This is a genomic window from Pedobacter psychrotolerans (assembly GCF_004340665.1).
Classification (GTDB): domain Bacteria; phylum Bacteroidota; class Bacteroidia; order Sphingobacteriales; family Sphingobacteriaceae; genus Pedobacter; species Pedobacter psychrotolerans.
Genome location: NZ_SLWO01000008.1, coordinates 115,343 through 230,685 on the forward strand (window position 1 = coordinate 115,343; position 115,343 = coordinate 230,685).

The following is a 115,343-nucleotide window of genomic DNA, read 5'->3' on the forward strand; positions in this document are numbered from 1 at the left end:
GATGAAAATTATTCATTTAATTTAGAATTAAATGATAAACTATCTAAAAAGGATTTTATTGATGTGCTTTAGCCTAGTTTATGTGTGCGATTCTCGATAGCTTCGATCGCGTGATTTTTACCGCTAAGAACTATAAATTATTTTTTGAGATTATACTCAATTCGGAATCCTCAAAAAAAACTTATAAAATATCTCAACAAGTTAGAGCAAAATGCTCATCTCTCATTTGTCGTTATGAATAATGTAGACTTATCGATTTTTAAAACCTACAAGGTTTGATAAAAGTGTAGATGTTTTATTAGGATTTATCAATTCTTCGGAATTAAAGAATTGCCTCCTGTCTTGTGTATATTTTTTTCTGAAGACTTCATTTACATCAGATAAGATATAAATATTGACTCCTCGCAAATGTGAGTTTTCCAATTTCAATTGCTTGTAGAGTGATACATGACGAGCCATTTTAGCTACCATTTCTTTAGCATCTCTGGATAGGTAAAGGATAGTGCCAGATGGAAGATTATTTGGAGATTCGAGCATGAAGCTATTATTGGCCGAGATTACTTGCGGGGCTAATAACTTTGAATAATATTTCAGTGCACCTGCAATGGCATAACTGTTGGTGAGTACAGCAATGGGTTTTCTATTCTGTTCTTTACCCGAAACCTTGTTGATATCGCCAGATAATATTTCCCATCCAGACATATCAGCAAAAAACTGAGGAATGGTACCACTTGTTCCATCTTCCCAAACCAAAGGTCGGGAGAAGGCCGTATAAGAAACCATTTTTTTGATGTATTGCCTGCAAATGGAAATCGGCAAAATAGGAATCACCAGCGGCAAGCAAAGCAAGCCAAACAAATAAATCGTGGCTACAAATATAAACTTGGGTTGCTTTTTAGATGAAAGAATCATTTCCCAGCAGCAGCCCCCGGCAGCAAATAAAATAGGAAACATCCCCAATCCGTAATAAAGTTTACCTTTTAAAAATGCAAGTAAAATAACGAGTATCACCAGTGTAATTGGCCATACTAAGTTAAACTTACTGCCATTCTTATTCATTAAAAGAAAAAGAAATCCAGCTGTCCATACTGCAACACCTGCACCATGAAAGAAAAACAGTTGAAATACGTAATCCAATACATCAAATGAAAATGCCTGTGTCCCTACTAATTTCAGGTATCCGAAAATAGGGAAGCCATATGCCCATTGCCAAACCAGGTTAGGTATAATCACTAATATAAAAAGCAGGAGTGGACCTGGAAGCCTGCGCCAGTTGAATTTTATATTTTTGGTGTAGACAATAAAGTACCCTAGTAAAATTGCAGCGAGGTACATGCCAATGGTATACTTGTTTAGCATCCCAAAACCTAAGGTTAACGCTGTAATGTATAAGAACAACATTTTTTGAGTTTGCTGATACCTCAGGATGGAAAATGCCAGAAGTGCCCAGAAAAATTCATCAAAAACAACGGGTTGTAAAAGGTATGAGGTAGCAAGAAATGCAGGTGAACAAATAATCGCGGAGCAGGCGATGGTAATTCCTAGCTTTTTACCACCCAGATAATGCGCCATTAAACCCGTGAGCATAACGGTTGCTGATGCAAACATGCAGGGAATTATTCTCCAGGCAATAATGGAAGATCCAAACAGGGTGGAAGAGACTTTCGCAATCCAGGTGACAAATGGAGAAATATCCAGAAAGCCCCAGGCAAACTTTTCACTGAGTGAAATGTAATATAGTTCGTCTGCATGAAGACCATAATTGGAAATGCCAGACAAGTGAATACTGAATTTCAACAAGCCGAAAAAGACAAGGAGTAGCCAGATACTTCGATCTAATTTAAATTCTGACTTGATGGGTTTAGAGCGCGTTATGTTTTTGGCTTCATCAAGTTTTTCAGAATTTGATACATTAAAATAATTTCTGCTTAAAATATCCATTACCAGCAATAAGCAGTTTTAGATGGTGTGTTGATGCTTAACAATGACAAAAGGATACTAACCATAATGATTTTATGCATAATGTGTTTGGTAAGGTTTGATCTTTTAATTATAGTTGGCTGAAACCTATCCTGAATAACACCAAATGCTATGGATTGATTTATAAAATATTATTTTATCATATTGATGGATGATTTAATGGAATTTCAAACCAAAATTCAGATCCCGAATTTAGCTCACTGTCTACACCAATTTTCCCGGCATGTCGTTCTATAATCTGTGCTGAAATATAGAGACCAAGACCAAGGCCGGAGAAATGATTGGAGGATTCATCTACCCTAAAAAAGCGGTCGAAAATTAATTCTGCTTTATCTTTTGGAATACCAATTCCCTGATCTTTTACGGCAAGCTTCAGGGTTTTTCCGTTTGATTTTGCTGCGATTCTAATTTCTTTTCCTTCTGGTGAATATTTCAGTGCATTAGATAGAAAATTTGAAATTACCTGTTCTATTCTATTTTTATCAGCAGAGATTAATACATCATCTATATCTGTAAAAATGGTTTGTTTACCAAGATTTCCCTGTATCCCATCAACTGCTTCTGCAACAACTTCTTTAATGTTAAAAGAAGATATGGTAAAAGTAAGTTTACCTGCCTGAATTTTGGTTACATCCAGCAAATCATCAACTAACCTGGTTAGCTTGCCAATTTGTCGGTTGGCTTTACTTACGAACTCTAAAATGTGGCCGAATTTTTCTTCTTTGGCCATTTTCATGGCAAACTGAAGGTAGCCCTTGATGCTGGTAATAGGCGTTTTTAATTCATGACTGGCTATACTCATAAACTCATCTTTCTTGTTCATTAGCGCCCTGGTGGTTCTTTGCGCAATGATTAAATCGGTTACCTCAAAGCCAAAGAAAGATATGCCATCAATTATGCCCTCTGCAGAAAATACCGGATTGAGAATTAAATCAAACCAGCTATCTGTTACTTTTCCTGATGCCTTATCTTTTAGCTGAAGTAAATAAGCATTGGCAATAAATGTTTTGCCTGTTGCCATTACCTGTTGCTCTATAGCTTTAAGCTCTGGATTTGCAAATTGTGAATCGTGTTTCATGGTTTCGCCAATGTAACTTTCGCCACCATCAAAGTTTGCAAAAGATTCATTCACAAATTCGAACACCAGGTTTTTACCTCTGCGGATACTGATTAAAGCTGGGGCTTTTTTGAAAATACTATAAAACTCATCCTGCTGTTTTTTGATCAGGTGCTGAAGTTCATTCCGTCTTTTCTCATTATGTTTTTGCTTGCTGATGTCGATGATATAGGTTACGGCATCACTCCGGTTTTCATCATCCAGAATAGCGGAGCCTATCAATACATCTAATTTCTTTCCGTTTTTGGTGAGGTATTGTTTTTCAAATGGCGGACAAAAGCCCTTAGATTTTAATAATTCTGCTGAAATTTTGCTAATGGGCATGAACTCATCAGGCGTAAGGGTTTTCCAGTTGATATTGCCTTGTTTAAAATCTTCAGCAGTGTAACCCAACATTTCTAAAAAGCTTCGGTTCGCCGTTTCAATTCTACCCGAATCAACGTTGGAGAACATCATGCCGATTACATTTGAATCGAATATTTTTCTGAATTTTCGCTCGGTTGAACTTAGTTTTGTTTCGGTGTCGGCTAAAACCGAGATATCCAGAATGGAACCTACCATTCGGTAAGGCACCTGGTTTTCATCCAGTAAAATACTTCCTCTATCTAAAATGGTGGCAAAACTGCCATCAGCCTTTTTTAGCCGATACTGAGCGGTCCATTGTTCGGTTCCTTGATTTATCGCACCATAAACACTATCCTTCACCCGCTGCCTGTCATCAGGATGAATGATATCAAGGTAGAAAGAAATGTTTTGATTTTCAGGTGCATTTTCATAACCAAACATGCTGGTGAAATTCTGGCTTCGCCACATGGTATTTTCAGCCAGGTTCCAATCCCAAATGGTATCATTGGTGGCCTGAGCAACCAGGTTAAACCGGGTTTCACTTTCTGATAAGCGCATGGTTCGTTCCAGTACCTTCTGTTCCAGTGCCGTATTTAAATATTTAAGATTTTCACGGGTTCCCAGAAGTTCATTATAGTTTCTTTTCAGTTTTTCTTCTGCAATTTTTTGCTTGGTAATATCTGTAAGGGTTGCGGCAAAGCCATCAGACATTTTAACCGCCACCAGCTCAAGCCAGGTCTGATCATTTAATTTAAACTGCATTTGTAGCGTAATTCCCTTTTCTACTACGCCAATATATTTATCCATGAGGTTACTACCAGAAAGCTCTGGCAGGTTCTCTAGAATTTTGGATTGGTATAACGATTCATGCGTTCTTTTCAAGATATGAAGTGAAGCCTGATTAAAAGAAATACACTCAAAATCGGTGATAAAGTGCTGCTTGTTCCTTACGGCCTTAAAAGCGAGTACCCCGTTCAAGCTGGCGTTAAATACACCACTGATGATATTATTTAATTCAGTCAGTTTAGAAATATCTACGAAGGTAATCACCACGCCGTCTGTTTTTCTATCCTTTCTGATGTAAGGCATAATGCGCATGAGGCAATTGTGTCCGTTATGGATTTGCACCTCTTTTTCAATCACGAGCCCATCTTTTAATACCTGCTGGATATCTTGGTTAAGGTTTTGCGCTTTAATGTTGTTAGAAATGTGTTCGATGGAACGACCAATGTCAGCCTCAATCAGGTTAACCATACTAATGGCTGCACCATTAAATTTTCTGATGAACATGCCTGCATCAACGAAAATCTGTCCGATATCTGTACTTCTGAAATAGTTGTCCAGATCATCATTCAAATCCACCAGGTCTTTTATCTTAATCTGGTGTTCCGTATTCAGGGTGTGTAATTCTTCATTTAGTGATTGAAGTTCTTCATTGCTGGACTGAAGTTCCTCATTGGCAGAAAGCAATTCTTCATTGGTAGATTGGAGTTCCTCATTGGTGGTTTCCATTTCTTCCACAGCCATTTGAAGGTTACTCCGGGTTTCATTTAATTCGGCTTCGAGTTCAAAAATATACTCGTTTTGGTTTCCATCATGGAGTTCAAACATGCCCAAATCATCCTTCTCAGGAATGGTTTCCATGGTGCTCTCTCCAAAAACAATCAGGGCGAAGCTCAGGCTATTGTCTAATTCAGGAGGTTGAATGGAAATGTTTAAATAAGTTTCTTGGTTTTTCTTATTGAAACGAACCCTTTTTAAATGAGTTGGAACATGATCTTTCCAGGCTTTGCGGAGGGCTGTATTTAGGATAATGGATACCTCTTTGGGTACCATTTTTAAAATATTTAATTCTATTTTCTCTTCAGGTAAGGAAAGGTACTGGCGATAATCGCCAATGGCATCCTGCATGATGTAGGATTTATCTACATATACTCCGGCATAGCCAAGGTCTTTAGTTAAAAAGTTACTAAAACTTTTCTCTATGGGACTCATCGCAAAATCTGCTGCAATATTTTTCTTTTTATCCTTCTCTAGCTGAGATCTGGTACTGGTATTATAGGTATTGTAACTGGCGTAGTTGATGTTTCCTGTTTTTTGGTAAATCTTCCATTTACCAGATATTTCTGTAAAACCCTCTTTTAAAGAGGAAGCGGTTTCACTTGAACCTAAAAATAAATAGCCACCCTTAACCAGTGAAAAGTGAAATACTGATAATATCTTTTCCTGAAGGATATTGTTCACATAGATCAGCATGTTTCTACAGGTAACCATATCATTTTTGATGAATGGTGGAGATTTGATGACATCATGTTTAGCAAAAACCACCATTTTACGTACTGCGGGAAGAACTCCATAGAACTTTCCATCCTGAATGAAATACTTTTTAAAATATTTAGCTGGGATTTCCTTGCTTATACCTTCAGGATATTGGTTTTTAGCGGCTATTTCTACACTCTTTTCATCAATGTCTGTAGCGAAAATTTTAATATCTATCTTTTTTCTTGATTTTTCAACAAGCTCATTGGCGAGTATCGCTACGGTATAGGCTTCTTGTCCGGTACTGCAGGCACAAACCCAGATTTTTAAGGTATCGCCATTGCCTTTCTTTTCGATGAGGTCGCCAAGCTGTTCGCTAAAGGCTTCAAAAGCTTTCTCATCTCTGAAAAATTTAGTTACGCCAATCAGGAAATCCTGTGCCAGAATTCCAGGTTCTTTTTTATTTGTTTTTAAAAATTCAACATAATCATCCAGCGATTTAATCCTATTTTCATTCATTCTACGGCCAATTCTCCGGATGATGGTTGGCGTTTTGTAGAGATTAAAGTCGTTACCGCTTTGGTGATGGATGATTTTAAAAATTTCTTCTAGTAACTGCTCATTTATTTTTCCATTCTCTAATACATTCACCGGCTCTTCATTTACATAGTTAAAGAGTTCGTGGCTCATTTCAGGAGGGGGGAGAATAAAATCTGCATTTCCTGAGGCGATGGCACTATTGGGCATCCCATCAAATTTTGCTGAAGCCGGATCCTGAACAATTACCATTCCTCCATTTTCTTTAATGGCTTGTATCCCTTTGGTTCCGTCAGTTCCAGTTCCTGAAAGGATTATGGCTATGGCTTTTTCTTTTTTGTCTTTAGCCAGGGTATAGAGAAAATGATCGATTGCGGTATTGGGTGCTTTGATAAGTGATTTATCAGCAAGTCTTAATTTACCATGACTCATGGTCATTAGTTTATTATTGGGAATGATGTACACACAATCCTGCTGAATGGTCATATCATTCGCTGCTTCGAACACCTTCATGTGCGTGTGCTTGCCTACAAGCTCTACCAATAAGCTTTTATAATCTGATGATAAATGCTGAATCACCACAAAGGAGAAACTTGCATTTGCTGGCATGTGATCAAAAAACTCATGAATAGCCTCTAATCCGCCAGCAGATGCGCCAATGGCCACAATATATTTATCGTATCTTTTTAAACCTCCTTTTGTTTTCTCTTCAATCATTGTGCACTAATTGTATAGCTGAGTAGCACCAAATTCAAAAAGGAAATTCCTCAATGATTCTGCCGTTTCCATTTCCTGCTCCAACCATTCTTCAGATTGCCCGTGAACCGTTTCCAGCCAAAGCTTAAATGAATTCCGTGGGTGGTAACTTTTGCCATCTTTTTCAAAGTTTATTGCCTGGTTGGGGTTGCCACCCCACTTAATGCGTTTCACTACTTCGGGCCTGAAACAAACTATGAAATCTCCCTGACTTGGATTTATTGGTATAATAAGTAATCCACTGGCAATATCTGAATAATGATTGGCATCTTCATATACATCACTAAGGTTATTCGTAGCGTACACATTTACAAATGAATTGCCTTCAATCCACAGGATCAGGTTGTCCAGCGCTTCATTTTCAGGTACTACACCAACTTTGGAGATCAATCCATTAAAGTGAACCAAAAATCCTGTAGCGTTAAACAAGGAGAGGAGGTTCTGATTTTGATCTTTAGCCAATCCCCTTACAATACTCCCTTTGGAGAAAATATTTTCTGTGATTTGGGCTTTCTTTTTTAGTAATTCTGTAGAGTAAGTGAGCGATTCCTGCATAATCACTGAGGATATGCGATGTGAAATTTCCATGCTTAACCACTCAAATATGGATCTGTTTTCTACACTGAGGTATTTTGGCGTTTGATGGTGGCAGGATATGAGCCCCCATAGATTTCCATCTACCATTACACGGATAGACATTGAAGCAGTAACGTGCATATTAGCCATATACTCCAGATGCACACCGGCAATACTGCGCAGGTTGCAATCAGAAAGGTCTAAAAAACCATTAGATATGGGATTAATTACCGGGTACAATCGGTACGATTGATATAGCCTGTTTGGTATTAGCCGATAAGGGTTTTTAATATAAAGTGCACGGGCTTGTTTAGGAACGTCAGACGCTGGAAAAGTTTGTCCGATATACTGCTCCAGATCTCCGCTAATTTCTTCTGCGATAACAGTGCCGTTCCAATTTTTATCGAAGCTATACATGCGAATGCCATCAAAGCCAGAGAGGCGTCTGATCTCCTGGATACTGGCTTCACAAATTTCGCGAATACTAGCCGTTTTTTCTATGGTTGATATAAATGAACGAACTTCCTGGAAAACTTCTGTAAAACTTCTTTCAACGGCATCAGCTTCTTGTTCTATCTCCAGAATGATGAATTCTTTTTTAACATGCGCCAGTATATGCAATGGTATAGCACCTGTAGGATGATTTAAGTTGAAATGAAATGGCAACCTGCTCCTTTCGCCTTTGCCGATTTCTGCTTTCAGGTGCGCCAGGTCTTCGGTATTTAGAAATGATGCTAAAGTATCTCCCAGAAGATCCTGTATTTTCTTTTTAAAAATATGATCTATATTTTCACTGCCTTGTATGATTTCGAAGTTTGCGTGATCTATCACTAACAAATAGCCATAATCCTGTATAGAATTCGTCTGGTGTATGGCGAGGTTTCCGCAGAATTGTGAATCGTAATTTTTATTTTCAGCCATTTGTTATTTTGTTTAGGTATCCGTCTGTTTTCTTAACATTAAACTAATGTCATGAAGCATTAATACAATTCAGTTTTTAATTTATAAGCCAGTAAAAATATTGATTTAACTTGGTTATGACGAACACAGTGTTACATAAGGCATAAACATTTGGGAAAGGGGCTTAAAATCTACTAAAGATTGATGGGAAATAACATCAGACTAATTTTTTTTCAAAAATAGGTCAAAATTGGATGTCAAGTTATATCTTTGCCGCTTAAAGTTCCCATAGTTCAATGGATAGAATTGTGGTTTCCGGTACCACCGATGGGGGTTCGAATCCCTCTGGGAACACATCATAGGAGTTAGTTCTACATAGAGCTAACTCTTTTTTTATGCTGATTTGTTGTTAGTGTTGTAAATAAGGTATGATGCCATTTGTCTGATCGGACAGTTGTATTTAATATAACCTACTGGTTGGTGTCTCACCAACTAGGCTAAGCTAATATTGTTAATCTGTTGATACTAATTTCAGGTATAATTTCTTCTGACGATAAGACACCAACCGATAGAAGAATTTTACCTACTGGTTGGTGTCTCACCAACCAGGCTAAGCTAATATTGTTAATCTGTTGATACTAATTTCAGGTATAATTTCTTCTGTCGGTTAGACACCAACCGATAGAAGAAATTGGTTAACCACCCCCTGCCCCTCCTAAATTAGGAGGGGAGTTCCCCTCATAGTTGTGTAATATAGACTACTATTAATTTTACCTACTGGTTGGTGTCTCACCAACCAGGCTAAATATTGTTAATTTGTTGATGCTAATTTCAGGTATAAGTTTTTCTGTTGGTGAGACACCAACCGATAGAAGAAATTGGTTAACACCCCTGCCGCTCCTAAATTAGGAGGGGAGTTCCCCTCATAGTTGTGTAATATAGACTACTATTAATTTTACCTACTGGTTAGTGTCTTATCAACCAGGCTAAATCCTGTCAATCTATTGATAGCATTGTGTTTACAGTCATGAGCTCTTCGATAGATGAAAACATTTGGCGACTTCAACTTAGAAGGTACTTAAAGGTTTATTCTTCTTGCGTATATTTTGACAATATTGGAATAAGTAATTTGATCTCTTTTATAAGTTCTTCAGCTCCTTTTTTTAAGGAATAATGATCAGCAAGATCAAGTTTCTGCAAATCTCTACTTATTTCTGCTAATTTGATAAGTCCTGCTGAGGTAGACATGCCATACAATTTGTGTGATAGAGACAACACCATTTGGGAATCTTCGGGTTGAATATTTTTATCTAATTGATGATGGGCTTGATTAAGCTGATCAATGGTTATACCGATTATTTTTTTCATTTTTACGGAGTCTTTACCAAAGTAAGATTCCAGTTTTTCAACATTAAAATGAACATCATCAGTTTCGTTTTCCTTTTTGCCAGATTCCATCTCAACTGATTGTCCTAACCATTTCTTTAATATGTCTTCTATATTTTCTTCTAAAATGGGTTTAGTGATAAAATCATCCATACCTGCAGCGATGCTTTTTTCTCTCTCGCCCTTTACATTTGCGGCAGTTAAAGCAATTATTGGTGTTCTTTTCTCTTTTTCTATTGATCTGATTTTTTTTGAACATTCGTAACCATTCATTTCCGGCATTTGTATATCCATAAAAACGAGGCTGAACGGCATTTTCTGGAATTGTTCAATACCGACCACACCATTCTCAGCTTCCATGATTATACTTTGTGGATAGAGTTTTTCTATGTACGAACGGGTCAGGAATCTATTTACTTCATTGTCTTCAACAATCAAAAATCTATAATCAAGATTTTGGTATGAGATTGATGGTGCTGAAATTTCTAGGTTTCGGGTAGATGGTTCTTTCGTTTTTAGCCTGGACAAAGCAAGGTAGAGCTTATCCATTTTTATCGGCTTGAGCAATCGGTTGTCAATTTTTAGCTCATTACAAGCCTTAATAATTGTACCATCATCAGATGAGCTATGGAGCAGAATTATAGGAAGCTTTTCATCTTCATCCATGAAATTATCCCTTATTTTCGTTGCAGTTTCTATTCCATCTATATATTGCATATGGTAATCCATTAAGATGGCATCGTAGTTTCTACCTTCTGCTAAAAACTGTAGGGCTTCGAAGCCATTTGCTGCATGATCAGACTTGATATTTTTCAACAACAGCATATCAGTTAAAATATTTCTGTTATTATCATTGTCGTCTACAATCAATACATTTTTGATGCTTTCCAGGCCTATCCATTCGATTGGATCTCCCTGTTCAGATTGCAGATTTAAGTCAAAGTAGAATATGCTGCCTTCTCCCAGAGAACTTTCCAGATGAAGTTGGCTATCCATCATCTTTAATAATTTGTTAGAAATGGTTAATCCTAACCCTGTCCCGCCATATTTTTTTGTGGTTGAAGAATCTTCTTGTGAAAACGCATTAAAAATTTTGGCTTGTGTCCCTTTGGCAATTCCTATACCAGTATCACGAACGCTGAACCGAAGTAAATGATGGTTTTTACTTTCGCTTAGGGCTTGTATTTTAAGTTCAATTTCTCCCTTGGTTGTAAATTTTGCTGCGTTTCCTAATAGGTTAATTAATACCTGTTTCAGGCGAAGGGCATCAGTCCATATAAATCTTGGAAGATTTGGCTGGACATTTAACAGCATTTCTAGTTTTTTAGTCTGGATCTGGAAGTTAGTAATGTCACTAGCCTGCCCGGCAATCTCGTAAAGATCACACTTTTCAATGTCGAGTTCAAATTTGCCAGCTTCAATTTTTGAAAAATCTAAAATATCGTTTATAATGCTTAACAGTGTATTTGCCGATTGATTGACAATTTTCAGGTATTGTTGTTGGGTATGATTCAGTTGGGTTTTCAATACCAGATCGGTAAAGCCGATTACGCCATTTAATGGCGTTCTGATTTCATGGCTCATATTGGCAAGAAATTCAGACTTTGCCGAGTTGGCCAGGTCGGCTCGTAATCTTGCTATGGTCAACTCCTCCCGATGCTGAACGCTCGCTGAGATATTGTGTGTGAAGATCATCATGCCACCGATTGACTTGTCTGCTTTATACCATGGTCTCATTTCCCACGAAATATGAAGTTGAGTCTTGGTTTTTACATCAACATAAACATCTTCTTCTTTTTTAACAACCTCTCCTCTGAGTACCTTTTGATGCACAGCCTTACGTTCTTCGGATAAATTAGGGAAAACATCGTAATAAGATAATCCTCTGATATCTCCTTTAATCTGTGGGGTATAGTCTTTTAACCAAGTCTTGCTCGCAATGATAAAATGCATATTTTCATCAATCATGGCTACGGAAGCCGGTGCATTTTCGATAAAAGCCAGTAATAGTGCTTTTTCTGTGGCCAGTTCTTTTTCAATGGTTTCTTTCTCCGTAATGTCAATCGAAATACCCAGATAGCCAATTATCTTACCTTGGCTATCTTTTATTGAGGTGATGGATAATGCTACCCTTATCCGTTTCCCCAATTTGGTGATAAAAGTAAACGTTCTTATTTTTTGAAGATGATCTGCGCACTGTCTGTAAAAACCAAATCCTGATACTTCTATACCTAATGAAGAACTGAAATCGGTACAAAGTTCATCCACTTCTTTCGGATCGTGAAAGATGATGGGTGTTTGCTTTCCAATCATTTCTTCAGCAGTATAGCCCAATAATTGCTCTGAACCCTGATTAAACACCGTAATGGTTCCATCTAAATCTGTCGCTATAATACTCACGCCTGTAGCTGCAGAAAGCACATCATCCAGTAGTTTTTTAGATGCTATCACTTCCATCTGTGCACGTTTCTGGTCATCAATATTTTGAAAGGTACCATAGAGACGGGTTGGCGAATTTTTTACAAACTGTGCGCTTCCTTTGGTACGTACCCAGATTTCCTTTCCGTGAAAGTTAATGATTTGAAGTTCCAGATCCCAGTCTTTACCTGTACGCAAACATTCCTGTACCACTTCTGTAATTTTTTCTCTGCTTTCTCCAATTTTATAGAATTGAACTGCATTCTCTTTAGTGGGGATAAACCCATCTGGTATGCCGTGGATTTCACGGGTGATTGTAGACCAGTACAGTTGCTGATCGAGGAGATTAAGTTCCCATCCACCTATTTTTGATAGGGCGCTCGTTTCTTCTAATAAGTTTTTAGTATGAATGAGATCTTTTTCTAATTTATTTTGGTCGGTAATATCCACTGCATTGCCAACAATATAAGGCTCGCCATTAGGATCCCGTTGTAACATATTCGAATATAACCATATCCGCTCTTCACCAGATTTACGTTTAACAATCATATAGCCTTTTGAAAAGCCATGTGCCAAGATATAGTCAAGATATTGGCGTAAATCATCATGTTGCTCTACCGGAACGATGTCAAAAAAAGTTTTGTTTTGCAATTCCGATCTCGAATAACCTAGCGTTCGTGCGCCGGCCGGATTAAGGGAGATTAATTTGCCATGAATATCATGTGTACACATTAATCCTTGTGAACTCTCGAAAAAAGCCTTTAATTTCTGTTCACTAACTTTTAACGCTTGGTTTTTCTCTATTGCAGCCGTAACATCTCTTCCAATTGCAAATATATTTTTATCTGTTTTTTCGTTGGTAGCGGTCCATGCAATTATCCGATATCCACCGCTTTTTTTTACTATCTGATGTGTGTTGTGCTCACCTACCTGCCCATTTTTAATATTAAGCCAGAATGCCTTTGCTTTATCCTGATCTTCTGCCGGAACAATATCAAAAATGGTTTTGAACTGAAGTTCTTCTTCACTCCAGCCTAAGCATTTATTAAAGCATGGGTTTGCCGTTTTAAAAGTCCAATCCTGACGTAAAATGCAGATCAGGTCTTCGGAGTCATTAATCAGGCGACTGAAGTTTTTGTATTCCTGCTTTTTCCTGCGATCTACAATAGCTGCGATGGCTTCCTCTGCAAGAAGTGAAAGCTGTCTGTGCTGTGATGTGGATAATTTTTTAGGTTCTGAACTCACTACACAAAATGAACCTAAAGTGAATCCGTTTGGATCAATAAGCGGAAACCCGGTGTAGAACCGCACCTTAATTCCCTCTTGCACCATCGGGTGTGTACACCAATGTTCATCTTTCAGTGTATCTTCTACAATGAATGGCTTATCTGATGCTAAGGTATGTTCACACATGGTAAACCCTCTTGGAACCTCCTCTACAGAAAGCCCTTTAGCTGATTTATACCAAACTCTATCCTTATCGATGAAGGAAATTAGTGAGATTTCGCAATCAGCAATTAGTGAGGCAATCTCTGTAAGCCTATCAAAATCACGCTCCTTGTTAGAGTCTATGATTTCATAACTATAGAGTGCACGTAGGCGGGCTGATTCATTTTCTTGCATTTCGATTTATTTTGCACAGTGGTAACCACTATAAACTGTCTTATTAACCTGTTTTCTGTATCTGGAGGCAGTCTTTACAAAGCAGTCTGCAAATATTTTACTGTTATCGAACATATATTTAATATTGCAATTGGATGTAAGATGGTGAGTGAAAATAGGAGGTACTTGTTTTAATTTTTAAATAGGGTAAAGCTTGATCAAGGGTTTCTGGCTCAAATTCTTCCAACATCATGGAAGTCTGAATATAATGATGTTCTCTTGCTTATCTTTCATGATTATACGCTTTCTTTTTGGAAAATAGCAGGTATTGTTCTTAATATCAGCTTAATGTCGTTTATAAAACTTTGGTTTTTTGCATAAGTATTATCCAACATCAAACGTTCTTCTTCACTCATTTTTCCTTTGCCGCGTTTCTCTACTTGCCATAAACCCGTTAATCCTGCTGGTGCGGCAAACCTGAGTACAGATTTATCAGTTGTAAGTTTTTCCGCTTCGTAGATGGGTAGTGGACGGTTGCCGACAATGCTCATATCGCCTTTTATTACATTCCAAAGTTGTGGCAATTCATCAATGCTTGTATTTCTAATGAAATTCCCCACTTTTGTGATCCTGGGATCATTAGTGATTTTAAAAAATGCAGATCCATTTTTTTGCGAATTGACGTAAACATCATCTTTTTCACACCACTTTGCCCCATCTGCATAAATAGGGTATTGGCATTTACCCGTTTGCATACAAGCCTCACAAAGTACGGCATCATCTTGTTTAAGCTGCTCCTTTTTTTGATCAATATTATATTGGTTCAGGTGCATCAGGTCTTTAACTTTTTGATCAGCATTGATATACATTGATCTGAATTTATAAAATTTAAAGATCTTAAATCCGGTTCCTGTTCTTAAAGAATAATAAAATGCGGGTCCTTTAGATTCTAACCGGATGGCAAGTGCCACTAGAATGAATAACGGAAATAGCATGATTAGCGCCATGCCGGCAAAGCATACATCGAATATACGTTTAGCCAAGCCGGTGCGATAGATTGACCTGGTGTGAACTGGCAGTTCTTTAATTAATGACGCCCAATTGTGAATGAAGAAAAGTACTCGTTTTTCTAAACGGTTTTGTTGTAATGGAAGCCTGAAAACATCAGAGATCCCAGCGGTAAGCGCTAAGATTCTCAAATTTGAATTGAAATACCTGACCACTAAAAAGAAAGGTATCGATGGCATATTCCGGTTTTTAAGGGTCTCCATCAGAGAAAGGCCACCATTGGATAATATCTCGCTATGGGAAATGATCGCCGCTATCGGTAGCTTTTTAGCCTCCCATTCTTGTACGAGTATCATTCCATTATCAAAATGAACCAGCTGCCTGCCCTCAAAGTCGCAATTCTCAAGAAAGGAATGTAAAAAATCTTCAGCAAAGCCTACAAGGGCTATGATTTGGATATCAGGATTTATGCTGCCAGGATTTTCCATTATATCGCACCTTTTCCTGCCCGCCTTAATACCATCTTTATTCTTGCCTCTAATTCAGCAGGGTTAAAAGGTTTAACAACGAAATCATCGGCACCTGCATCTAGACATTTAATACGTTTATCGGAACTTTCCTCACCAGATAAGATCATGATCGGAAGGGAACTGAAAAAATCGCTTACTTTAAGTTGCTCTATCAATTCAAGCCCGTTCATATTTGGCGTGTTCAGATCTGAAATGATTAGGTCTGGAATGTTGCCACCTTGTAAAAAAGCCAATGCGCTCAAGCCGTCAGGTCTTATATCTATGCGATAATTTACATTCAGAATTTCATCAAGTACGGCTTGCATGAACTCATCATCTTCAACAAGGAGAATATGTATTTTGGGATTATTATTTTTACTCATTTGGAAAGACGTATTATAGCGTTTTTTTTACAGAAAATACCAAAAAAGAATTTAGTAAAAAATAGGGATTATTACTGTGTTATCACAAACTGATCTTAATTTTCATAAGCAGGATTACCTGAATGAGTAATATGTACAAATACATTTCAAATCCGGGAAATCCTATTAAATGTTTACTGGCAACTTACAATAATAAGAAAAAATTAGTCGTCAATCTATTGGTTATTCCATTAAGGAGTGAAATATTTTGAATGTTTTCTTTATAGAGACCTATTGGTAAACCATTTTCCAATTACTAATTTTAAGGCAGTATATGTAAAATATCTTTTTATCAATATCTTTTTAATCAGTATTTTTTCAAAGACATAAAATAAAGACTTTTTGGGAGCATTAATTGTCTGCCGTCAATATCAGAATCTAAAAAAAAAGTTTAGCGCTTTAGGATGAAAGGATGAGGAGTCTGAAATGATTAAAATTATCTTCACTTTATTATTTTTATTTTGTCCATTTAAATTCTAATTTCATGGGTATTTTTATACATTTAAGCATAAATAACCATCAAATTAATGGAAATCAATTCTTTATCTTTCAGTATTGACCAGTTAAATAGGCTTTTTCCTTGTTTTATATTGTTGGATACCAGTATGAATATCATACAAATAAGTGAGGTATTGAAAAATATTTGTGGAGATTGTATTGGAGAAAATTTTTTTGATCATTTTGAGCACTTAGATCAAAAAAATAACCTTGATCCACAAACTTTAGGCATCAGCACAGACATTCGTTTAAAAGTTGTTGATGGAACGGTTATTGGGAAGTGGGAAGAGATTGGTTTTCAAAAATCATTTCTATTTGCCGGAGAAAAGGTTTTGCTCAATCATACCCAATCGCAAACACAAGAGCTGATCAATACAAAAATAGATACGGAAAAGACTCCAGACATAAAGGAACTTTTTTTGGTTAATATGAGTCATGAGATTAGAACGCCAATGAATGCAATCATAAGCATGACCAATCAACTTTCCAGAACCACGCTTACTGATGAACAGGATTATTTCACTCAAACCATACAAACGGCTTCAAAAAACCTATTGTTAATTATTGATGATATTCTGGATCTGTCCAGAATTGATGCTGGAAAGTTAGACCTGGAATATATTGGTTTCAATCTTAAAATGATCCTCTCTGAGGTGATGCAGCAAATGATGCACAAGGCTGAAAAAAAAGGCTTAGAAATCGACTATATTCTACGAGATGATATTGATATTTCACCCGTATTGATGGGTGATCCTCACAGAATCAATCAAGTGATCTTCAATTTATTGAGCAACGCCATTAAATTTACAGATAAAGGATCTGTATGGTTAACCGCTGTTGTTTTACAAGATGACGAAGACAGCCAGGAAATTGAAATTTTAGTTAGGGATACAGGCATCGGAATGGATCCTGAATTTGTAAACCGTCTTTTTGATAATTTCAGCCAGGAACACGAAGCGGTATCGCGTCAATATGGTGGGATTGGATTGGGAATGAGTATTTCACAGAAATTAATCGCTCAAATGAACGGGCATTTTAATGTAGAAAGTGAAAAGGGAGTAGGCTCAGCGATATCTTTTGTCATAAAACTTAAAAAGGGATCAAATACCGACCTCCCGAAAGCAATAAAAACCATTTACAATGAGGAGTTATTTGTAGGTAGAAAAATCCTCATCGTTGATGATAATGAAACGAACAGACTGGTTGCCAGCACAATTTTATTGGGCTATGGCGCGCAGGTGTTGAATGCTGAGGATGGGGATGTGGCGTTGCACATGGTTAAGGAAGATGCATACGATATCATTTTGATGGATATTCAAATGCCTATACTTGATGGATACGAAACGACCAGAATATTAAGACAGAATGAGTACTCCGGCACAATCATCGCGCTTACTGCTTCTGTTGTTCAGGGTGAAAGGGAAAGGTGTATTGCTGCGGGTATGGATGATTACCTTACCAAGCCTATTATTGAGGAAGTTCTCATCGATGTAATAGATAGTTGGATTAAAAAGAAACCACTTGATATTCCTGAGCCTGAATTTACGCAACCGTTATATAGTTTAGAAGGCCTCAGAATAATTAGTAAGGGGAGGGAAGATTTCGTAACTAAAATGATCGAGTTGTTCTGTGGGCAGGTGCCTGATGCATTAACTAATCTTAATGCTTGTTTCCAGGAGAATGATCTTCCTCAGGTTTCAAAATTGGCACATAAATTAAAATCAACTATAGATCATTTGGAAATCAAATCGATTCAACGTACCATCAGGGACATTGAGGCGGTAAGTGAAGAGGGAAGCAGAGCGGAACTGATTCCGATGATTGATGAGGTTAACCGTGTGCTTAACCAGGTAATGGAGGAGCTTCAGTTAGAAATTGAAAAAAGAAACCAATAGATTAAATTAACTCCTTCGGAGGGATGCCCAAAGTGCGGGGTGGTTAAAAGCAAAAATAAATAGGGTGCTCTTATTAAACTTGCGAAATTCTTCAGCGCACCAGCTTTTAAAATTTCGTAAGATGATTAATATTTTTTTTATAATCCTTAACTCCTAAGATTCCGGTAGTGCTTAGCTAAAAAATCAGAAACTCGTTTCCCTAATAATAAGTTGGCTAATTTACCTAGCGGGCTATAGTTCGAATGCGGAAGCCAGGAGGCAGCGAAATGGTGGATGCTATACGTATTTTCAGTGATGTTTATTTTTAGCGTTTTCCAACTTTTCGGACTGAAATAATCACTTGGATAAATGGTACAATAGTTTGGTAAGACTTGTAAAGTATTATCCGTTTTGAGGGATTTTTTTGCTTTCATGAATGCGGTTATACTCTCCGTATTTGGATTGAGATCTAACTTTCCATTCGCCAGGTAAAAGCTTCTGTTTTGATAATAAGATAATAATTCATTGATCCATTGGCCCTCGCTGATGCTTCCCATAATAGCCGAAGAGAGTAAAAAATTATCTTCAAATCCTGTAAAAGCAACATTGGCAAGCATCGCATTATCTAATGGTTTCAGAAACTCTACGTCAGTATCCAGGTAAATGCCGCCTATCGTTTTAAGGGCATATAATCGGCAAACATCAGAAACGAATGCAAACTTACGTTCATGGTATGCTTCCCTGGAATATTGATATAGGTTAACATCAAAGTTTTCCTCATTCCAAACCATAATCTCGTATTCTGGTAGGTAACGTTTCCAGGAGGTCAGGCACTTTAATACCAGATCAGGCATTTCTCCTCTTCCAAACCAGCAGTAATGTATAATTTTTGATATCATCGTATCGCTTTCCTTTTTATTTTTTGATACCCTTCATATAACTCGGTACGTTCAAACTTCATGAATAAGGAAATTATTAAAAGTATCAAGCCGATCATAAAACTATTGATTAAAAAGGTAATCCAGGAATCAATGGTAAACAGATCGAGTTTTTTCCAGCCATAGGCAATCAATAGAAGGAGCATAAATCCGGCAAGACCTTTAATCATTTTGATGAAAAAGTACCATCGTTTTTCTTCCAGACAGTAGGCTGCATATAATGGCGTAAAAGTCAGGTGGCTAAATACGCCGCTAATTAAGGCTGCAACGGGTATAGCGTAAACTCCCAGGTTACTGTACAAACAAAGTATGATTACTAAAACGTAATTCAGAATAGAGATAAAAATTCCCCATACGGATGCCATTTTTAACTTATTGGTGATTACAAAAACGTGATATACAGTTTCAACTGTTCCATGAACAATAAAGGGCACCAGTGTAATGATAGAAAGTAGGTGCAATCCTTTGGCATCTTGAGTGGGCAACCACAGATGAAAAAAAACTTCACCATAAACAAAGAAGACGGCTAATGGCACTAAAACCACGAGGAATATGGCTTTAAATGATTGGTCTAAGGTGTGCTTTAATTTCTCCATATCGTTTCGGGCATAAGCCTTAAACATTTCTGGTAAAAATATGGGCACGATGATCCCTAGAAGGATATAGATTGCATTAGGAATGAATTTGGTGAGGGATAAAAAGCCCATGCCAGATGCTCCAAAAAAATGATTGGCGATCAATAAATCCAATTGGGTATTAATCACGTTCGAGAGGGCCATGATGGAATTCCAGATTCCGGCACCAACAACCACGGATAGTGTGCTTTTAGAAAAGAAAGCCCAATCAATAGCGATTTCAGGCAGTAGTTTTTTAGTAAGCCTGTAGTTTGCGATGAGGGTATAAAGTGACAGGATGGCTGTAACCAAACCCAGAAAGTAAATTTTTGGGGTGAAAAAATAAAACAGCAGTATGATAGTCCCTAGTTTGATGATGTTAGAAGCAATATTGATGTAGGCTAATTTGTCAAATCTATTTAGGGCAAATGCCGTTACGGAAAAAACTGCCGAGGAGACATTGATGATCAGGCTGATAAACATGAAGATGAAGAGTAATCTTACATCAGCAAACAGATGGCTAGGAATGTCGAGAATATTACTGATGAAATAGCAGAATAATGCGCTCACCAGGATGAAAAAGAAAGAAATCAGCAGGTTTCCAAATAGTATCGAATTGAAATAGGTATTTACTTCTTTAATTTCTTTTTTTTCTAAACTGATGGTGATGTACCTACTCGACATAGAGTTCAACGCTGTGGTGATAATGCCCGCGTACATGATGAAGTTATTGGTTAGCGGAAAAAAGCCATAAGCTTCTTTACCCAAATGTTCCACGATGTATGGCGTTAAAAAGAAGGAAATTCCTATGCCAGAAAGGGCACTAAAGAGATTAGAAACCAGATTAATTACGAAACGTCTTCTATCCATATTACTGCTTGACTAAAGTAAGGTTTTTATTTAATTTATATAAGTGCTTAAAAGGTTTATAATAATTTTCTATTTTAGTACTCACGCATCAGATTTTAAAATACATCCTATTGGAACCACTCGTATCGATTATTGTACCTTGCTATAACTCTTCAAAGTTTATTACAGCGACCTTAAATTCAGTAATTGCTCAGGATTACAAGTCATGGGAATTAATCATCATCGATGATAAATCTACAGATGATAGCTGTAACATCGTTGAAGCGTTTGCCAGCAAATACCACAATATACAATTCATTTCTTTGTCGGAAAATAAAGGAGTTTCAAATGCCAGAAATCTTGGGATGACCATGGCTAAAGGGAAATATATTGCATTTTTGGATAGTGATGATATCTGGCTGGAAAATAAGCTGAGCCGCCAGGTGGCTTATATGGAAGATAAAATGCTTCCCATGACTTTTTGTGCCTATAATAGAATTAATGAAGATGGAGCAATCATCTCCGGGGTAACTCCAGCTCCTGTTACTTATAGCTACCATCAATTGTTATCGCATAATGTGATCATATTTTCAACCTCGATGGTATTGAAAAGTGTTATTGGAGATTTACAATTTTCGCCTGCAGGCCATGAAGACTGGATTTTCTTCCTCCAGTTATTTAAGAAGTGTAAGCTGGGATATGGAATTAATGAACCGCTGGCTTTGTACAGAATCAGAAAGGACTCACTGTCATCCAATAAAATGAAAGCCGTGGTCAAAACCTGGAAGATTTTACGGGAAAGTGAAAAGTTAAACCTTGCGATGTCTATGTATTATTTCAGCAGGTATGCCGTTTTAACCGTTTTGAAAAGGTTAAGGTAGATTGAGTTACTTCTGCAAGTTGAATCCTAAAGTCTTGCTGTTCTTATGATGGGTATAATTCCATAACAAGCCTTTTATTACCCATTTTGCCAGATGCGATTGATGATTAAATACATATTTCAACACAGCTTTTGGACAAGCAATGAGTGTATAATAGATAGAAAAGAGGATGGTGTTGATCAAACCTGTATTCTTCCTAATGAAGAGCATTCTGTTGCGGGTGTGGAAATAGATTTTCAGCGGGCTGTCTATACCAACACTGATTGATTCTTTGTGGTACACATGGGTTTTGCCCGTAAACCAAACTTGCTTACCAATTCTTTTGAATCTTTCGCACCAATCCAGCTCTTCGTAATATAAGAAATAGCCTTCATCCATTAATCCTGCTTTAAGCAAGTCTTTCTTACGGCACATCATTGCCGCACCATGGCAATACCCGGTTTGATAACTTTTATCATCGTATTGCCCTTCATTTCTGTCCAGTTCTCCAATGGTGGCATTTCTACCAGTGAGGTGATTTACAGGTGTAAAGCCTGCATACTGAATCACATCTTTTCGGTCGAAATACAATAGTAATGGCGACAAGAGTCCAATATTTTCATTTTGTTCGAATTCAGCGTAAAGGATTTCAATACAACCAGCCGGTAATTCAGTATCGTTATTTAATAAAAAAATATAATCGCCGCCAGCTTGCTTAATCCCTAAATTATTGCCGCCAGCGAAGCCCAGATTTTCTCTGGATTGGATATATTTAATATTTTCGAAGTGTGGCTGGAAAATATGTTCTTGATTTTGTTCGGCCCCATTATCCACAATGATCACTTCAACATCTTTTCCGTTATAAGATTTACCAATCGACTGGAGTAGTGCAATCGTTACGGCTTCCTGATGAAAATTAACGGTGATGATGGAGGTGGTTGACATTCTTTCTATTTATGTTATTCTGATTGGTAAAAATTAATCGAAATGCTATGGGATAGGTTTTAAGGATTCAACACTTAATTTATCTCTGCTGACCACTTTCCACTTCATTTATGGCCTGGTAAATGTCTTCGGCATTTTTGTCCCAGGTATGGGTATGTGCAAAGTTAATTCGCTCAGTTGCCAGCGCTTCACTGCGTTCAGCCAGTGCTTTTTCTGCCAAAACCACATAGTCTTCTTTCGTTTCTGCCAGGTATACATGCTGCTCGAAAATACTCATGGCTTCTGTTTTCGTGGCTATTGTGGGTTTGCCCATCGCAAGATATTCGTCTATTTTACGAGGATAGTTGCCAATGGTTAGCGGATTTATCGCCTGTGGATTTAAACAAACATCAAAACCCTTAATATACGCAGCCAGTGTTTCAGTACTCTTACTTCCTAAAAAGTGTACGTTGCTTAACTGATGAAGTTCACTTTTTTTGAAATCATCATCTTCTGGTCCAACCAATACAATACTCCAGTCTGGCCGTGCTTTTGCCAGGTGTAAAAGAATCTCTTCATCAAGTCTTATTGATAAGATGGCACCTACATAGCCCAGTATCGGACCTTTAATTGCTGAAAGATCTTCAGGTAGCGGAATATGATCATCATGTTTGAAGAGTTTAAAGTCACAACCCTGCCCAACATAGAAGGAATTCGGATTATATTTTTTGCAATAATTAGCCAGGAAAACAGAATTTGCCACGCAGAGATCACTTTTTTGAATCAACTGTGGCTCCAGGTATTTGCCATGATACTGCCAATAAGGAGTAGCGATAATATAATCCCGGGAATAATAAATACTGATTGCTGGATTTAAAAGTTCTTTTAAATGAAAGCTTCTGAAGATATCATTGTCATTGAACAAGATAAAATTGTCAAAGTTCAGTGTTTTTGAAGCAACCTTAATATCTCTGGCAAATTTCTGATTGTTTAGTTTATTTAACCAGCGAAATACGGGCATGACTTTGATCCAGTTAATGGATTCAACGATAATTTTAGGGTAATAAATCCACAAATTCGTAGATACCTGTTCCAGACCTTCTTCTTTACCAGCAATAATTCGTAATCGTTTCTTTACCGTTTCCGCATTTCTTTGTTGCAGGCTTGTCCTTCTGTCTAAAGGTGCGTTGACGTACAGTACACGGTTGTTCTTGCTAAACTCCAGCGCCAGATCTTTGCAATTGCTGCCAATAGCGGTATCCCAGGGTTGTTGGCCAACAATAATAATGTCTCTGTTTTTTAGAATCGACATTTCCTACTTTTTTATGGTATGTTTTGATGTGTTCAATCCGCTGATGAAACCCACGATTCCAAACAGGATGCCTATGATGGCGAGCAGTTCTATTGGCATGGCTAATTATTGTCGTTTACTGGTTTATGATGATGTGGAGTAACCATAAAAGATTTTTTGGCCTTTCCTATGCTAAATAAAGCGATTACCATTCCAATCATTGCTCTTGGGATTTGTAATATAGCCAAATAAAGCCGCTTATCTACGTAGAATCTTCTCGGTACGGCGATGAGCAAGGTGAAGCAAAGACTCAGGAATAAGCTGTTCCAAAATACGCTTCCAGGTCCGATAGGGTTAAAAAATGATTGAACGGCCATGATAAATAGCAATGCCAGTAACAATATTCTTGGGACTAAAAAAGTTTGGAATGTTTTATTAAAAAATTCTATGTTTCCCTTAAATAATTTTACCAATCCTTCCAACGCATATTCTTTCAGGAATTCGATTTGAGATGCAATCCATCTTGTTCGCTGATTGGTAAACACCTGGGCATTCTCTACCTTTTCGTCATAAACAAATACGTCATTTAAATAAGCCACTTTGATTTTATCATTGGCGAGGATGAAATCAATTTTTTTATCTTCTCCAACAGTTTCTCCAACGCCATCTAATACTTTATGAAAATATGAAAAATCGAAAGCCATTCCCGATCCAATAAGGGTGGCAGATAAGCCCACAACCGCATGGCCTTTGCGATAAATCTGGTTATTCACTTCTTCATTACAAGCATCTAAAAAGGCAAAACTGGTGTCTACATCTTTAGCTGTGCGGTGTACCTGAATAACCTTATTCCCTTGTTGAAATGAATTATTAATGTAATGTAAACAGTCTGATCCTAAAACATTATCAACATCCAATACCATTGCAATATCGAAACCGTTATGCTTTAGCTTTTCCATTGCAAAGCGAAGCGCCTTACCTTTGGTACTTTTCTCAAAAAAAACTTCGATGACATTTGCACCCATTTCTTTTAAAATTGCATTGGTTTGCGGCAGTAAGCCATCTGAGATTACAACAACCTCAAACAATCCGTTATATTGATGCTTTAATGCAGATTTTACGCTTTCGATAATGACACTGTTTTCCCGATAGGTGGGAAACAATAAGGCAATCTTTTTATACTCGCTGGCATGTTTTTGCGATTTAGGTAAAGAAAATAAGCCAGCAATGGCGAAAAAAGCCAGATATAAACAGTTTATAAGCAGGTAAATGCCTAAAATCCAGAATAATATGTTTAGAATATTAATTATGATCAGTTCCATCAGATCCAGTTTGTTTTAGCTTCTTATCTAACCATGGTGCAATATACACAAAGGACCATGACATAAACATAATTACCGATGAAGGCATTCCATTCATCACTTCGTTACCATAACTACAAATAAAACAGGCAACTGTTCCGGCCGTGAGGGCAATCATCTTTGCCTTTAATCTGGGGTCGTGAATCTTCCACACAATCCCGCTACATTTACCAATAATATAGGAGGTAATGGCAAACCAGATGATGAGGCCAACGATTCCGTACATTGCCCAAACTTTTACCCAATAGCTATCGGGTTGTATATTGGCGATGGCTTTATCAGCGTTATAGGTGGTTCCATTCATTCCGCTCATTCCTAAACCTGCACCAAAAGGCAAGTCTTTTAAGATGGATTTTAATTTTACCTGATTATCCAGCCGCACTTTGAAAGAAGCATCTTCCGGATTTAATGCGCTGCGTAAACGGCTGATCTGAAATATATTTTCGCCAATGGTTGTATACTTTAACACCACAAAGCCACTTACACTAAACAAAATGCCTATAAATAATACCTTAAAATTTTTACTTAAAAATAAGGAGGTTGCTACGCCGGCTGCTAATGCAAATAGTGCACCCCGGGTACCTGAAATGGCCATTCCATAAATAAACAGAAGGGTAGCTAAAGCGAAGATTATTTTTTTACCAAAGCTGAAGGGGCCTGTAAGTAAGGTCATTGAGATAACAGCCATGATGGCTTGTGAAGCGCCGAATTGACCCGCATCAGAATAAATGGAAAATACCCTGAGTTTACCTTTGATCATATGGGTGACTTCATTTCCCATGCCCATCCATTGTTGCTCTCCACTGGTGAGCCCAAAATAAAGTTGTTTTACACCATATAAACAGGCCACAGCAGAAAAAAACAAAATGAATGTGATAAATCGGTTTAAATCTGATGGTCTGTTAAACATTAAAAATACGAGTGGGGCGATCAGTAACCAGCTTAATGCGACAAATCTCAGTTCATTAAACCAGGCAACCAAGCTGCCACTATTAGGATTAAGTATTTGCAGGAAGCTAATACCAAACCAAACCACTGATAATAGAACATGGTCATTTTTTAAGTTCTGCCAGTTGAATTTGTTCATATTGATCAGGATGCTGCACCAGGTGAGCAGCAAGATTGCTTCCAAAGCCAACCCCACCGGAATCTGCAGGAAGGTTTTAACCAGAAATCCTAAGCAAAAGCAATAGGCAAAATAGGCCCAGAAAGCGAGCCGGGGATCTTTGAAAGCAGACACTAAAAACGTACCCAACCCCGCTACAGCTACCGCACACAAGGGGCCTAGAAACCCGAATTTGCTAATAGAGCCAGCAACTACAATGGAAAGGCACATAGCAATAATAAAAAAGATGATCTTTTTTTTATTGTCAATGAGCCAGGTGTTTAGTGTCTCAAGCATTGGCCTGCTTATTATGCTTTAACGCCGCTAATGATCCATCCAGCAAACTTCTTATCTTCATTCAACTGCGCAAGTTTTTCCTGGTCATGGTCGGCAATTGAATCGCCAGCCATAAATAAAGCGATATATTGATCTGTAAAAAAGATCCACTCTTTAATGGCAGATATACTGTTTACCGGATCTAAATACACGATAACTAGATCAAACTGTTCACTAAATCCATCAAATGTTTGATCAATCCCTTCCTCATGCTCCTTTTCCAGCAGTGATTTACCACCCAAATCATTGCTTAAAAAAGTAATGGATTGATTTGCCACAATGGTTGATCCCGCTAAGATATTTCCAATAGACTGATTGGTAGAAATTTTTAACTTTTCCAGCTCTAAGGCTATTTCAGCATTACCAATCAGTAGAATCTTTTTGCCTAATGAAGCAAATGAATAGGTTAAGCCAACCAGTGTGAAAATTGGTGATCTGGATGACTTTAAACTGGTGATTCCTAAAACTTTTTGATGTGATGTGGTAAGCAGATGATCAATTTCAAAGCGCAAGGCCCGTATTTGATCTTTGAATAAGGATATTTCCTGATCTGTATGTTCCTCTTCCCAGATTTTGGCAATATCTCTGTTTTTAGGTTTGATGAAATTCAACTCACCAATCACTTTGCCTTTGGTGGCTACTTTTAGTTCTTTAGCATTATTAATAGAATGATCTAAAAAGTAGATTATCAATAACAGGAAGAAACAAATCGCAAAACTCGCCACCATACTCAATGCCATGTACAATGCTTTTTTCGAAGATTCCGGTACGGTAGGCACCCCTTCTTGAACCAATTGTAACCGCAGACCAATATTTTTATCCAGGCTGGTTTGGTTATAACGACTTAATATCTCCAGATATTCTTTGGTTGCTACATCAGCATTGCGTTCGTAATTTTGAACCCCTGCATCGAAGGGAACCATTCCGGTAAATTTTGCATTGAGTTTATCCAATTCCCGGTCGATGTCTTTTATGCCTGCAGTTGTTTTTTCTAAGTCTATCCCTAAAGATATGCGTCGTTGAACCAGCGTTTGTTTCGCTACAAGCGGGTCGCTTACGTAGCGGTCATTTGATTTTAGTAATTTTGAGCTCAGCAAAAGTTGCAAGGAATCAACTTTCATTTTATCTGTAGCTTTATAGCCGCCATCCAGATAAACATTCTCCGCAGCCTCAATTTTGTTTTTTAAATTAATAATATCCTGATTATCAGAGATGACTTCGGCCCCAAGATATTTATCACTGTACCGGCCATCTAATTTTTCGTTTACACTTTTTAATGCAGCCAATGCAGCTTGCCTGTCAATTAAAGCCTGGCTTTTTTTATTTTCGTTATCTGTAATTTGCTGATAAATAATTTGCGATTGCTTATCAAGATTTAATACCCCGTTCTTAATTTTGTAATCTTTTAACTGTCTTATCCGATCGTTCATCACCGCCTCTTTTTTCTGCAGGAGCGAATCTAATACCAGGATGGATGTATTTTTATTGCTAATCTGATCTAAACTGTAGTTATTAATGAAATCGTTAGAGAGTGTATTCACCACAAAAACAGAAAGTAAGGTGTTTTGAGATAAAAAATCTACTGAAATAAAATCGCTGTTCTGCTCATGGGATATACTCAGCTTTTTATTCAGGCTTTCTTCATCATAGGCCATAGATTTAACCAGGTCGTAAAGCATTAACCTGCCATTATTATCCAAGGGCGTTAATACCTCTCTTTTTATCAACCGGCTCTCAAATAAATTAATGGCTTCCTGTCTTTGGGCAGCACTCAGATTTTTGAGGTCAGCACTTAATGGTTTGAAAGGTGCCTGTGGATTTTTGAGGTCGTGTATGATCAATCTGTAGGATAGAAGGCTCATGTTCTTCGGCATTTTCATGACATCGATAATCGTGGTAAACTGCTGGTTCAGTTTAATAATGATGTCGGGGCCAGAATAACCTTGTAACTCGGATGCTACCTGTCGGGATGGGTCTAGCAAACCTGTAGAGATCTTTGCTTCAGATTTATATTCTTTTGGAAGGTTTTTGACAAAGAAAAACGTTATGATAAGGGTAATCGCAGGGACTGAAATAATCAGCCACCTGTATTTTCGCATGAGGTTTAAAAATTCTTGAATGTTCATACTTGCTTATTTCACGTTTTCTAATGCCACACCAATTAATGCTTCGAGGGATTCTTTGGCTTTTAATAAATTAAGCTCCGCCAATAACCGCTCCGAATTGGCATATGATGTGATCGTCTTCGCTTTGGTATAATCATCCAAACTCGTTTCACCTTTTTCAAATCTATACCTAAGCCCATCACTGGCCACTTTGTTATCTGTATAGGTTTGTGCCTTAACTTTTAGATCAGCAGCTTCACGCAAATATTCATAATAGTTTTTTTTTACTTCTGAAGTTAATAATATGTCGTATTCCTGGGCCTGATAAATTTTTTCGTTATGTTCCTCTTTGGCCTGCCTTACGAATGCGGGTGTTCTGAATAAAATCCCCATGTTAAAAAAAATACCAAGCTGCAAGCCATTTAGTGTATAGTTATTGGTGGTGTTGATTTTGGATGCGTTGGTTGGGCTATAGTTATAAGAAGCGGTAAATGCATCTAAATAAGTAGCCTTTGCCACTCCAACTTTAGCTTTTGCACTTAGTTCACTGGCTTTATACATCTTTCTCTTAGGATAATTTTGTTTAGCCAATTCAACATACTTTTCCAATAATGCATAATTAATATTGCCAATGAAACTCTCTTGAGCAGAGGCATTAAAGGAAAAAAAAAGAATAATGATAAATAGGGTAATTCTGGTCATTTATTTATAATAGTGTCTGCTGGTTGGAGGGGGAAAGTAAAAATTTTATTCAAAACGCAATTTCAAATCTAACGAATTAGAATATTCTTTTCTAGAGACTAAATATATTTATTCCGTTTGGTTGTAAGATTTTGAATATCCACAATGATCATCTTGTCAACTATCTTCAAATAGCAAACAAATTTGCCTGTCACAATAGATGTAATATACAACAAAAGAATTTATTTAGCAGAAACTGATCAACCCATCTTCGAGAACCTGATAAACAAAAAGAGGTTGATCATTTTATCAATGATACAACCTCTATAATAATTGGTTAAAAAAAATATTTAATTATTATCCCACCACAGGCGATCCGTAATTTTAGCTTTTTGCTGCGGTTGAGGATTTGAAATAATTTCAGAATTTGGATATAAAACCCTTCTTGGAATTTCTGATAATGCATTTTTTACTTTTGATAAAACAGGAAACCCTGTTCTACGCCAATCGGTGTAGTTTTCTGGATTCAGGAAGTTAGACACAAATTTTTCCTCAATAATCAATTTTATTGCATTGGTAGCATTAAGAGCCCCCCTTGCGGCCAGGTAACTGTTGACGTCAGCTATACTGACGCCTAATTTTTCCATGTGGCGCTGAACACCTTCTACATAAAAAGGTTGTGCGGCATTGGCACCAGAAATGATAAAAGTAGCTTCAGCTTTTAAGAAAGCAGCTTCAGTATAATTAACCAAATAATTACTGGCACTGGCACCAGCATAAAAATCTGCAGGAATGGAATAAGATTCCAAACTACCGATTTCTTCGAGTCCAATCTGCCTGCCGGTGTATAAGCCGGTTTGAACGGCTGGTTTAACCATTTTGCTCAGTCTTGGGTCATTTCTTAACTTAAGCTGATCAACAAAAGTATTCGCCAGTACGAAGGTACTACTAGGTAAAAAATTCTGCTGCCATGGGTTTTCAGCACCTGCAGAACCACTGAACGCAATTTTGAAATCGTCATCATTGTTTTGCATGCCATTATTTAGTGCGGTTAAAGCCAGTTGTGCCTGTGCTGCTGCTGATGTACCAGGTGCCTTAGTAAGGTGCATATAGTAGCGTGCTTTTAGGGTGTAGGCCAGCTTTTCCCATTTAGCCATGTTGCCGAGATATATCAGGTCATCTGCACCAGGCGCTAAACCTGCATTTTTTTCAAGATCTGCAATGCCATCATCTAATAACTTTTGCAGTTGTACGTAAATCTGTTGTTGTGAATCGTAAACAGGAGTAAGTATTTCTTTTCCCTTAAAAGCCTGGCTGTAGGGAATATCTCCGAAAGCATCAGTAGTATAACCTAAGGTATAAGCACTCAGTATTTTCGAAATACCAGCATAATTGAAGTTACCATTGGCTGTGGCTTTTATATTTAGCAGGTTGAGGTTGTTTAACGTGCGAACATATATGCTATTCCAATCGCCATCCATATCTATGTTATACATTTGATAAGTGCCAAAATTGGGTGCTACCTGGTTCAAAGCCATTACCTGTAAGTACTGCTGAAGAACTACACTCAGGTTTCCATCACCTGATGCATTTATGTTTTGCGAGATGAGCATTTGAATAGGGGGAAGCATCAGTGATTCCTTCACGTCTATTGGCCTGTTAGGATCATCGTTTACGTCTATATATTTTTTGCAGCCAGCAAAAGCTGTGATCAATGCAAAACTTAGAATAAAATATATCTTTTTCATGTTGATTATTGCTATGTGGTGCTTACAAAGTTAATTTCAGACTAAAATCTACTGATCTTGAGGTAGGGGTAGAGAAGGAATAAATTCCCTGCGAACCATTGGAAGAACCAAATGAACTTACTTCAGGGTCTCCGCCAGTAAAGTGTGGTGCGTAAATCCATAAATTTCTACCTGTAACCTGTATGCCCATTGTTTTGAATGGTGTTTTTTGAAGCCAGGTCGGTTTTAAATTATAACCGAAACTTACATTTCTCAACTTGATGTAAGTACCATCCTGAATAACGGATTCCAGGATACTATTGATCCTTTGGTAATACGCCTGGCCTGAAACCGAAACAGTATTGGGTAATCCGGTGGTGGCATTAACGCCTTCCACTACTCTGGGTTCACGGTTTTCAGTTACTTTTGGTGTGCCATAGAAATAGCCATAGCCATCAACATTGTTCTGGATATCACCACCTTTTTTCATATCAAAGGAGAAACTTAAAGTAAATTGTTTGTACTTAAAGTTATTGATAATGCCACCCATCCAATCTGGATTAATATTACCAATGATGCCTTGCTCATCTGCTGCAAATGGTAATCCATCATCACCGATGGATAATTTACCATCACTGTTTCTGGCATAACGGGTTCCATAAATTACGCCATAAGGTTGATTGGCCAGAATAAAGGTAAAACCATTACCAATCTGATTAAGGTTATTATAAATAGATAAGACTTTGTTCCTGATTCTGCTATAATTCAGTGTCAAATCCCAGCTAAAATTTTCTGTTTTAATGGGTTTAGCATTTAAGAGCACTTCGATACCCCTGTTGCGCATAGATGCAGTATTCACACTGGTTGAATTAAATCCGGTTGAAGGCGCAAGCGCTACATTCGGAATAATTCCATTTATTGTTTTTTTATCGAAATAGGTCACTTCCAAACCGATGCGGTTTTTAAAGAAACCTGTTTCCAGGCCAACTTCAAATTCATTAATCCGTTCATTTTTTAAGTTAGGATCGCTCAGCACCGTACTAATCAAAAAGCCGGACTGACCTTGATACGGAAAAGCAATGTTTCTAACTGTTTGTGATTCATATGGTGTAAGCAGACTATACGGTCCTATACTTGCATTTCCAACGGTACTATATGATACCCTTAATTTTCCGAAGCTCATGATATCAGACACTTCCTTAGAAAAGAAATTAGAGAAAATAAAACTTGTTGCTGCAGATCCATAAGGATAAAAGCTATTGTTTTTTGCCAATACAGAAGTACCATCATACCTTCCGGTAAGAGAAAGAATCAGGAATTTTTTATAGTCGATATTTGATTGCAGATAAAAACCTATTTTTCTGCTTAAGTAGCTGGTTTCTGTAAATTTAACTGTTGAAGTAGATCCTATATTATCAAAGCCTGGAACGGTAATTCCAAGTCCATTGGCATAAGCATTTTCAGAATAGGTGGAGATGATGTTATTCCCTAAGATGGCATCGATATTAAAATCGCCGAAGCTTTGATTGGCTCCGATAATCAAGTCATTATTATATTGTCTGAAATTGGTGTTACTATTAACAATCCGACCATTGGGGTTGGATACAGAAAGTAAAGATTCATGATATTTCGCTTGTTCGGTATATACATCAGCACCAAAACGTTCTGTAATAGTTAACCAGCTCAATGGCTTATAGTTGGCATTAAAAGTGGGTAAAAACCGATTAACTACTGATGTGTTGCTGATATTATCCAATACCCAGTACGGATTGTTTCTTGAAAAACGGTATAAACGTTGTGTTCCGTCAGAATTTAGTGAGGGTTGAAGATCATAAGAAACTGGTGCGGTAAAGATTGTCCAAACCGGACTTTCTAAAGCATAACCTTCAGGTAATCTATTATTTTTAGTGTTGGCATAATTAAGAGAGAATGTAACATCAAGGTCTTTAAGTATTTGTGTGCTGAATTTTCCAAAGACTGTATTTCTGTCAAATGAAGTGTGAGGTACCGTACCATCTTGTGAAAGATTGGTGTAGGATATAAAATAAGTACCTGATGGACCACCACCATTTATGCCGATGGTATTCGTATAGGTTTTCCCGGTTTTGAAAAATAAATCAGATTGATCATAAACTTTTGCTGGCTGTCCGTTTATTTTTAGGGTATCCATTCTCGCTCCCCAGGAGGTACTTGTTTTTTGGTTTACACCATCAAAATATACCCCGTTTGATCCTAACGAATATTTATTTTGAATCTCCGGCAGTAAAGGTGTCTCTAAGGATAGTGAAGATGAAAAACTCAATGTGGGTTTCTTGTTTTGCATTCCCGTTTTCGTGGTGATGATAATCACGCCTTTTGCACCATCGGAGCCATAAAGGGCTGTTGCTGCTCCACCTTTTAAAACATTAATACTTTCGATAATATTAGGATCTAAATCTGCTATTCTGTTGGTTCCCGGTCCCGAATTCAGGTTTCCAGTTTCATCATTGTTTACAGGAATCCCATCAATCACCATTAAAGCTTCATTATTTCCATAAAGGGAATTGGCACCCCTGATTACTATTCTGGATGAGCTACCGGGCGTGCCGGATGAACTGGTAATCTGTACCCCTGAAACTTTACCAGCCAATGCGTTTACCAAATTGGGTTCTTTAGTTTGGGTAAGCTGTTCTCCCTTTACCTCTTGCGAACTGTAGGTAAGGTTGCGTTTTTCGCGTTTAACACCCAATGCGGTAACCACTACTTCGTTCAGGTTCTGCTGATCATCTTTAAGCGTAATGGACAACGTACTTTGCCCGGTGTAAGCAAATTCCTTGGTCTGGTAGCCTATTCCGCTAATAATCAGTACAGATGGATTTGCACTTTTGATGGAGAATTTTCCTTGTGCGTCTGTAGATACTCCCTGGGATGTACCTTTTACCTTAATTGAAATACCGGGTAGGGGCGTTCCTTCGGGAGCCGTAATTGTACCACTTATGAGTGACGTTTGGGCTTGCAGCTGTATAAAACACAGCATAGCTACTGCAAGAAAGGCAGCTTTAAGTTTGGTTATCATGTTGGTTTGGTTGTTGGTCTGCTCAAATTTAAGCGACTTAAAAACCAGATCATTTGAGGATTTTATCAGGTATTAACCATAATTTAACAAGAATGTTACGCAAGTGTTAAATGCACTGTATGTCAGTCTAAAATGTGGACAATGATGAACGCGTGTTATTATTTTTATAACTTCTTAATTTAATATTTTAGATCATCATCACCAATGAAGCTTACACTTTAAACATTGTCATACCATCTGTCATTTTAGTTGCCTGAAAAATGAAAATGCTTCCAATTTTTTTTGAAGCATCTATATCGGTATATTCATAATATTAAAGAATTATTAAATCCTTAAGGTTGAAGATCAAAATAATTTCATTTAAAGGCATACAGCGATTATTTAGGCCACATAGCTCATGAATTAACGGATACACTGTTGGCTTTTTAAAAAATAAAAATGCACCTTTGCGAACCGCTAATAGAGGTTTTGGCATGTATTAAATTAAATAGTTGTTTATGGAAGAAATGGTTGTAGAAGAGGTTCAGGAACTACTTGAGAAACAAGATGATATTGCCTTAAAGAAATATCTTGATGCACTGAATATCTCCGATGTAGAAGAATTGATTGATGAACTTCCACAATGTGCAGCCAAATTCATCGAAACCATTTCCCTCAACAGGGCTGTAAACGTATTTCGTATTCTTGATTTTCCTACCCAGGAACGGATCATTAAAAAGCTATCAGGTAACAAGTTAAATCAAATTATAAAAGATTTACCACCTGATGACCGTACCGCACTTTTTGGTGAAATGAAAGGCGATGTGGTAAAAAAAATGATTTCCCTTTTACCATCTGAAGAACGAAAGGAATCACTTGCGCTTTTAGGTTATAACGAATATAGTATTGGTCGATTAATGACGCCAGATTATATTGCTGTAAAACCAGAATGGTCAGTAGCAAGGGTGTTATCTCATATCCGTCGTTATGGAAAAAATTCCGAAACCATTGATGTGGTTTATGTGATCGATAAAGATGGCGTATTGCTGGATGATATTAGGATTCGTGAAGTTTTACTGGCAGATCCTGATTCGATAATCGGAGAACTAACCGACAAACGCTTTATCGCCTTAAAGGCAAATGATCCTCAGGAAGATGCCATTAACATTTTCAGGATGAACAATAGGGTAGCTTTACCCGTTGTAGACGAAAATAATATTCTTCTGGGTATTGTAACTGTTGATGATATCCTCTGGATTGCCAATGAAGAGTATACAGAAGATATGCACAAAATTGGTGGTACAGAAGCTTTGGATGAGCCCTACCTGGATATTCCAATTTTAAAATTAGTGAAAAAACGTGCAGGCTGGTTAATTGTACTCTTTTTAGGGGAGATGTTAACTGCAACAGCCATGCAGCACTTTGAAATAGAACTCGAAAAGGCGGTGGTACTTTCGCTATTTATTCCCTTAATTATGAGTAGTGGCGGTAACAGTGGCTCACAGGCTTCAACTTTGATTATTCAAGCCATGGCACTTGGTGAAGTAACCATAGCAGAATGGTGGCGCGTGATGCGTCGTGAGCTCATTTCAGGTAGCATGCTTGGTGTAATATTGGGGACAATAGGCTTTATCCGAATCATCACCTGGCAGCAACTTCATTTATATGACTATGGACCACATTTTTTCTTAATTGCCGCAACCATATTTTTTACACTGGTAGGCATTGTGTTATGGGGAAGTTTAATTGGTTCTATGATGCCCATTATACTCAAAAAGCTTAAGCTGGATCCCGCAACGTCATCGGCACCGTTTGTAGCAACTATGGTGGATGTAACCGGTATTGTAATCTACTTTAGCGTAGCGGTATTGATTTTAAAAGGAGTTTTATTATAAATAAAATGATGGAAAAGAAAATAACCACACTTTTTACTGATATCGGTGGCGTATTGCTTACCAATGGTTGGGACAGGCATGCCAGGGGAGAAGCTGCAGTGCTTTTTGATTTAGATTCAGTTGATTTAGAAGAACGCCACCATTTAACCTTCGATACTTATGAAGTTGGAAAATTAACGCTCGATGAATATTTGGAGCGGATTGTATTCTTCAAGCCACGTAATTTTACTTATGATGATTTTAAAGAATTTATGTTCAAAAAATCATTGCCCTATCCTGAAATGATTCAGTTAATCTGTGATTTGAAGAAAAAGTATAGCTTAAAGGTTGCCGTAATCAGCAATGAGGGAAGAGAGCTTAATCAGTACCGGATCAATACCTTTAAACTGAATGAATTTGTAGATTTTTTTGTGTCATCCAGTTTTGTACACTTCCGTAAACCCGATGCTGATATTTTCAAAGTTGCAATAGATATTTCGCAAAGCGATGTAGCTACCAGTTTATATATTGATGACCGGATGCTTTTTGTTCAGGTAGCTGAAGGTTTAGGATTGCAAGGGATTTATCATACCAGTTATGAAGATACCAAGACGCAGCTTGCGGCTTATGGATTGGAAGTGTAAACCGTATTAATTTGTTGCTGGCTTGAGTTATATTTTGTTAACTTTCATCCTGGGGAACGAAGGATTTTGTTTCATCGGTTGCAGATCCTTCGTGCCTCAGGATGACAAAAATTTCGAGCTACTGCAATAACAAAAAAGCCACTCTTTTGAAGTGGCTTAATATTTTAATAGTGTTTAGTGTTTAAACATTAAACCTGAAGTGCATAATATCTCCGTCTTCTACCACGTAAGTTTTGCCTTCAACACCTAATTTACCAGCATCTTTACAAGCATTCTCTGAGCCTAAAGTAACGAAATCATTATATTTAATAACTTCTGCACGAATAAAGCCTTTTTCGAAATCAGTGTGGATTACACCTGCAGCCTGAGGAGCAGTAAAACCTTTGGTAATGGTCCATGCACGAACTTCCTGAACACCTGCAGTGAAGTAAGTATATAGGTTTAATAATTTATATGCAGCGCGGATTAACTTATTAACGCCAGATTCATCTAAACCTAAATCAGCTAAAAATTCCTGGCGTTCTTCATAGCTTTCTAATTCTGCGATTTCAGATTCAATTTTTGCAGAGATTACCAACACTTCGGCACGCTCATCAGCTACGCTGGCTTTTACCAGATCAACATATTTGTTGCCCGCTATTACAGATGACTCATCTACATTACAAACGTACATTACAGGCTTTTGAGTTAATAAACCCAAGTCTTCAATAAAGTCAAAATCATCCTGTGCCAAAGCAGCTGTGCGGATAGATTTGCCATTTTCTAAATGCGTTTTTACAACAGATAATATTTCATAAGTACGTTTTGCGTCCTTGTCACCACCGGTTTTAGCCATTTTTTCTACCTTTTGAATGCGTTTATCAACGGTATCCAAATCTTTCAGCTGTAATTCTGTATCAATAATTTCTTTATCACGGATCGGATCAACTGAACCATCCACATGGATCACATTACCATCATCAAAACACCGTAATACATGAATAATAGCATTCGTAGCCCGTATGTTTCCTAAGAACTGGTTACCTAAACCTTCACCTTTTGATGCACCCTTAACTAAACCAGCAATATCTACAATTTCAATAGTGTTAGGCTGTACTTTGTTAGGTTTAACCAGCTCAGCCAGTTTGGTTAGTCTGTCATCCGGTACCGTAATTACACCAACATTAGGTTCAATAGTACAAAAAGGGAAGTTTGCAGCTTGCGCCTTTGCATTGGATAAACAGTTGAAAAGCGTCGATTTACCTACGTTTGGTAAACCAACTATACCACATTGTAATGCCATTTATATTATATTCTTTAGGGTTCTTATCAATAACTTATTTCTAAGCTTTCTGCTTAAAAATCGGGCAAAGATAAGCTTTTAAACTCTTTAATTAAAGCTGTTAATTTGTAGCAGATGGATATTTTATCTAAGTTTATCCAAAATTACAATTATTAATATGGAAGATTTAGAGGAGGATGTACCTCAGGAAGTGAAATTAGTCGTAACTGAAGAAATGCGTAGCTATATTTACGATATCACCAGATGGGCGAAGTTTTTATCAATTGTTGGATTTGTATTTTCAGTAATACTTATTTTAGTTTCATTTACTATTCCAGCAATGATTGCAAGCAATCCTGTATTGGCAAAACAATTGGGCAGCTTGGGGCAGGGTAGTTCAACCGCAATAACCATTATCTATTTAATTTTAGGGCTTTTTTATTTCTATCCGAGTTTGTTATTGTTTAGAATTTCAAACAATGGAAAGCAAGGCGTGCTATTTGGAAATCAGGAAAGTTTAAACACTGCGATGCAAAATGTAAAATCGCTGTTTAAATTTTGGGGAATCATTACAATCACTGTAATTGTCGGCTACTTTTTGTTGTTATTTTTAGTAGGAGCTGGATTAGCTGTAGCATAACCCATATTTATCAAATCTATAGTACTCAAAATTTAATGCATAAAAAAAAGCCTTTGTTTTCACGAAGGCTTTTCTTATATATTTAAATTAAAACGAAAAATCGTCTGATGTTTTAGGGCTATGTTCTCCGTTTTCAGAATATTCATAACGTTTTTCAACAACATCCTGGTGAGATTTAATGTAATCAACAGTTTCATTTAAGCCTTCTGTAAATTTCTCAAAATCTTCTTTGTATAAGAAAATTTTATGTTTAACGAATACACCGTCTTCTAATCTTTTCTTGCTCTCAGTAACTGTTAAATAATAATCACCTGAGCGAGTAGCCTTCACGTCGAAGAAATAAGTTCTCTTGCCTGCTCTTACTTTCTTTGAAAAAACTTCTTCTCTTTCCTTGTTGTCGAATTCTCCCATGGTTGGTATTGATGTTGGTTTTTGGTTTCGGTAAATATAAAGCAAATATTTAAAGTTCAAAATAAAATTAAATACTTAGTGATTCTTCCTCTAAAAGTTGATTGTTGTAAAGTTCTGTATAACTCCCATTTAAGCTAAGTAATTCGCTGTGTGTACCTTGCTCAATGATTTTTCCATTATCAAGTACCAGAATCTTATCTGCATTTTTAATGGTAGAAATTCGATGTGCAATTAAAATACTGGTTTTTCCATTCATTATTTTACCTAGATTATTTAAAATTTCTTCTTCCGTTTTAGTATCTACCGCAGAAAGACAATCATCAAATATTAAAATTCTAGGCGATTTTATTAAAGCCCTTGCAATAGATACACGCTGTTTTTGTCCTCCAGACAGCGTGATTCCACGTTCGCCAAGCATCGTTTCAAATTTTTCATCAAAATCAATAATGTTGTGATATACTGAGGCATTTTTAGCAGCATCGTAAATTTCATCGTCCGTAACCTGGTCTAAGCCAAAGGCTATATTATTACGTATTGTATCAGAAAATAAGAAAACCTCCTGGGGTACAAAGCCAATCTGGCTGCGGTAGTTTTTTAGATGAAATGATTTTAAATCATTTCCATCCACCGAAATAGACCCACTTTGAACATCATACATGCGCATGATTAAATTGGCTAAAGTAGATTTTCCAGAACCTGTTTTACCGATAATGGCCACAAACTCTCCTGCTTTAATCTCAAAATTTAAATTTTTCAATGCTTCGATGCCCGTATCCGGATAAGTGAAACTCACATTGTTGAATGCTAAGTGTCCACTGATTTCTCTATCATTAAGTTCTGTCGACTGAATATCGGATGGAATATCTAAAAATTCATTTATCCTTTTTTGTGAAGCTGCTGCTCTTTGAATCAATGAGGTTACCCAGCCCAACATGGTTACCGGGAAAGTAAGTTGATTGATATAAATGATAAATTCTGCAATGTTTCCGGCGGTGATGCTTCCGTTCATTACCTGAATGCCGCCAATATAAATGGTTAGAATAGTGCTTAGTCCAATTAAAAGCATCATGGTTGGATAAAACAAGGCTGAAACCTTTACCAAACTCATTGAATCTTTTTTGTACTCATTACTTTGAATTTCAAACATGTTTCTGGTGTAATCCTCCCGAACATAAGATTTGATAATCCTGATGCCTGAAAAACGCTCCTGCACAAAACTGGATAGATCAGAAAGCCGTTCCTGGATTTTACCGCTTTTTTTAAAAATCAGCGTATTCACGTAATAGATAATCACCACCAGGAAGGGGAGTGGCAAAAGGCAGTAAATGGCAAGTTTGGAGTTTACATCGAACATTGACCATACGATTAACACAGATAAAACAAATGTATTTATTGTGTACATGATAGCCGGACCAACATACATTCGAACGCGGTTTACATCCTCTGTGGCCCGATTCATCAGGTCTCCGGTATTATTCCTCCTGTAAAACCCTAAACTTAGCTCCTGATAGTGTTGATAGATATCATTCTTCATGTCAAATTCAATGTGTCTGGACATTAAAATAATAGTTTGACGCATGAAAAACAGGAATAATCCCCTAAGAACGTAAAGTATAATGACTAAAATTCCGAAATAAAGAAGGTTACTGCTGAATATACTGTAAACGATTTCTTGTCGATCAAAGCCATTGAAGAGGTTATAGATCTGTATGTTTTCGGTGATTAAATCTACCGCATAACCAATTACCTGAGCAGGTACAACACCAAAAATGTTAGATATAACTACGAAAATACTTCCCGGGATAATCCACCATTTATATTTTAGAAAATACTTATTTAACCTGCGCAGATGTTTCATGTGGTACAAATTTAGGCAATTTCATTATCTCCATCCGAAAAAATATACCGTTAATATGATCCGTTTTTAAAACTAGTTAGGATTGTGAGGGGATTGGAACAAAATTAATTTTGTTATAGTTAAGTTAAATACATGTATTAATGGTTTTTTTATTTTAATTTTGCAGGAAGTTAGCCGACCGTTAAATATGCCAGCAAATTCTCCGTCCGATTCATCCATTCTAGCTCAATTAAGTGCTTATGGGCACAAAAAATTGGTTTTTTGTAATGATCCGGATACTGGTTTAAAAGCAATTATTGCCATTCATGATACCACTTTAGGTCCTGCTTTAGGCGGAACCCGTATGTGGAGTTATGCTACTGAAGGGGAGGCTTTAGAAGATGCCTTGCGTTTATCGAGAGGAATGACTTATAAAGCAGCCATTACCGGTTTAAACCTGGGTGGTGGGAAAGGCGTAATTATTGGCGATTCCAGAAAAGACAAAACCGAAACATTAATGCGTAGCTATGGGAGATTTATTAAAAATCTGAATGGCGAGTTTATTACTGCGGAGGAAATGGGAACCAATACTAAGGATATGGAATATATCCGCATGGAAACCAATTATGTTACCGGTGTTCCGGAATCAATCGGTGGCGCAGGAAATCCAGCTCCTTTTACTGCTCAAGGTGTTTATCTCGGTATTAAAGCCAGTGTTAAAGAAGTTTTCGGCACAGATATGCTTGCCGGTAGAACCATTGTAGTACAAGGAATTGGCAATGTGGGTGAACACCTGGTGGCCTTGTTAAGAAAAGAAAATGCAGAGGTTTTAATCAGCGATATTAATCAGGAGCAACTGACTTATGTGGCCCGTAAATACAAAGCAAAACCTATTGAGGCAGATAAGATCTTCGGTATTGATGCTGATGTGTACGCACCTTGTGCTATGGGCGCTACGGTTAACAACAAGACCATTGAGCGCATGAAATTTGCTATTATCGCGGGTTCTGCGAACAATCAGCTTAAAGACGAAGTTTTGGATAGTGAACTGCTTTCTAAAAAAGGAATTTTGTTTGCACCTGATTACCTCATCAACGCTGGAGGATTAATCGCCTGCTATTCTGAATGGACAGGTTTTGGGAAGAAGCGAACTGTTCAGCTGACTGAAAACATTTACGATGCAACAAGAAGTGTGATCAAATTAAGCAAATCAGAAAAAATATCAACCAACATTGCGGCTAACCGAATTGCTGAGAAACGGATTGCTGACATCAAGAAAATCAAATCATCATATTAATAATTATTAAAAACAGGTTTTAAAAACCGCACTCGTTCTTACATTCATGTTAAACAGAAGGCACTTAAGGATCAAAGCTTTGCAAAATATTTTTGCATGGCAAATGGCAGACAAAAAAGACATTAAAGGGGACCTAAAACTTTTAATGCAGAGCATCGATAGCGTGTACGAAATGTACATCTGGATGTTATCACTGATGGTGGAAGTGACCGAATTTACGGCCAACGACGCTGCAGAGCGTGCAAATAAACATCTAAAAACAGCAGAGGATTTAAATCCCAACTTAAAACTGCTTCATAACAAGTTTAGCGTTTTAATGCAGCAAAACCCCGAATATGTATCGGCGGTAAAGAAGTACAAGGTAGACTGGGGTTTCGATCCGGAAATTCGTAAAACAGTTTTCAATTCTTTAAAAGCATCTAAAGAATATGCAGATTATCTTGCAGATCCTAATGAAAGCTTAGAATCATCAAAAGACATTATCAAATACATTTTCAGGAAAATCATCTTAAAAAACCAGGCCATTTTACAGGTTTTTGAAGAGAAATTTATCAACTGGCAGGTAGATCATGAAGTGATGAAAGGCATGGTGGCTAAAACTTTGAAGAATTTTACCTTCGATGATCCTTTCAAAAACAAGTTAACAGAAATCAGCGCAGACTGGACTGAAGACAGTAAGTTTGTACAGGATTTGTTTATTCATACCTTACAAAACGATGCCAAGTACCAGGAAATGATTGCGGAAAGAACCAAAAACTGGGAATCGGAGCGTATTGCCTTAATGGATACTATTCTGATGAAAATGGCTATTTGTGAATTGCTAAATTTCCCATCCATCCCGGTTAAAGTAACCATTAACGAATATTTAGAGTTGTCAAAAGATTACAGTACACCGAAAAGTAATTCATTTATAAATGGTATTTTGGACAAAATTTTAGGCGACTTAAAGAAAAACAATACCATTAAAAAAATCGGTCGCGGATTAATTGAAGAATAATTATGAAAAAGATATTTATCCTGGCCATTGCTGCACTTTCTTTTACAGCATGTCGCAATGCAAATAATTCAACTGATAAAGTTGCTGGTTCGAAAGGCAATACGGTTGTATCACCAGATGCCCCAGTAATTGTGTTTGAAAGAGAAATATTTGATTTTGAAAAAGTAGATCAAGGTGAAAAAGTAACGCACGATTTTAAGTTCAAAAATACAGGTAAAAGCCCTTTAATTATTTCAAATGCAACTGCAACTTGTGGTTGTACTGTTCCGGTAGTGCCAACAGAACCAATTCTGCCTGGTAAAGAAGGAGTTATTAAAGTCGTTTTTAACAGCGAAGGTAAAGAAGGCATGCAAGACAAAGTAATTACAGTCAATTCAAATGCGAACCCGGCCATATCAACAGTACACTTGGTGGGTGATGTAAGGGTAAAAAAATAACTCAACAGCTAAGCAATTGGCTGATCAAATATTAATTAAATAAATCAAATCAATAAGAAATGACATCAACAGTAATTTTACAGGCAACAGGTGGAACCAGTAGCATGCTCAGTACCATTGTACCTATGGTATTAATTATGGTAGTTTTCTACTTTTTCATGATCCGCCCGCAAGTTAAAAAAGCTAAAGAACATAAGAAATTAGTAGCAGAATTGAAAAAAGGTGATAAAATTATCACAACTGCAGGCATCCACGGACGTATTGCAGATTTAAATGATACAACCTTTTTAATTGAGGTAGAAGGTGGTGTTAAAATTCGTTTTGATAAATCTGCAGTATCATTAGATGCTACAAAAGCAGTAACTACACCTGCTAAAGCTTAAACAAAATAAAACTTTTGAGAAAACCGTCGTTCTACAGATCGACGGTTTTTTGTTTTTAGTCAGTTTTAAAAGCTTAAACCACGCTTCTTTCATTTCTTTGTGTCATTTCTATTTGAGCACCTGTTTAGTTTTACTACATTTGGCGATATTGTTATATTGGATCATCGTCCATCGTCATTTAGATTGTTAAATATGCCATTTATTAGATTAACCCAAATAGAGAAAAGACGTGTTTTTACACTCTTGGCTTGTTTGTTTCTGGCAATTGCAGCATGGCTTTTTATGGCACTGAATAACAAGTATATCTATACTGCTAAAACAGTTTTGGTTTTTAAAAATACACCCACCAAACGAGCATTTTATCCTTTGCAATCAGATACGGTTGATTTACAGGTAGAAGGAACCGGATGGCAACTGATATTTTCCCGTCTGCGTATTAGCCCGCCATCTATATCCGTGAGTTTAAGTCAGCTTAATACGAAGGATTTTATCACATTCTCAGATCAGTTATACAACGTTAACAGGCAACTGGAAAGCACGCAAAAAGTGATTTCTGTTAAGCCAGATACCTTATATTTTGATTTTACAAAAAGAACAGTAAAAAAGGTATCAATTAAATTGGTTAGCAAGCTGGATTTCATCGATCAGTATGGGATTTCAAGTGATATCATCTTAAATCCTCAATATGTAAAGGTAGCTGGTCCGGCAGAAGAATTAAGCAAAATTACCATCTGGCCAACGGATACTTTAAAGCTAAATAAGATTCAGGGGAGCACGACTGTCAGGATTGGTTTGCAACATAGTCCACAAAAAAATGTAAGCATTTACCCTTCGTCGGTAGAAGTAAAGCTTCCTGTAGATGAATTTACAGAGAAAACAATTGAGGTGCCCTTAAAGATCATTAACAATAAAAATTACAACAGCATAAAACTTTATCCCAAGAAAATTAAAGTAACATTTTTAGTTGCGTTGGGTAATTATAATCAGGTGAATGACAACTTCATTACTGCAACTGTTGATGTTAATGAGTGGCAGGATTTAGCACACAAGCAGTTTACAGTGAAGATTACGGAGTTTCCGGATTATTGTAAACTGATCAATGTCAATCCATCGAAGGTAGATTTTGTAGTAGAAAAATAATGTATAAAGTAGGAATTACAGGTGGAATAGGCAGTGGTAAAACAACCGTTTGTAAGGTTTTTGAAGTTTTAGGCATTCCGATTTTTTATGCTGATACCGTAGCAAAAGAAATTATGGTATCTGATCAATTGCTGGTTGAAGGTATCATCTCTACATTTGGTGAAGAAAGCTATACGCTTGAGGGGGAACTCAACAAAAAACACCTGGCAAGTATTGTTTTTAACAATGAAGCAGAATTGGCTAAATTGAATAATTTGGTTCATCCGGCAGTATTCAGGGCTTTTGAAGGATGGGTAAAACAAGTTGATCAAAAAGTGCCTTATATATTAAAAGAAGCAGCTTTGCTTTTTGAGAGTGACTCTTATAAAATGTGTGATACTTCTATTCTGGTAACAGCTCCCTATGATTTAAAGTTAGCCAGGGTAATGCAACGAGATCAGTTTTCTGCAGATCAGGTAAAAGCCAGAATGGACAAGCAAATGAGCGATGAAGAGAAGGCGAAAATGGCAGATCATTTCATTGTTAATGACGAAAAGAATTCAATTATTGAGCAAGTGCTAACGCTACATAAACAGTTTTTAGTAGCTGCAAAGGCATATTAGACCTTCAATGCTACCTATCTTAAAATAGATATGTTTTTATATTTCCAAAATCCTGTCTTATCCTTAAATCTTATAAATCCTGATAAATGATTTTAGATGATTTTATCACCATTACGCCAACTGGTTTATATTGTATTTATGGTGATTTTTATTTAGATCCCCAGCAACCAGTAAAAGAAGCGGTGGTTTCTCATGCACATGGCGATCATGCTATAGGCGGTAGTGAACATGTATATTGTACGGCTGCCACCGAATCTTTCATGAAACACCGTTACCGCAAGTTTGCCGCTGTAGATTTTTATATTAAAGCTTATCACCAATCGTTTAAGATCAAGGAGGTTTCCATCACCTTTTACTCAGCCGGACATATACTAGGTTCTGCACAAGTTTTAATGGAATATCAAGGGGTTAAATATCTCTATACCGGAGATTATAAGATAGAACCTGATGCAACTTGTGAGCCTTTTGAGTTTGTACAGGCAGATGTACTCATTACGGAAAGTACATTTGCTAATCCAGAGACTAAACATCCATCTCCAGTTAAAGAGATCGAGAAATTGAATAATACGAACTCGAATATTATGCTTGGCGCTTATGCCTTAGGTAAAAGCCAAAGGATCATTCAGTTGCTAAATCATCACTGCCCAAGTAAAAATATTATGGTGCATCATAGCATCATGCCTTTTGTGAAAATTTACGAAGATTATGGCATGGAACTGGGTAGATACAAAATGTATGATCGGAAAGTGATGAAGAATAACCAGCAACATCAGGTTTATATCGTGCCACCGATGGTTTTCCACAGTTATCATAAAGCCATTAATGTGGTGAGGGCTTTTGCTTCAGGATGGGAAAATCTGCAACAACAAAATGGCATTTCGCTTTATATCTCTGATCATGCCGATTGGGATGCCATATTGGAAACCATTGAAAATGTACAACCCAAACAAATTTGGACCTTGCATGGAGATGGAAAACAGTTAAAAGAATATTTTAAAGATAGGTTAGAGGTGAAGATATTGAACTAATTAACTGAATTTTACAAGATTTTCTAGATTTGAGAATTTCAGCATAAGTAAAAGTCAATTTTTAATTCATTCAATTATTCACTCATTAATTACTCACTCATTCAAATTTCAATATGCAAGAAGGGGAAGATTTTTATTTTAATGAAGATGGATTGATGGTGTTTACCGAAACCTACCACTTAAAGCGAGGTTATTGCTGTAAAAATAAATGTAAACATTGCCCTTGGGGATATGGTAAAAAGAAGGTGAAGAAATAGTTAATTCACTATTCGAGTTTTCCGTTTCAATTACCTAAAATTTAACATGCTGATAAATGTCCTTTAATTGAATATCAAAGCCAAGGCTATAAAAATTCAGACTTTCATCCATATTACTATATTCTTTCAATTCCCAGTTTTGATGCTCATTAATATGAAAGGCTTCAACTGAAATGGCTGTGGAATCGATCATGATATATTCTTTCAATGACGGAATATCTCTATACAGTTTAAATTTACTACCCCTATCATAATCTTTTGTAGAAGGAGAAAGAATCTCAATGATAACGGTTGGCAGGAGTACCGTATTTTCATCTTCTTCCAGGTGTTTGATTTCATTGCAGTAAATAGATATATCAGGATAGGTGAAAAGTGAGTTTTCAGGGATGTTCATTCTCATATCGCTGCCAAAAGGAATGCACTTTGATCCATATAATTTACGACTAAGAAAACCAAAAGTATTGGAGAATATAAAGTTGTGACTAAGTGCTGCTCCAGACATAGACGTTGCTCCTATAGCCCTAACTTCCCTGTGAAGTGGGAATATCTCTCCCTCAAAATATTCATGCTTTTCCTGTGAAGCATTTTCCATTTCCAGGTATTCCTGAACACTATATTTCCTTTTTTTATATTCTACGGCAGGCTCATTTACAATTTCATCCATACAGTAAGTTAGTCAAAATATGGGTATGATGAAAATAAATTTTGGTTGTCTTCCTGATCAGTGATGCCCGGCAAAGAAACCAATTAGAGCGACACCTATTCCCAATAAAACAGCGATCATTTTACGCAGGTTAATTTTATGATCGGCACTGGATTCGAACAAAATGGTCGTAGAGATATGAAGGAATATTCCAATCACCACACCCATAATTTTATTGAAATAAGCCTCTACACCTCCAATACTGCCATTACTCAAGCCCATACTTACATAAAAGCCTAAAGGAGCCATAATTGCAAAAATGATCAGATATAGAATGATACTTCCTTTTTTGAAATGATTCTGCATCAAAATGCTTCCTAAAGCAAATGCCGCAGGGATATGGTGTAAGGAAATGCCAAAAATTAATTCGTTATGTTGTTCTTTTGCCAAAGGCATTCCTTCTAAAAATGCGTGTAAGCACAAACTAATCATAATGCCGAATGGAAATACCTGCCCATCATGATGCTTGTGGATATGGCCATGTTCCACACCTTCAGAGAATTGTTCCAGAAATACCTGCAGAAGAAAACCCACGAGAATGAATATCCCGATTTCACTTTTATCAGGCCCACTAAAGGCATCGGGTATTAAATGCAATACGGTTATGGCAAATAAATAGGCACCACTAAAAGATAAGATCAGTTTTAGCAACTTTGATTTGTCACTTTTAACCAAAAATATAGCTGTTCCGCCTAAAAAGGCACAGAAGAAAAGCACACAGAGTTTCCAGATTTCCATAGCTTAAAAATCAGGTTGTAATTTTTTAAACATTCTTGAACAGATGAAACCAATTAAGGTTCCTAAAAGTGCGCCTGCAGTAACATCAATAGGGTAATGAACGCCGACATATACTTGTGCAAAACTAATGATAAAGGCCCAGAACAAGCCGAGTGGCAAAATGGGTTTCCATCTACTGTAAAAAACACAAATTAAAAATACAGCAATAGCAAAGTGATTGGTGGCATGTGCCGAAGGAAAGCTTAAACCACTTCCGCAAGGTACACGGTGAATAATCTCATTGGCTATGGTTAAATCATTGCATGGCCGAACCCTTGAAATCCATGGTTTAATCACCCTTGAAGAAATTAGATCAGCAGAGGCAAATGTAAACAGAATCATTCCGATGATATAATATCCCTGTTTTTTGTATTGTTTAATGCAGAAAATCAAAATAAAAACATAAAGTGGCGACCAGAAAAACCGATTGCGCATGAGGGGCATCAGCCAGTCAAAAAAGCCATTGGAGAGCCCCCGGTGGATTTTTAGAAATAAAGCCAGATCAAATTGCTGTATGCTTTCTATCATGCTTTTTTACAGATTAAAATTAACCGGTCTGATGTATTTTGATTGAACGCTTCCAATTCATAGCTGCCGAATGTTTGATGGATAGTCATTCCGGCTTTTAATATCATCCGCTCAAAATCTTCAAAGCTAAAAGCCTGAACACGCTCTTCAAAATTATAGGTCTTCCCTTTATCTTCAAAATTGATTTTTTTGATGATTTTTCCCTCTATCACATTTTTAGAAATATTAAATGCAATTCCATCCAGCGATTTCACTTCGCAGGAATTAAGATTTCTGATGATTTTTTCAGTATTAAAATAATCCAGTACCAAAACCCCATCTGCTTTAAGGCATTTTCTGAAGGTTTTTAAGGCGTCAATATGTTCTTTTTCAGTATCAAAATAACCGAAACTGGTGAAAAGGTTTAAGGCAATATCAAAATAATTGATGTAAAAGAGCTTTCGCATGTCATGCACAAGAAAATGCAATTTATTGTTTTCAAATTGTCGTGCATACTTTATACTTTGCTCAGATAGGTCGATTCCGGTAACATCTAATCCTTTTTTATTGAGGTAAATGGAATGTCTTCCTTTTCCGCAGGCAATATCCAGTGCCTTATAATCAGGTTTTGGATGAAGAAAATGGGTTAGCTGATCAATAAAAAATTCAGCTTCAGCGTCATTTCTTTGTTGATAAAGAATATGATAATATGGCGAATTAAACCAATATTGAAACCATTTGCGCTGCATAAAAAAGCTGTTTGTTATTTTTAAAAAGATGCAAACTTAGATAAAATTGGATTAAACACCGCACATTAATTTATAGCTAAACCCATTAAAGGATATTCTGCATAATCATTTAATTACCAAATTGCTGCAAATATAAGATTTTACAGCTGCTAGGTGAATATAACATTGTTTTTTGCAACAATATTGCAATTATATTTTAATCGGTTAATTTTTTTATCAATCAATAAAAAGAATTTCGCCATAATCTATCAAAAAAATTGATCGTATGCCTACTAAATACATCGTATAAATAGATATAAACTTAATGTAAATTAACTTTTGTAAGGCCTTTAGAATGCCTGCTATCTTGTTTTTTTTCTTATTTTTGATGCTCATCATTAGATACAATAAGTGACTTTAATAAAATCGATTTCAGGAATAAGGGGAACCATAGGTGGACAGGCAGGAAATGGCTTAACACCTATTGATATAGTAAAATTCACAGCTGCTTTTGGAAGCTGGGTAGTTCAAAAAACAGGGATTAAAAGAATCGTATTAGGTCGCGATGCCCGAATTTCGGGTGAAATGGTTAACCATTTGGTAATCGGTACATTACAAGGTTTAGGGATAGAGGTAATTGATTTGGGTTTATCTACCACACCAACGGTTGAAATTGCAGTGCCTGATGAACAAGCTGGCGGTGGTATCATTTTAACCGCAAGTCATAACCCAAAACAATGGAATGCATTAAAATTACTTAATGCAGATGGTGAATTTATTAGCGATGCTGATGGGATAGAAGTTTTAGAACTTGCTGAAAGTGCTGCGTTTGAATTTGCAGAGGTAGATAAATTAGGGAAGGTTATTCAAAATGACACTTACCTGCAAAAACATATTGACAAGGTTTTGGCATTGCCACTGGTAGATGTAGAAGCAATTAAGAAAGCTGATTTTAAAGTTGTAATAGATTGTGTTAATTCAACGGGTGGTATTTTTATTCCAGCCTTGCTGAAAGCATTAGGAGTAAACAGGGTTACAGAACTGTATTGCACACCTGATGGTCATTTCCCTCATAATCCTGAACCACTTCCAGAAAACTTAGCAGAAATTTCTAAGGAAGTTCAAAAGCAAAATGCAGATTTAGGCATTGTGGTAGATCCTGATGTAGACCGTTTGTGTTTTGTAAATGAAGACGGAAGCATGTTTGGAGAAGAGTATACTTTAGTTGCTGTAGCAGATTATGTGTTAAAAAATACACCGGGTAATACAGTTTCCAATCTTTCATCAACCAGGGCCCTCCGTGATGTGACTGAAAAAGCAGGTTCTGAATATCATGCTTCTGCTGTTGGCGAGGTAAACGTGGTGAATAAAATGAAAGAAACCAATGCCATTATTGGTGGTGAAGGCAATGGTGGTATTATTTATCCAGCGTCTCATTACGGCCGAGATGCACTGGTTGGTATTGCTTTATTCTTAACTCATTTAGCTAAATTTGGAAAATCTATTTCCGTATTACGCGGGAGCTATCCTCAATATTATATTTCTAAAAATAAAATTACGCTTACACCAGAAATGGACATCGACCATTTGTTAAAGCAAGTGGAAGAAAAATATAAAAAGCAGCCATATAGCACGATTGATGGTTTGAAAATAGAGTTTGATAAAACATGGGTGCACTTGCGCCGATCTAATACCGAACCCATTATTCGCATTTATAGCGAAGCAGAAAATGAGACGATTGCAGAAAGCCTGGCGAATAAAATTATTTCCGATATCAAGGAAATATTGCATTTGTAACTAGAATTAAGGGCAATAATTAAAGAGTAAAATTAATTCATGAGATCATCCTGAAAGATGAAATCATTTTAAAAGGTGATAATCACAATATGAAAAGGATTTATTTAGATAACGCGGCTACCACGCCATTAGATAAACAAGTAATTGCCGAAATGAGTAACGTGATGGAAAACTATTTTGGTAATCCATCAGCCATTCATGCGCTAGGTCGTGAGGTAAGAACTTTAGTGGAAAAAGCCCGAAAAACTGTCGCTAATCTTTTAGGTGCATCACCTTCTGAAATATTTTTTACTTCAGGCGGCACCGAGGCAGATAATACCGCTATTCGTTGTGGCATTTCTGCTTATGGAATTAAACATGCCATTACCTCTAAAATAGAACATCATGCGGTAGAACATACTTTAAATATGATGCTCAAAAATGGTGAGATAGATAAATTGAGCTTTGTAAATATTGACGAAAAGGGTAATGTTGATTATGTGCACTTAGAGGAGTTGTTGCAAAATAACGAACGCACTTTTGTCTCCTTGATGCATGCAAACAATGAACTGGGTACCCTTACAGACATGATAAAAGTAGGTGATATCTGTGAAAAATATAATGCTATTTACCATGCCGATACCGTTCAAACGATGGGACATTACGTTCATCATGTACGTGAACTGAAAGCGCATTTTATTGTATGTGCCGCACATAAACTTCATGGACCTAAAGGTGTCGGTTTCTTATACGTTAACAGCAACATTAAAATTCCTCCGATGATTTATGGTGGCGCACAAGAGCGTAATATGCGTGGCGGAACTGAAAATGTTTACGGTATTGTAGGTTTGGCGAAGGCTTTGGAAATTGCTTATGCGGAAATGGAAGCGCATCAGAATCATATTCAAGGTTTGAAAGATTATATGAAGGCTCAATTGATTGCGGAAATTCCAGGAATTGGTTTTAACGGAGAAACCGATGCAGATAAAAGCCTTTATACGGTACTAAATGTTTCTTTTCCTGAAATGGATATGGGAGATATGTTGCTGTTTAATTTGGATATTAATGGGATTTGTGCTTCTGGCGGTAGTGCCTGTTCATCGGGCTCTAACATTGGTTCACACGTGTTGAATGGTATTAACGCTGATCCAAATCGTCCTTCTGTACGTTTTTCTTTCAGTAAATATACTACAAAAGAAGAATTGGATTATGTGATAGAGAAAGTTAAAATGGTGGTGAAGCAAAATGCTTTAGCCTAAAATATCATTAACCAAATAGGAACAGTCTCGGAGTAATTCGGGACTTTTTTTATTTGTTCTTTTTTCTTGTATTAGGTAAGTCACCAGTGGTGAAGATTGCTATTAAAACAATATTATTTCTAATGTGTTCCTATAATACATCAATTTAAAAACCACTATGGAAAATAATAAAGAAAAAGGAAAAATCATTGAGAATGATTTACTTGATAAAACAGCCGAAGATATTAAGGAAAACAGGAATTTAGATGACAACAAATCGTCTAAAGTTGCAACGAATTTATTCGACAAAGATAAAGGGCGCAAAAATAATTCATTTGGTCCGGGCCATGAGCCGGGAACTACTCCAGGTTCAGGAATTTAACCATTAATTTTTTCAAAAAATTATTAAATTTAAGCCACAGCAAAAATGTTGTGGCTTTTCTATACCGTTCAAAATGGAAAGAAGAAATTTTATCAAAAGTTCTGCATTGGCCATGGCCTTGCTTTCAGTTTACAAAGCAGATGTTTTTGCACAACAAAAATCATTAAGCTACAATTTCAAAACACTTAGAAATAATGTAGGTATTTTTACGGAGCAAGGTGGAACAATCGGCTGGTTAAATTCTTCTAACGGATTTGTGGTGGTTGATGCGCAATTTCCTGCTTCGGCTCCACATGTAATTGAGGAGTTAAAAAAACTTGGCGAAAAGCCATTTAAATACTTAATTAACACTCATCACCACGGTGATCATACCGCTGGTAACATCGCTTTCAAAGGTTTAGCAGAGAAAGTAGTGGCCCATCAAAATTCGCTGGTTAATCAAAAGAGAGCGGCAGAGAAGGCCAATAATTTAGATCAGCAATTGCTACCTGACACGACCTTTGGAACAGGTTGGAAAGCACCAGTTGGTGATGAAAAGATCAGTGCCTATTATTATGGCTCAGCACATACCAATGGCGATGCCATTTATCATTTCGAAAACGCCAATATTGTTCATGTTGGAGATTTAGTTTCTAATCGGAAATTTCCATATATTGATAGAGAAAATGGGGCACACATCGGCAATTGGATTACTGCGCTGGATAAAATCCATCAACAATTTGATAAGGATACGATGTTCATTTTTGGTCATAGCCGCGAACCTGAAAAGGTAACAGGCAATAAAGCTGATGTAAAAGCCTTTCAAACTTATCTTCAAAATCTGCTCGCATTTGTTGGCGGTGAAATTAAGGCTGGAAAGACAAAAGATGATATTTTAAAAGCGACGACTATTCCAAACGCACCGGAATGGCAAGGTGAGGGCATTCAGAGAAGTTTAATAGCCGCTTATGATGAGTTAAAAGGCGCTTAAAGTCTGGCTACAGATCAGTAAGTTGATTTAAAAATAATCTGCTAATCAGCGGCTACATCTATCCAAATTTTTTTCCAATTTATAAACGTTCCATATTTAAAATAAATCTAAACAGCGCAGCTAAATTAACATCAACTCCACCCATATCTTCTATATTTGCAATACACCAAATCCAATATCAGATATGGATGATTTTTTAGCTGCCCGCTCCCAAATGGCCTTATCATTAGGCTTTCACATTATTTTTTCCTGCATTGGTATGGTAATGCCATTTTTTATGGCTGTATCACACTATAAATGGTTAAAAACGAATGATGAGGTTTACAAAAATCTAACGAAGGCCTGGAGTAAAGGCGTTGCAATTTTTTTCGCTACTGGTGCAGTGTCTGGTACCATGTTATCATTTGAATTGGGTTTATTATGGCCTAAATTTATGGAACATGCAGGACCAATTTTCGGAATGCCCTTTTCGCTGGAGGGAACAGCTTTTTTTATCGAAGCAATAGCTTTAGGATTTTTTCTCTACGGATGGGACAAATTAAATAAATGGTTTCATTGGTTTACCGGAATGGTAGTAGGGGTGAGTGGTTTAGCCTCTGGAATTCTGGTTGTGGCTGCAAATGCCTGGATGAATAGTCCGGCAGGCTTTGATTTTGTAAATGGTCAATATCTCAATGTTGATCCTATACAGGCGATGTTTAATAAAGCTTGGTTCTCTCAAGCTTTGCATATGTGTTTAGCTGCATTCACGGCCACCGGATTTGCTGTGGCGGGTGTTCATGCTTTAATGATTTTAAGAAATCAAAATAAGGAATTTCATTTACAGGCATTTAAAATTGCTGCAGTATTTGCTTGTATCGGCGCATTGTTACAGCCATTAAGTGGTGATATCTCTGCTAAAGATGTGGCAAAACGACAACCTGCTAAGCTCGCCGCTATGGAAGCACTGTATCAAACGGAAAAGCCAGCACCACTGCTTATTGGCGGAATTGTAAATGAAAAGGAGAGAACCGTAAAAGGAGCAATTAAAATTCCCGGAGCCTTAAGCTTTTTGGCACATGGCGATTTTAAGGCCGAAGTAAAGGGTTTAGATCAAATTCCTAAAGATCAGCAACCACCGGTTGCAATAACCCATTATGCCTTCCAGATGATGGTTGGAATAGGAACCTTGTTGGCACTGATTTCACTGGTTTATTTTATTCATTTGCTTAGGAAGAAATCTTTGTTAGAGAAACGTTGGCTGCTTAAATTATTTGTGCTTGCCATTCCTTTAGGTTACGTAGCGCTGGAGGCAGGCTGGGTAGTTACTGAAGTTGGACGTCAGCCATGGATTATTTATGGCATTATGCGCACCAAAGATGCAGTTACGCCAATGCCGGGAATTGCTTATTCATTTTACATTTTTTCAGCGATTTATTTATCCCTGAGTATTATTGTAGCCTTTTTACTCTACCGGCAAATTAAAATGGTTCCCGTTTTATACAACAATTCAACATCCGAAACCTCTAATCATTAATTATGGAATATGTTGTAATTACCTTTTTATGTTTGGGCATATTGCTATACTTTTTACTAGGCGGAGCAGATTTTGGTGCCGGCATTATTGAACTCTTTACATCAACTAAAAACCGGAGTCGTACCCGTAAAACCATGTATCAGGCAATAGGTCCGGTATGGGAAGCCAACCATATGTGGCTGATTATAGCAATTGTGATTCTATTTGTTGGCTTTCCGCATATTTATACCACCATGTCTGTTTACCTTCACATTCCATTACTCATTATGCTTATTGGGATTATTGCCCGTGGAACAGCCTTTGTTTTTCGACATTATGACGCCATAAAGGATGATATGCAATGGCTTTACAATCGGATTTTTAGGTATTCCAGCTTCGTTACACCGCTTTTCCTGGGTATTATTGCCGGAAGTGTAATTTCGGGACACATCGATACTAATGCAAAAGATTTTCAATCTGCTTACATCTATAGTTGGTTAAACTGGTTTTCCATTTCGGTAGGTCTTTTTACGGTAGCACTCTGTGGATTTTTGGCTGCTATTTACCTGATTGGTGAAACTGAAGATGCTCATGATAAACGCCGTTTTATCAAAAAAGCCGAATATATGAATATCGCGGCGGTAGTATTTGGTGCCATGGTTTTCATCGCTGCACAACTGGATAAAATTCCTTTAGTTGATTGGGTTTTTAAAAATCCAGTGGGCTTAACAGCGATTATTCTGGCCAGTTTATCATTGATTTTATTATGGTATTTTTTAATTAAGGGTAAAACACAAATTCTACGTGTTCTGGCAGGATTTCAGGTAACGATGATCCTGGTCGCCATCAGTTACGCACACTTTCCCAATTTTATTCGTTTAAAAAATGGAGATGCCATTTCACTCTTCGAAACGATCGGTCCGCAGAAAACCATTTACAGTTTAGGTTTGGCTTTGCTATTGGGAAGTATTCTGATTTTACCTTTCTTAGGATATTTGTTTTATAAGTTTAAAAAGAAAGAGGAATAGGTGCAAGTCTAAAGTTGTTAGTCAATAATCAGGCACACGAAAACGATAATAGCAAAATTCAAAAAAGCATTTATCTAAATCTAATTGTGGCATTTCGCTACGAGTCAACGCATTTAGCGATTGCATTAAGATTGCTTCGGCGGCTGAAGGAGCCTTCTCGCAAAGACGAAAATGGATTGGACAGAAAAATTGCAAGCGGGCAACTTTGCTTCTTTGGTTGGCCAAAGAAGAGCACCCGTCCGGCCAGGACGAGAATAAAATCGAAATTGTAGCAAACCCTGGATGTAAGGTCTTTCGATTAATTGAAGGCTCAGCCTTTCATCGCTTGCAGATGCTTCGTACCTCAGCATGACAGCATATTCAAAAAGTAATGCTTAAAAAAGTATTTTCATCTTGCCAAGTTATGATTGAAAGAACTTGTTACGGAATATCCTGCCAATCGCAAAAAAAAGGAGCATCTGTTTAGAAATGCTCCTTTTGAAATATGTTTATCATTATTTACAAACCACCTTTTCTGGTTGCTTTTCTTTGTTCAGGCCAGGTAGCAGGTTTTCCGGTGCGTTCATTAACAGGCAAATCTGTGGCTTTTTCTGTTGATGTTTTTTCAGGATCCTCGCAAGCCATATAAACCATGATTGCCGCTAAAATTACATTGCTTCGAATTTCATCAAAAACCAATTTATCATAACTATCGCGGTTGGTGTGCCAGGTATATGTTCCATAATCCCAACTGGTAGAACTTAAAGAATAACCTAAAGCACCAGCAGCTACGAAAGATGCAAAGTCAGACCCACCTGCACCAGGCATGCCAGGGAAACTGGTTTTGATTTGATTTTTAATTGTGTCTGGTACTGCATTTAGCCAACGGGTAATATAATCTTTAGATTTTGCAAAACCTTGACCGCCGATATTTACTACCCGACCTGTTCCATTATCCTGATTAAATAAGGCTTGTAGGTTACTAACAATTTCCGGATGATCTTCAACAAAAGCCCTCGATCCATTTAATCCCTGTTCTTCACTTCCCCAATGACCCACCAAAATAGTGCGTTTTGGATTAGGATAAAACTTTTTCAAAATGCGCATGGCTTCCATCATCATGATGGTTCCAGAACCATTATCTGTTGCGCCACTTGCACCATCCCAAGAATCGAAGTGTGCCGATAACATTACATATTCTTTGGGTTTCTGCTTTCCTTTGATTTCTGCAATCGTATTAAAGGTTGGTACAACACCTAATTTTTTAGATTCTGATTCTATTTTGAGCATTGGTTTATTGCCATTTAAAGCCAAACGATAAACCAAACCATAATCTTCAACAGATAAATCCAAAGTAGGAACTTTAGTGGTATTGGCGCCAAATATTTTATCTACTCCAAAACCTTGTGACCAATTGTTAATCACTATTGCAACTGCACCAGCGTTTTCTAATGCCACAGGAAGTGTTTTAGCATTGTAACCTGTTTTAGACATACTTGCCGTCCATGATTTCAATGCCTCGGTTTTTTCTTTTTTGAATTTTTCAAATAGATCTTTCGTTGCAAATTCTTCCCAGTTTTTTTCTGGTCGGCCAGACAGTTGATTGAATGAAATTAATACAATTTTACCTTTAACGCTTGGTAACCATTTCTGGAAAGCAACAGAATCAGTAGTGGCAGGAAGAATAATCGCTTCTGCATGAATTGGTTGTCCATTTGTAGATGGACTCCAGGCCAATTGAGTTCCTTCCAATGTTCTTAACCGTGGGCTTACTAAATCAATATGCGTAATGCCACGTTCCCAGCCGGCCCATTCGCCCCATTTTTCATTCTTTGCAGAGATTCCCCAATCACTGTATTTTTTTACTGCCCAGTCGTTGGCTTGCTTCATTTGCGGAGATCCGACTAAACGTGGTCCAACGACATCCAAAAGTTCGTGAGCGAGTTTTTCTAGTTGTGAGTTTTCATTTACTTCTTTTACGATGTTGTCAATTACTTTTTTGTCTTGTGCAAAAGCAAAAACAGAGGTAAATAGGAGTAAAGTTGGTAAGAGTAGTTTTTTATTCATAATAGGGTTAGTTAATGATGTGCTAATTTAATGAATAAGCACCATGGAAATGGATGTTAATGGAAATGTTGCAGATAGCACATAATAAACCTATAGGTCTTAAAGACCTTATAGGTTTTATATAGAAACAAAAAGCAGGACTGAATTAACCGAAGTTATTCAAGCCCTGCTTTTCCCATTATATTTTAATTGTTAATTAGTCGATTTGCACAAATGAACAAATGACTATTGAACTACTGAACCAATTTAATTATTCATCATTTTAATAAAAGCGCTTATTTTAGCTTTCATTGCTCTTCTATCTACGATAAAATCAAGAAATCCATGTTCCAGAACAAATTCTGAAGTTTGGAAACCTTTTGGTAAATCTTTTTTAATGGTTTCTTTAATCACCCTTGGACCAGCAAAGCCTATTAAAGCGCCTGGTTCTGCGATATTAATATCACCAAGCATCGCATAGGATGCCGTTACACCACCAGTAGTTGGATCTGTCAGTAAAGAGATATATGGAATTTTTGCCTGACTTAATAAAGCTAGTTTTGCTGATGTTTTAGCCATTTGCATTAATGAAAACGCAGCTTCCATCATTCGTGCACCACCAGACTTTGAAATCATCAGAAATGGTACTTTATGTTTAATAGAATAATCAATTGAGCGGGCAATTTTTTCACCTACTACTGATCCCATAGAACCGCCTATGAATGCAAAATCCATACACGCTATTACTAACTCTTGTCCATCAATTTTACCAACACCTGCTCGAATAGCATCCTTAAGACCTGTTTTTGCCTGACTTTCTACAATTCTTTCTGTATAAGGTTTATTGTCGTTAAAGTTTAAAGGATCGCCAGATGTTAAATTGGCTAAAAGTTCTTTAAAATCATTATTGTCAAATAATACTTCGAAATATTCTTTGGAACCTACTCTCAAATGGTAATTACAGTAATGACAAACGTATTTGTTTTCTTGTAATTCAGTTTGATGTAGTGGTTTTTTACAATTTGGACACTTATTCCACACGCCATCAGGTGCCTCTTTCTTCTCTTCTGTTGTGGTAATGATACCTTTATTTTCTCTTTTAAACCAAGCCATATAATTTTTTAAAGAATTGGATTGCAAAGAAACGAAAAATATAATAAAGTCAGACCTTATTGAAACTAAAAATAGTCTTTGCTACATTGGTTAACAGTCAATTGTCAATAACCGATAAAATTATTGATTCATCGAAAACGTGACTTGGCTTAATGTTGGTAATGCATTGTAGATAGAAGTGTGTGTTTCTTACACTAAGGATAATGTGTTTTTTACACCAAAGAGGCCTTATTTGGTTGTGGAGCAAATAATTCTGTTGTTACAAAAGCTTGTAATGTTATTTTTTTTTATAACTTCGGACTTAATAAAATTAACAAGAGATGAGTTTAAAAGGCTACAAAGGCGTAATTTACGGAGATGCCGTTCAAGAATTGTTTGAGCAGGCTAAAAAACATCAGTTTGCTTTACCAGCAGTAAACGTAACCGGTACAAATACGGTTAATGCGGTATTGGAAACTGCTAAGGCAGTAAATTCGCCTGTTATGATTCAATTGTCTAATGGTGGTGCGCAATTTTACGCAGGTAAATCTTTAGATAATGAGAAATTACAGGCATGTATTTTAGGTGCAGTATCTGCAGCTAAACATGTACATTTATTGGCAGAACATTATGGTGTTGCCGTGGTTTTACATACTGACCACGCCGCTAAAAAATTGTTGCCTTGGATTGACGGCCTTTTAGATCATGGCGAAAAATTCTTCGCTGAAACAGGTAAACCTTTATTTTCTTCACATATGTTAGACCTTTCTGAAGAATCGATCGAAGAAAACATGGAAATTTCTGCGAAATACCTAGAACGCATGTCTAAAATGAACATGACGATCGAAATTGAATTAGGTGTTACAGGTGGTGAAGAAGATGGTGTTGATAACAGTGATGTTGATAGTTCAAAATTATATACTCAGCCAAGTGAAGTTGCTTATGCTTACGAAGAATTAAGCAAAGTATCGCCACGTTTTACAGTTGCGGCAGCGTTTGGCAACGTTCATGGTGTATATAAACCAGGTAACGTGAAATTACAACCAGTTATTTTGAAGAATTCTCAGGATTATGTGAAAGAGAAATTTGCATTAACTGCTGAGAAACCAATTAACTTTGTATTCCATGGTGGTTCTGGTTCTTCTCAGGAAGAAATCAGAGAAGCAATTTCTTATGGTGCTATTAAAATGAATATTGATACCGATATGCAATGGGCATTTTGGGAAGGTATTTTAGAATATTACAAAAAGAATGAAGCTTTTCTTCAAGGTCAGATTGGTAATCCAGATGGCGATGATAAACCAAATAAAAAATATTATGATCCACGCGTTTGGTTACGTAAAGGTGAGGAAACATTTGTAAAGCGTTTAACTACTGCATTTGAAGATTTAAATTGCATTAACGCAAATGATAAATTATAGGTCTGTTAAATTTTAACATTTCTATAACAAGAAAGCGCCATTGGTTTAAAAACTGATGGCGCTTTTGTTTGTTTTTATAATTACATTTAAGCAAACATTACCTGATGAAAAAATCTAAAAACGATAAAAAGGAGAATAACTTTTTTGAGAAGTTTGCCAATGCTGCTACCAAATTTACAGGCAGTTCAATTGCTTTTATTGCAGCTACTGCAATTGTCATTTTATGGGCATTAACAGGACCGGTTTTTCATTATTCTGAAACCTGGCAGTTGGTCATCAATACCGGAACAACCATTATCACATTTTTGATGGTATTTCTTATTCAGAAAGCACAGAATAAAGATGGAAAAGCTATACAATTAAAATTAAATGAATTGATAGCTGCCCAGCAGGGAGCAAGTAACCGTATGGTTGATATTGAAGATTTAAGTGAGCGGGAACTTGATCAGCTACACAAATTTTACGTTACGATTGCTGCACTTGCCAAAAAAGAGGCCGATATTCACTGCTCGCACTCTATCGATGTTGCTGAGGCATTGAATGAGGCAAAATTAGATACGAATAAACACTTTAAACAACATAAATAATGAGTTTGCAAGTTCAAAAAGTTATTCATCCTGAAGATCTGGATAAAGTATTTGCTATACGTAAAATCGTTTTCGTAGATGAACAAAATTGCCCGCCAGAACTGGAGTGGGAGCATGAAGAAGAATCCACACATTTTTTAGCCACAAACAATGGTCAGCCATGTGGTGCCTGCCGCTGGAGAAAAACTGATGCAGGTTATAAATTAGAGCGTTTTGCCGTGCTCAAAGATTTTAGAGGGCAAGGAGTAGGACGGGCGTTAATTGCCGAAGCTTTATCTGATTTACCAGAAGATGCCCATTATATTTACTTAAACTCGCAGCTTGATGCCATGAGTTTATATGCCAAATTCGGTTTTATCGCGGAAGGGGAACAGTTTGAAGAAGCTGGTATTCAGCATTTTAAAATGGTGAAGAAGGTTTAAGATTAGAAGATAAATCGTCTTTGCGAGGCACGAAGCAATCTTAATGCGATCGCTATCATATAAGTTTATTTCCCCACCCACAGTTGTAGGATTGCTTCGTGCCTCGCAATGACGTGAAGGCTGAAAATCACCTAAATATCTTCCCGGATAAAACCATTGCCTCATTCCATTTAGCCATATTAAGGTTTAAATTTTCACCTTTTGAATTTAAAAAATTGATTACATCTTCCGTCGCAATATTTCCAGTAAGGTCGTCAGCAGCCATTGGGCAACCTCCAAAACCTTTTAAGGCAGAATCAATTCGTTTTACACCTGAATTATAAGCAGCTTCAATTTTTTCAAACCTTTCAGCAGGAGTGGAGTGCAAATGAATACCAATTTCTGAATGGCTAAATTTAGATAGGAGCTTTGGTAGAATTTCGTTTATTTTTTCAAGAGTTGAAATACCCACAGTATCAGCCAGTGACAAAATTTCTACGCCTTTATCAACTAGCACATCTGCCCATTTTTCTACAATTTCGTAGTTCCATTCATCACCATAAGGATTGCCAAAACCCATTGATAAATATACTACAGCTGTTTTGTTATGCTTTGCACATAGAGATAGCATTTCTTCGACGGTTGCTAACGACTGTTCGATGCTGGAATTGGTATTTCGTTGCTGGAAGGTTTCTGAGATAGAAAATGGAAAACCGAGATAGCTGATCGCTTCATGATTTACAGCGAGTTTTACCCCCTTCAAATTAGCAATAATAGCTAACAGTTTAGTATTGGTTGTACTCAAGTCTAATTTACCTAAAACTTCGGCTGTATCTGCCAACTGTGGGATAGCCCTTGGCGATACAAAACTTCCAAAATCAAGCGTATCAAAACCGACCTGTAGCAGTAAATTCAAATATTCTGCTTTAAGATCTGTTGGAATAAAATTATGTAAGCCCTGCATGGCATCACGGGGGCACTCCACTATTTTAAATTTATGCTCACTCATGGTGCTATTGATTGTTTAACCGCAAAATGCATAATGTTTATTACAAAGAAAAAAGTAAAGCAAACATTTTCCGGTACTAAAAGTTTGCACTAATGACTAATGACTAATGACTAATGACTAATCTGATCTTTCACCTGAGGTGCCTCCGTTCTGTAATCTACGCTTCGATCTTTAGCAAAAGTTCTGATAATTAACCTGGTACCTCTATCATAACTAAAATAACTCCATAGCCAATTCACAAAAACGATAATTTTATTTCTAAACCCTACCAGTGTCATTAAATGGACAAACATCCAGGTGAACCATGCAAAGACACCTTGGAAACGTATTTTTCCTATGTCTACAACAGCCTTGTTTCTACCCACGGTAGCCATCGAACCCTTATCGAAATACTTAAATTTTTCAAGGGGTTTGTTTTCAATTAAGTTAATTAGGTTTTTTGCTAAATGATGACCCTGTTGTATTGCAACTGGTGCCACGCCCGGATGTCCGTTTGGGGTCTCCTCATCAATAATTGAAGCCACATCGCCAATAGCATAGATATTGTGATAACCTACAATCAGGTTTTGAGTATCCGTTTTTAATCTGCCTCCACGCACCACTTCTGCCAGATCCAAGCCTGGAATCACTTGGCCTTTAACACCTGCACTCCAGATTACCGTGGAACTTAAAATTGGTGCTTTATCTTGTAGCGTAAGCTTAAATCCATCATAGCCTAGTACCCGGGTTTCATTCATCACCCGAACGCCCATCTCAGTTAAGAACTCTTTTGATTTAACCTGGGCCTGAGGAGACATTGGTCCCAATAATTCAGGCGAATTTTCAACTAAATAAATATTAACCTGATTTAAATCCATTTCTGGATAATCATTTGGAATAACATGTTTTTTAAGCTCTGCAATCGCACCGGAAGTTTCAACGCCTGTTGGACCACCACCAACTACCACAAAGTTTAATAAGGCGCTTTTTTGATCAATATCAGTTTCTATTAAAGATTTTTCGAAATTCTGCAAAATTAAACTTCTTAAATCCAGTGCCTCTGGAATGGATTTCATGGGCATTGAATTTTGTTCAATTTCTGTATTGCCAAAAAAATTACTGGTTGAACCAGTAGCAATAACCAGATGATCATAACTAATATCACCGATATCCGTTATCACAGAATTTTTTGCAGCATTGATTTCTGTAACCTTTGCCACTCTGAAGATCAGGTTTTTTTGACCTTTAAATATTTTTCGAAGTGGGAAGGCAATGGAATCAGCTTCGAGCCCGCCAGTAGCTACTTGATAGAGTAGGGGCTGAAAGGTATGGTAATTATGTTTATCGAGCATCACCACCTGAAATGGTTTATTTTTTAAACGCTTAGCCAGTTCAATTCCACCAAATCCACCACCAATAATAACTACTCTTGGGTATTCACTTTTAGGAAGTTGTAAATCCATTTTCTATCCTTTTATTGTTTTGCTAATCTAACAAAAAGATAGTTAAAAGGTTTAAATATCGCGGTTTTAACGGTTTTGTTTAAATGAATATTAAACCTGATAGGTTATGAAAACCTATCATGTTTGATACAAAAAAAAAGCGTCCCGATTGCTCAGAACGCTTAAGTATTTTGAAAAATTTAAATTTTAGTTTTTCTTTTCTGCTGAACTACCCAAGTCAATTACGATAGGAGTAGAGATACATAATGATGAGTAGGTACCAATGATACGACCAATCAATAAGGCAAAGATAAATCCGCGGATACTATCACCACCAAAAATAAAGATCACCAATAACACAAAGAATACGGTTAATGAAGTCAGGATGGTACGACTCAATGTACTGTTTAAAGCGAAATTAATTAATTGATTACGTTCTTCACCATGTAAATCTTCTTTACCAGATTCTTTCAGTTTCTCACGGATACGATCGAATACAACAACCGTTTCTGTCATGGTGTAACCCATTACCGTTAAAATTGCTGCAATAAAATCCTGACCAATTTCTAATGAGAACGGCATCACACCATCTAAAATCGTATAGAAAGATAATACCATTAAAACATCATGTGCCAATGCAAGTACCGCACCTAAACCATACTGCCATTTTTTGAATCGCACTACAATATAGATAAACATGAAGATACAAGAGATCAATACCGCGTAAAATGCGCCATTTACAATATCACTGGCAATAATAGGTGTTACTTTTTGTGAGCTTACCACTTCAAACTTAGATCCCGCTAAACCTTTGTTTAAGGCATCTTCAACCACTTTATCAGTTTTGATGTCCTGATCTTCGATGTGGAAAGTAGTGGTGATTTTTACTTGATTATCTTCACCTGCAGTTTTAACCTCTGGTGTTTCATTTCCAAAAACAGGTGTTAATTTTGATTTTAAGTCTTCTGTGTTTACAGCATTATCAAAGTGAACTAAATATGTTCTACCACCTTTAAAGTCAACACCTAGATTTAAACCGCCATTTTTGAAATACATGCCAATACCTGCAAGAATAATTACAGTAGAGATAACATAATATATTTTACGACGGCCTACAAAATTGAATGCTAAGTTTTTGAATGCATTACGGGTGAAGTTATTATCGAAGCTGATTTCAATCTTACGATCTAACATCGACTCAAATACAACTCTTGAAATGGCAACAGCTGCAAATAACGAAGAAAGAATACCAATACACAATGTTGTGGCGAAACCTTGAACTGGTCCGCTACCAAATGCATAAAGAATGGCACCTAAAATAAATACGGTAATGTTGGCATCAAGGATAGAAGGCATTGCATGTTTGAAACCTTCTTTAATTGCCGTTGGAATATTTTTACCCAGTGCAAGTTCTTCACGTACACGTTCGAAAATCAGGATGTTCGCATCTACTGATAAACCAATCGTTAGTACGATACCAGCAATACCAGGTAATGTTAACACTGCACCAAGAGATACTAAAATACCAATGATGAAGAATAAGTTAATTAACAAAGCAAAGTTAGCCACCCAACCTGCACGGTGATAATATAAAGCCATGAAGATTAAGATCACAATAAACGCAATCACGAAAGAGATTAAACCATCGTGTATAGCTTGTGCACCTAATGTCGGACCAACCACATAGCTACCCGCAATACGTGCCGGAGCTGGTAATTTACCTGCTTTTAAGATGTTTGATAAATCTTTAGTATCAGCTTGTGTAAAGTTACCAGTGATTGAAGATACACCACCTGCAATTTCATTCTGAACAGTAGGTGCAGAATAAACCTGGTTATCTAATACAATTGCAATAGATTTTTTATTGTTTGGATCAGCAGCAGCTTCAGCCGTAATTTTTTTCCATTTTGCAGCACCTTCGCTGGTCATGTACATGGTTACTTCTGGTTTACCTTTTTGATCGAAATCATCTTTCGAATCGCTAATAGCCTCACCACCTAAATCTGGTTTACCATCAGCACTTACTGCTTTAATAGCATAAAGTTCGAAAACTTTTGAACCTTCTCTAGGTTTAACGCTCCACATAAATTTCATCGTAGATGGAATTGCAGCAGCAACTTCAGGCAATCTTAAATATGAATTAACTTTAGCAGTATCTTTTTGTAAAGACATACCCACTACAGCACCGGGCATTAATTGTTGTTGTCCGTTTTCTCCCTGGTAAACTGGAAGACTAAGCACAGCATATAATGGGTTAGATTTTGCTAACTCCGCTTTTACAACAGTAGAATCTTTTTTACCTAAACCAGCAAGCTTACCACCTTTAGCGGTAGTATCTTTAGCCGCAGCTTTTTCTAAACCAGCTAATTTACCACCAGCAGGAGCTGCCGTGGTATCTTTAGTCGTTGCAGGTGGATCAGCTTTTAAAGTAGCAGCTAATGTTTTATTAATGTTTTCAAGCAAAGGAACAACTTCCTGAACCTGGTACACTTGCCAAAATTGTAATTCGGCAGAACCTTGTAAAAGTTTAGCAATACGCTCTTTATCTTGTACACCTGGCATTTCGATTAAGATACGGTTACTACCTTCTTGTTTTTGCATGTTCGGACTTACTACGCCGAAACCATCAATACGAGAACGTAAAACAGTAAATGAACGGTCAATAGCGCTGGTTGCTTCTTTTTCTAAGAAAGATTCAACTTCGTTATTGCTTGCGCTAGGTTTTAACTGAGATGCATTATCTTGATTAGAAAAATAATCTGCAAGTTTAACACCAGGGCTTAACTTTTCGAATTCATCAACAAAAATTTTGATGTAATCTTTACCACCGGCGTTTAATTGAATCTGTGCATTTTGAACTGCTTTGTTAAAGTTAGCATCAGTAGGGTTGCCCGCTAAAGATTTAACCAACTCCGCTAACGATATCTCCATCGTTACGTTCATCCCGCCTTTTAAGTCTAAACCTAAATTAATCTCTTTAGCTTTAACTTCACCGTAAGTAAATCCAACAACTGGATAGACTTTTTCGGTATTCATCGAATCTAAATAAGCTTTTTCTTTAGCTAAATCACCCTTCGCATAGTCTTTGGCGGCTTTTTCTACATTGGATGCTACCAAAGTAAAAGAGAGCGCATACGCACAAACGATAGCTAATACTATCGCTATAAACTTAATAAAACCTTTTCCTTGCATTGTTTGTTTAAAATAATTTGTCTTTCGCTGTTTTTAACAAGTCGGCAAATCTAATTAAATTTTTAAATTATAGAACCCCTTAACTGATAATTTATTAAGATTAATTTCCAATAGCGCATAATACCAATGCAATCGTTACGTTGAATCCAATTTAATGTTCAAATTATACCCGATGATTCATTTGGAAAGCAAGAGCAGGAGCATTTGATTTCGGTTCAGTCCCGCTGATGCTTCAAGTCCTGATGAAGAATCAGGAGCTTTTCGCGTATATCGGGTTTAAGTGGCACGGAAGGTATTTCTATTTTCGGCTAAGAGTATAGGGCTATCGTTATGGCGAGGCACAGCTTACCCTAACTTTCGGAGAAGCAATCCTTCGCTTTAAAATACTCAGTGTTCTCCGTGAAAATCTCGATGTTCTCTGTGGTAGAAAATTTATATCCGTTTTAAAACCTCAAAAGTATAATCGTATTTATTTTTTTCGTCGGCTTGATGATGCTCTGAACTTACCACTTCCCATTCGCTTCTGTCAAATTCTGGAAAAAAGGTATCTGCATCAAATTGATGATGGATGGTGGTTAAATAAAGCGTATCTGTTTCGGGTAAAGCCTGACGGTAAATTTCAGCACCACCTACAATGAAAATTGGTTTTTCTTCAGTATTGGTAATTTCTAAAGCTTGCTCAAAACTATTTACCACCTCAACGCCTTCAATTTGTAAAGATGCATCCCGGGTAATCACAATGTTCCGGCGGTTAGGTAACGGCCTGCCAACAGAATCAAATGTCTTGCGACCCATGATGATGGTATGCCCGGATGTAGTTTGTTTAAAAAATTTTAAATCAGCTGGCATGTGCCATAAAAGCTGGTTGTTTTTGCCTATTTCTCTGTTTTCTCCTGTGGCAACAGCAATGGAAAGCGAAGGGCTTTTTTGTTCATTAGTCATTGGTCATTTGTTTATTAGTGTTTGCATGGTGTATTAAGCACGGTTTAATAGGCCAGATTTAAACATGCATTCCTAGATTATTATGAATCAGGTCAGATTTTTGCCAATATATTTTATGTAAGCATTAAGCTTTAGATGAATGGTTTGTAGTTCGGTATAGAGTTCTGAATAACATTCTTCAGATATTAAATTCCTGTTTTTCGATTTCCGAAGGAACGACTTAACCTCCAAAATAGAACCCCGGCTGTAGTAACAAAAGTTTTTATTCTCTTTAAAATGGTATCGGCCATATCCTTCTGCAATATTAGCACTGATAGAATCGGCAGGCCTACAAAGCTGCTTTCCTATGGTATCTTTTGCAAAATATTCCCATCTGGTAACTACATTCCAGATTTTATCTGAGATTACTTCTGATAAATTATACACTTCTAAATCCTCTAATTTATAATTCATTCTCTATTAAATTAACTGAAATTAAATAAGGGATGTAATAAAATAAGGTATTTAGGTATGCGCCTAAACAAATGAACCAATGGCTAATGACCAATGAACAGAAATCTACACCGCTACAATACCTTTAATATGTGGATGTGCTTCGTAATTCTCTAATGTAAAATCCTCAAATTTGAAATCAAAGATGCTTTTAACATCAGGATTAATTTTCATCGTAGGCAATGGTTTAGGTTCTCTGCTTAATTGAAGATTGGCTTGTTCGATGTGGTTATTGTATAAATGTGCATCGCCTAAAGTATGTACAAAATCGCCAGCTGCTAATCCGCAAACCTGCGCAACCATCATGGTTAATAAAGCATATGATGCAATATTAAACGGAACGCCCAGGAAAATATCTGCACTGCGTTGATATAACTGACAACTTAACTTCCCATCAGCAACGTAAAATTGGAAGAAAGCATGACAAGGTGGTAAAGCCATATTTTCAATCTCCGCTACATTCCAGGCCGAAACAATAATTCTACGAGAATCAGGATTGTTTTTAATGGTGTTGATGATATTGGTAATCTGATCGATGTGTTGTCCATCAGGCGTTGGCCAGCTTCTCCACTGCGAACCATAAACCGGCCCCAGGTTTCCGTCTGCATCTGCCCATTCATCCCAAATGCGGACACCATTATCTTTTAAATATTTAATGTTGGTATCGCCAGTTAAAAACCAGATCAGTTCATGGATGATAGATTTTAAATGCAATTTCTTTGTCGTCACCATCGGGAAACCTTCCTGCAAGTTAAAACGCATCTGATAGCCAAAAACGCTTATCGTTCCCGTTCCCGTACGATCATGTTTTTGAGCGCCGTTATCCAGCACATGCTGCATTAAATCTAAATATTGTTTCATATACCCCCGAAACCCGAATAATCGGGATTTTTAAATTTTAAGAAAATAATCTGTTACAAATATGTGAAAAATCTTAATCCCGAAATCTTTTAGTTTTCTACAATAACAGATTTTTAAACAAGCCTGACTTTTGTATGTTTGCATCAGAACCGTATTTAGCTTTGACGGAAAATCTCAAATCTCAAATCTCAAATTTCAAATCTGAATGTTATCTTTTCCAAACGCAAAAATAAACCTGGGTTTAAACATCACCGAGAAACGGGCAGATGGTTATCATAACCTCGAAACTGTTTTTTACCCAATCCAAATTAAAGATGCTGTAGAAATTGTAGATGCAACAGAAACATCTTGCAAAATTCATGGTATAGACATTCCTGGAGATGCGAATGATAATCTCTGTTTTAAGGCTTATCAGTTAATTAGAAATGATTACACTATTCCTGAGCAGCAGATTAATCTTTTAAAAAATATTCCTGTGGGAGCGGGTTTAGGAGGTGGTTCTGCAGATTGCGCCTTCGTAATTAAGCTGATCAACGAAAAATTCAATCTGGGTTTATCCGTTAATCAAATGGAAGGTTATGCCCGTAAGCTGGGTGCAGACTGTGCCTTTTTTATTGAAAATAAGCCTGTTTATGCTTTTAATAAAGGTGATGAATTTGAAAAGTGTGAGGTTGATTTGTCGGGTTGGTTTATAGTTTTGGTCAAACCACCTATCCACGTGAGTACCGCTGATGCTTATGCCCTGGTAAAACCTCTTAAGCCTTTGCAATCATTAAAAGAAATCATACATTTGTCACCAACAACATGGAAAAATAAGGTTATCAACGATTTCGAGCCATCGGTATTCGCGAAGTATCCCCAAATTCATCAAATAAAAACCAGTTTATACGATGCAGGCGCAACATTCGCTTTAATGAGTGGTAGCGGCTCGTCGGTTTTTGCAATTTTCAACGAACCTGTTAAATTGCCTGAACTGGAAAAAAACAACTTAGTTTATTATAATATTTAAAAAGAGCTTAAATGTTAAAGCGGAAAGACTAAAGCAAAATTAGTCTTGATACTTGATACCAATACTCGATACTAACAAATGAATATAAATCTCATCCGCAAAAGCGGGAAATTTAATTTTGAAGCAGAAAACGAAAGCGGTTTTACTGTAGAATTAGATGCAAAAGCTGCTATTGGTGGCGAGGGCAAAGGTTTCAGGCCAATGGAAATGCTATTGGTTGGATTGGGTGGTTGCAGTGGAATTGATATGGTGAATGTGTTAACTAAGCAGAAAGAACCGCTAGACGATATTAAAATTGCCATCAACGCTACCCGAAAAGACGAAGAGATGCCACCCATCTTTGATGAGATTGAAATTCACTTTGAGTTGTTCGGTGATTTAAACACAGGAAAAGTAGAACGTGCACTTGCCCTTACTTTTGATAAGTATTGCTCTGTGTCGAATATCTTAGGCCGATCTGCAAAAATTAATTTTACATACGAAATAAAGAAATAGCGAGAGTTAAGTATAAAGTAGCGAGTATCAAGTATCAAGTCTGGGAAGCGATACATGATGCCAATTTATACTCTATACAAAATCTTGATACTTGATACTAAAATCTTGATACTAATAACAAATGAAATCCGAAAACTTTGAAACCATAGCGATCCGCACGCAAACCGAACGAAGCTTACATAAAGAACACTCTGCGCCGATTTATCTTACCTCGAGTTATAAATTTGATGATGCAGAAGAAATGCGGGCATTATTTGCAAATGAAAAGGAAGGGAATGTTTACAGTCGGTACTCTAACCCCAATACTTCAGAGTTTATAGAGAAAATGTGCTTGCTGGAAGGTGCTGAAGATGGTTTTGCTACGGCAACGGGTATGGCGGCTATTTTTACCACATTCGGCGCTTTCTTAAAAGCTGGCGATCATATTGTTTCCAGCCGTTCTGTTTTTGGATCTACACACCAGTTGTTAACCAATGTTTTTTCTAAGTGGGGTGTTACCTTCGATTATGCTGATTTAGATAAGCCACAAGATTGGGAGGCTTTCATTAAGCCAAATACCAAAATGATTTTTGTGGAAACCCCATCCAATCCTGGTATTGATATTATCGATCTGGAATTTCTTGGTCAATTGGCAAAAAAACACAATCAGCTTCTGGTGGTTGATAATTGTTTTGCCACGCCTTACTTGCAGCAGCCAATTGCATTAGGTGCACATATTTCTATCCATTCGGCTACCAAATACATTGATGGACAAGGACGTGTTTTAGGTGGTATAATCTTGGGAAATAAGGAATTGATTGCAGAGGTGATCGGTTTTGCCCGTCATAGTGGTCCGGCTTTATCTCCGTTTAACGCATGGATTTTATCTAAAAGCTTAGAAACGTTAGCTGTACGGATGGATCGTCATTGCGAAAATGCCTTGAAAGTAGCAGAATATTTAGAGAAACATCCAAAAATTAAACTGGTTAAATATCCATTTTTACCATCTCATCCACAATATGAAATTGCTAAAAAGCAAATGAAACAGGGCGGAGGTATCGTAACCATTGTTGTTGATGGTGGTGTAGAAGGTGCACGTAATTTCATGGATAAATTAAAAATGTTTTCAATCTCTGCAAACCTTGCAGATACCCGTTCCATTGCTACACATCCAGCTACGAGTACACATAGCAAATTAACAGAAGAGGAGCGCAATATTGTAGGTATTGAGCAAGGTTCTATCCGCTTGTCAATTGGTTTAGAGCATATCAATGATATCCTGGCAGATATCGAACAGGCGTTGGCATAAGCTATCTGTTATTCTGATTTTATTTCAGAATTAATAGAAAAGTAATTATAGTGGGCATATTGGTTATGATAGCCCTGCTTTTTTATTTCAAGCTTTTTAATATCTACTGTCATGCTGAGGCACGAAGCATCTGTTTCATCGGTTACAGATACTTCGTGCCTCAGCATGACAACGTATTTAAGCTTGCTGCAAATTTATAAAAGCTTACCACTTTGGATTTATTTAAATAGGTTCTTGCTAAAAACCTGAATGCTAACCATGGATGATAATGTTAAAGTAACCTAATAATTCCCATCGCCTCCAACTTCCAAACTTTCTTACCCTACATCAATGCGCAGGGTTCAAACCTGCAGTAAATTTGTATCATAAACAAGAAAGGAAATTTATGTCACAATTTATTTTGTACAAAGGAAACACCAGAGGCCATGCCAATCATGGATGGTTAGACGCTCACCACTCATTCAGCTTTGCTAATTATTACAATCCTGAAAGAATGAACTTTGGCGTTTTAAGAGTTTTAAATGATGACTTGATTGACGGTGGAATGGGTTTCGGCGCACACCCACATGATAATATGGAAATCATTACCATTCCATTAGCAGGCGCTATTGCACATAAAGATAGCATGGGCAATACTGCAGAGATTAAAGCAGGTGAAATTCAGGTGATGAGCGCAGGTACAGGCGTGAGCCATAGTGAATTTAATGCTTTGGCTGATGTTCAATTAAACTTATTGCAAATCTGGTTATTTCCAAATAAGAAAAATGTAACGCCGCGTTATGATCAAAGAGCTTTAGATGTGGCTGCCCGTCATAATAACTTTCAGCAGATTTTATCTCCCAATAGTGAAGATGATAATGTTTGGATTCATCAGGATGCCTGGTTTTCATTAGGTAAATTTGATGAAAGCTTTGAAACTGAATATAAAATCAAAAAAGCTGGAAATGGTGTTTATGCTTTTGTCATTAATGGTGAAGTAACTATTGATGGGCAAACATTAAGCAGAAGAGATGCCATTGGTATTTGGGATACAGATCAGATCAGTTTTAAAGCAAATACAGCTGATGCTGAGGTATTGCTAATGGATGTTCAGATGGAATTATAATTTAAGTTACATGTTAAAAGTTGCAGGTTATAAGTCGATAGGCTAACCCTGGAACTTTTAACATTAACCTTTAAACTTAAAAATATGCAAACTACGATACTTTACATTGGCAGAGATACAGAAATTACCATCGTCATGAATCGCTTACTTAATGCCCGGCCAGAATGGAAGGGTATTTGCGTTTGTACAGATGAAGAAGCGATTTCAGTTTTTAATGAACAGTCTATTGATCTGGTTTTGCTTGGTAATGGCATCAATCATGAATGCGAACAGGCTTTAAAATCAAAATTTGATTCGATTAAGCCAGGTATCAAAATTATTCAGCACTATGGTGGTGGAAGTGGTTTGCTTTATGGAGAAATTATGACTGCCATGAATTAGGATTAATATGATGATAGGTTCTAGATTTTTTCCTGGACAAATGTCTTTACATAGACTTTTGCCCATGCATTCGCAATACTTAAGATTATCAAATTTACTTTGATCTTAAACTCTGAAGATTTTTGCAGTTGCCAACCTGATCTTAAATCACACCATTCTAGCTTATATATTCCCTGTCTTCATCACTCAGTTCTTTTTTTGTAGAAATGGTTTGGTTTCTTTCAATTTCATTATCATAACTGCTAACGGTTTTTTTAGGACGACCTACAATAAAGCCGATGATAAAACCAATGATGACACAAACGCCTATAACAAGTAATTTGGAGACGAACACGCCATCCACTACAATAAAATTAAATGCTACTTCATCGCTATTTAAAAATAAAAAAGCAGTAAGTAATGCTGTTAGGATGATAATAAATATGGTTTTTCCGTTCATGGGTTAAAAGCTATAAGTAAATGAAAACTCTAATATCGGATTTTGATTGTAAATCTTGTTAACAAATACCAATCTTGTTCCAATATCAACAACAGGTTGATACCGTAAAATGTTTAAACTACTATTTAATTCTATGCCATAAGTTTTTGGTTGACCTATATTCGTGTCTTTACCAATGTTTTCGTAGTGTGAAAATAAACCAGCTCTAAAATTCCTAACGTAAGCAAGCGGCCCCAATTCCCAGTCTGGAAATGCAAATGGAAATTTGTAATTAAAAAGCATGCTGTTCTGTAGCTTACTTTTTGCAAGGATGTTGTTGTAACCATAAACCGTTGCAATTTCTGTTGCATATTGATTTACACCAGTTGCTTTTTGGTAATTGAAACTAGCAAGGAAGGAATGGTTTTTTGCAAAGCCCGGAAAATATAAGAAACTTTCTAAAGCCATAATCTCACCACCAAGATTTTTATCAAAAGGCTGATGGTTGTAGGTTACCCTTAAGGTCTGTGCCCACTTCGGCGCAATGTCTCTTTCGGTAGTTCTCGCACTATGATTGAAAGTAAAATTATATTCCATTGGAAATTTTAATGCCGTTATAAAATTGACGGGCATATTTTCTGGTTGATAACGTTGCGTAAAACTTGTAGCGGCATTTAGTGTAAAAGAATAGTTTTGATTTCTTGCATTGAATGATAATGGAAGTGATGCATTAAGCTTGATATAGTTCTCTCTCCAATCGCCTTGCTGAATTACATTTTTAGATCGATAGAACGTTCTTTTTGGTCTGTTGCGATAGAGAACACTCAATACGGGATAAAGTGCCTTATAGCTAATGTCTGCGGTGTATTCAAAACGCTTCAAATCCCGATGGTATTTTGCACCCGTATAAAAGTCCATGGTGTTTAATAAATTATTAGATTGTAGTTCCAATCCGAAAACATATTCGTTATCAATAACCGGAATCACACTGTGGAAACTAAAAAGATTTAAGCCTTGCCGGTAGCGTTTGGATTGGAAAGCAGTGTCTGGAATTTGATTAAAAACGTTGCCGGTATTTTCTTGTTTTTCTGCAGCTGCAGAAAAATCCACAAACCCGTTTCCCCCCACAGGTTTTTCAGAAATCATTTCTTCTGCAATTTCATATCCATTCACTTTGTAATCATTGAAAGTAATTTTTCCATTGTCACTTTCAGTAGGATTAAAAGCTCCATATCTTGACGCACTTAAAGCGCTTATATTTTTTGAAACAGTGTCTATGGTGTAAATGTTATCAATGCCATTGAGGTGTGCGTTGAAGGCAATTTTATTGCCAATAAAAATTGGTCTGCTCAATTGCTGTCTACTATTTAAAATCAGTGGTTTCTTTTTCTCTCCATCTACCACCCAAAGGCTTTTTCCTTTTTCGGTAACACTGATGTAAGCAATCAGATTTCCGGTTTGATCAAAGCAAGGTGTCTGCAGAATTTCATTATCAGGGTTTGGGATGGTTTTTAAAATCTTACCCGAACTTGCATCAATTTCAACAAGATTGAATTGATTATTTAATTCAACTTTTACCGCTACAATTTTCTTTCCATCATCAGAAAGGGTGGGGGAGAAGAGGCGGCTTTGACTACTCAGTTTTTTGAATTTCCTGGTCATCATATTATAGGTGCAAATCAAGCTATAGCTTCTCTGTTTGTATCTTGGGTCGTAACGAATTTCATCCCAAACTAGAATGTTGTTTTTCAGACTAAACCAAGGTTGTTCCTGGTAACCAATTCCAAATAATTTTTGTTCAGATTGATCGTGATTAATTACAATAAAATGTCGCGCTTCTTGCTTGCTTTCTTTCAGTGCAAAAATCTGATTTTTATTCAATCTTACGGGGAGAAAATAATTGGTTGCCAGCGATGTTTTTTTATTAAGCGATGTATAGTTTTCAGTCGATAAAAAATCTTGTTGAGTGGCCCAGTTTTTTTTTAGTTTTTCTTGTGTGGTCAGGAAGTATTTATTGGTGTTTTGACCAGTGTATTTTTTTAAACTTTTTGAAAAAGGATAGAGCCTTAACGGTCGGTTGCTAATATCAGCAAGTAGGCTATCAGAAATGAACTGACCAAATTTTTCTTTCATGTCTGCTACCATTAGATATCCGGTTTGATAATATCCTGGAGTAACATCTTTATTCGAACCAAAATAGGCTTTGCTGTAAGAGAATCTTTTGCCTTCTAAAATTGCTGCCCGATAAGGCATGATCCAATTGGGCTGACGGCCTCGGCCTGATTCAGTCAATGCCGTTTCATTAACTACAGCATCGCCTTCAAAAAACCAGGTTGGAATGCCAGCCCCAAAGTAAGCAAAGTAAACCAGTTCAGGAAAGGGATGTTTTTTGCTTCCTGTCAATTTGTCAAACTGTGCAATGTGTCTTAACTCATGAACCGCTAAATTATTGAGCCAATCCTGACTGTCAAAATATTGAGGTGGTGTGGTGTAAAATTCAGATTTCTTCGGACCTAGCTGAACAAAGCCATTGGCAACGGTTCCTTGATTTTGAAGAAGTAGGGGAATAGCAGTGGTTTGCCGATTTAAACTTTGGCCAACCTTTGGATAAATATAGGGTAGGGTGTTAGCCATTCTTTGCGCTTCCTTTTCCAGTTCCTTTGGATAGATAATTTTAAAACCTCCTGATTGGATATAGTTCCAATGTACACTAAGTGGGTTCTGTGCTGTGCTGAAGATTTGTCCAAAAACAGGATATGAAATAATACTTAATGATATTGATATTAAGTATCTGATAATTAGTTTTTTGTTTGGTTTATAAAAGATCATTATAGGGATTTGCTAAAATAATTAGTTTTATAGTTTTTCTAATTGATATTTTTTATTTATTATGACTTTATGTTGTGGTTTTATTTTTATTGATTTTCAGTTTGTTATGATATTTATTTAAATCTAATATTTTAGGAATTTATGATTCTTAATCAACGTTATGAGAGGATTTGTTTACGTGAATTTAAGCGTTTTCATAGCACTTAATTTAGTGCCTTAAATTACACTTATTAATCCATTTAAGGGTAATATTTTTTCCGGTTTTTATTTTCAGATTGAGTGATGTGCACACAATTATTATTTATTTATATAGAACAGTAAAAGGCTGGATTTAGATTTTATGGATTTAGCGCTATGAAAATTATGAGTAAAAACACTTTTAATCGGTTTTTGAATATTAACGTGAGCTAAATAATTAGCGGTTTGTGCATATAGCCACTGAGCGTTTATTAATCCTAATGGAGAAATAATCTTTCATTTTAAACAAGTACTGAAGAAACCAGCAGCAACATCAATATATAAAATTAGTGTCATTATGGCATATTTGATTTAGATGTATTCGTTGATCCGATCATACACGTTTTGATCAGCTGATCATACCTATAATATTAAAAGTTAAGTACCAGGCTTTTCATTTGATCTCTGGCTAAAATATTAAATAATGAAGTGCATTTTTTGGTTTGAACTTAAGAATTATTCTTTGATAGCATCATCGTTTATATCGCAATTTCGTATGAATTTGATCAGAAATCATCCAATACGAGGCGCTATTTTAGTCTGTTAATTGTATTTCCTGTGGATATTCGCCTGTCTTTTATAAATTTTTATTTTTTATGATAAATTATAACTTATGTGTTTTATTGTGTGTTAAGTATCTTTTAATCAGTGTTTTATATAGTGTATATGGGTGGTGTATTTTGTGCTAGGGAAATAAATTATGATACAGCGATTATCACTAAATAATTCCTATTTCTACTGCAGAAGGAGATAAATTGTAAGATCTCTAACGGATTATTTATGTTAAATTGGTGATGCTTATCTATAATTATCACCCACCAAACGTGAAGAAAATAGCGTCCTACTAATCGCTTTGAAACATATTTTATATGCTCAATTACCACTGATAATCTTATCTTTTTTAAGATTATTTTAAGTATGAAATTCTGGTTTTAAGGCACCTGAAATAGGTTGTTTTATCAAGGTATTAATGCAATACAATCTATTGTAAGAAAGCTCAATCTATTACAAAATAAATGCGACTAAATAGTATGGGTGATGTTGGCAATTCGTGCCAGTTTTGTCCTGAATTTGGTGTCGAAAAATTAAAGTTTATTTTTCCTTTTTTTGTAGATTGGATATAGAAAAATAGCACTTAAAATAATAGCTGCACCAACGTAAAATCCAGCTGTCATTTGCTCTCTATCTTTAAAGAAAATAAAAGCTAAAAGGATGCCATATACAGGTTCAAGATTAGTAACCAAAGCCACTCTGAAAGCTGATAATGTTCTCATGACAGATACGCCTGCAACATAAGCAACAGAGGTGCAAAGTGTGCCTAAAATACCAATATAAATCCAGTCATTTATATTCAGGTTGAAGGAAGAATTGATCAGTGATCCATCATATAAACGGTACAAGGTGATCCAGAAAAGTCCACCAACCAATTCATAAAAACCAATAATAGATGGCTCACTTTTTTGAACCAAGGTTGAATTAATGGTGGAGAAAAGACTCGATGCAACGGCTGCAAGCAATCCGAAAATGATACCTAAAGTATATTGACCTTCAAATTTAAAGATCATATAGATGCCTAAAATAATGATCAATCCAATTAAAATATCACCCATTTGAATGGGTTGCTTTTTAATTAAAGGTTCTAAAATTGCAGTAAATAAAGTGAAAGAGGAGAGACATACTAAGGTAACTGAAACTGTAGAAACCTTAATGGCATGGAAGAAAAATATCCAGTGAATGGCTACAATGGCACCTGTAAAAAAGAACTGTAAAAACTGCTTTTTTGAAATCTTAATGTTCTTTTTTGTGATCAGAAACCACGCTAAAAGTGTTGATGTCGCAATTAAAACTCTGTACCAAACCAATGGTACTGCATCGATTGAAATTACTTTGCCAAGCACACCGGTAAAGCCCCAGATGAGTACAGTAAAATGAAGGATAAGTAAGTTTTTCTTGGTTTGCTCCATTCCTATTTTGGCGCCCGTTTTAACAGGTAGATACCGAGTAAACCAAATGCAATAGTAGGGGATATCACTGCCACAACCGGTGGTAATCCACCTTTGGTAGAAAACATTTGTGTGAACTGATTAAACACAATGTAGGCGAAGCTAATAAAGATGCCAATCCCCAAGGAAACGCCAACACCACCACGTACCTTACGTGAGGAAAGTGCGACTCCGATTAAGGTTAAAATGTAGGCAGAAAGTGGGTGTAAGAAACGTTTATACTGCTCAAACTCCAGGTCGTTCATGATACCTGTTCCTCTGACTTTTTCCTTACGGATTTTGTCTGCCAACTCACTTGTTGAAAGATTTTGAACCACATTTGCGTATGCTGAAAAGTCATCAGGGCGCATATCTAAAATGGTGTCTTTTAATTTGCCGTTGCCGTAAATCATCGACTCTTTTAAGCCGTCAATTTTACGAATAGAGTAATTACTGAGTTGCCATTTCCTCTTCGTAGAATCCCATTTGATGTTGTCAGCAACAATCTTTTTAACCAATACATCTCCATTAAAATTGTCTAATGAAAATCTATATCCATAATTGGTTTTATTATCAAAACTTTCAATATAGATGTAAGTTTTGTCATCCAGTTTCATGTGGATATTCGTTTTCGTAGAAGGGTCATTACGCTTAACGTAAGTGTTCTCAAAACTATTTTTTAAAGTATTGGTGTAAGGTAAAACGTAAAGATTAGAGCCGAGGTTAGCTGCAAATATAACCGTTGCAGAAACGAAGTAAGGCAATAAGAACCTGTTGAAACTAACGCCCCCGCTTAAAATAGGTACAATTTCTGTTTGATCAGCCATCTTAGCCGTAAAGAAAATAACGGCAATAAAGTTAATCAGCGGCGATAGCATGTTCACATAAAAAGGAATAGAACCAGCGTAGTATTTAGAAAGAATGCCCCAGAAACTGAGGCCACTTTTCATAAAATCATCCATTTTTTCGGATAGATCAAATACGACAATGATGATTACGAAAATGGCCAGGGTATATATAAATGTACCCAGGTATTTTCCAATAATATATTGGTCAATTATTTTTATCTTTCCTTTTAACAGACTCATGCTTATAATTTTTGGCCTAAAACCTTCACCATTTTATTTTTCCAGTCGTAAAACTCACCAGAAATTATTTTCTCTCTGGCTTGCTTAACCAACCATAAATAAAAGTGTAGGTTGTGTAATGTCGCAATTTGTGCGCCAAGCATTTCTTTGCTATGCACCAAATGCCTCAAATAAGCTTTACTGGTCACCAGGTCAGCATGTAAGTCACTTTCAGCATCAAGTGGAGAAAAGTCATTTTCCCACTTTTTATTTCTGATATTAATAATGCCATTTCTAGTGAAAAGCATTCCATTTCTGGCATTTCTTGTTGGCATAACGCAATCAAACATATCAACACCTAATGCGATGTTTTCTAATATATTAATAGGTGTTCCAACCCCCATTAAATAACGTGGTTTTTCATATGGTAAGATATCGCAGACCACTTCGGTCATGGCATACATTTCTTCAGCAGGCTCACCCACAGATAAGCCACCGATAGCATTCCCTTCACGGTTCATGCTGGCTATAAACTCAGCAGATTTGATCCTCAAATCTTTATATACAGATCCTTGTACAATGGGGAACAACGTTTGATCAAAACCATATTTAGGTTCAGTATTATCAAAATGCGTGCAACAACGTTTCAACCAGCGGTGCGTCATTTTAATAGATTGCGATGCATAGGTATAATCGCAGGGATATGGCGTACACTCATCAAAAGCCATGATAATATCAGCACCAATAGTGCGCTGAATGTCCATTGCATATTCAGGCGTAAAGAGATGTTTTGATCCATCTATATGGGAATGAAAAGTAACACCCTCTTCTTTAATTTTGCGTACTTTACTTAAAGAATATACCTGATAACCACCGCTATCAGTTAAAATCGGGCGATCCCAGCCGATAAATTTATGCAAGCCGCCTGCTGTCTCCAATATATCTAAACCTGGTCTCAGGTATAAATGATAAGTATTACCTAAAATAATTTTAGCATCTATATCGTCTTTAAGCTCGCGCTGGTGAACAGCTTTTACTGTTCCGGCCGTGCCAACAGGCATAAAGATAGGAGTTTGTATTTCGCCATGGGCAGTAGTAACAGTCCCGGCTCTGGCTTTTGATAAAGGATCGTTTGCCTGTAAAGTAAATTTCATATAGGATGCAAAAGTAACAAATTTACCACAGCTACATATACTGTTGTTTAGTTTAATGGCTTAAATTAAACAATAATGTTGAACTGGTTTTCTGTATCAGAAATCTAAATTGAGGTATTGTCAAACATATCTTCTATGAGGCTGAAATAATATTTAGAATGTTTTTTTCAACATCAGGGATATTGCAGATTTAAAATAGGAAATTTGCGCCTATTTATTTTATCATCGTGATCTTAACCTTACCTGAAATTATTCTGCTTTCCATATTGGCTTTTTGCCTTTTAGTTCAACTTTATTTTGTCTTATTTGTGCACTTAAAGCTGGCTAATGCTGCGGTGGAAGAAATTCCATTTATAGCCAGAAAGCCCCTAAGTGTGATTGTTTGTGCGAGAAACGAAATCAAAAATCTAAGTGAATATCTACCAACTTTAATGACTCAAAACTATCCAGAATATGAAGTGGTGGTCGTTAATGATCGCTCCTGGGATGGAACTGAAGAGTTTCTGGAACAAATGGAGAAAATATACAGCAACCTGAAAGTGGTTAAAATTTTGGATAACGATAAGTTTCTGGCCGGGAAAAAATTTGCAGTAACCATGGGGATAAAGGCAGCTAAATATGAATGGCTGGTTTTTACGGACGCAGATTGCACTCCAGGATCAGATCAATGGTTGATGAATATGCAACAGCCTGAAGACGAAAATATCGAAATTGTTTTAGGCTATTCCCCATATTTAAAAAAACGTGGTTTGTTGAATGCCCTGATTCGTTTCGAGACTTTTTTTACTGCTGTTAATTACCTTTCATTTGCATTAAAAGGAATGCCCTATATGGGCGTAGGCCGGAATATGGCTTACAAAAAGACATTGTTTTTTAAAAATAAAGGATTTGCGGCACACATGCATATCCCTTCTGGTGATGATGACTTGTTTGTAAATGCCAATGCTAACCGGTTTAATACGGCTATTCGCTTTCATCAGGATAGCCATGTATGGAGCCAACCAAATCGTACCTGGAGTGGCTACCTGAAACAAAAAAAGCGTCATTTTGGTGCAGGTAAAATGTATCAGGCAAAACATAAGTTTATTTTAAGCCTGCAAATTATTTTTCAATTTTTATTTTACGGCTTTTTTGTTGCAAGCATGTTTTTAGGTAGGGAATCACCATATATAGCAGGAGGTATACTTTTATTGAGCATTATCATCAGGAGTTTAATTTATCCGAAGTTATTGAAGCGATTAAACTATGGGGATTTGCGTTGGTGGTTCCCAATATTAGATATACTTTTGTTCTTGTTCTTAATACTGAACGGATTTTTTGCCATGTTTGGCCCGAAAAAAGTGAATTGGAAATAGATTTAACTATAAAAAAATTACCATATGGCTGATGTAAAACCAGATCTCATTTTAAAGTACTTTCCAGATCTGAATGCGAAACAAATTGATCAGTTTTCGCAATTATTTGATTTATATGTTTACTGGAATGCGCAAATTAATGTGATTTCAAGAAAAGATATTGAAGAGCTTTATGAACGCCATGTTTTACATTCTCTGGGAATAGCAAAAGTTTGCACTTTTAGAGCTGGCGAATCTGTTTTAGATGTAGGTACAGGAGGAGGCTTTCCAGGCATTCCATTAGCGATTTTGTTTCCTGATACAGAATTTTACCTGGTAGACTCTATTGGCAAGAAGATTAAGGTGGTGAAAGAAGTGGCTTCTGCTTTAGGTTTAGAGAATTTAAGGGCAGACCATTTGAGGGCAGAGCAAATCAAAGAAAAATTCAACTTTGTGGTTTCGAGAGCGGTTACCCGTTTAGGTGAATTTTATCCATGGATTCAAGGGAAATTTAAAAAGGATGCGATAAATGCCATTCCGAATGGAATTTTGTACTTAAAAGGTGGCGATTTGGATGAGGAGATCAAGGAATCAAAACTGAAAGCAGAATTATATCCGCTTTCAGCTTATTTTGAAGAAGATTTTTTTGAAACCAAATATGTGGTTTACGTACCGCAATAGGTATTAAAGCTTTTCTTTCCTTTTAGGTTGATCCATCATTATCATTTTATCTTTCAATGATTGTTGGAGGCCCGATTGTGTATCTATATTTTTTACTACTTCCAATACAGTATTTGCCGCATCGCTAAAGAATTGTTTTGTAATGGTTGAATACTCATCTGTTGCCTTGTGGTAATCTTTATGATCTTCCACGCCAAAATAAAGAAATGGAATGTTTTTGGCATTAAATGCGCCCTGATCGCTTTGATTTGTCCAGTCATCGTGGCCAAGTTTCGGGTCATCATGACCTAAAATAACTTTGATATCTTTTCTGGTTGTATCTACATATTTTTTTAGTGCGGGATACCTGAATGTACCACAAACATAAAGTTCAGCTTTTTCACTATGGCCAATCATATCCATATTTAAGTTTACAGCAATTGAACCAACTGGTACGGGTGGATTTGCTACAAAAGCTTTGGCACCTTGTAATCCCATTTCCTCTGCATCAAATGAGGCGAAAATGATGGTGTTATTGGGTTGGTTTTTCGAGAAGTATGCTGCAATCTTCAGTAATCCTGCCGTTCCCGAAGCATTATCGTCAGCACCGTTAAATACTTCTTCTTTAATCACACCTAAATGATCATAATGGGCAGATACTACAATCACATTTTTGCCTTTTCCAGGAATATAGCCAATTACATTGGTACCGTTGATCTTTGTTCCACTTCTGGAATTGAAAGTAAATTCCTGTGCGTAGTTGACATTTTGGGGGTAGGATTTTAATCCTAGTTTCTGAAAACGCTCAATAATGTAAGCCCTTGCCATTTCAGCGCCTTTGGTGCCTGTTTTTCTGCCTTGATAGGCATCAGATGATAGAATTTCTACATCTTTAAGTAATTGTGCATCTAATTTTCCTGAGCCAGTGGTCGTTTGATTTTTAACCGACGAACAGCAGCTGAGCATCATGGCTAAAGGAATAATATATAGGATTTTCATAGTTGTTCTTTTCGTAATTAAAACCAAGAAGTATAAAGGTATTTAAATTATAATATTGTTTCTAAAAAAACCTTATAGTTTGAAAAAGGCTTTTTATTAAGCGGCTACTTCCCTCAAATCTACCGCTACAACCCTAGAAACGCCTTGTTCGACCATGGTTACCCCGTAAATGATATCCGTACTAGCAATGGTACGTTTGTTATGCGAAACAATAATGAACTGCGACTGATCTGAAAATTTGCGGATAATATTGTTGAATTTATCGATGTTCGTATCATCTAAAGGCGCATCTACCTCATCGAAAATACAGAATGGAGCAGGTTTTAAAAGATAGAGGGAAAATAACAGTGCTGTTGCAGTAAGGGTTTTTTCACCACCTGATAGCTGATTGATGGATAATGGTCTTTTGCCTTTTGGACGGGCAATAATATCAATATCAGCCTCTAATGGATTATTTATATCAGATAAAATCAAATCGCAACTGTCTTCTTCATTAAACAGCGAACGAAAAACAACTATAAAATGCTCGCGAGCCTTGGTGAAGGCCTGCATGAATTTTTCTTTGGCTGTATCGTCAATTTCTTTGATGGTTTGTAAAAGGTCTGTTTTGGCCGTGTTTAAGTCCCTTTTTTGATCCTGGATAAAGACATAACGTTCTTCCATTTCTTTAAACGCTTCCATTGCCATCGAATTTATTGCTCCAAATTCATCCAGCTGGCGTTTCATTTTTTCTACTTTCTGCCTGATTTCAAACTCACTTTCCAATGTTTCTACAGCAGTTTCCGTTTCCAGAAGGTCGTTGATATCAATGTTAAATTCTACTGCTAGTCTTTCCTTTAATGAATTGAGGTCTATCTTCAGTGTATTCTTTTTATCTTTGATTTCCGTTAATAAAAAATCAGTTTCTTCACGATTTTTACGAATAACTGTAATGTTTCCTTCTAAATTATTGATGGTGCCTTTGCTTTCAAAATATTCTTTTTCTACGTCAGCAAGGCCTTTTTCCATGTCTTCACGCTGTTGATACATTTCTAAAAGTGTATCATCACTTAAATCAGTATGTTGTAAAGTGGCTGTAATTTGTGCTAATGTTTCCTGCAGTTCCTGATCATTTTGTGCTATTCTTTTATCCAGTGCTTCTTCCTGGACAAAGCGATAATCTAAATCTTTTTCGAGGCCAGCCAGCTTGTTTTGCTGTTGATGAAAGCGGATATTATCTTGATTATATTTGCTTGCAGACTCGTTTACCTGATCCGCAAGTTCCTGATAATTCAATTGCTGTTCCTGCAAATTAAGGTGTTCCTGTTGTTGTTTTTGCTGTAATTCAACTAATGCGGGTAACTTTTCTTCAAGGGATTTTTCAATGGAAGCGATTTTTTGAGCAATATCTGTTTTCCGGTTTTCGCTGGTGGTGATAAATTCCTGATATTGGTCACGCCTGGTTTGAACTGAAATTTGTTCATTGCTAAAACGATTCAATTCCTGCTGCAAAGTATTGATCTCATTTAGTTTTGAAGCTTCTTTAAGATTGAAAATTTGATTCGTTTCTGCATTAATGACTTCTGTATACCGATTGATCAGTGATTCAGAAGCCTTAATTTCTTTGGCTAAATTCTCTAGATTTTTAACTCGCCCAATACGCTTTCCCTCAAATAAACCTACTGATCCACCAGATAGTGTGAATCTGCTTTGTGCGTATTTTCCGTTTTTAGCGAGGATAGTTAGGCTTTCAGCAGAACTTTCTCTGAAAATTTGTTCCTGCTCTGAAACAGCCAGATACACATTTTGCAACAGTAGGTTGCAAAGTTTTTGATACTTTTTATCTACATCGATTACCGAAAGTGCCGGAACTAATCCTTCGTGTGGTGTAAAAACAGGATTTTTATCTGGGACATTTTCCAATACGAAAAAATTTGCACGACCGCGGCTGGAATCTGTTAATAAATTTATAGCCTGAACGGCATCTATATACTCATCAACCACGTAATGGTTCATTACCGGTTCCAGGTAATTTTCTATCGCTATCCGATAATCTTCATCACAAAACAAGATATCAGAAAGGAGTAAAGCATTTTTTGAAAAGCTATTATTTTTTTTTAGAAAACGAATCGATTCAGGATAACCTTCTAAACTATCTACGAGTGATTTGGTTAAATTATATTCATTTTGTTTAGCGTCTTTTTTACGGTTCTCAGCAGTAAGTTTTTCTTTGTTTGATGCTAACGTAATTTCTGATGCCGCCAGTTTTTCTTTAAGGATTTCTTCAGCTTCTTTAAACTGTTTGATGTTACGCTGCTTTTCCGAAATCTGGATGTCAAGTTCTGCTAAGGCATGATCAAAGGCTTTTAGCTCGAGTGTTTTAGTTTCTGCATCTCCCTCATTTCTATTGGTTTCCTGTACCAAGGCATCTTTTTGAATGTTGAGGATATCGATTTCTTTTTGCGATTGGTAAACTTGATTTTGCAACTCACCAAGTGATTTAATCAGACGATCAGTTCTATTTTTCTCAGTTTGTTGCTGTTCCCTTAAAGTATCAAGTGTTAATTTTAGTGACTTTAAATCAGCTTCCAAACGATTAAAAACCTCTGTTTCTATTAAAACCTCTTCATTTAAACGCTTGATATTGTATTTGATATGATTAAGTTGATTTTTGTCTTTCTCAAGCTCACCAGCTAAACGGGTTTCTTTTTCCTGCAAGAACCGCATCTGCTCGTTCTTTACCTTCTTTTCACTTTCATAAGCACGAATTTTGGAGATCAGTTCATTGGTTGCCTTTTGTTGTATGGAAAGATTTTTCTCCTGATTAATGCTGCCTAACTTAAGCTTTTGCAATTCAGCTTCCTGCTGATCGATTTTGGTACTCAGTTCTGACCTGCTTACCTGCTGATTTTGTTCCTGACTTTCTAATGCATCAAGGTCTGTGCGAAAAAAGGCAATTCTATGGGTAGCCAATTGAATGCTCAGTTCACGATACTGTTCTTTTAACTTATAGTAACGTTCTGCTTTTTTTGCCTGACTCTCTAACGTTTTTAAGTTCTTTTCGATTTCAAACAGCAAATCTTCCACGCGTTCCAAATCAGTTTCAGTATCTTTTAATTTATTGAAAGTTTGCTTCTTACGTAACTTGTATTTGGAAATGCCAGATGCCTCTTCGAATAAAGATCTGCGGCTATGCTCCTTATTGGTAATGATCTCATCAACCATTTTCAACTCAATAATCGAATAGCTGTCTGATCCGATTCCCGTATCCAGAAATAAATCCGTAATATCTTTTAAACGGCATTGAACATCATTTAGCCGATATTCACTATCTCCATTTCGATATAATTTTCGGGTAACGGTAACTTGCGAATAAGCCGTTGGGAGGATATTTTTTGTATTGTCAAAGCTTAATGAAACTTCAGCCAATTGTGCCTGTTTACGATTTTTTGTTCCATTAAAGATGATGTTTTCCATCTTTTCGGAGCGTAAAGCTTTAGTACTTTGCTCGCCTAAAACCCAGCGCATGGCATCAATTACGTTGGATTTTCCACAACCATTCGGGCCTACAATAGCCGTAACCCCCTCATTAAAATTGATGGTCACTTTGTCGCCAAAGCTCTTGAAACCTTTAATTTCTAACCTAGTAAGTTGCATGGTTTTGAATCGGGCGAACCGTATTCAATAATAAGGATAATTTTGGGGTTTTTCAAGGCATGACTTAGATTTAACTGCAATTAAGCCTCACCCTATGAAAGATAGATGGTAGGCATATGTTGTAGGTGCCCTCTCCGGGGGAGAGGGTTTTAAGGTGAAGTGGTTTGAACTCAAGAAGCCCAAAATGCAGTAACGCTGACGGCGTGAGGCTCTCTCTTTTTTACCTCACTATCATCAATTTGGCAAACTTCAGCAACAATTGCTTATTACCCAATCCCTGAAAAAATACGGTAGCTTTCACATCAGGTAAAGCGCCTTCCAGGCTGATAATTTTGCCGAAACCAAATTTTTCATGTTCTACCTCCATACCACCTTGAAATTCATGTGGTTGAGAGGGAGTAAATCCAGGTGTTGGTACGTGGGCTTTAGCCAATAGCGATGTCGTTTTTGGACGAGGCGGTGGGGCAGAGGTAGTACTTGCAGGCTTTGGTTTACTGTAGAAATCACGCGGTTGAGAAGTCCAGGTTTTACGCTCATCATCAAAATTACCTTCCAAGACATTGCTTTTGGCAGGTTTAACATCCAATTCCAAAAATCTTGGATTAATTTCATTGATAAAACGACTTGGTTCACAATTGGTCAATGTTCCCCAACGATATCGGGATGTTGCATAAGTGATGGTCAGTTTTACCTCTGCACGTGTAATGGCTACATAAAATAAGCGTCGCTCTTCTTCCAGATCGGAGCGGGAGTTTACCGACATTTGAGATGGGAAAAGGTTTTCCTCCAAACCAACAATAAATACGTTTTTAAACTCCAGACCTTTTGCCGAGTGAATCGTCATTAATGAAACAGTGTCCTTGTTTTTATCGCCGTCTTTATCATCATTGGTTAAGAGTGCCACGTCCTGCATAAAAATATCCAGACCTTTTTCTTCTATATCTTCACGTTCAGCAAACTCTTTTATACCATTCAACAACTCCTGGATGTTCTCATATCTGGAGCGGCCTTCTACACTATCATCCGTATACAGTTCTTTTAAAATTCCGGCATGTTGCGCAATAAACAAGGCAGAATCATAAGCATCTAACTTTTTAGCTTCAGCCTGAAAGCTTTGAATCATCATAGAAAAATCATTCAGCTGGTTGGCTAAACGTCCATCTACGTATTGATGTGCATTGGAAATGACATCCCACATCGTAATATTATTCTGAGCGGCGGCTACAATAATTTTATCAATAGAGGTATCTCCAATTCCACGTTTTGGATAGTTGATTACCCTTTTAATGGCTTCTTCATCTTTTGGATTAAAGGTTAAACGGAAGTAAGCAATTAAATCTTTAACTTCTTTACGTTGGTAGAAAGACTGTCCACCATAAATTTTATATGGAATATTTAGCTTACGTAAACCTTCCTCCATCGCCCTGCTCTGCGCATTCGTACGGTATAAAATGGCAAAATCACTATGTTTATAGCCTTTTAAACCGCGTTCCTGGATGATGGATTCTGCCACCAGTTTACCTTCTTCATTATCTGTAAAAGCACGGGAAACTTTAATCCTGTCGCCTTCAGCATTTTCGGAGAAAACATTTTTTTCTAGCTGATTTTTATTATTAGCGATGATACTACTCGCAGCATCAACTATATTTTGTGTAGAGCGGTAATTTTGTTCTAATTTATAGACCTTTAAATCCGGATAATCGCGTTCAAAGTTTAAAATGTTCTGAATGTTTGCCCCACGAAAAGCATAAATACTCTGTGCATCATCACCAACCACACAGATATTCTGATAAGCTGCGGCCAGTTTTTTTACAATGGTATATTGCGAAAAGTTTGTATCCTGGTACTCATCTACCATTAAATACCTGAACTTTTGCTGGTATTTATTTAAAACATCAGGATGTTCTTTTAAAAGAATATTAGTCTTAAAGAGTAAATCATCAAAATCCATGGCGCCGGCACGGAAACAACGCTTGGCATATTGTTCATAAATCTGACCAATCAGCGGACGTTTATTTTGAATATCTTCTGCCTGAATCTGATCATTGGCTTGATATTCTCCCCATGAGATCAGGTTATTTTTTGCTGAAGAAATTCTACCAAAAACGAAATTTGCGGCATATAATTTATCATCGAGCTGCATTTCTTTCAAAATGGCACGGATAACGCTTTTACTATCGTCCGTATCGTAAATGGTGAAATTACTTGGATAACCTATCTTTTCAGCCTCTACACGTAAAATCTTTGCAAAAACGGAGTGAAAAGTACCCATCCAGATGTTTTTCGCCTCAGTACCAACCACTTTACCAATCCGCTCACGCATATCTTTACTGGCTTTGTTGGTAAAGGTTAAAACCAGGATGTTAAAAGGATCGGTTCCGGTTTGGATCAAATGAGCAACCCTAAACGTAATCACTCTGGTTTTGCCCGATCCGGCACCAGCAACAATCATTACCGGTCCTTTCGTGTTCTCTACTGCTGCTCTTTGCTGGGGGTTTAATCCTTCTAAATAATTCAAATCGGCTCCTGTTTTTTGAAGTTCAAAAATAACAATTTTCATTTCTTTTTTTGGGAGGTGTTGGTAATTAGTTCATCATTTGCGTTTATGCACCATTTCAGTAGATTTTAGGATGAAATTTATTAATGTACTATATAAGGAAGGTAAGAAAATATAAGTTCATAGATCTTATGTGTTAAAATAAATTGATAATAGTCCAGTTTTCATTATTAATTTACCATTTAAGGAATGTAAGAAAACATAAGCTCATGGGGCTTACATGAATCTTATGTGTTAAAATAAATTGGATAATCATCCAGCTTTCTTCTAATAATGTACTAAATAAGTAATATAAGAAAATATAAGCTCATGAAGCTTATCTATAATCTCATTTTACTTACTTTGTAAAATAAATTGTGACTAATAAATAAATTCTTATTTAGGAATAGAATTTGATATGCCTTCGTTATGGAAGATAAAAAAATAAATAAAGATATAGCTTATACGGATATCCCGGAGGGTTCGACTACAGATGCCTATGCGAATTTAAAAGAGAAATTAGAAAGTGTTGAGCAGTTTCCAGGCATATACAATTTTAAGTTTATTATTACCGGGGGATTAGACAAAATAGAGGAGTTGCGGAAGGTTTTACCTCAGGATGAGTTTATCGAACAGCCTTCTAAAACTGGTAAATATGTTTCCATTACAGTGAAGAAGCAAATGCAAAATGCTGATGAGGTTATTTCAATCTATAAACAAACAGCAACTATTAAAGGTATTATGGTACTTTAAAGATGTATTTTGGAAAAGTAGATGATCAGCAAAATTTACCGCGCTACAATAAACTTTTTAGCCACATTATACTGACCTGAATCTGATGTGATTTTGAAAAAATAAACACCCGGAACAAAAGAGGCAGTATTAATTTCAAGCGTATGCTTACCGGTGTTCAAATATTCATTTACAACCGTTTTAACCAGGCGACCCATTAAATCAAAAACCTGTAGGTTGATTTTATCGGTTTCAGGTAAAACAATATCTAAATAGGTTTGGGAAGCAGCTGGGTTCGGGTAGTTTTGGGTAACCACAAACATTAAAAACTTATCAAATATTGCCTTATTAATTGCATCAAATATCACATAACTGATCAGCCTATAGCCTCGTGCGTTCGGGTGAAAAGCATCCTGATAAAGGGTGAAATCTCGTCTCATCGACGCGTTTATATCTGCCAGATAAATCTTGTATTCAGCTACTAAACGTCTGTAAATTGCATTTAAGGCTCTGATATTTGCATTTGTAGTAACTAAGGGTGAATTGTTCCTATCGTCTACATTTTGTAGTGTGCATAAAATTGGAACCAGTTTTTGCTTTAAGCTAATGGTTATTAACTGGCGCATGTTAGCCTCTGATTCTGCTAAACTTCCCTTTCCATTACTGATTGCAATTGCATCATTAATACCCATCGAAATTACAATAAAACCTGTACGGTCTTTAATTGCATTATCAATTCTGAGTAATCCTTGAAAGGTAGTCTGACCGCCAATACCTTGATTAGTAATGTCGACAACCTTATTAACGTAACAGTTTTCAAAATTATTTTTAAGCATATTCTGAAAACCTACTCCACCAACCCCTTCAATTGTACTGGCACCAAAAGTTACAATATTGATACTATCTTTAGCATAAAATTGGGCAGCTTCAGGGCAACTTACGCGAGACGGGGTTTGTGAATATACAACACCGGAGATACTTAAAGAAAAAATCAGCAGCAGAAAAGAAATTAATCTTGCGTTAAATTTCATTACAAATGATCATTCTGGTTGATTTTAAAGATATCTATTAGGGCTGCAATTTACATAAAAATGAATTAAAACGATTTATGAATGTAAAATTTTTAAGGGTGGATAAATCTAATCTTCTACCTGTTTAAGTTAACTCCTAAATGACTAAAAATGTAGTCCTTATCTTATCAATTTAGATAAAGCTTTTAGCCCAATTTTTATTTGAATATGCCTTTTATGTTAAAACCTTATATTTGCCCAAATTAATTTTGTTATGCAAGAGATTAAAAATTATGTAGAAACGCACAAACAACGCTTTTTAGATGAGTTGTTTGAATTGTTGCGTTTCCCATCGGTAAGTGCCGACCCAAAATATAAAGGTGATGTTTTAAAAACTGCCGATTATGTAGCTCAGAAACTAAAAGATGCAGGTGCAGAAAATGTAGAAATTTGTGCTACAGCAGGTTATCCGATAGTATATGGCGAAAAAATAATTGATTCTTCATTGCCTACTGTTTTAATTTATGGTCATTATGATGTACAACCAGCAGATCCTTTAGAACTTTGGCATACACCACCGTTTGAACCAACCATTCGTGATGGCAAAATTTATGCTCGTGGTGCCTGCGATGATAAGGGCCAATTCTATATGCATGTGAAAGCTTTTGAATTAATGATGGAAACCAATACGCTGGCCTGCAATGTTAAATTTATGATTGAAGGTGAAGAAGAAGTTGGTTCTGCAAACCTTGGTATTTTTGTTAAAGAAAATGCAGATCGTTTAAAAGCAGATGTCGTTTTAATTTCTGATACGTCAATGATCAGCATGGAACACCCTTCTATTGAAACTGGTTTGCGTGGTTTGGCTTACATGGAAGTGGAAGTAGTTGGTCCGAATAGAGATTTACACTCAGGTGTTTACGGTGGTGCAGTAGCCAACCCGGCAACTATTCTTTGTAAAATGATTGCTTCCTTGCATGATGAAAATAATCACATCACCATTCCTGCATTCTATGATCAGGTGGTAGAGTTGACAGCTGAAGAAAAGCAAGCTTTAAATTCAGCACCGTACGATGAAGCAGAGTATACAAAGGATCTTGATATTGCAGAAGTTTGGGGTGAAAAAGGCTATTCTACTTTAGAACGGACAGGCACACGCCCAACGTTAGAAGTAAATGGAATTTGGAGTGGTTATATTGGTGAAGGTGCAAAAACAGTGTTACCGAGCAAGGCCAATGCTAAAATTTCTATGCGTTTGGTACCTAATCAAAGTTCAGAAGAGATAGCAGAAATTTTTACTAAACACTTTGAAAGCATTGCCCCTAAAAATGTAAAGGTTAAGGTTACGCCTCATCATGGTGGCGAACCTGTTGTTACGCCAACGGATAGCATAGCTTATCAGGCTGCTGAAAAAGCAATAGAAGATAGCTTTGGTAAAAAGGCCATTCCAACACGTGGTGGAGGAAGTATTCCAATTGTTGCCTTATTTGAAGATGTATTGGGTATTAAATCGGTACTTTTTGGCTTTGGCTTGGACAGCGATGCATTACACTCTCCAAATGAAAAGTATGATATTTATAACTACTATAAAGGTATAGAGACGCTTCCCTTATTTCACAAATATTTTGCTGAATTAAGTAAATAATTTTTTTTAATAGATTTGGAGGTAGCGGCCATTCATAAACTGAATGATTTCTACCTCTTTTTTTTTTACTCGCTGTGAGTATCAAACTAAAATATTTTAACTTTAATCATTTCCAAATAAATATTTTTTACATTGTACCCATGAAATATTCAATCTCATCTCTTTTACTTTTAGCAGGCTTTGCTTCTTTTGCTCAATCTACTAAAACGATTAAGCAATCCGGTAATCCAATTTTTAAGGGTTGGTATGCAGATCCTGATGCCACTATTTTCAATAATAAATATTGGGTATATCCAACTTATTCTGCTAAGTATAAAGAGCAGGTTTTTATGGATGCATTTTCATCAGATGACTTGATCACCTGGAAAAAACATGATCATATTTTAGATACTTCAGCAGTTAAATGGGCGAACAAAGCCATGTGGGCACCAGCTATCGTTCAAAAAGATAAAAAATACTATTTGTTTTTTGGAGCCAATGATATCCAGAGCGATCAGGAAATTGGAGGTATTGGCGTAGCCGTAGCAGATCGGCCGGAAGGACCATACAAAGATCATCTTGGAAAACCTTTAGTAGATAAATTTCATAATGGCGCACAACCCATAGATCAATTCGTTTTCAAAGATAAAGACGGCCAGTATTACCTGATATATGGTGGCTGGAAACACTGTAATATTGCTAAACTCAATAAAGATTTTAGTGGCTTCCTACCATTTGAAGATGGAAAAATTTTTAAAGAAATTACGCCAGACAACTATGTTGAAGGACCATATATGTTCATCAGAAATGGAAAGTATTATTTCATGTGGAGTGAAGGTGGATGGACTGGCCCCGATTATTCTGTAGCTTATGCAGTAGGTGATTCCCCTTTCGGACCGTTTAAAAGAATTGGCAAAATATTAAAACAAGATCCATCAATTGCAACAGGAGCCGGGCATCATTCTGTTATTATTAATGAGAAAAAGGGTACTTATCATATTGTTTATCACCGTCGCCCATTAACAGAAACTGATGGAAACCATCGTGTTACCTGTATAGACGAGATGAAATTTGATGCCAACGGAATGATTTTACCTGTTGTAATTACCAACGAAGGGGTAAAGGCTCAAAAAGTAAAATAAGTTTTGGTTTCATATTCAGCTTTAAAGCTGAATATGAAATTAATTTGCTTCGAGAACAGCTTTCTCCTGTTTTTTATCAAGCAAGCTAAAACCATAAGCGCATAACAGCAATATGCAAGCTAATCCGAACCAGAGCCAGTTATAGCCCAAATGTCTGGCAATGAAAAACCCACCCAAAGGGCCAATAACCTGGGCGCAAGACCAGCTTAATGTATAGCCCGCCGCATATAGTCCACGATTATGCTCGTTACTCCGGCTAATTACAACAGTATTGATAAATGGTAAAACGAACATTTCACCAATGGTGAATGTAATAATGGTTAATACTGCCGTGATGATATGAAAAACAATCGGAGCACTTAATAATAAATAAGATACAGCAAAGAAAATGGAACCGACGATGATGAAAAACATGGGCGATCTTTTTTTCTCTATTTTATTAATCATGATCATTTCGAACAATGCTATAATTGCACCGTTTAATCCGATAATAATGCCAATGGCAAATTCATCAATATGCCATTCCTCTTTAAAAAATACGGGAACAACCCTGAACATGAGAAATGCACAGGTGATGAAAAGAGTGGTAAGCAAAATAAATTTAACGTAAAAAGCATCCTGCCAAGGTTTTATAATCACCATATTAATTCGGTTTTCTTTCGCCTTTTTCCTAAAATCCTGCACTTTAGGAAGTAAAGCCATAATGGCTACGCCAACCAAAATGCTCACCGATCCTTCTACGATAAAAAGTAGTTTGTAATTGATGGAGGCAATAATACCCGCCATACTAATTCCTACTGACCAACCAATATTTACGGCTAATCTGTTTAATGAGTAGGAACGAGTGATGGTATCTTTTTTTGCATAGTGCGCCACTGCTGTAAAATTTGCAGGTCTGAATGCTTCAGAGAAAAAACTAATCACAACAGCCAAAATACAAAGTGTAGAAAAGTGCGTAATGGTTGAGAATACGATAAAAAGCAGTCCGCCGATAATTGATGATAAAATTTGTACAGGTCTGAAACCAATTATATCCGTTAATTTTCCGCCTGTTGCCGAACCTAAAATAGAACCAACACCAAAAAGTGTGATGATTAGACCTGCATCCATCTCTGTTCTATGCAAACTCTGAGTGACATATAATCCCATAAAAGGTACGGCCATGCTACCACAACGATTAAACATCATGACAATACTTAGCAACCAGGTTTCACGGCTTAGTCCATTAAAAGATGATTTATAGGTATTTAAGATCAGTTTGAGCATATTATTTTTCCAGCGCACAAAAGTAATAAAGCCTTGCTGATTTAATATTAAAATAAAAAGATAGTTGCACTTATTAAATTTGCTATCGATTTTTAGCAGAAAATCTTTCAGGTAGGAGGGAATTAATTGTATTCTTTTTTATCTTTCAGCATTCTATATTTAACAATCTAATCTCTTCAATTTAATGCTTCCATCTCAAAACCTGAAAGATAAACTGATTAACATCAGCCATGATCTGCTTCTGCCTCAAGATTTTCATAATAAACTTGCACCTGCCATTACTTCCTATACTGAACTTCTATTTGAGCTTGGTGAAATAAAGCATGATGAAATATCGGACAGAACACATATTCAATCGAAATTTGGTAGCGCCATTGGTACTTTTTGGGCTGCTAACTGCGTGAAAGAAGTATTAAGAACCCAACGTTTTGTTAGGGGATTACACTTAGCCATTAAAGATAAGCTACTTCATAAAGATGGCCCCATACATGTACTTTATGCCGGTACAGGGCCTTTTGCCACTCTGGCACTGCCTGTAATGGTGCAGTTTAGTCCTGCTGAAGTACAATTTACTTTACTTGAAATTAACGAGAACAGTTATAATAAGTTGGTGGACGTGATTAATGCTTTTGATTTAAACAGTTATGTGAAAGCTATTGAAATTGTTGATGCAACCAGTTATGTTTTGCCAGATGATTGTGTGGATATTGTGATCAGTGAGACGTTAAATCGGGCACTTATTACAGAACCTCAGGTTTTTATCATGCTGAATCTAGCCAGTCAGTTAGGTGAGGATGTAATTTATTTGCCAGAGGAAATTACGGTAAACCTATGTGTAAAAAGGAGAAATGAAAATAAGCCGACCAAGCTTAAAACACTGATCAATTTTAATGTAGATAAAATGAAAGAAATTATCGATCGTTCTGAAAATCTGGAATGGACTTTCGATGAGATAAAAGTAAACATTAAAAACATCGATCCTGCTGATCTTTACTATTCCACTGAGCTGAAGGTATATCGAGATAATTTTTTAGGTTACGAAGATTCTTCCTTGAATTTACTGGAAAAAGTGAAGTTGGAGCATCAAAAAGGGGATGATTTGATCTTTAAATATGCTGCTGCCGTAAAGCCTGGTTTCGTTGCTTACTCAGGTGAAGAGATCAATTCATAGTTTATTTATGATCAATGAAATATGCCGCAGATAATCAATTAATTCAATACAGAATTGGTGACTTAACAACCATTAGCAAGAATATATATATGTGATCTAATATAGAAATCCCTTTTTTTATTCACTACATTTTCCTCAACTTAGCGACATCAATATTTATGCCGCCAGAAAAACCAAAGCCAGTTACCAGAAAACAAACTACCAGAAAGCCTGTGCTAAAGAAGAAAAAGCCAGCTGTACTTTCTATGCAGATGAAAATTGCGCTCGCTGGCTTATTGTTAATTTTGCTTTCACCCCTTTATTATGGTTATGTATTAAATGGTTTTGTTGCCACCTGGCGGTGGGTTAAAGATTGGGGGCAAGATCCAAATTACCGTACATACAAAAGCTTTAATATTAAAATTCCGAAGAAATATACGGTGCATGGTATCGATGTTTCATACTACCAGGGTAAAATAAACTGGCAGAAAGTGAAGGCAATGAAGGAAGATGAGGTTAAAGTCAGCTTTGCCTTTATTAAAGCCACTGAAGGTATTTTACAAGTAGATCCCTATTTTCAGCGCAACTGGCGTGAAGCACCAAAAGCTGGAATTATTTGTGGTGCTTATCATTTTTTCAGACCGAAAAAAAGTGGTAAGGCACAAGCAAAATTTTTCTTACAAGTGGTAAACATCGAAAAAGGCGATTTACCGCCTGTTGTTGATATCGAAACATTAGACGGTGTTTCTCCGCTTAGAATGAGACTGGAACTTTCTGATTTTCTGACTTATGTAGAAATGAAAACAGGTGTCCGGCCTATCATTTATACAGGTTTAAAGTTTTACGAAGATAATCTCGAAGGAAAATTAGATGAATATCCTTTATGGATTGCACATTATTATCAACCCAAATTAAGATTGGATAAAAGCCGTTGGAAGTTTTGGCAACATTCAGACAAAGCCAAAATAAATGGGATAGGTCATGTAGTAGATTTTAATGCATTTAATGGTGACAGCACTTTACTTGCAAATATGCTGGTGAAATAGTTCATTTGTCATTAGTACCTTGGGGAAGGTGTCATCAAGCCATAAAACTATTGAACTTATGACCCCAATACACCAATGAACTATACTGTCCAACTTTCACATTTTTCCAGGAAAAATTCATCAGCCTCTGCACCAATCCCAACTTCTTCAGGTACATCAAGGAAATAACCATTATAAGTTAATCCTCCCACAACAGGATCTACCAGATGACCGAGTAATGCAGTATCTAAATCAAAAAATACTACATTCGGACTTGCCAGTGCAAAGTGAAGATTAGCACTTAAGGCAATCCGACTTTCCAACATACTGCCAATCATGCATTTAATACCCTTTTTTAAAGCTTCCTCATGAATTTTTTGAGCTTCTAAAATTCCGCCTGATTTTGAAAATTTGATATTTAGATAAGTGGTCGATTGACTATTGATCAGCTTTCTGGCATCGTGGTGGTTATAACAGCTTTCATCGGCCATGAGTTTAATGGGAGAATTAAGATTTAATTCTGGCAAATGATCATCATACCAGGTACGCATGGGCTGCTCACAAAATTCAATATTATATTTTTCCAGTTCGCCCAAGGCAAATAGCGCCTCATCAAAATCCCAGCCTTGATTGGCATCCAAACGCAAAATTATTTCAGCACCAATGGCTTCGCGGATTTGTTTAACCCGCTCTATATCATCCTGAACATTTTTCCCTAGCTTGATTTTTAAAATTCGGCAACCTTGACTTTTATACTTTAATGCTGTCTTAGCCATGCCTACCGGCGTATCAATCCCAATCGTCATATCGGTTTCAATGGTTCTTTTGGTTCCACCGAGAAATTTATAGAGTGGCAAGCCTGCATTTTTGGCTGCAATATCAAACAAAGCCATATCGAAAGCACTTTTTATGGTACTGTTATGATCGGCATAAGCCAGAAGATCATTCATTCTTTCCGGTATTTCCAGAGGATCTTTACCTTTTAAAATCGCAGCAAAATCTTTGGCCATCGCAATGCAGGTATCCTGTGTTTCGCCCACAATCATTGGGAAAGCAGAACACTCCCCAATCCCATGAATACCACTATCAGTATAAATTCTAATCAATACATTCTGTGCAAAATGCATGGTTCCGGTTGCAATTACAAAGGGTTCCATCGGGATGCTGAAGCGATATATTTCGGTATGCGTGATTTTCATTTTTTTAAGGTTAAAGGTAAAAAGCTGAAGGTTTTAGGTTTGCTATTCGGAAAGCATTGAAAAAACTCCTGATATTTCTCAAATTACTTTCATCAAATCCTTTCCCAATTCAAGTGTAAGCTGTTGGGATATATTTTTTAATGTGCTTTTGCTATAATCTGCCCGGGCTTTACCTTGCTGCTCATCTTCAATAATCAACTTACCAATTTGCCAGTACGATTCGAGTAATTCAGAATTTGCTGCCCGGTAAACTTTCAGACGAGACTGAATAATGATTTCCTTAACAATGCTGAATAAATCGTTTTTAGCTAATTCCATAAACACAAATTGATCGACATCTAAAATAGAAAAACAAAACTAAAACGGAGCAGCATTGTAGATAATTTATAGCTTTACTTGTTTAATATTATAATCATTATTTCATGTCAAATACACATTCAGAACCCAATAGTTTAATTAACGCATCTTCTCCTTACCTGTTACAACATGCTTATAACCCGGTGCATTGGTATGAATGGGGTACAGAAGCTTTGGAAAAGGCGAAGGCAGAAAATAAGCTGATTTTAGTCAGCATTGGCTATTCAGCCTGTCACTGGTGCCATGTGATGGAACGAGAATGTTTTGAAAACCATGAGGTTGCAGAAGTGATGAACCAGCATTTTGTCTGCATTAAGGTAGATCGGGAAGAACGCCCGGACATTGATCAGATCTATATGTATGCCATCCAGCTCATGACTGGCAGTGGCGGCTGGCCATTGAATTGTATTTGTCTGCCAGATCAGCGGCCGATTTATGGTGGTACGTACTTCCGCAAAACTGATTGGATTAACGTACTGGAAAATGTGGCTGCTCTATGGGCAAATGAACCTGATAAAGCCATAGAATATGCAGAAAGGTTAACTGCTGGTATAAAGGATAGCGAAAAAATAATTGCTGTTGGTCGTAAAGAAGATTATACTCAAGATCATTTAACTGAAATTATTGACCCTTGGAAACGCCATTTTGATATGGGTTATGGAGGTTATAATCGTGAGCCAAAATTTCCGCTCCCCAATAATTGGGTTTTCTTATTGCGATATGGCTTTCTAAATGATGATGAATCCGTTTTTACACCAGTTTGCCATACACTGGAAGAGATGAGCCGCGGGGGAATTTATGATCAGCTGGCTGGAGGCTTTGCCCGTTACTCGGTTGATGATAAATGGCATGTGCCACATTTCGAAAAGATGCTTTACGATAATGCACAATTAATCAGTTTATATATTGAAGCTTATCAATGCACCAAATTTGATTCATTTAAACGCACTGCTGTCGAAAGCATTGAGTGGGTTTTTAATGAAATGACTTCGCCAGATGGATTGTTTTATTCTGCCTTAGATGCGGATAGCGAAGGGGTTGAAGGCAAGTTTTATGTTTGGGATAAAGCAGAGTTTGACCATATTTTAGGAGATGATGCTGCATTGTTGGCTGAATATTATAACGTCACCGAAGAAGGCAACTGGGAAGAGGAGCACACCAATATTCTAAGAAAAACAATTGAAGATGATAGCCTTTTGGCAAAATATGGAATTACGGCTGAAGATTTATATGATAAAGTAAATCAAGCAAAGGCAAAGTTGCTTGAGGTCAGAAACAAACGGATTCGGCCCGGTTTGGATGATAAGTGTTTAACAGCCTGGAATGGCATGATGATTAAAGCACTGGCAGATGCAGCACAGGTTTTGGGCCACGACCTTTATTATCAGAAAGCATCTACGGCTGCAAATTTCATCTTAACCAACATGAAATCTGAAGCAGGTGGTTTGTATCGTAATTATAAAAATGGTAAAGCATCTATCACTGGTTTTTTAGATGACTATGCTTTTCTAATCGAGGCTTTAATGGCTCTTTATGAATATGATTTTAATGAGCAATGGCTAATAGAAGCAAAATCATTGGCTGATTATGTTTTGAATAACTTTAGCGATGATGATTCACCAATGTTGTTTTACACATCGGCAAAAGGTGAAGACCTTATTGCCCGTAAACATGAGGTAATGGATAATGTGATTCCAGCTGCAAATTCTACCATGGCTTTAAATTTAAAGAAACTGGGTTTATTATTTGATCTGGTAAATTACCACGAAAAGGCGGTAGAAATGCTCGCTGCGGTGCATCCCAAAATTAAAACTTATGGTTCAGCTTATTCCAATTGGGCTATTTTACTGCTGAATGAAATTTACGGAATAAACGAAATTGCCATTACCGGTTTAGAAACAGATGTAGTTAAACTGGAGTTAAGCAATCATTATATTCCCAATAAAATTACTTTAGGCGGAACAAAAAGTAACCTACCGCTGTTAAAAGGGAAGCAAAGCAATGAAACAAAAGTTTATATTTGCCGAAATAATGTGTGCCAGTTGCCGGTTAATACTGTTGAGGAAGCATTAGCGTATTTACAATAAATTAATTTAAATGAATATGCTGTAAATCAGCTGTTTATTTAAGTTGTTGTAAGCTTTATTTCATGGTCTTATTCGTACTGTTTGATTTTACGTTCGTACTAGTTTAGTACTACTTATCACGAACTTAAGCCATAATCAAATGAAATCAATAAGAACTGAATTAGCCATCATTAATGGCATCAGATTTATTTTAGTAACCCCTCACAATTCGAATACCGACAAATATCCACTCTATTGCATTGAATACTTTTATAACGGTAAACAATCTAAAGTGAAAGAGGGTGTAAAGACGATTTATAATAAATACTTAGAACAAGTAAAAGAATTTAAATCTGTCAATAAGAAACTATTACTGCTCCGCAATCTGTTCGAGTTTAAAATAAACGAGTTAGTCAAACCTATAAGCGTTAAGGAATCATCTTCAGATTCTACCATAAACATCCAAACCAAGGTCATTGATGCTCTAAATATGTTCTTCGAGTATCATACGAAGCGCCACGAAATAGGGGAGATCAAGGATATCTATAATTATACTGAAAGAGATAAGAAAGTTACCACGTTTATAAATAAGCATTTCGCTAACCTTTTACTCTCTGATCTAAATGCTACTGTCTGGATTGATTATCGCAGCTATTTAAAGAAATGGGGACTTGGCAACAGTACCATTAATCTACAAATGGTTTACGTGAAAGGGTTTTATATATGGTTGAGCCAAATAATGGAATTACCCATTACTAACCACGCCAGTAAGTTAAAGAAACTTGATATTACTCTTCAGACGCCAAAGTACAATGAAATTAAGCAATCATTATTTCTTGAATTCTTTAATGTTGTTAACAATAGTAGATATTTGAGATTGCATTTAATGGCTCGACTTGTAGCGGAAAATACATTGAGACCTATACAAGTGTTAAATATAAAAGTTAAACATGTTGATCTTCCCGATCACTCAATAGTGGTGTTCGATGCTAAAGGTAAGAAATGGCGAAGAGTTATCATAAGTGAAGTTGTTAAGGGGTTGATACAGACCATCTATGATAATACCGCAAACGCAGGAAGAACAATCGATAACGAAGATTACATTATTGGGTTCTTTAATCAAACCAAACAAAGAAAGATTTTTACACAGACTATGTTTAGAGAACGTATTCTATTGCCTTTTAAGGAGGACTTTCCGCAGTTCGCTAATATTCTAATCTACGATTTTAAACACACTAGCATTACCAAAGCTCTGAAAGTTAACAGTGTTTATGAAGTTCAAAAGAGAGCAGGACATAGCAAGGTTACTACTACTCAAATCTATGATCGTAGCGATAGTGTTAGTGAAGCAATCACTATTGAAGAATTGAGTTTAATTAAATAGAATTACTACATATATTACAACTTTAATATCTTTAAAGCGGAGTAGCCATAACAACTACTTCGCTGTTTATGGAGTTTAATTTCTACCCCGAAGTATATAGCTATAATTTAACACTAAATTTAGAAGTACTGAGAGAATATCATGTTGATGCACAATTAATGTACGATTGGGGGAGTAAAAGTAATGACACAGATCTGAAGTTTTACCCTTATTTAGTTACTTTCTATTTAAATGATTTAATGGATATTGATAAGCAGGTTACTTTGCTTATAGACAACGTAAAGCTTAGTACCCCCATAGATCAATCAAAGAAAATAGAGTTCCTCAATTCATTAATGTACCTATGTTTCGAGCTAGAGAAAGAATTATTAAGTACTGCTTTCAATGACGAAGATTTCTTGCAACTGATCAAGATAGGTAAGAAAATCCAACGAATTCAAGAAAAAGAACTCAGTCAGTTTAGCATCAATAGAATAATGTTGGATGATGAAAAGATAGCAAAGAGTGTTAGAGATATAGCCTGCAAACTATTGCTTCACAAATTTAAAGCCTGTGCAAAGCACACTCGCTATAACAAGATATCCTCAATTAATGAAGTTATCAATTTTGTTAATGGCTTCAAAGTTTCAAATGAATCAATACATCTTTCCATATTAGGTCATTGGGCAGATTTGATACAGGCTTATTTGCACAATGGACGTTACTTGATTTCTATTGACAAGACGAAACTGAATACTAAAAATAAAAAGCAATTCCCTCTAACAGTTCAACAAAGTGATTTCATTTATTCCCTATTTGAGTTATTTAACTTCCTTACACCTAGAAATAGAGAGACATTTTCTACTAATGCATATATTAGAAACTGCATAAGTAAATTTGAAGAGTCATTAATTGCAGAATCTACTGATGATTTAAAATAGTTTCTCACGTAATTCTAGACTAACATTTCTGCTCAATACTATGGTCAAATTTGTACCGATGTCAACATTGGCATGAATTTAAAAGTACAAATGATGAATTACCGAAATTCAAGGGCAAATAAACTTTTGCTTTCCTATGAACAAAGCTTTAATGCTTTGAAGAACAACCTAATCAACTGCAATAAAGTTGAACAGCGCGAATACATCAATCGACGAGGAGAATCGCAATTTTATCTGGAGTTTGAGTTTCCTAATGGAAAGGTAACCCAATCTGTTGAAAGTACACAAGAAGTACGTCAATTACTAAATGATTTCTTACATGCGGAGGGTGTTTTTAAGCGAAACAATCCTGACGAATCAGGTGATTCAGTTACTGCTTAGGTTTTATTCGAGGAGAGGCATTCGTCTCTCCTTTTTATTTAATTAAATATTATGAAAACGAGAACAATCTATATTGGCAAAGGCCAATTTATAGCAAACCTATGCGCTTTCCTCCCAGCTAATGCATTTATAAACAAGAGATACCCAGGGGGAGGCGGTACGACAGCAGAGCTTTTAAGCAAACGAAACAGCATCATAATAGTCCCAAATGTACCTGTGATTGTGGGAAAGGTTAAGAAGATGATGGAGGAATATAAACTTGAAGTTTTAGGAATCTATTATCCATTTAACGACCCTAATGCAATAGTTGATTACCTACTAAGCGACGTACCATTTAAAAACATTATGGTAACACCTGAATCTTACAAAAAGCTAGTGAAAGCGTTTGAAAACCCTAAAGTAGCTGAAAAGTTCAACCTTCATAAGGATTTCTTCTTATTATTTGATGAATCTGAGAAGATTGTGCAGGATGTTTCCTATAGGAAATCAATAGTTGAACCACTCAATGATTTCTTTAGATATGCTGAGCGCTCAATGATTTCAGCTACACCAATTCTACCCAGTGACCCAAGATTTGAAGAATATGGGTTTGAACACGTAATATTCCAACCCAAGTTTGAATACTCTAAAGCAATTGAGATTGCCATAACCAACAACATTATATATAGGGTTCGAGATTACTTAAAAGAAAACGTCCATACCCACTATTGTTTCTTTATGAATTCAACAGATGGCATACTTAGCTTGATTAAACATTTAAAGATTGAAAGTGAGAGTCAAGTGTTTTGTGGAGAAGATAGCGTGAAAAAGCTTAGGAACAAGTTAAAGTTCCCAAATGCGACTTCAGAGCTAAAGCCATTAGCTAAATACAATTTCTTTACCTCTAGGTTCTACAGTGCAGTAGACATTGATCTGGATATTAAGCCTAATGTTATTCTTTTAACTGATTTGTTCTTTGCAGGGCAGAGCATATTTGACCCCGCAACAGAAAGTATTCAAGCAATAGGGAGGTTTCGAAATGGAATAAACAAGGCAATTCATATCACTAATATTAACCCAGACATAGAATATCAATCTAGAGAAATGGCACTCAAATTCATTGAGGGTGGATTAGAAGCTTATAAGACGATATACACGTTTAAAGAATCTTCTCTCGCTCATAGTGGTGCTAGAATTGCATACGAACAAGCATTAAAGGCTCTACCGAGTAAGAAATTCGTGATAGAGAATACTGACCAAATCAATTACTTCAGTATCGATAATAGCTTAGATGAACAAATGGTAAGTAGTTATTATTCAAGCGCAGATGTCCTGTTAGCTCGATATAATGAACTACCAAATTTTAAGGTTAATAACTCATCAGTAATTTACACATCATCAGACCAAGACCGCCTAAAAAGAGAGAGAGCTAAAAATGATGTTGACTTGTTTAAGGCTATCGTAGAGCAGTTAGAGAAATTTAAGACACCAAAAGGCTCCTTTGTAATTGATAATAGAATAGAGATAACAAATGAGTTGAATTCTGAAAATCCTGCTATGGTACAGGCATATTTAAAGCACGGAAAGACGATGATTATTAAAGCAAATTATAAGTTTAGCCGATTGAATACCCTGGTTAAGGCAAGAGAAATCGATGCAAGGTTTACAGATATGCCGGTAATTAAAGATGTCCTAACTGCTTTCAATACTAATCAGGATTTGCCTTGTAAGATTGTAAATGCTAAGGTTGTTGGCTTAAAGAGTAAATATGGAATAACTGGAACGACAGGGCAAATATTAATTAGATATTTTACTATATCTGCTAGATATCAGAAGGTAATAAAAGGGGAAAGGCAATGGTGCATAAAACTAACCAATCCCAAGTTTACACTTGATGATTAATGAACCAGTTTTTGTTAAGGTACTATATTTTAACAACCATAATTTAGAACTGGTGCAATTATTATAATAATTATCATAATGCCCTGGCTATTCAGCTAGGGCATTCTTGATAAATGGATTTTTATTTTTATATAATTCAACTTGCCCCCCACCCATTTGTCATCCGACCGCGAAGCCTCTACACCACAACACCCCCACGCCAAATTGATTGGAAAGTGATTGACTAGAATTATACTATTAAGGCAAGAGCCCAACATTTTAAAATAAAACAGTAATAAACCGATGCCAATCGAAATCTAGCTTTTAAATATAAAGGCTCACCAGTAAATCTTATTGAATTCTAACACAAAGCATCCCAATGAGGATGCTTTTTTCATTTACACCAGTTTTTAACCATTTAATCTTTTAAGCAATGAAAACACAAACAAGAAAACAACAGAAAACAAACTATGTGCTAGTAGATGATGAACTACTCAAAACAAACATCGAAGTTGAAAAGGCTTATACACTTATTGTTGCCAAAGCGATGGAATTAATGGATAAGTTTGATTTACCTAAATTCAGAACCTATGCAGAAATAGAGCATACTAAGAATGAACAGAATACCAATCTTATTAAAGAGCATCTATCATTTCATTGGAACATAACGCTTTCTCTTAGTCCAAAAGATGGTAGATCATTTATGTTTATCGATTTAGGTCTGGAATCTCTACAGAAGTTTGGTAGTGGGTTATCAAATCAATTATTGAGGCATGCTTTTGCCGTTACTGATTCACATGATAATACAAAAGGGATTGAATACGCTCTACGCATTACATTTCTGCCTGCCGAACAGCTACACAACTTTTTTTATCGCAGGGTGGCAGAGGGTGAGACCACTTACGTCTCCATTCATACGATTGAGAAGTCAACAGTAGAAAATTAAACAATATTGGTGCAGTAATGTGCCAATATTAAAATCCGTTATTATCTTTATGCCATAAAACTAAAGAATATTAGATAGTGACATTTATATAAATTAAGAAATAAAGCGGTAGCTTTTTTGTTCTTGTGCTTGAAACCTGAGAAATTACAAACACAACAAGGACAGATGTGCGAACGATCATGCGAGAGCGTGGTCTGTTCCAGTCTGTTGTGTTGGCTTCTCAGGGCCTCAAGCGCAGATTGGCTACAGGTCCACGCTTTCGTGTTTATAAACTATCGGATTGGGACTACCGATAATCTAAAACTCAATCAGATATGAGAAAAACTCTAAGTTTAATGCTCTTAGCCATCACGCTAATCGTAGCTTCATGCAAAAAAAGCACTTCAGATAATGAAGAACAAACACCATCAACTTGCCAGTTAAGTCAAAGCACCTATTCAGCAGGGGGTGACTTTGGTAAAATTCTTTACACTTACAATTCTGATGGTAAAGTGAGTAAGGTAGTTTATAATGGTGAAGATTATCAAGAATCCTATACCTATACATCAACACAAATCACAAAGATTGTTAAAGAGGGTAACAGCAGCAAGACATTTACTTATACTTTAAACGTACAAGGTAGAATAACCAATGAAACTCAAACAGCAGGAGATTATAAAATAGATCATACTTATAATACAGATGGATATTTAACTGAGTCAATCCGTACAAACCTTTTAAATAATTCTACAGCATCTACAAAGTACACTTTTACCGATGGGGATCTAACAAAAATCGTTAGCCCAACATTAACACTCAATATCGTTTATGGTGGTTCAGAAGCTAAGGGGAATTATTTTAATGGCTTAGATACCGATTTACCACCTTTTTACAGTGGGGTTTTAAAAAGCTATTATGGTAAAGTAAGTAAATATATTCCGGCTATTGTTTCTTATGGTAACAGCACATATACCGAAGTCTATAGTTACCAAAAGGATAGTAATAATAACATAACTAGGGTTATTGTGAAAACAAGCGATAATAAGGAATATACTTTATCGAACACTTTTACTTGTAAATAACAATATGGAAGTAATAGCATCTTTAATTGTGTTTGGGGTATTTATATACTTTGCATTTAAGTTTATCAGAAAACTATTTAGCGACTAGTTAATCATGAGAAAATTTCTATTAGCGATAATCATTACCTGCTTCATATCAATGAATTTGAAGCCATTAATTGCACTGTCTACAGAATACAAATCCACTGTTAGAATCAAACAAAATTCTGCAACCTATTACGGTAAATATACTTTAGGAGCAGATCAAAATTGGTACAGTGATACTTTCACTTTAACAATTGATGGTAATCAGCTATTATATAATAAAGGCAATAGCGTTAAGAACTTTGAGATTAAAAATCAGGGAGTATATTCACGCACAGATAATGGAATTGTTTTTAAATATCAGAAATACTACCTAGTGAATAAGAAACAATATCTTTTGGTAAGCCATAGAAAGGAAATTAAACATAATGGCGTATTCTATTATAGGATAATAATTGATGGTCAGACTCAATTGGCACTTTAGAATACAACGACAATAAATAGCAAAGAGTCATAGCAATATGGCTCTTTTTTATTATAATTGATTTTAAATATATCTAAATGGTTAAAGATACTCTCAATTCAATGCTCGAGAACATCAAAGAGCGTACTACAAATCCATTTTTAGGAACACTAATCGTCGTATGGGTTATTAAGAACTGGACATTAGTTTATAGCTTATTTTATTTCGATAGTGCTTTTAAACTTGAAGATAGACTCAATTACATAAGTCATTATTTTAGTGATCATTCCTTTGCTTGGAACATGGTTTACGTGATTCTGATAACATTAGCAGTACTTATTCTAACTTATATATTGCTTAGCATTTCAAGATTGGTGACAGATACGCAAGAAAGAATTATTGTGCCTATGATTTCAAAATGGACTGATAAGAGCTCTGTTGTTTTAAAAACAGAATATATAAAATTACAGGAAGTAATTAAGTTACTTGAAGTTAGACTAGAGGAAGAAAGACAGGCTAAAAGCCTGATTCAAAACGAACGGGATTTATTAGATAAAAAGGTTCTTGAGTTAGGAAGCTCGATAAACCAGGATGAATACTATGAATCGCAAATTCCTGAGCCAGATCAAGTGATTCACAATACTGTAGACAATGCATTTAGCCGTGTTGGTAACAAAGCCCTAAACGAGTGGGGTAAAGAGAGCTTCAACAATACTATAAATCGCATACTTAATGGTTACGTGTTGAGTTCAGATACGGAAGATGTTAAGACATTGCTACGCGAGTTCTTAATTATGAGCGATGGAGGTGATACTTACAAGTTAACAGATAGAGGAATGAACTTTCTAACATATTGGAATGAGATTTCCGCCAACCACGTGGATGAAGAGCTTCCATTTTAACAATTAACTCCTACACCAACCTTTCCTCAAAAGGGGTGGCTTACACGAGGAAAGGTTCGGTATAGTCATTGATTCTGTAGAAGATGGCATTTGTAGTGCTTGTTTTATAAGATACTGCGTTTACTTTTCACTCAGTGGTTCTTAGTAAAGGACAGTGGTTAAATGTAGGGAGATCGGTATTCGGCAAGACTAAGCTCACGAAAAACAAACACGCCATCACTGCGTTCTGTCATGGTTTTTCTTTTGAGCAAGCGGTTGCCTCATGAATGCTTTCTCTATCTTTATCTAGGATTTGCTACGCTTCATCCTGGATAAATCTAACCGCATTCCACTCTTCAGCGTACCTTGCGTTGTCTCTTGGGCTTCTGCTTGTCACAATTATTGAACATGCCAAGCGCTGTAGCCCACTAGATCAATAATTTCGCCAAGCCTCGTGTTTTATTACATAAAACATATCGTTGCATCGTTCTGCGAACTTCTATGCAACGACCCGCGTTCCGTACGCAAGGCGGTACGCAATAATTACAACTACGTCCATGGAATATTTATCATTGTTTGGATGTGCTTAGAAATAGCTTTCCAATACCTTTCTTCAAAAGCCCACTCATTTTTATATAAGGCATCGCGTACATCGGTTAAATTTGATACTTTAATGCAATTTTCGAATGGTACTTCATCGAAATGAATATAGTGGGGTTTATTGCTTTTGCTAAATGAAACAAACAAAGGGTGGTTTTTTAAATCCCAATAATCAAAGTAACTGTAGCCCGATATACTCTTTGTTTCGAAACACTTTCTTTCTACTATCATACAACTGCTTTTTGGAGTTCAAGATTAAACAGAATTTCAAATATAGAATTAAATCATTTTACGAAGTTTATCGTTCTCCAATTACTTGTGTAAAAACATAGATCGAACCTCGCTGCTTTGCAACCGCTGATTCTCACACATTTTCTCAGTTCGCAGGCGGTGAGCACTTATTAAACGAATTACTATATTTACTTGATAATCGAGAAAGGAAATGTGGGGTAAGATAATCTTATAGATAGCCTATATACCTAATGAACTTACACTTTTAAATATGATTATAAAGACAGCAGGAATAAGAACTATTAATGAATTCTCAGATAAAACGATTTCAGATCTAAAGCAAGCACTATTATTATTTGATAGAATTGGCATTACATCGTTGAATTATATATTAGATAATAATCAACATCACGAGACCAATTGCCAACACTGGCACTGTTTCAAAGAGATGGAACTTTTATTAGAAAACGACTTAATATTCGACGCTACAAGAACTAATGCAATTCTTAAAGGAGGACCTGATGCACTGGGAGCAGATGATTTTAATAAGGCAATTGAATATATCAGGCAGATGCGTGAATCTAATGATGAGAAAGCTCAGCTTGATGGTCATTCAAGGTTATCTGCGATGATATTAAATAACGAAGACGTAAATCGAGATTTTATCTCAATCCCAATAGTAAATCAGTTAAATTCTATCAATAAAGTGAAGTCATCGGAAGTAGATGTTGTTAATATTGTTATCAAACAAATGCCCATTCCTGCCGAAAACGTCCCGTGGCAAGATATCTTTGATTTTAAAAGTGATCCGATTAATAATGGACACCTAACAGGTTTGAGAACATGGATAAACAAAATGAGCCGTACCGATTACAAGGTAAACGAGATTGAAGACGAACTACAATACCTACTATTTCAATATCGACAAGCACTGAATTATCATAATATTAAATTTAGAATGGGTGCTTTAGAAACCATTGTTGTTGGTCTATCTGAGTTAGCTGAAAGAACAATAAAGCTCCAATTCTCGAAAATAGCTAAGGGGGCATTTTCCGCTAGACAGACAAAAGCGGAGCTCCTGCAGGCCGAGATGACATCTTCTGGGAATGAAGTAGCTTATATTTACAAGGCAAATAACAAGTTTAGTTAATCATTAAAATACACCCAATAAACTTAACTCTCAATACTATGACTCTCTTAAGTAGAATTTTTAATAATCAGGGTATTTATATCCAAGAGCACGAGGCACTTATTAAACAACTAAACTTATTTAAGAGTACTAATCGTACATTAGACCATCAGAAAGCAAAAAGTCAGCTTGTATATTATGAAGCAGTATATGACTATCATTTATCACAGGTTATCAAATATACTCCTGATTCACTTGGCAATCGTAAATATGAGTTCCGCTATGTTAGTGCATTAACGCTATTTATGGTTGATGAAGAAATTAAAACCAAAGCAGAATTAATAACAAATAAGTTAATTAAGAAGAATGAACTTTACCTTCCAGGCCTATTGGATTTAGATAATCCAATTCATTATATTTTCGCTTATCGCATCACAGATCGCTTTGAATCAATAGTAAGAAAATACGGTCTTGATGACTATTCCTTGAAAGAAAATGGATTGGTGATGATAGAAGAGCATAAGGAGCAAAACTTACTGGATTATAAAGGGATTATATACAATTCGCTTGTTTTCTTGAGAGATTATCAAAACTCATCAAGGAAAGATCAAGATCTAGCGATGCCTGGTGATTATTTTGAGGAGTTAATAAATAAACTTGATAGCTTTAAATAACATACCAGGGTAAAGATTAAACTTAGATTTACATAGAAATAAAAGTCTATTATTAATCATTCCTCAAATTTAAGCTTGTCATCTCAACACGTTTCAAGAAATTCCGCCATAAACGCTCCTGGTCATCCGCACTCCCAATTTATTGCGTTGCTTCTTGACTTAGTTGATCTGAAAGCTTGCTCAGTATCATAATTAAATAAAACATTATGGTACAAGAACAAAACCCATTTAAAGTAGCTGAAGTTGAAGTAAGCTATAAATCAAACTACAACATCACAGAACGACCAAAAATTAACAGTTCTCAAGATGCCTATAGAATCCTAATGCAATATTGGCAATTAGGAAGAATCGAGTTACTAGAAGAGTTCAAAGTAATTCTACTCAACACCAGTAATCGAGTGTTAGGAATTGTTGATATTTCAGTTGGTGGAGTGCAGGGAACGTTAGCAGATCCAAAGATTATATTTTCTGTTGCTTTAAAGACCAGTAGCAGTAAAATAATATTGGCGCATAACCATCCAAGTGGTAATTTAAATCCTAGTGATGCTGATAAAAGGTTAACAGAGAAATTAAAAGATGGGGGTAAATTACTGGATATTGAAGTCTGTGATCATCTGATTATTACCAAGCATAACTACTATGGTTTTGCAGATAATTGCCTAATATAATATAGAAGAGATTAGTACTATTATTTGCACTAGTACTAATTTTTATATCTATCAGACAACAATTAAACACTTTTTTTGTTAAACTAATAATTAGGTTATCTTTGCGCTACGGACGTAAAATCAAGTTAAAAGATATTTGCCGAAATAATGTGTGCCAGTTGCCGGTTAATACTGTTGAGGAAGCATTAGTATATTTAAAATAAAGAAAATCTGAATGAATATTTCACCAAACTCAGTAGTCGCAGTAACTTATGAATTGCACACTACAAACGAAGAAGGACAACAAGTTTTTGTTGAAAAAGCTGATGAGCAAAATCCTTTAGTATTTTTATATGGCGTTGGCATGATGTTGCCTAAATTTGAAGAGCACTTAGCTGGCTTAAAAACCGGTGATGAGTATAGCTTTGAATTGTCTGCAGCTGATGGTTATGGAGAACTTGATCCAGGAGCTTTTGCTGATTTGCCAAAAACCATGTTTACTGAAGCAGGTGGCGAAGTTCCGGCTGTTGGTGATGTAATTCCTTTGCAAGATAATAATGGTAACCAATTCAGAGCAGGTGTAACCGCTGTTCATGAAGAAACAGTAGCAGTTGATTTGAACCACCCGATGGCAGGTAAAAATTTATTATTTGCAGGAACTATTTTAAACGTTCGCGAAGCTACTCAAGATGAATTGGCTCATGGTCATGCACATGGTGCAGATGGACATGCTGATCACTAGACTGATCGTAAAATTTTAAATTCAAATAGATAAAACTAAAAAATCCCGATGAAAATCGGGATTTTTTTTATAATAACTTAGCTGTAGTCAGTTCAACAGGAGGGTTGTTCATCGCATTTCCTTTGTTTAGCTTCAAAATTCCCTTCACGGTTATCGGTTGATAAGTAAATTTAATAGGCTCTGCCATTTCTACTAATACCATAATGGGAATTCCGTTCTTCCCGCAGTAAAAACACTGGTTAATAGGTAATGTAGAAAGCATAAACTTGGTTTGCTTCATGCCATCCTTTATCGGTACGATATAACCAGATAGTTCAAATGGTTTACTTTCATATTTTTGAATACCTGCACTATAAACGGCATAGGTTTCAGTGGGCTTTACTGTTTTAATTTTTACCCCACCAATAATATCCCAATTCGGTGAATCCATTTGGTCGCTGGGATCATGCTGTGCACTAGCCGAATAACCAATAAACAGGAATATAAAAAAGCTTAATAACCTCATCTGAATTTTATCTGAATGGCAAATATACAAAAGAGATAATCTTCAAGGCTAAATGATTGAATACAATTCCTAAAAATCTACCTTTAAACGTAAGCCACCATTAGTAAGATTTAAGTTTTCTCTTGAAAAAGTTTTCATCGGAAGCCTTAAAAAAGGCTCAATGGCAATATTATTCTTTTTGGATATCTTTTGTTTATAGCCTAAAGAGAAATTGTAAAAACCAATATATTTATCCGGATCAATTGTAGATGTTGGTTGTGGCTCACTTTGTTTCTCTGCCACGATAAAGCTTTTAGAATCCGTAGTGCCATTGGCCAATGGAGATGA

The 115,343-nt window shown here is 36.4% G+C and carries 94 protein-coding genes and 1 tRNA gene (2 of these 95 running past the window's edge); 49 read left to right on the top strand and 46 right to left on the bottom strand.

Annotated features, from left to right (window positions below):
* Nucleotides 1-72 carry the 3' portion of a hypothetical protein gene (locus tag EV200_RS18820; protein ID WP_132535469.1) on the top strand. 294 nt of this gene lie to the left of the window's left edge, so 72 of the gene's 366 nt are visible here — the last part of the coding sequence; its start codon lies off the left edge, out of view; it ends in the stop codon at nt 70-72.
* Between the two features lie 177 nt (nt 73-249).
* On the opposite strand, the gene EV200_RS18825 is transcribed toward EV200_RS18820, so the two are convergent.
* From EV200_RS18825 to EV200_RS18835, 3 genes are all read right to left on the bottom strand, one after another.
* Nucleotides 250-1,941, bottom strand: a complete 1,692-nt coding sequence (locus EV200_RS18825) for an ArnT family glycosyltransferase (protein WP_132535471.1) — start codon at nt 1,939-1,941, stop codon at nt 250-252.
* Nucleotides 1,942-2,119: 178 nt separating this feature from the next.
* Entirely contained in the window at nt 2,120-6,955 is a 4,836-nt protein-coding gene (locus EV200_RS18830) for a chemotaxis protein CheB (RefSeq protein ID WP_132535473.1), read from the bottom strand.
* Between the two features lie 6 nt (nt 6,956-6,961).
* A complete protein-coding gene (locus EV200_RS18835) occupies nt 6,962-8,491 on the bottom strand; it encodes a GAF domain-containing protein (protein WP_132535475.1) in 1,530 nt (509 codons plus the stop codon).
* A 261-nt stretch (nt 8,492-8,752) separates the two neighbouring features.
* Here EV200_RS18835 and EV200_RS18840 point away from each other — a divergent pair.
* Nucleotides 8,753-8,824: transfer RNA gene (locus tag EV200_RS18840), tRNA-Arg, on the top strand.
* 732 nt (nt 8,825-9,556) lie between these two features.
* On the opposite strand, the gene EV200_RS18845 is transcribed toward EV200_RS18840, so the two are convergent.
* From EV200_RS18845 to EV200_RS18855, 3 genes are all read right to left on the bottom strand, one after another.
* Entirely contained in the window at nt 9,557-13,897 is a 4,341-nt protein-coding gene (locus tag EV200_RS18845; RefSeq protein ID WP_132535477.1) for a PAS domain S-box protein, read from the bottom strand.
* Nucleotides 13,898-14,172: 275 nt separating this feature from the next.
* Nucleotides 14,173-15,372, bottom strand: a complete 1,200-nt coding sequence (locus EV200_RS22050) for a sugar transferase (protein ID WP_208864575.1) — start codon at nt 15,370-15,372, stop codon at nt 14,173-14,175.
* The gene (locus EV200_RS18855) at nt 15,372-15,776 is read right to left on the bottom strand and encodes a response regulator transcription factor (RefSeq protein WP_132535479.1); all 405 of its coding nucleotides are present in this window, start codon (nt 15,774-15,776) and stop codon (nt 15,372-15,374) included. Before EV200_RS18855 ends, EV200_RS22050 begins: the two co-directional genes overlap by 1 nt.
* Nucleotides 15,777-16,342: 566 nt before the next feature.
* Between EV200_RS18855 and EV200_RS18860 the strand changes: the two genes are divergently transcribed.
* On the top strand, nt 16,343-18,208 hold the full coding sequence (locus EV200_RS18860; protein WP_132535481.1) for a hybrid sensor histidine kinase/response regulator: 1,866 nt from the start codon (nt 16,343-16,345) through the stop codon (nt 18,206-18,208).
* Between the two features lie 146 nt (nt 18,209-18,354).
* On the opposite strand, the gene EV200_RS18865 is transcribed toward EV200_RS18860, so the two are convergent.
* Together EV200_RS18865 and EV200_RS18870 are read right to left on the bottom strand one after the other, a co-directional pair.
* The gene (locus EV200_RS18865; protein WP_132535483.1) at nt 18,355-19,086 is read right to left on the bottom strand and encodes a glycosyltransferase family 32 protein; all 732 of its coding nucleotides are present in this window, start codon (nt 19,084-19,086) and stop codon (nt 18,355-18,357) included.
* Nucleotides 19,083-20,609 carry a lipopolysaccharide biosynthesis protein gene (locus EV200_RS18870; RefSeq protein ID WP_132535485.1) on the bottom strand — a complete coding sequence of 509 codons (1,527 nt, stop codon included), beginning with the start codon at nt 20,607-20,609 and terminating at the stop codon, nt 19,083-19,085. The genes EV200_RS18865 and EV200_RS18870 overlap by 4 nt, the downstream gene beginning before the upstream one ends.
* A 110-nt stretch (nt 20,610-20,719) precedes the next feature.
* Here EV200_RS18870 and EV200_RS18875 point away from each other — a divergent pair, with 110 nt between their 5' ends.
* Nucleotides 20,720-21,469 (top strand): glycosyltransferase family 2 protein, encoded by a 750-nt coding sequence (locus tag EV200_RS18875; RefSeq protein WP_165877976.1) that lies wholly within the window; start codon nt 20,720-20,722, stop codon nt 21,467-21,469.
* A 6-nt stretch (nt 21,470-21,475) separates the two neighbouring features.
* Here the strand turns inward: EV200_RS18875 and EV200_RS18880 are convergent, their stop codons facing one another.
* The 8 genes from EV200_RS18880 to EV200_RS18915 all read right to left on the bottom strand — a co-directional run bounded on the left by EV200_RS18880 (nt 21,476) and on the right by EV200_RS18915 (nt 34,033).
* Nucleotides 21,476-22,393, bottom strand: a complete 918-nt coding sequence (locus EV200_RS18880; protein WP_132535489.1) for a glycosyltransferase family 2 protein — start codon at nt 22,391-22,393, stop codon at nt 21,476-21,478.
* Between the two features lie 79 nt (nt 22,394-22,472).
* Entirely contained in the window at nt 22,473-23,684 is a 1,212-nt protein-coding gene (locus tag EV200_RS18885; RefSeq protein WP_132535491.1) for a glycosyltransferase, read from the bottom strand.
* Between the two features lie 101 nt (nt 23,685-23,785).
* Nucleotides 23,786-24,985, bottom strand: coding sequence for a glycosyltransferase (locus tag EV200_RS18890; protein WP_132535493.1), 1,200 nt, complete (start codon nt 24,983-24,985; stop codon nt 23,786-23,788).
* A complete protein-coding gene (locus EV200_RS18895) occupies nt 24,966-26,426 on the bottom strand; it encodes an O-antigen ligase family protein (RefSeq protein ID WP_132535495.1) in 1,461 nt (486 codons plus the stop codon). The genes EV200_RS18890 and EV200_RS18895 overlap by 20 nt, the downstream gene beginning before the upstream one ends.
* Before the next feature lie 11 nt (nt 26,427-26,437).
* Nucleotides 26,438-28,591 (bottom strand): GumC family protein, encoded by a 2,154-nt coding sequence (locus tag EV200_RS18900; RefSeq protein ID WP_132535497.1) that lies wholly within the window; start codon nt 28,589-28,591, stop codon nt 26,438-26,440.
* A 6-nt stretch (nt 28,592-28,597) separates the two neighbouring features.
* Nucleotides 28,598-29,272 (bottom strand): TolC family protein, encoded by a 675-nt coding sequence (locus EV200_RS18905; protein WP_132535499.1) that lies wholly within the window; start codon nt 29,270-29,272, stop codon nt 28,598-28,600.
* Nucleotides 29,273-29,601: 329 nt separating this feature from the next.
* Nucleotides 29,602-30,999 (bottom strand): SusD/RagB family nutrient-binding outer membrane lipoprotein, encoded by a 1,398-nt coding sequence (locus tag EV200_RS18910; RefSeq protein ID WP_132535501.1) that lies wholly within the window; start codon nt 30,997-30,999, stop codon nt 29,602-29,604.
* Nucleotides 31,000-31,021: 22 nt separating this feature from the next.
* A complete protein-coding gene (locus EV200_RS18915; RefSeq protein WP_132535503.1) occupies nt 31,022-34,033 on the bottom strand; it encodes a SusC/RagA family TonB-linked outer membrane protein in 3,012 nt (1,003 codons plus the stop codon).
* Nucleotides 34,034-34,530: 497 nt separating this feature from the next.
* Between EV200_RS18915 and mgtE the strand changes: the two genes are divergently transcribed.
* Both mgtE and EV200_RS18925 read left to right on the top strand, forming a co-directional pair.
* A complete protein-coding gene (mgtE, locus tag EV200_RS18920) occupies nt 34,531-35,907 on the top strand; it encodes a magnesium transporter (protein WP_132535505.1) in 1,377 nt (458 codons plus the stop codon).
* A gap of 5 nt (nt 35,908-35,912) precedes the next feature.
* Complete coding sequence (locus EV200_RS18925) at nt 35,913-36,530, top strand: HAD hydrolase-like protein (RefSeq protein ID WP_229676867.1); 618 nt, start codon at nt 35,913-35,915, stop codon at nt 36,528-36,530.
* Nucleotides 36,531-36,711: 181 nt separating this feature from the next.
* On the opposite strand, the gene ychF is transcribed toward EV200_RS18925, so the two are convergent.
* Complete coding sequence (gene ychF / locus EV200_RS18930) at nt 36,712-37,812, bottom strand: redox-regulated ATPase YchF (RefSeq protein ID WP_132535507.1); 1,101 nt, start codon at nt 37,810-37,812, stop codon at nt 36,712-36,714.
* A gap of 157 nt (nt 37,813-37,969) precedes the next feature.
* On the opposite strand from ychF, the gene EV200_RS18935 reads away from it, so the two are divergent.
* Complete coding sequence (locus tag EV200_RS18935) at nt 37,970-38,431, top strand: DUF5362 family protein (protein WP_132535509.1); 462 nt, start codon at nt 37,970-37,972, stop codon at nt 38,429-38,431.
* A gap of 87 nt (nt 38,432-38,518) precedes the next feature.
* Here the strand turns inward: EV200_RS18935 and EV200_RS18940 are convergent, their stop codons facing one another.
* Entirely contained in the window at nt 38,519-38,842 is a 324-nt protein-coding gene (locus EV200_RS18940; RefSeq protein WP_132535511.1) for a DUF3276 family protein, read from the bottom strand.
* Between the two features lie 67 nt (nt 38,843-38,909).
* Entirely contained in the window at nt 38,910-40,700 is a 1,791-nt protein-coding gene (locus tag EV200_RS18945; RefSeq protein WP_132535513.1) for an ABC transporter ATP-binding protein, read from the bottom strand.
* Between the two features lie 187 nt (nt 40,701-40,887).
* Here EV200_RS18945 and EV200_RS18950 point away from each other — a divergent pair, with 187 nt between their 5' ends.
* The 8 genes from EV200_RS18950 to EV200_RS21820 all read left to right on the top strand — a co-directional run bounded on the left by EV200_RS18950 (nt 40,888) and on the right by EV200_RS21820 (nt 46,820).
* Nucleotides 40,888-41,976, top strand: a complete 1,089-nt coding sequence (locus EV200_RS18950) for a Glu/Leu/Phe/Val family dehydrogenase (RefSeq protein ID WP_132535515.1) — start codon at nt 40,888-40,890, stop codon at nt 41,974-41,976.
* A 46-nt stretch (nt 41,977-42,022) separates the two neighbouring features.
* Entirely contained in the window at nt 42,023-42,973 is a 951-nt protein-coding gene (gene nusB, locus EV200_RS18955; RefSeq protein WP_132535517.1) for a transcription antitermination factor NusB, read from the top strand.
* A gap of 2 nt (nt 42,974-42,975) precedes the next feature.
* Nucleotides 42,976-43,410 carry a DUF1573 domain-containing protein gene (locus EV200_RS18960; RefSeq protein ID WP_132535519.1) on the top strand — a complete coding sequence of 145 codons (435 nt, stop codon included), beginning with the start codon at nt 42,976-42,978 and terminating at the stop codon, nt 43,408-43,410.
* Between the two features lie 59 nt (nt 43,411-43,469).
* Nucleotides 43,470-43,793 (top strand): preprotein translocase subunit YajC, encoded by a 324-nt coding sequence (gene yajC, locus EV200_RS18965; protein ID WP_132535521.1) that lies wholly within the window; start codon nt 43,470-43,472, stop codon nt 43,791-43,793.
* Between the two features lie 192 nt (nt 43,794-43,985).
* The gene (locus tag EV200_RS18970) at nt 43,986-44,933 is read left to right on the top strand and encodes a CdaR family protein (RefSeq protein ID WP_229676868.1); all 948 of its coding nucleotides are present in this window, start codon (nt 43,986-43,988) and stop codon (nt 44,931-44,933) included.
* Complete coding sequence (gene coaE, locus EV200_RS18975) at nt 44,933-45,535, top strand: dephospho-CoA kinase (RefSeq protein ID WP_132535523.1); 603 nt, start codon at nt 44,933-44,935, stop codon at nt 45,533-45,535. The genes EV200_RS18970 and coaE overlap by 1 nt, the downstream gene beginning before the upstream one ends.
* 86 nt (nt 45,536-45,621) lie before the next feature.
* Nucleotides 45,622-46,563, top strand: coding sequence for an exonuclease (locus EV200_RS18980; RefSeq protein WP_132535525.1), 942 nt, complete (start codon nt 45,622-45,624; stop codon nt 46,561-46,563).
* Nucleotides 46,564-46,676: 113 nt separating this feature from the next.
* Nucleotides 46,677-46,820, top strand: coding sequence for a DUF5522 domain-containing protein (locus EV200_RS21820; protein ID WP_165877977.1), 144 nt, complete (start codon nt 46,677-46,679; stop codon nt 46,818-46,820).
* Between the two features lie 34 nt (nt 46,821-46,854).
* Here EV200_RS21820 and EV200_RS18985 read toward each other — a convergent pair whose 3' ends face one another.
* Genes EV200_RS18985 through EV200_RS19000 form a run of 4 tightly spaced genes read right to left on the bottom strand, consistent with a single transcriptional unit; the run spans nt 46,855 to nt 49,556 of the window.
* Complete coding sequence (locus tag EV200_RS18985) at nt 46,855-47,484, bottom strand: Uma2 family endonuclease (RefSeq protein ID WP_132535527.1); 630 nt, start codon at nt 47,482-47,484, stop codon at nt 46,855-46,857.
* A 57-nt stretch (nt 47,485-47,541) separates the two neighbouring features.
* Nucleotides 47,542-48,261: a ZIP family metal transporter gene (locus EV200_RS18990; RefSeq protein WP_029288149.1), complete on the bottom strand. Its 720-nt coding sequence runs from the start codon at nt 48,259-48,261 to the stop codon at nt 47,542-47,544.
* Between the two features lie 3 nt (nt 48,262-48,264).
* Nucleotides 48,265-48,828: a phosphatase PAP2 family protein gene (locus EV200_RS18995; RefSeq protein ID WP_132535529.1), complete on the bottom strand. Its 564-nt coding sequence runs from the start codon at nt 48,826-48,828 to the stop codon at nt 48,265-48,267.
* On the bottom strand, nt 48,825-49,556 hold the full coding sequence (locus EV200_RS19000; RefSeq protein WP_132535531.1) for an SAM-dependent methyltransferase: 732 nt from the start codon (nt 49,554-49,556) through the stop codon (nt 48,825-48,827). The genes EV200_RS18995 and EV200_RS19000 overlap by 4 nt, the downstream gene beginning before the upstream one ends.
* Nucleotides 49,557-49,946: 390 nt before the next feature.
* Between EV200_RS19000 and glmM the strand changes: the two genes are divergently transcribed.
* The 6 genes from glmM to EV200_RS19030 all read left to right on the top strand — a co-directional run bounded on the left by glmM (nt 49,947) and on the right by EV200_RS19030 (nt 56,424).
* Nucleotides 49,947-51,332, top strand: a complete 1,386-nt coding sequence (gene glmM, locus EV200_RS19005) for a phosphoglucosamine mutase (RefSeq protein WP_132535533.1) — start codon at nt 49,947-49,949, stop codon at nt 51,330-51,332.
* Between the two features lie 89 nt (nt 51,333-51,421).
* Nucleotides 51,422-52,570, top strand: a complete 1,149-nt coding sequence (locus EV200_RS19010) for a cysteine desulfurase family protein (RefSeq protein WP_132535535.1) — start codon at nt 51,422-51,424, stop codon at nt 52,568-52,570.
* Between the two features lie 157 nt (nt 52,571-52,727).
* Entirely contained in the window at nt 52,728-52,931 is a 204-nt protein-coding gene (locus EV200_RS19015) for a hypothetical protein (RefSeq protein ID WP_029288137.1), read from the top strand.
* A gap of 73 nt (nt 52,932-53,004) precedes the next feature.
* Nucleotides 53,005-53,901: an MBL fold metallo-hydrolase gene (locus tag EV200_RS19020; RefSeq protein ID WP_132535537.1), complete on the top strand. Its 897-nt coding sequence runs from the start codon at nt 53,005-53,007 to the stop codon at nt 53,899-53,901.
* A 184-nt stretch (nt 53,902-54,085) separates the two neighbouring features.
* Nucleotides 54,086-55,417, top strand: coding sequence for a cytochrome ubiquinol oxidase subunit I (locus EV200_RS19025; RefSeq protein ID WP_132535539.1), 1,332 nt, complete (start codon nt 54,086-54,088; stop codon nt 55,415-55,417).
* A 2-nt stretch (nt 55,418-55,419) separates the two neighbouring features.
* Complete coding sequence (locus EV200_RS19030; protein WP_132535541.1) at nt 55,420-56,424, top strand: cytochrome d ubiquinol oxidase subunit II; 1,005 nt, start codon at nt 55,420-55,422, stop codon at nt 56,422-56,424.
* Nucleotides 56,425-56,922: 498 nt separating this feature from the next.
* Here EV200_RS19030 and EV200_RS19035 read toward each other — a convergent pair whose 3' ends face one another.
* Both EV200_RS19035 and accD read right to left on the bottom strand, forming a co-directional pair.
* Nucleotides 56,923-58,470, bottom strand: coding sequence for a M20/M25/M40 family metallo-hydrolase (locus EV200_RS19035; protein WP_132535543.1), 1,548 nt, complete (start codon nt 58,468-58,470; stop codon nt 56,923-56,925).
* A gap of 246 nt (nt 58,471-58,716) precedes the next feature.
* On the bottom strand, nt 58,717-59,562 hold the full coding sequence (gene accD / locus EV200_RS19040; RefSeq protein ID WP_132535545.1) for an acetyl-CoA carboxylase, carboxyltransferase subunit beta: 846 nt from the start codon (nt 59,560-59,562) through the stop codon (nt 58,717-58,719).
* Between the two features lie 320 nt (nt 59,563-59,882).
* Here accD and fbaA point away from each other — a divergent pair, with 320 nt between their 5' ends.
* The 3 genes from fbaA (at nt 59,883) to EV200_RS19055 (ending at nt 61,971) form a co-directional block, all read left to right on the top strand.
* Complete coding sequence (gene fbaA / locus EV200_RS19045) at nt 59,883-60,962, top strand: class II fructose-bisphosphate aldolase (protein WP_132535547.1); 1,080 nt, start codon at nt 59,883-59,885, stop codon at nt 60,960-60,962.
* 104 nt (nt 60,963-61,066) lie between these two features.
* Nucleotides 61,067-61,549 (top strand): low affinity iron permease family protein, encoded by a 483-nt coding sequence (locus EV200_RS19050; protein ID WP_132535549.1) that lies wholly within the window; start codon nt 61,067-61,069, stop codon nt 61,547-61,549.
* Nucleotides 61,549-61,971: a GNAT family N-acetyltransferase gene (locus tag EV200_RS19055; protein ID WP_132535551.1), complete on the top strand. Its 423-nt coding sequence runs from the start codon at nt 61,549-61,551 to the stop codon at nt 61,969-61,971. The genes EV200_RS19050 and EV200_RS19055 overlap by 1 nt, the downstream gene beginning before the upstream one ends.
* 127 nt (nt 61,972-62,098) lie before the next feature.
* Here EV200_RS19055 and EV200_RS19060 read toward each other — a convergent pair whose 3' ends face one another.
* From EV200_RS19060 to EV200_RS19085, 6 genes are all read right to left on the bottom strand, one after another.
* Complete coding sequence (locus tag EV200_RS19060; protein ID WP_132535553.1) at nt 62,099-62,959, bottom strand: hydroxymethylglutaryl-CoA lyase; 861 nt, start codon at nt 62,957-62,959, stop codon at nt 62,099-62,101.
* Nucleotides 62,960-63,069: 110 nt separating this feature from the next.
* Entirely contained in the window at nt 63,070-64,401 is a 1,332-nt protein-coding gene (locus tag EV200_RS19065; RefSeq protein ID WP_132535556.1) for an NAD(P)/FAD-dependent oxidoreductase, read from the bottom strand.
* Between the two features lie 186 nt (nt 64,402-64,587).
* Complete coding sequence (gene secDF / locus EV200_RS19070) at nt 64,588-67,572, bottom strand: protein translocase subunit SecDF (RefSeq protein WP_132535558.1); 2,985 nt, start codon at nt 67,570-67,572, stop codon at nt 64,588-64,590.
* 432 nt (nt 67,573-68,004) lie between these two features.
* Nucleotides 68,005-68,514, bottom strand: coding sequence for a dihydrofolate reductase (locus EV200_RS19075; RefSeq protein WP_132535560.1), 510 nt, complete (start codon nt 68,512-68,514; stop codon nt 68,005-68,007).
* 87 nt (nt 68,515-68,601) lie between these two features.
* A complete protein-coding gene (locus EV200_RS19080; protein WP_132535562.1) occupies nt 68,602-68,967 on the bottom strand; it encodes a four helix bundle protein in 366 nt (121 codons plus the stop codon).
* 105 nt (nt 68,968-69,072) lie between these two features.
* Entirely contained in the window at nt 69,073-69,867 is a 795-nt protein-coding gene (locus tag EV200_RS19085; protein WP_132535564.1) for a thymidylate synthase, read from the bottom strand.
* Between the two features lie 205 nt (nt 69,868-70,072).
* Between EV200_RS19085 and ispE the strand changes: the two genes are divergently transcribed.
* The 5 genes from ispE to EV200_RS19110 all read left to right on the top strand — a co-directional run bounded on the left by ispE (nt 70,073) and on the right by EV200_RS19110 (nt 74,145).
* Entirely contained in the window at nt 70,073-70,876 is an 804-nt protein-coding gene (gene ispE, locus EV200_RS19090; protein WP_132535566.1) for a 4-(cytidine 5'-diphospho)-2-C-methyl-D-erythritol kinase, read from the top strand.
* Between the two features lie 78 nt (nt 70,877-70,954).
* Nucleotides 70,955-71,371, top strand: coding sequence for an OsmC family protein (locus EV200_RS19095; RefSeq protein WP_132535568.1), 417 nt, complete (start codon nt 70,955-70,957; stop codon nt 71,369-71,371).
* A 121-nt stretch (nt 71,372-71,492) separates the two neighbouring features.
* A complete protein-coding gene (locus EV200_RS19100; protein WP_132535571.1) occupies nt 71,493-72,659 on the top strand; it encodes a trans-sulfuration enzyme family protein in 1,167 nt (388 codons plus the stop codon).
* Nucleotides 72,660-73,044: 385 nt separating this feature from the next.
* Nucleotides 73,045-73,764 (top strand): pirin family protein, encoded by a 720-nt coding sequence (locus tag EV200_RS19105; RefSeq protein WP_132535573.1) that lies wholly within the window; start codon nt 73,045-73,047, stop codon nt 73,762-73,764.
* 84 nt (nt 73,765-73,848) lie between these two features.
* Complete coding sequence (locus tag EV200_RS19110) at nt 73,849-74,145, top strand: hypothetical protein (RefSeq protein WP_132535575.1); 297 nt, start codon at nt 73,849-73,851, stop codon at nt 74,143-74,145.
* Between the two features lie 157 nt (nt 74,146-74,302).
* Here the strand turns inward: EV200_RS19110 and EV200_RS19115 are convergent, their stop codons facing one another.
* From EV200_RS19115 to tgt, 5 genes are all read right to left on the bottom strand, one after another.
* Nucleotides 74,303-74,584, bottom strand: coding sequence for a DUF1049 domain-containing protein (locus EV200_RS19115; RefSeq protein WP_132535577.1), 282 nt, complete (start codon nt 74,582-74,584; stop codon nt 74,303-74,305).
* A 3-nt stretch (nt 74,585-74,587) separates the two neighbouring features.
* Complete coding sequence (locus EV200_RS19120; protein WP_132535579.1) at nt 74,588-77,392, bottom strand: TolB family protein; 2,805 nt, start codon at nt 77,390-77,392, stop codon at nt 74,588-74,590.
* A gap of 1,322 nt (nt 77,393-78,714) precedes the next feature.
* Nucleotides 78,715-79,593, bottom strand: coding sequence for a DMT family transporter (locus tag EV200_RS19125; protein ID WP_132535581.1), 879 nt, complete (start codon nt 79,591-79,593; stop codon nt 78,715-78,717).
* A 2-nt stretch (nt 79,594-79,595) separates the two neighbouring features.
* Entirely contained in the window at nt 79,596-80,699 is a 1,104-nt protein-coding gene (locus tag EV200_RS19130) for an LptF/LptG family permease (RefSeq protein ID WP_132535583.1), read from the bottom strand.
* A gap of 2 nt (nt 80,700-80,701) precedes the next feature.
* Nucleotides 80,702-81,832, bottom strand: a complete 1,131-nt coding sequence (tgt, locus tag EV200_RS19135) for a tRNA guanosine(34) transglycosylase Tgt (protein WP_132535585.1) — start codon at nt 81,830-81,832, stop codon at nt 80,702-80,704.
* Nucleotides 81,833-82,059: 227 nt separating this feature from the next.
* Between tgt and EV200_RS19140 the strand changes: the two genes are divergently transcribed.
* The gene (locus tag EV200_RS19140) at nt 82,060-83,187 is read left to right on the top strand and encodes a glycosyltransferase (RefSeq protein ID WP_229676869.1); all 1,128 of its coding nucleotides are present in this window, start codon (nt 82,060-82,062) and stop codon (nt 83,185-83,187) included.
* A gap of 24 nt (nt 83,188-83,211) precedes the next feature.
* Nucleotides 83,212-83,847: a 16S rRNA (guanine(527)-N(7))-methyltransferase RsmG gene (gene rsmG / locus EV200_RS19145; protein WP_132535587.1), complete on the top strand. Its 636-nt coding sequence runs from the start codon at nt 83,212-83,214 to the stop codon at nt 83,845-83,847.
* A gap of 3 nt (nt 83,848-83,850) precedes the next feature.
* Here rsmG and EV200_RS19150 read toward each other — a convergent pair whose 3' ends face one another.
* The 3 genes from EV200_RS19150 to EV200_RS19160 form a co-directional block, all read right to left on the bottom strand.
* On the bottom strand, nt 83,851-84,825 hold the full coding sequence (locus tag EV200_RS19150) for a M28 family peptidase (RefSeq protein ID WP_132535589.1): 975 nt from the start codon (nt 84,823-84,825) through the stop codon (nt 83,851-83,853).
* Nucleotides 84,826-84,921: 96 nt separating this feature from the next.
* The gene (gene smc, locus EV200_RS19155; RefSeq protein WP_132535591.1) at nt 84,922-88,461 is read right to left on the bottom strand and encodes a chromosome segregation protein SMC; all 3,540 of its coding nucleotides are present in this window, start codon (nt 88,459-88,461) and stop codon (nt 84,922-84,924) included.
* Nucleotides 88,462-88,681: 220 nt separating this feature from the next.
* Entirely contained in the window at nt 88,682-90,979 is a 2,298-nt protein-coding gene (locus EV200_RS19160; RefSeq protein ID WP_132535679.1) for an ATP-dependent helicase, read from the bottom strand.
* 447 nt (nt 90,980-91,426) lie between these two features.
* Here EV200_RS19160 and EV200_RS19165 point away from each other — a divergent pair, with 447 nt between their 5' ends.
* Nucleotides 91,427-91,750, top strand: coding sequence for a DUF493 family protein (locus EV200_RS19165; RefSeq protein ID WP_132535593.1), 324 nt, complete (start codon nt 91,427-91,429; stop codon nt 91,748-91,750).
* A 35-nt stretch (nt 91,751-91,785) separates the two neighbouring features.
* On the opposite strand, the gene EV200_RS19170 is transcribed toward EV200_RS19165, so the two are convergent.
* Nucleotides 91,786-92,760 carry an SGNH/GDSL hydrolase family protein gene (locus EV200_RS19170; RefSeq protein WP_132535595.1) on the bottom strand — a complete coding sequence of 325 codons (975 nt, stop codon included), beginning with the start codon at nt 92,758-92,760 and terminating at the stop codon, nt 91,786-91,788.
* A gap of 253 nt (nt 92,761-93,013) precedes the next feature.
* On the opposite strand from EV200_RS19170, the gene EV200_RS19175 reads away from it, so the two are divergent.
* Together EV200_RS19175 and EV200_RS19180 are read left to right on the top strand one after the other, a co-directional pair.
* Entirely contained in the window at nt 93,014-94,384 is a 1,371-nt protein-coding gene (locus EV200_RS19175) for a dipeptidase (RefSeq protein ID WP_132535597.1), read from the top strand.
* A gap of 140 nt (nt 94,385-94,524) precedes the next feature.
* Nucleotides 94,525-95,505 (top strand): glycoside hydrolase family 43 protein, encoded by a 981-nt coding sequence (locus EV200_RS19180; RefSeq protein ID WP_132535599.1) that lies wholly within the window; start codon nt 94,525-94,527, stop codon nt 95,503-95,505.
* 39 nt (nt 95,506-95,544) lie between these two features.
* On the opposite strand, the gene EV200_RS19185 is transcribed toward EV200_RS19180, so the two are convergent.
* Entirely contained in the window at nt 95,545-96,771 is a 1,227-nt protein-coding gene (locus EV200_RS19185) for an MFS transporter (RefSeq protein WP_132535601.1), read from the bottom strand.
* Between the two features lie 184 nt (nt 96,772-96,955).
* Between EV200_RS19185 and EV200_RS19190 the strand changes: the two genes are divergently transcribed.
* Together EV200_RS19190 and EV200_RS19195 are read left to right on the top strand one after the other, a co-directional pair.
* Nucleotides 96,956-97,942 carry an SAM-dependent methyltransferase gene (locus EV200_RS19190; RefSeq protein ID WP_132535603.1) on the top strand — a complete coding sequence of 329 codons (987 nt, stop codon included), beginning with the start codon at nt 96,956-96,958 and terminating at the stop codon, nt 97,940-97,942.
* A 158-nt stretch (nt 97,943-98,100) separates the two neighbouring features.
* A complete protein-coding gene (locus EV200_RS19195) occupies nt 98,101-98,967 on the top strand; it encodes a glycoside hydrolase family 25 protein (protein WP_132535605.1) in 867 nt (288 codons plus the stop codon).
* An 80-nt stretch (nt 98,968-99,047) separates the two neighbouring features.
* On the opposite strand, the gene EV200_RS19200 is transcribed toward EV200_RS19195, so the two are convergent.
* Complete coding sequence (locus tag EV200_RS19200; protein WP_132535607.1) at nt 99,048-100,145, bottom strand: mandelate racemase/muconate lactonizing enzyme family protein; 1,098 nt, start codon at nt 100,143-100,145, stop codon at nt 99,048-99,050.
* Between the two features lie 78 nt (nt 100,146-100,223).
* Nucleotides 100,224-100,463, bottom strand: coding sequence for a DUF1016 N-terminal domain-containing protein (locus tag EV200_RS19205; protein ID WP_208864576.1), 240 nt, complete (start codon nt 100,461-100,463; stop codon nt 100,224-100,226).
* A gap of 104 nt (nt 100,464-100,567) precedes the next feature.
* Between EV200_RS19205 and EV200_RS19210 the strand changes: the two genes are divergently transcribed.
* The 9 genes from EV200_RS19210 to EV200_RS19250 all read left to right on the top strand — a co-directional run bounded on the left by EV200_RS19210 (nt 100,568) and on the right by EV200_RS19250 (nt 110,509).
* Nucleotides 100,568-102,589: a thioredoxin domain-containing protein gene (locus EV200_RS19210; protein WP_132535609.1), complete on the top strand. Its 2,022-nt coding sequence runs from the start codon at nt 100,568-100,570 to the stop codon at nt 102,587-102,589.
* A gap of 139 nt (nt 102,590-102,728) precedes the next feature.
* Complete coding sequence (locus EV200_RS19215) at nt 102,729-103,952, top strand: tyrosine-type recombinase/integrase (RefSeq protein WP_132535611.1); 1,224 nt, start codon at nt 102,729-102,731, stop codon at nt 103,950-103,952.
* 68 nt (nt 103,953-104,020) lie between these two features.
* Entirely contained in the window at nt 104,021-104,872 is an 852-nt protein-coding gene (locus EV200_RS19220) for a hypothetical protein (protein WP_132535613.1), read from the top strand.
* Nucleotides 104,873-104,944: 72 nt separating this feature from the next.
* A complete protein-coding gene (locus EV200_RS19225; protein ID WP_132535615.1) occupies nt 104,945-105,253 on the top strand; it encodes a hypothetical protein in 309 nt (102 codons plus the stop codon).
* Nucleotides 105,254-105,304: 51 nt separating this feature from the next.
* The gene (locus EV200_RS19230) at nt 105,305-107,134 is read left to right on the top strand and encodes a DEAD/DEAH box helicase family protein (RefSeq protein WP_132535617.1); all 1,830 of its coding nucleotides are present in this window, start codon (nt 105,305-105,307) and stop codon (nt 107,132-107,134) included.
* Nucleotides 107,135-107,546: 412 nt separating this feature from the next.
* Entirely contained in the window at nt 107,547-108,059 is a 513-nt protein-coding gene (locus tag EV200_RS19235; protein ID WP_132535619.1) for a hypothetical protein, read from the top strand.
* Nucleotides 108,060-108,373: 314 nt separating this feature from the next.
* On the top strand, nt 108,374-109,120 hold the full coding sequence (locus EV200_RS19240; RefSeq protein ID WP_132535621.1) for a DUF4595 domain-containing protein: 747 nt from the start codon (nt 108,374-108,376) through the stop codon (nt 109,118-109,120).
* Between the two features lie 94 nt (nt 109,121-109,214).
* Nucleotides 109,215-109,628 (top strand): hypothetical protein, encoded by a 414-nt coding sequence (locus EV200_RS19245; RefSeq protein WP_132535623.1) that lies wholly within the window; start codon nt 109,215-109,217, stop codon nt 109,626-109,628.
* Between the two features lie 77 nt (nt 109,629-109,705).
* Nucleotides 109,706-110,509: a hypothetical protein gene (locus tag EV200_RS19250; protein WP_132535625.1), complete on the top strand. Its 804-nt coding sequence runs from the start codon at nt 109,706-109,708 to the stop codon at nt 110,507-110,509.
* 528 nt (nt 110,510-111,037) lie between these two features.
* On the opposite strand, the gene EV200_RS19255 is transcribed toward EV200_RS19250, so the two are convergent.
* Nucleotides 111,038-111,319 carry a hypothetical protein gene (locus tag EV200_RS19255; protein ID WP_132535627.1) on the bottom strand — a complete coding sequence of 94 codons (282 nt, stop codon included), beginning with the start codon at nt 111,317-111,319 and terminating at the stop codon, nt 111,038-111,040.
* Nucleotides 111,320-111,590: 271 nt separating this feature from the next.
* On the opposite strand from EV200_RS19255, the gene EV200_RS19260 reads away from it, so the two are divergent.
* From EV200_RS19260 to EV200_RS19275, 4 genes are all read left to right on the top strand, one after another.
* Nucleotides 111,591-112,469 (top strand): hypothetical protein, encoded by an 879-nt coding sequence (locus EV200_RS19260; RefSeq protein WP_132535629.1) that lies wholly within the window; start codon nt 111,591-111,593, stop codon nt 112,467-112,469.
* A gap of 38 nt (nt 112,470-112,507) precedes the next feature.
* Nucleotides 112,508-113,122, top strand: coding sequence for a hypothetical protein (locus EV200_RS19265; protein WP_132535631.1), 615 nt, complete (start codon nt 112,508-112,510; stop codon nt 113,120-113,122).
* A gap of 206 nt (nt 113,123-113,328) precedes the next feature.
* Nucleotides 113,329-113,790, top strand: a complete 462-nt coding sequence (locus EV200_RS19270; protein WP_132535633.1) for a JAB domain-containing protein — start codon at nt 113,329-113,331, stop codon at nt 113,788-113,790.
* 214 nt (nt 113,791-114,004) lie between these two features.
* Nucleotides 114,005-114,511: an FKBP-type peptidyl-prolyl cis-trans isomerase gene (locus tag EV200_RS19275; RefSeq protein ID WP_029288049.1), complete on the top strand. Its 507-nt coding sequence runs from the start codon at nt 114,005-114,007 to the stop codon at nt 114,509-114,511.
* 67 nt (nt 114,512-114,578) lie between these two features.
* On the opposite strand, the gene EV200_RS19280 is transcribed toward EV200_RS19275, so the two are convergent.
* Both EV200_RS19280 and EV200_RS19285 read right to left on the bottom strand, forming a co-directional pair.
* The gene (locus tag EV200_RS19280; RefSeq protein WP_132535635.1) at nt 114,579-115,016 is read right to left on the bottom strand and encodes a hypothetical protein; all 438 of its coding nucleotides are present in this window, start codon (nt 115,014-115,016) and stop codon (nt 114,579-114,581) included.
* A gap of 69 nt (nt 115,017-115,085) precedes the next feature.
* Nucleotides 115,086-115,343: the 3' portion of an outer membrane beta-barrel protein gene (locus EV200_RS19285; RefSeq protein WP_132535637.1), read on the bottom strand. 972 nt of this gene lie beyond the right edge of the window; 258 of the gene's 1,230 nt are visible here — the last part of the coding sequence; its start codon lies off the right edge, out of view; the stop codon is at nt 115,086-115,088.

Coding starts and splice junctions, on each gene's coding strand:
- ispE (WP_132535566.1), top strand. CDS start 70,073: ATGTTATCTTTTCCAAACGCAAAAATAAACCTGGGTTTAAACATCACC.
- EV200_RS19185 (WP_132535601.1), bottom strand. CDS start 96,771: ATGCTCAAACTGATCTTAAATACCTATAAATCATCTTTTAATGGACTA.
- EV200_RS19105 (WP_132535573.1), top strand. CDS start 73,045: ATGTCACAATTTATTTTGTACAAAGGAAACACCAGAGGCCATGCCAAT.
- EV200_RS19165 (WP_132535593.1), top strand. CDS start 91,427: ATGGAAGATAAAAAAATAAATAAAGATATAGCTTATACGGATATCCCG.
- EV200_RS19195 (WP_132535605.1), top strand. CDS start 98,101: ATGCCGCCAGAAAAACCAAAGCCAGTTACCAGAAAACAAACTACCAGA.
- EV200_RS22050 (WP_208864575.1), bottom strand. CDS start 15,372: ATGGAAAATCCTGGCAGCATAAATCCTGATATCCAAATCATAGCCCTT.
- EV200_RS18855 (WP_132535479.1), bottom strand. CDS start 15,776: ATGAGTAAAAATAATAATCCCAAAATACATATTCTCCTTGTTGAAGAT.
- EV200_RS19245 (WP_132535623.1), top strand. CDS start 109,215: ATGAGAAAATTTCTATTAGCGATAATCATTACCTGCTTCATATCAATG.
- EV200_RS19240 (WP_132535621.1), top strand. CDS start 108,374: ATGAGAAAAACTCTAAGTTTAATGCTCTTAGCCATCACGCTAATCGTA.
- EV200_RS19130 (WP_132535583.1), bottom strand. CDS start 80,699: ATGAGTCTGTTAAAAGGAAAGATAAAAATAATTGACCAATATATTATT.
- EV200_RS19230 (WP_132535617.1), top strand. CDS start 105,305: ATGAAAACGAGAACAATCTATATTGGCAAAGGCCAATTTATAGCAAAC.
- EV200_RS19060 (WP_132535553.1), bottom strand. CDS start 62,959: ATGAGTGAGCATAAATTTAAAATAGTGGAGTGCCCCCGTGATGCCATG.
- EV200_RS18860 (WP_132535481.1), top strand. CDS start 16,343: ATGGAAATCAATTCTTTATCTTTCAGTATTGACCAGTTAAATAGGCTT.
- EV200_RS18890 (WP_132535493.1), bottom strand. CDS start 24,985: ATGGAACTGATCATAATTAATATTCTAAACATATTATTCTGGATTTTA.
- mgtE (WP_132535505.1), top strand. CDS start 34,531: ATGGAAGAAATGGTTGTAGAAGAGGTTCAGGAACTACTTGAGAAACAA.
- EV200_RS18830 (WP_132535473.1), bottom strand. CDS start 6,955: ATGATTGAAGAGAAAACAAAAGGAGGTTTAAAAAGATACGATAAATAT.
- EV200_RS19270 (WP_132535633.1), top strand. CDS start 113,329: ATGGTACAAGAACAAAACCCATTTAAAGTAGCTGAAGTTGAAGTAAGC.
- accD (WP_132535545.1), bottom strand. CDS start 59,562: ATGGCTTGGTTTAAAAGAGAAAATAAAGGTATCATTACCACAACAGAA.
- EV200_RS19215 (WP_132535611.1), top strand. CDS start 102,729: ATGAAATCAATAAGAACTGAATTAGCCATCATTAATGGCATCAGATTT.
- EV200_RS18990 (WP_029288149.1), bottom strand. CDS start 48,261: ATGGAAATCTGGAAACTCTGTGTGCTTTTCTTCTGTGCCTTTTTAGGC.
- EV200_RS18835 (WP_132535475.1), bottom strand. CDS start 8,491: ATGGCTGAAAATAAAAATTACGATTCACAATTCTGCGGAAACCTCGCC.
- EV200_RS18925 (WP_229676867.1), top strand. CDS start 35,913: ATGATGGAAAAGAAAATAACCACACTTTTTACTGATATCGGTGGCGTA.
- EV200_RS19210 (WP_132535609.1), top strand. CDS start 100,568: ATGTCAAATACACATTCAGAACCCAATAGTTTAATTAACGCATCTTCT.
- EV200_RS19080 (WP_132535562.1), bottom strand. CDS start 68,967: ATGAATTATAAATTAGAGGATTTAGAAGTGTATAATTTATCAGAAGTA.
- EV200_RS19030 (WP_132535541.1), top strand. CDS start 55,420: ATGGAATATGTTGTAATTACCTTTTTATGTTTGGGCATATTGCTATAC.
- rsmG (WP_132535587.1), top strand. CDS start 83,212: ATGGCTGATGTAAAACCAGATCTCATTTTAAAGTACTTTCCAGATCTG.
- EV200_RS18880 (WP_132535489.1), bottom strand. CDS start 22,393: ATGTCAACCACCTCCATCATCACCGTTAATTTTCATCAGGAAGCCGTA.
- EV200_RS18960 (WP_132535519.1), top strand. CDS start 42,976: ATGAAAAAGATATTTATCCTGGCCATTGCTGCACTTTCTTTTACAGCA.
- fbaA (WP_132535547.1), top strand. CDS start 59,883: ATGAGTTTAAAAGGCTACAAAGGCGTAATTTACGGAGATGCCGTTCAA.
- EV200_RS19280 (WP_132535635.1), bottom strand. CDS start 115,016: ATGAGGTTATTAAGCTTTTTTATATTCCTGTTTATTGGTTATTCGGCT.
- EV200_RS19020 (WP_132535537.1), top strand. CDS start 53,005: ATGGAAAGAAGAAATTTTATCAAAAGTTCTGCATTGGCCATGGCCTTG.
- coaE (WP_132535523.1), top strand. CDS start 44,933: ATGTATAAAGTAGGAATTACAGGTGGAATAGGCAGTGGTAAAACAACC.
- EV200_RS18995 (WP_132535529.1), bottom strand. CDS start 48,828: ATGATAGAAAGCATACAGCAATTTGATCTGGCTTTATTTCTAAAAATC.
- EV200_RS19125 (WP_132535581.1), bottom strand. CDS start 79,593: ATGGAGCAAACCAAGAAAAACTTACTTATCCTTCATTTTACTGTACTC.
- EV200_RS18970 (WP_229676868.1), top strand. CDS start 43,986: ATGCCATTTATTAGATTAACCCAAATAGAGAAAAGACGTGTTTTTACA.
- nusB (WP_132535517.1), top strand. CDS start 42,023: ATGTTAAACAGAAGGCACTTAAGGATCAAAGCTTTGCAAAATATTTTT.
- EV200_RS19275 (WP_029288049.1), top strand. CDS start 114,005: ATGAATATTTCACCAAACTCAGTAGTCGCAGTAACTTATGAATTGCAC.
- EV200_RS19000 (WP_132535531.1), bottom strand. CDS start 49,556: ATGCAGCGCAAATGGTTTCAATATTGGTTTAATTCGCCATATTATCAT.
- tgt (WP_132535585.1), bottom strand. CDS start 81,832: ATGAAATTTACTTTACAGGCAAACGATCCTTTATCAAAAGCCAGAGCC.
- EV200_RS19260 (WP_132535629.1), top strand. CDS start 111,591: ATGATTATAAAGACAGCAGGAATAAGAACTATTAATGAATTCTCAGAT.
- EV200_RS18910 (WP_132535501.1), bottom strand. CDS start 30,999: ATGAAAAAGATATATTTTATTCTAAGTTTTGCATTGATCACAGCTTTT.
- EV200_RS19075 (WP_132535560.1), bottom strand. CDS start 68,514: ATGACTAATGAACAAAAAAGCCCTTCGCTTTCCATTGCTGTTGCCACA.
- EV200_RS19150 (WP_132535589.1), bottom strand. CDS start 84,825: ATGAAAATCCTATATATTATTCCTTTAGCCATGATGCTCAGCTGCTGT.
- EV200_RS18985 (WP_132535527.1), bottom strand. CDS start 47,484: ATGGATGAAATTGTAAATGAGCCTGCCGTAGAATATAAAAAAAGGAAA.
- secDF (WP_132535558.1), bottom strand. CDS start 67,572: ATGCAAGGAAAAGGTTTTATTAAGTTTATAGCGATAGTATTAGCTATC.
- EV200_RS19205 (WP_208864576.1), bottom strand. CDS start 100,463: ATGGAATTAGCTAAAAACGATTTATTCAGCATTGTTAAGGAAATCATT.
- EV200_RS19180 (WP_132535599.1), top strand. CDS start 94,525: ATGAAATATTCAATCTCATCTCTTTTACTTTTAGCAGGCTTTGCTTCT.
- EV200_RS18905 (WP_132535499.1), bottom strand. CDS start 29,272: ATGACCAGAATTACCCTATTTATCATTATTCTTTTTTTTTCCTTTAAT.
- EV200_RS18895 (WP_132535495.1), bottom strand. CDS start 26,426: ATGCTTGAGACACTAAACACCTGGCTCATTGACAATAAAAAAAAGATC.
- EV200_RS19010 (WP_132535535.1), top strand. CDS start 51,422: ATGAAAAGGATTTATTTAGATAACGCGGCTACCACGCCATTAGATAAA.
- EV200_RS19025 (WP_132535539.1), top strand. CDS start 54,086: ATGGATGATTTTTTAGCTGCCCGCTCCCAAATGGCCTTATCATTAGGC.
- EV200_RS19170 (WP_132535595.1), bottom strand. CDS start 92,760: ATGAAATTTAACGCAAGATTAATTTCTTTTCTGCTGCTGATTTTTTCT.
- EV200_RS19235 (WP_132535619.1), top strand. CDS start 107,547: ATGAAAACACAAACAAGAAAACAACAGAAAACAAACTATGTGCTAGTA.
- EV200_RS19050 (WP_132535549.1), top strand. CDS start 61,067: ATGAAAAAATCTAAAAACGATAAAAAGGAGAATAACTTTTTTGAGAAG.
- EV200_RS19055 (WP_132535551.1), top strand. CDS start 61,549: ATGAGTTTGCAAGTTCAAAAAGTTATTCATCCTGAAGATCTGGATAAA.
- EV200_RS19065 (WP_132535556.1), bottom strand. CDS start 64,401: ATGGATTTACAACTTCCTAAAAGTGAATACCCAAGAGTAGTTATTATT.
- EV200_RS19200 (WP_132535607.1), bottom strand. CDS start 100,145: ATGAAAATCACGCATACCGAAATATATCGCTTCAGCATCCCGATGGAA.
- EV200_RS19175 (WP_132535597.1), top strand. CDS start 93,014: ATGCAAGAGATTAAAAATTATGTAGAAACGCACAAACAACGCTTTTTA.
- EV200_RS19255 (WP_132535627.1), bottom strand. CDS start 111,319: ATGATAGTAGAAAGAAAGTGTTTCGAAACAAAGAGTATATCGGGCTAC.
- EV200_RS18940 (WP_132535511.1), bottom strand. CDS start 38,842: ATGGGAGAATTCGACAACAAGGAAAGAGAAGAAGTTTTTTCAAAGAAA.
- yajC (WP_132535521.1), top strand. CDS start 43,470: ATGACATCAACAGTAATTTTACAGGCAACAGGTGGAACCAGTAGCATG.
- EV200_RS18865 (WP_132535483.1), bottom strand. CDS start 19,086: ATGATATCAAAAATTATACATTACTGCTGGTTTGGAAGAGGAGAAATG.
- EV200_RS18980 (WP_132535525.1), top strand. CDS start 45,622: ATGATTTTAGATGATTTTATCACCATTACGCCAACTGGTTTATATTGT.
- EV200_RS19190 (WP_132535603.1), top strand. CDS start 96,956: ATGCTTCCATCTCAAAACCTGAAAGATAAACTGATTAACATCAGCCAT.
- EV200_RS19265 (WP_132535631.1), top strand. CDS start 112,508: ATGACTCTCTTAAGTAGAATTTTTAATAATCAGGGTATTTATATCCAA.
- ychF (WP_132535507.1), bottom strand. CDS start 37,812: ATGGCATTACAATGTGGTATAGTTGGTTTACCAAACGTAGGTAAATCG.
- EV200_RS19100 (WP_132535571.1), top strand. CDS start 71,493: ATGAAATCCGAAAACTTTGAAACCATAGCGATCCGCACGCAAACCGAA.
- EV200_RS18945 (WP_132535513.1), bottom strand. CDS start 40,700: ATGAAACATCTGCGCAGGTTAAATAAGTATTTTCTAAAATATAAATGG.
- EV200_RS21820 (WP_165877977.1), top strand. CDS start 46,677: ATGCAAGAAGGGGAAGATTTTTATTTTAATGAAGATGGATTGATGGTG.
- EV200_RS19085 (WP_132535564.1), bottom strand. CDS start 69,867: ATGAAACAATATTTAGATTTAATGCAGCATGTGCTGGATAACGGCGCT.
- EV200_RS18885 (WP_132535491.1), bottom strand. CDS start 23,684: ATGTCGATTCTAAAAAACAGAGACATTATTATTGTTGGCCAACAACCC.
- EV200_RS18915 (WP_132535503.1), bottom strand. CDS start 34,033: ATGATAACCAAACTTAAAGCTGCCTTTCTTGCAGTAGCTATGCTGTGT.
- EV200_RS18825 (WP_132535471.1), bottom strand. CDS start 1,941: ATGGATATTTTAAGCAGAAATTATTTTAATGTATCAAATTCTGAAAAA.
- EV200_RS18870 (WP_132535485.1), bottom strand. CDS start 20,609: ATGGATAGAAGACGTTTCGTAATTAATCTGGTTTCTAATCTCTTTAGT.
- EV200_RS19220 (WP_132535613.1), top strand. CDS start 104,021: ATGGAGTTTAATTTCTACCCCGAAGTATATAGCTATAATTTAACACTA.
- EV200_RS19035 (WP_132535543.1), bottom strand. CDS start 58,470: ATGAATAAAAAACTACTCTTACCAACTTTACTCCTATTTACCTCTGTT.
- EV200_RS19115 (WP_132535577.1), bottom strand. CDS start 74,584: ATGAACGGAAAAACCATATTTATTATCATCCTAACAGCATTACTTACT.
- EV200_RS19250 (WP_132535625.1), top strand. CDS start 109,706: ATGGTTAAAGATACTCTCAATTCAATGCTCGAGAACATCAAAGAGCGT.
- EV200_RS18950 (WP_132535515.1), top strand. CDS start 40,888: ATGCCAGCAAATTCTCCGTCCGATTCATCCATTCTAGCTCAATTAAGT.
- EV200_RS19225 (WP_132535615.1), top strand. CDS start 104,945: ATGAATTTAAAAGTACAAATGATGAATTACCGAAATTCAAGGGCAAAT.
- EV200_RS18935 (WP_132535509.1), top strand. CDS start 37,970: ATGGAAGATTTAGAGGAGGATGTACCTCAGGAAGTGAAATTAGTCGTA.
- EV200_RS18900 (WP_132535497.1), bottom strand. CDS start 28,591: ATGAACATTCAAGAATTTTTAAACCTCATGCGAAAATACAGGTGGCTG.
- EV200_RS19120 (WP_132535579.1), bottom strand. CDS start 77,392: ATGATCTTTTATAAACCAAACAAAAAACTAATTATCAGATACTTAATA.
- EV200_RS19015 (WP_029288137.1), top strand. CDS start 52,728: ATGGAAAATAATAAAGAAAAAGGAAAAATCATTGAGAATGATTTACTT.
- EV200_RS18845 (WP_132535477.1), bottom strand. CDS start 13,897: ATGCAAGAAAATGAATCAGCCCGCCTACGTGCACTCTATAGTTATGAA.
- EV200_RS19095 (WP_132535568.1), top strand. CDS start 70,955: ATGAATATAAATCTCATCCGCAAAAGCGGGAAATTTAATTTTGAAGCA.
- EV200_RS19110 (WP_132535575.1), top strand. CDS start 73,849: ATGCAAACTACGATACTTTACATTGGCAGAGATACAGAAATTACCATC.
- smc (WP_132535591.1), bottom strand. CDS start 88,461: ATGCAACTTACTAGGTTAGAAATTAAAGGTTTCAAGAGCTTTGGCGAC.